Here is a 112075-nt window from a genome sequence, read left to right as displayed (position 1 = left end):
ACAGCAGTACGTCCTCACGGACGTCGGGGACGTGACGCTGGGTATTACTGGCCTCATCACGCCGGAGGCACCCGAAGTCACCTCTATCGGCGAGAACACCGACGTCTTAGAGCCGGCGTCGGCGCTGGAGGACGTGACAGAACAGATGCAGTCCGATGGCGCTGACGCGGTTATCGTGCTCTCTCATCTCGCGAGTGAAACCGCTCGAACCGTCGCCGAGGAAGTCGACGGCGTCGACGCTATCATCGGGGACCACGCCGCGACACTGCTCGAAGAGCCGGAGGTCATCAACGACACTGTCCTCTCGTTCGTCGGCGACGAGTACGAGTACGTCGGGGAGTTAGCGCTGGGTGTCGGCGACGCCGGCGTCACGGACCACGAGTTCGCGCTCCACGACGTCGGCGCATCGTCCGCCGGAACGGACCCGTTCGTCAAGCTCGTCCAGAACCACTACGAGACACAGCTGGAACGGCAACTGGACGTCGTCATCGGGGAGACCACCGAACCGCTGGACACCAGACAGTCAGTCGTCAGGGCACAGGAATCGAACATGGGGAACTTCGTCGCCGATACGATCCGTGCCGACGTCGAGGCCGACGTCGCGCTGATGAACGGTGGCGGCATCCGGACGGACCGGCTGTACTTCGAGGACGCGAGCGAGGACGACCCGGCGGAGATCACACGGCGCGTCGTCGTCGACATCCTGCCGTTCCCGAACAACGTGGTCGAACTGGAAATCACGGGCGAGACGCTACTCGCGGCACTGGAAAACGGCGTCAGCCGCGTCGAGGAGGGGGCTGGCCGGTTCCCGCAGGTGAGCGGCATCACGTACACCTACGACCCAACCGCCGAGAGCGGCGACCGGATTACCGAAGCGACTGCCGGTGGCGACCCGATCGACTCGGAAGCGACCTACACGCTCGCGACGAACGACTTCGTCTCCGGCGGCGGCGACGGCTACAGCATGCTCAGTGACGCGACCGTCCTCGTCTCGTCGAACGAGGGGGCACTCCTCTCCGACCTCGTCATCAGAACTATCGAGCAACAGGGGATGATTTCGCCGACGACGGAGGGACGTATCACCAGGCAGGGCGAGGGAAGCTAATCAGACGGGGTCCCAGCGGTACCCGTCCCAGTCCTGGCTTTCGGGCACTTTGATACCCGCGTCGGGGTCGCGGAGTTCCTCGACGTAGACGGGTTCGACCGTGTCACCTGTTTCGACCTCGTCCGTGGTCACCTGTCCGAGCGCGCGGACGAACTCGTCGCTCGCGTCGGTGATATCCGTGATGTCGAACTCCACAATAGCGAGCGTGTTCGGCTCGCGGACGCCCGGCGGGGTCGCCGTCGAATGGGTCCAGGTGACGACTTCTGCGGTCCGGTCCGAGAGGTCGACGGTCTCTTCCTGTGGTTCGCCACATTCCGGACACAGCGGATGAGTGGGATACGAGACGTGGCCGTTCGAGCAGATGCCTGCGTCCAGCGTCATTCTGCGGCCTCCATGATGGTGGTGATGACACAGTTGCCAAAGCCGCCGACGTTACACGCCAGCGCGGTGTCGGCATCGACCTGCCGCGGCCCGGCCTCGCCGACGAGCTGTTCGTAGATTTCGACGCCCTGTGCGACACCGCTCGCGCCGAGGGGGTGGCCCTTGGACTTGAGCCCGCCGGAGGTGTTGATCGGCAGGTCGCCGTCCTTTGCAGTGGCGCCGTCCATCGCTAGCTCCCAGGCCGTTCCCTGGTCGGCGACGCCGATACCCTCTAGCTGGAGGAACTCAAGAATGGTGAACATGTCGTGCAGTTCGGCCACGTCGAGGTCCTCGGGGCCGAGACCGGCCATCTCGTAGGCCTCCTTGCTCGATTCGACGACCCCGCCCATGACCGTCGGGTCGTCGCGCTCGTGGACGACGTGGGTATCCGTCGCCCCGCCGATGCCGGAGACGAGGGCGTACTCGTCGGTTATCTCCTCGGCGCGCTCCTCTGTGGTGAACATGAGCGCAGCGCTGCCGTCCGTGATCGGACAGAAGTCATACAGCCGTAGCGGATCCGCGATAATGGGCGACTCCAACGCTTTCTCCATCGTGATCTCCTTCTGGAACTGTGCGTTCGGGTTGTCGACGCCGTTCCGGTGGTTCTTGACCGCGACTCGGGCGAGTGACTCCCGGGGGGCATCGAACCGCTCCAGGTAGTGTCGGGCGGTCATTCCGGCAAACGACGGGAGTGTCACGCCGTGTTTGTACTCGTCGGGGTGGGTGATCGAGGCGATGATATCCGTCGCCTGGCCCGTCGTCTTGTGGGTCATTTTCTCCCCGCCGACCAGGAGCGTCATCTCGCTGGCCCCGCTGGCGACGGACTGCCAGGCCTCGTAGATACCGGCCCCGCCGGACGAAGAGGTCTGGTCGACCCGTTCGCTGTAGGCCGGAAGCACCCCAAGATCGTGGGCCAGCAGGTTCATGATTCCCGTCTGCCCTTCGAACTCGCCGCTGGCCATGTTCGAGACGTACAGGTGCTCTACGTCGTCGGGCGAAACGCCGGCGTCCGTGAGACACTCCTCGCCCGCCTGCGAGAGTAACTCACGGATCCAGGCGTCGCGTTGCCCGAATTTCGTCATTGACGCGCCGATTACTGCGACTCCCATACCTGTGCCGTCACAGGGGTATCGTGTATTTATTACGGTCTGACCTATAGAACAAGTGGAACGTTCACGCAGTCGTCGTGACGACCGACAGCCCTTCGGCGGGTTGGTCACCGGCAAGCGAGACGAGCAGCCGCCACCCGTCCGCGGTCCGCTCCGCTTGGGCCATCTGTGGCGTGATGCTCGTCCGTCGCAGCAGTTCGACGGCGATGGGCAACACCGGACAGCGATAGTCCGACAGCGTCGGGCGGTAGTTCCCTAATGTGATATATTTGGGACAGCGCCCGGGACCGGCGGCTGCGGGTTCGATCGTCGTCTCGTCGACCAGCCCCGCCGTTTCGAGGTCGGCGACGGCGTCACGGACCGGTTCAGGCCCGCTTGGCTTTCTCGGCAACTGTCCGGCGGCTTCCCGAAGGGTATCCGCCTGCAGTTCCGGGTCGAGGTTGTCCGCGAGCGCCGTGGCCATGCTTTCGAGCATCGCCAGACAGAGGCGCTCGCGGTTCTCGGTTTCCTCGGCCGCTTCGAGGTAGCTGTCGATGACTGCCTGCTCGACCGAGCGATGACGACCCGACAACACCTCGAACAGCGACCCGGCGACCGTGTGACAGTACTCCGGGAGCGACGACGGGGCGGTTCTGACGGCGTCGGTCCCCCACGGGGCTTCGCAGACGATGAGTCCGTGAACGGTGACGCGGGGGTCGTATCGTCGGAGTGCGCTCCGGTAGGCGGTCGCGACGCTGGCCGCTTCGGCAGCTGTCTCGCGGTCCGGGAACTGCATTCCCGACACCGGGAACGGCGGCGTGCCCGTTCTGGCGCTCACGACGCGATACGGGCCCACGGCGACGCTGAGATCCGAGAGCCTGTCACGGATATCCGAGAGTGTTCGTCCGACCATGGTTACAGTATCAGGTCGCTCCGGCCATGGTCCCTTACAGGTCCCCGGCGACGATATCGGCGACGCGCTGGCGGTCGAACAGCTCCCGGTCCACGTCGTACACCTGCGACGCCGCCCGTTCCGTGAGGACCAGGTTCGTTATGGGGCCCTGATACAGCGAACCGCCGCGGTAGACGTTGCCGTTCTGTACCGCCGACAGTTCGCTCCCGGTCGGGTCCGCTTCGAGAGAGCGAACGACCGTGTCCTCGAACTCCGCTCGCGTCTTGTTCTCCTGCCCGCGCATGAACAGGTATTCCGGATCGATGTCGAGCAGGGTCTCGAAGTCGACCTCGCTCCGGTCGGAGTGGAAATCCCGCACATCGGTTTTTGCGAACGCATCGCGCACGCCCAGGTCCCGCCACTGCTTGAAACTCGTTCCGTCCTCAATGAGGTACGGCGAGAAGCTCGTCGGCTCGTCGCTGCCGGCCCACATGATAGCTACCTCCGGCCGTTCGGATTCCGAGTCCGGGACGATGTCCTCCAGGCTCGTCTGGAACTCCTCGTGGATGGCCTGGAACGCGTCGAACCGGTCGGTCCGCTGGAACGCCTGAGACAGTTTCTCGAAGGCTTCGTACAGCGTGTAGTAGGTGTAGTCGTGCCACTCGTAGCCGGTCGAGAAGATGCTGTTCCCGAAGAACGGCGCTATCTGGGACTCGAGTTCGTCGATATCGGACTGGTCCCAGGACCCGCGACTCAGCAGGAAGTTCGGGTCCATGACGTGGATGTCGGCGTCCATTTCGTAGAACTGCTCCTTGCCGACGCCGCTGTCGCCCCACAGCTCCCGGATCGAGCTCCCGTCGACGCTGACGCCCGGAATCTCGTCGTAGTACTGGGTGTGATACCGCGACGGCAGCCAGACCCCTTTGGGGGCATCGAGGCCGAGTGCGATCCCCATATCGGCCCAGCTCCCGTTGTTCGCGACCCAGACTTCGGGCGCTGACTCGAAGGTGACCTCGCCGACTGGCTCCATCGAGACGGAGTAGCTCGAATCCGTCGTCGTGGCTGTCGTGTCGGACGCTGTCGTCTCATCAGTTCCGCCGGTACCTCCGGTTTCGGCCTCGGACTGACCTGAACAGCCGGCAACGGCACCCGCCAGCCCGACGCCCGCTGCAACGATATACTCTCGTCGGTCCATATCGGTTTAGGCTTGCCTAATACATTTAAGCCTTCCCATATTTAGGCGAGCCAAAACATCTCCGAACCGCAAAACGACACCACAGCCCCTGGTACTGAGAATCCACACAAAGTATATCCGTGCGTGCTATCCACACACGAAATATGCAGGAGGCCTGGCTCCAGCTACAATGTCCGGCGTGTTCAGCTGCCTGGGAAGCGCAAGTGTCCGACCTCCCGGCCCCGGAGACGCAGTTCGTCTGTGACGACTGTGGGGCCGAACGGTCGCTGTCGGAGTTTATGCGGACCACCCGCGACCTCGAAGTCCTGCAGGAGTTCACCGAGTCCTAGTACCGCGCTCGCGCCGCCGCCTTCCACTCCTCGCCTCGCTTGACGTTGTTCGGGGGGTGGCGTTTGCCAACGCTCGCCAGCCGCCCGGCTAGCGTCCACTCGTCGACGTACTCGACCGTAGTCCGCTGTGCAGTCGCCACAGCGGCCCGCTGGCGGTCGGTCACGTGGGCGCTGACGGCTGCGGTGATCGCCGCCGCCTCTGCCTGTGATGCGTCGTCAGGTATCGACAGCGGGAGGTCGTCTGGTGCTGGGGCGTCAGCGGGAGACGCCGTCTCCGCGTTCCGCCCTGATGGGTCGCTCGTCGCCATGTTACAGTGGGATGTTGCCGTGGTCTTTCGGCGGGGTATCTTCCCGCTTGCGCTGTAGGAGGTCGAGGTCCTGGATAAGTCGCTTGCGCGTCTCTTTCGGTTCGATGACGTCGTCAAGGTAGCCCCGTTTCGCCGGCCCGTACGGGTTGGCGAACTCGTCGCGGAACTCGTCCATCAGTGCCTGGCGCTTGGCGTCCGGGTCGTCGGCGTCCGCGATCTCGTTCCGGTAGAGGATGTTGACCGCGCCCCGCGGACCCAGCACCGCCATCTCCGAGCCGGGCCAGGCGTAGTTGACGTCGCTGCCGAGGAACTTCGAGGACATGACGATGTACGCGCCGCCGTAGGCCTTGCGGACCACGACCGACAGCAGCGGGACCGTCGCCTCGGCGTAGGCGTAGATCAGCTTCGCCCCCCGCCGGATGATGCCGTTGTGCTCCTGGTCGGTGCCGGGCATGAATCCGGGTACGTCGACGAGCGTGAGGATGGGGATGTTGAACGAGTCACAGAAACGGACGAACCGGGCCGCTTTCTCCGCCGCATCGATGTCCAGCGTCCCTGCGCTCACGCGTGGCTGGTTGGCGACGACGCCGACCGACTGGCCGTCCATCCGCGAGAAGCCGACGACGACGTTGCGCGCCCAGTTGCCGTGGACCTCGAAGAAGGAGTCCTCGTCGACAATCGAGTCGATGACCTTCGTCATGTCGTAGGGCTTGCGCGGGGCCGACGGGACGATGTCGGTCACGCCGGGGATCTCTCGGTCGGGGTCGTCCCACGGCTTCACCCGCGGCGGGTCCTCCATGTTGTTCGCCGGGAGGTACGACAGGAGGCGACGAATGTTCTCCAGAGCCTCCTCCTCGGAGGGGTACGAGAAGTGAGCGACGCCGGATTTCGTGGAGTGTGACCCAGCGCCGCCGAGTTCCTCCTTGGACACCTGCTCGCCGGTCACCGTCTCGATGACGTCCGGCCCGGTGATGAACATGTGGCTGGTGTCCTGCACCATGAAGGTGAAGTCAGTCAGCGCCGGGCTGTAGGTCGCGCCGCCGGCACACGGCCCCATGATCGCGGAAATCTGGGGGATGAGGCCGCTGGCTTTGGTGTTGCGCTCGAATATCTTGGCAAAGCCGACCAGCGAGTCGACGCCCTCCTGAATGCGTGCGCCGCCGGAGTCGTTGAGCCCGATGACCGGGACGCCATTCTCGATAGCCCGGTCCATCACCTTGCAGATCTTGTCGGCGACGACCTCGCCGACCGAGCCACCGAGCACCGTGAAGTCGTGGGCAAAGAGGAACACTTTCCGCCCGTCGACCTCGCCGTACCCGGTGACGACCGCGTCGCCGGCGAAGCGTTTCTCCGCCATGCCGAAGTTCGTCGACCGGTGTTCGACGAACGGGTCGACCTCGTTGAACGTGCCGTCGTCGACGAGGAAGTCGATGCGCTCGCGGGCGGTCATCTTGCCCTTCTCGTGTTGTGCTTCGATACGGGCCTCCCCGCCGCCGAGTTCAGCCTCGGCTCGTTTCTGTCGCAACTCCTCGACCGCGTCGTCGGGCGCGGTCTCGTCCTCAGGTTCTTCCTGTTGACTCATGTTACCACTCCATCCCGCCGTTGACACCAAGTACCTGTCCTGTCATGTAACTCGATTCCTCGCTGGCGACGAACCTGACGATGCCGGCGATGTCCTCGACGCTGGCGAATCGGTCGAGTGGAATCTCGCGCAGAATCTTCTCCTGGACGCGTTCGGGCACTTCCTCTAGCATGTCTGTCTTGACAAAGCCCGGTGCGACGCAGTTCGCGGTCGAGCCCGTGTGTGCCAGTTCGAGCGCGAGCGTCCGCGTGAAGCCGAACAGCCCGGATTTCGTCGTCGCGTAGTTCGCCTGCCCGATGTTGCCCTGCTGGCCGACGACGCTAGAGATATTTATCAGTCGGCCGTGGTCGGCGTCGCGAATATCGTCATAGAAAGCCTTCGTCCCGTTGAACACGCCACCCAGATTGACATCGATAACCGTCTCCCAGTCCTCGCGGGTCATGTTCTCGAACTTCTTGTCGATGGTGATACCGGCGTTGTTGACAAGCACGTCCGCTGGACCGAACTCGTCGACCACCTTCTCACGCATCGCCCGGACTTCATCGAGTTTCGCCACGTCTGCCTGTGCCGCGATAGCCGTCCCACCGTCGTCGCGGATATCCTCGACGACGGCACGGGCTTCCGCCTCCGAGGACCGGTAGTTAACGACGACGTTGGCCCCGTGTGCACCGAGGTCTCTGGCGATTCCGCGACCGATACCTCGCGAGGACCCGGTAACGACACAGGTTTGATTATCCAGGTTCATATGTGGGTAAGGATTGCCCTGTTGTTCGTACGCTCATCACCTAATCTGGCAAAGCACAGCCAAATAATAGTTCTCCTAATACAACATTAAACGTCAGATTTGGAATATAATGATGTTCCGGTTTCAGGATAGCTGACGACTGAAAAACAAACTCACGAGGGAGACAAAGGGAAAACGCCAACTCTTTTAGGACGGCCTAAAGAGATAGAGCCAGTACATGACAGCGGACATCTGCGTGATGGTGCCGACGATCCGAAACCACGAATGCATGCGTTCGTACTTCGAGAACGCCCGGGAACACGGGTTCGACCTCGACCGGCTGTTCGTCGTGCTCATCACCGAGGACTTCTGTGACACCGACGCGATGGAACAGATGCTCGACGAGGAGGGCGTCGACGGGGCTGTCTACGACGGAACCGCCCGCGAGGCGTGGTTTGCCGACCACGGCGCAAGCGAGTACTCACACCTCATCCCCGAAGCGAGCCACGCCCAGACGTCGTTTGGCCTCCTCTACATGTGGGCCAACGACTACGAGTACGGCGTGTTCATCGACGACGACACGCTGCCACACGAGGACACGGACTTCTTCGGCACCCACATGTCGAACCTGGCCTTCGAGGGCGAGATGGAGGCGGTCAGTTCCGACGAGCAGTGGGTCAACGTTCTCTACGACAACGAGGACGAGCACGGCCTCTACCCGCGTGGCTACCCCTACGCCGCGATGGACGAGACGGTCGAGACCGAACAGACCCGCGTCGACGACGTGGTCGCTTCCCAAGGCCTTTGGACGAACGTGCCGGACCTTGACGCCGTTCGCATCCTGATGGACGGCGACCTCCAGGGACAGGCCCAGACCCGGACCACCGCCGATGATTTCGGCGAGGACTTCGTCGCCGCCGAGGGCCAGTACCTCACCGTCTGCTCGATGAACCTCGCCTTCCGCCGCGAGGTCATCCCGGCGTTCTACCAGCTCCCGATGGACGACAACGAGTGGGACGTCGGCCGCTTCGACGACATCTGGTCGGGCGTGTTTCTCAAGCGGGCCTGTGACGTGCTGGGCAAGCAGATTTACAACGGCGACCCGCTGTGTGAGCACAACAAAGCGCCCCGCTCGACGTTCTCGGATCTGACCAACGAGGTCCACGGGCTCGAACTCAACGAGCACGTCTGGGAGATCGTCGACGAGGCCGGCGCGGACGCCGACTCCTATGCCGCGGTGTTCGAGGACATCGCAACGGCGATGGCCGACGGCGATTTCAACGATTGGGAAAACGGTGCCTTCCTTAACTACTGCGGGGAGTTCATGCTCGACTGGCTGGCATGTCTCGACGAACTGGACGCCGCCGCGACGGAACAGGTCCCCGCAGCCGCGGACGACTAGAAAGGCCTAAGTTGTTTAGGCAACCCTAAATCAAACAATGAGTGATTCTAACGATACGACGGGACGTAACGTGACGAAGTCGCGACGACGCTTCCTTGCGCTGGGCGGTGCGACCGCAGCGACTGCGCTTGCGGGCTGTTCCGACGTTCTCAGTGGTGGCGATGGCGGTGACGGGGGAAGCGACGGTGGGACCGGTGCCGGCACCGGGCAGATTTCCCTCGCTGACTTCCGGGGCTCCGGCCCACTGGTGGCACAGCGAGACGCCCCCGGCGGCACCTCTATCGAGGATCTTCCGGACCTCAGCGGCGAACTGACGCTGTATCTCGGTGGTGGTGAAGGTGGGCTGTATCTCGACCTCATCAATCTGCTCGAACAGCTCTATCCGGATTTCTCGGCGAACCACCGTCTGGAAGCCTCCAGCGACCTCGCGAACACGATCATCGAGGAGAACGAAGCGGGCGCGAGCCCCGCCGACGTGTTCATGTCCATCGACGCCGGCTCGCTCGGTGCCGTGGCGAACGCCGGCGCGACCGCGAGCCTTCCCGAAGAGGCCCTTTCGACGGTCCCCGAAGCCTATCAGGATAGCGAGGGCCGCTGGGTAGGTATCGCCGGTCGCGCCCGGGCGATCCCGTACAACACGAATCAGATCTCCGAATCCGACATCCCGTCGACGGTCCAGGAGTTCCCCGAGACGGCCGCGCTCGAAGACAGCATGGGCTGGGCGCCGAGCTACGGCGCGTTCCAGTCCTTTGTCACCGCGATGCGGCTCATCCGCGGCGACGACGAGACGATGTCGTGGCTCCAGGCGATGCAGGACCACGGTATCACCACCTACGACGACGAGTTCCGCGTTTCCAACGCCTGCGCCGACGGTGAACTCACCGCCGGCTTCGCCAACCACTACTACACGCTTCGGGTCCAATCTGCCCGCGAGAACTCGCCGATCGGCCTCGCGTTCACCGAGGGCGACGCCGGCGCGCTCGTCAACGTCTCGGGGCTCGAAATCATCAACGGAACCGACAACGCGGACCTGGCATCGAACTTCGTCCGGCACGTCCTCTCGGCGGAGGCCCAGGAGTTCTTCGCCACGCGGACGTTCGCGTATCCGATGATTCCCGGCGTCGCGCCGGTCGGCGACCTGCCCCGTATCGACGATCTGAACCCGCCGGACATCAACCTGACCGAGCTGGCTGACGTGGCCGGAACCGTCGACTTGCTACGGGACGCAGGCGTCCTCTAATATGGGCACCAAGGACCGCTACGAGCGGCTTCGGGAGCAGGCGACGACGTCGGAACGAGACTCGTCTCCACACACGCTGCTCGCAGTGGTCTCGCTGTCGATCTCGCTGCTGTTACTGGCGCCGCTGGTGTGGCTGTTTCTCCGAGCGGGTGAAATCGAGTTCGCCCGTGCGGTGGAACTGCTGACCAGCGACACGACCGTCTCGGTGACGCTGAACACGCTTGCGCTGGTGACCGGCGTCACTGTATCATCGATTCTCATCGGTGTCCCGCTGGCGATTCTCACCGCCCAGACCGATCTGCCGTTCAAGCGGTTCTGGACGATCACGTCCGCGCTACCGCTGGTCGTCCCGAGCTACATCGGGGCCTTCGCGTTCGTCTCGGCCTTTGGCCCCCGTGGCGTCCTCGCGGACCTGCTCGCGCCGTTCGGTATCGAGCAAATTCCGACGATCTACGGCCTGCACGGCGCGATACTCGTGTTGACGCTGTTTACGTACCCGTACGTGTTTCTGACTACGCGCGCGTCGCTGCTGTCGTTCGACGGGACTGTCGTCGAAGCCGCTCGGACGCTGAACCACACGCGCTGGGAGGCGTTCCGTCGCGTCACGCTGCCACAGATCGCACCGGGCATCGCCGCCGGCGCCTTACTGGTGGCGCTGTACGCGCTCTCTGACTTCGGGACGCCGGCGATCATGCAGTACGACGTGTTCACCCGGATGATCTACAACGAGTTCGGGGCCCGCCGACTGGACTACGCCTCCGTGCTCTCGATGCTGTTGCTCGTGATGGCGCTCGGTATCCTTGCCGTCGAGTCCCGCCTCAACGCTGGCCGGGACGGGGCGTACGTCAGCAGCGGCTCGCGCCGGCCGGGGCTCATCAGGCTCGGCTACTGGAAGGGGCCGGCACTGCTGTTTTGCGGTGCTATCGCGTCGCTGTGTCTGGTGTTGCCGATCGGTATCCTGCTCCAGTGGCTCCTGCGTTCGGGCACGGGCTACAGCGGCGGCGGCTTCGCGTTCGAGGCGTCCTACGCCTGGAACTCGGTCGGTCTGGCGGCCGCCGCGGCCGCTATTTGTGTCGTGGCAGCGCTTCCGATCGCCTATCTCGCCGCGCGCGGCGGCTCGGGCGTCTCGTCGCTGCCCGAGCGGGCCACCTACGTCGGCTACGCCGTCCCCGGTGTCGTGCTCGGGCTTGCGCTGGTGTATCTGGGGCTCCGGTACGTCCCCTTCCTGTATCAGAGCGTCATCCTGCTGGTGTTCGCCTACGTGATTCGGTTCCTCCCGCAGGCCGTCGGGACGACCGAATCCTCGATTCTGCAGGTCGACCCGCAGTACATCGAAGCGGCGCGGTCGCTCGGCTACCACCCGCTTTCGGCGTTCCGGAAGGTCGTGTTGCCGCTCGTCGCACCGGGCATCGCCGCCGGCGCCGCGCTGGTGTTCCTGACGACCATGAAGGAATTGCCGGCAACGCTGATGTTACGCCCGACGGGCTTCGAAACCTTCGTCACGTACATCTGGCTCGTCCAGGGTGCCGGCTACTACGGACAGGCTGCGGTCCCGGCTCTCGTGCTCGTCGGCCTTTCCGGACTCTCCATGCTGGTAATTCTTCGACGGGAGGACACAAGCTAATGTCTCGACAAACACGCACACAGCAAACGTCTGACTTCGACGACGTGGACGCAGCGGTCGCCAACCCGAACCGGACCGTCCTGAAACTCGACGACGTATCCAAGGACTACGGGCAGGAACTCGCCGTCGAGAATCTCTCGCTCGATGTGAAAGACGGCGAGCTGCTGACGCTGCTTGGTCCCTCGGGCTGCGGAAAGACGACGACGCTCCGGATGATCGCCGGGCTGGAACGCCCCTCCGACGGCCAGATCTCCATCGCCGACGAAGTCATCGCCGACGGATCTTCGTTCCGGAAGCCTGAGGAGCGCAACGTCGGCATCGTCTTCCAGGACTACGCCCTGTTCCCGCATCTCACCGTCGCCGAGAACATCGCCTTCGGCCTGACCGAGATGGAGGACGACGCCGTCGCGAAGCGGGTTGACGAACTGCTCGAACTGGTCGATCTGGAAGCCCACCACGACAAGATGCCGAGCCAGCTCTCGGGCGGCCAACAGCAGCGCGTCGCCCTCGCGCGCTCGCTGGCCCCGGAACCGGACGTCCTCCTGCTCGACGAGCCGTTCTCGAACTTGGACGTGCGCCTGCGCGTCGAGATGCGCGAGGAGGTCCGCAAAATACTGAAGCGGGCCGGCGTCACCGCCATCTCCGTGACACACGACCAGGAGGAGGCGCTGTCGATAAGCGACCGCGTCGCCATCATGAACGACGGGACCATCGCCCAGATCGGCGATCCCGCTGAAGTGTTCGAAAACCCCGAGAGCCGCTTCGTCGCGAGCTTCCTCGGCCAGGCGAGCTTCCTCTCGGCCCGGGTCACCAGCGACGTCATCGAGACCGGCCTCGGCTCGTTCGACGTGGACCTGCTGAACGGGCCGGTCGAGGCGTACAACGGCGCGATGGTGGACGTGCTCGTCCGACCCGACGACCTGCAAGCGCTGCCGACGAACGAGTCCAAGGCCGACGGCTACGTCGTCCACCGCCAGTACAACGGCCCCTCGTTCGTCTACCGGGTCGAACTCCACAGCGGCGACGTCGTCCACTGCATGCACAACCACGTCGAGACGTTCGAACCGGGTCAGCCCGTCGAGGTTGACCTGGTCGCCGACCACGACCTGGCCTGGTATCCGACGGAATGAGCCGACTGCGCCGGCCGGGGGTACAGGCGGGGCTGGTGGCGCTGCTCGGCGGGCTCGTCGTCTTCGCGCTGGCCCACGTCGTCTTTCCACACCACACCACCAACCACGACGAGGGCGTCTACCTCCAGCAGGCCGCGATGTTGCTGGAGGGGCAACTGTTCATCTACCCGCCGGTCGAGGAGTCGTTCCGCCCGTGGTTCTTCGTGGCTGATGGCGAGCGGCTGTATCCGAAGTACGCGCCGGTTCCGGCGGCGATGTTCGCCGTCGGGAAACTGCTCGGCGGCTACCGCGTCGCGCTCGGCCTGATTTCGACCGGCGTGTTGGCGCTGACCTACCACACCGTCCGCGAGGCGTTCGACGCGCGAACGGGTGTGGTCGCGACCGTCCTCATGCTCGGGTCGCCGCTGTTCCTCGTCGAGGCCTCGGTGTTCCTCTCGTACGTGCCGACGACGCTGTGGAACCTCGGGTTCGCCGCGGCGTATCTCCACGCCGACCGGACCGGGAGCCGAAAGACGGCGGCCTGTGCCGGGCTCTCGATCGGCGTCGCCTTTTTTGCGCGGCCGTACACGGCGGTACTGTTCGCGACGCCGTTCATCGTCCACGCGCTGTGGTCGCTCCGGACGCGTGACCCGGCCCGGTTCACGCGCCTGTCGCTGACCGCCGTCGGCGGACTCACCGGTGTCGCCGCGACGCTTGCCTACAACCGCGTCGTCACCGGGTCCGCGCTGCTGTTCCCGTACGAAGTGTTCGCCCCGCAGGACGGCCCGGGCTTTGGCTATCGGGAGATTCTGGGCTACTCGCGGGAATTCACGCCGGCGATGTCACTGGACGCGAACGCCGAACTCCTCTGGAAGCTGCTCACCCAGTGGGTCGTCGCCGGGCCGCTGGGGACAGTTGCCGCGGCCGTCGGCCTCGGGGCCGTTGTGCGCCGTGGAATCGACGGTCGCCAAGCGGCACTGGCTGGTGTTCTCCTGACGGTCCCGCTGGGCAACGGCTACTTCTGGGGCACCGTGAATATGCTCGGGGACCTTTCGGACCCGACCGACGGTCTGGTCGCCTTCCTCGGGCCGTTCTATCACGTCGACATGCTCGTTCCGCTTTCGGCCCTCGGTGCCGTCGGCGTCGTCGCCGTCGCCCGGCGGACCCGTCGGCTGGTCACCGAGCGCGTCAGCCCCGACCGGGTCCGTCCGATCCTGCTCGCGGTGGCACTGTGTGGCGCAGCGCTGGGCGCCGGCGCGGCTGTCACGACGGCGGCCCAACCGGTCTCGGACAACTACGAGACGACCCAGCAGCTAGAGCAGGCCTACGAGCCGTTCGACGAGCGCGACCTCGACGATAGCCTCGTCTTGCTCCCGACGCCGTATGGCGACTGGCTCAACCATCCCTTCCAGTCGGTCCGTAACGACCCCGACTTCGACGGCGACACCGTCTACGCGATGCAACACCGCCAGTTCGAGGTGATCGACGCCTATCCCGACCGGACCTACTACCGCTACGTGTTCCGCGGCGAGTGGGTTCCGTACCTGGGGCTGCCCGTCGAACCGCGGCTCCGGCCCGTGTCGGTCGCCGAGGGCGAGGCAGTCAGAACCGACGTGTCGGCGTCGGTGCCGGACCAGGCCGCGCTGGTCTCGATCCGGCTCACCAGCGAGGGTGAAAACGACTACGCGACCGTCACCGGTGCCGACAGGCTGGATCTGCAGCTTTCGACGGACCGGGAGCGGACGCGGCTCACCGGCGACGGGATCGACGAGCAGGTCAGCGTGCCGACGCCGGAAAACGGGACGGTGACGCTGGTCATGTTCGTCGACTACGGCACCGGCGCGGGGTTCGAATACCGGGCGGAGATCCCGGTAGACCGAACAGCCGAAAGCGTCCGAACGCTGACGCCGCGGCTCGAAGTCTGTCGGGACCAGCGCCGCTGTGGCGGTGAAGCGGCCTACGTTCCTGGCACGCACCGCGATGGAATCAGCATCAATGCGACCACCACAGCCGAGGATACCTGAGACACACCGATGACAGAATACGAACTCACCAGACGCGACGCGCTGAAAGCACTCGGCGCGGCGGGCGTCACCGTCGCCGGCGGCGCTGCCGCGCTCACCTGGAGTGGAGCAGATGACGACGCCGACGGTGCTGATTCGGTAGAGAACGACGATGGTTCCGAGTCGGCGTTCGGCGACCACGAGCGCGAGACGTACCGTGCCGTCGCCGCAATCGTCTATCCGAGCGAGGTGACCGGCGTTCGGGAGTTCGTCGAAAGCTATCTCGCCGGGCGTACAGAGGCCGACCCCGAGCGGGCGACGGAGATGGCGGCTGCCGTCGCAGCCCTGGACGCGTACACCCAGGAATGGGAAGACACCGATTTCGTGGCAGTAGACGCCGAAACACAAGAAGAAACGCTGCGGGGGATGGGGATCCACACCTCCGATCCGGACCCACACGGCGACCCGCGGCACCGCGTGCGCTACTACCTCGTGAACGACCTCCTGTTTGCGCTGTACAGTTCGCCGACCGGCGGCGATCTCGTCGGTATCGAGAACCCACAGGGCTACCCCGGCGGGACAAGTAGCTATCAGCAACCGCCGAACGAGCGGTAAGCCAGGGCCGACGCTGATTGCGCAGACAGACTACCGGAACCGCTCTTCGAGCGCGACACGGACGATAGATTTGGCGATTGCCGCCCCGCCCGAAAACGGGTCGAGTTTCGTCTCGCCTTTCCGCTCGTCGTACTCGATAGGGCGCTCGCGGACGTCGTAGCCGCGCATCAGCGGCCGCATGAGTAGTTCGGCCGAGAGGCCGGTGTTCTCGGTCCAGACGATTTTCTGGAGGACCTCGCGGCGGTAGGCGCGCATCCCTGTGGTGGTATCGTGGACTCGCTTGCCCATGAGCGCGCTCGCCAGCAGCGCGAACAGCTCGTTCCCCAGTTTGTTCATCGCCGGCATCTGCTCGGCCCCGTAGTATAGCCGGTCGCCGCTGACGACGTCGGCCCCGTCGTTGATTTCATCGAGGAAATCGGGCAGGCGCTCCATCGGATACGTGTCGTCACAGTCCGTCGTGACGACGACCGGTCGATCCGGCGTCAGCACGGCCTCCCGAACCGCCACGCCGTACCCCTGAGGCTCCTGCTCGATGACCGTCGCACCGTGGTCGCGGGCGATCTCCGGCGTCCGGTCGCTGGACCCGTCGACGCAGACGACTTCGGCGCGTCCGTCGGTCACCGCATCGATATCATCGAGTACGGTCCCTATCGCTGCTTCTTCATTGTACGTCCCCATGACGACCGCGAGGTCGTCGACCGTGTAGCCGGCTTGTTCGTCGCCTCGCGAACCCTGAATAGCCATTGCTCATCCGTCAGTACCCACGGTTCTTGAATGTTTAGGTTTGCCAAAATCAGGGGCCGGCGAGATACGTCTCCATCGGGGTTGCATCCGCCCAGATCCGGGCAAACAGATCAGTTGCCCAGGAAATAGCGCTGTCCGTCTCGGAGACGATCTTCGCCGACGGCCAGGCGCCGTCCAGCTCCGGGAGCGTCAAGATCATCCAGTCATCGGAGACGGCGAGTGCGTACGTGACCGGGGTGACACGAACGGCAGTCTCCGTGAACAGGTCCATATCGACTGCGACGGACTCTTTGTCGAGTATTTCGTCGATCACAGCACAGCTCAACACCAGCCTCGAATCGGCGTTGTCAGGCATCGCCGTCTCGTATTCGGGATGGTAGACTGGTGAGACGACGTCGCAGTTCGGGACGCTCTCGACGCGGGTGACGACTTCGCGGACAGGGCGATTGATGTCGGTTTGCGTGCCCCGGATGACCGTGTACTCGTTTAGTTCGGGGAGGCGACACCGGAACGGCTGCGGGAGAACTGACGTATCGTGGTGCTCCCAGTACTGGGGATCGACAGCGAAGAGGTCCTCAAGGCGTTGCTGGCGGTGAATCGTGTCCGCGACGAGCCGGCCGGTGCCGGTGAGCCGCCAGCCGTCGTCCATCGACGTGACCAGACCGCGACCTTCGAGGTTCGAGAGCGCGTCGTAGATTGCCGACTCGCTCGCGTCGACCGCCGACAGCAGTTCGTTGGTGGGCCTGGCCCCGGGACAGAGCGAGCCGATGATGTCCGTCCGGACGGATGACGTTCGGACGTACTGAATAACCGATTTTACGCCCATACTGTCCCCATGTATTGTAGGTCATAGTTCGCGTACATATCAGTTTCCATTTGTAATGGAATTCTCTTCGAGAGCTGAACTATTCCCCCGCAAGCTGGATATTATTGCAGGCAATGTGTCCATCTTTTTTACCGCTCACGACGTATACACCATTGCTGTCCACATCGGGCCACGTCCCCGCTGAACGCGATGGTGCACGTTGGTCTTGTGGAATTGCCACGTTCGGGCCCGGCGATATCGTGCCTCTGACATAAATCGCCAGCCCGAAGGGTCATGCGATCACCGTGGGTTGCCCGCCCACGGTGCTCATTGTCTCTGCAAATAATTCGTCCAGACGCATCCGATTCCTACGGACTGGTGTCCGTCGTTTCGGCAACGACCACCTGCAGTCGGGCAGTCGGTGTGACAATCAGGTACAGCAGCCCGGGTCAGTTCTCCGGTGGCTCGTCCGTCCCGATACGGATCTCGTAGGCCTCGATATCCTCGAACGCCGCGACCTGTCCGCCGACCTCGACCGGCCCGTCGTCTGTCTCGACGACCAGGGTCGCGACCTCGCGGTTCGAGCTGAACGACGCCTTATCGACTTTGCCCTCGACGACCCTGTGGTCGCCGGTTTCCACGTCCCGTCCCTCGATAGTCGCATAGAACTCCCCGTCCAGCGTCACCAGATCGGAGATACATCGTCGGATCGTGCCATAGCGGCGTGGGAACGGCAGTCCTTCGCCGTCGCTGGCAATCGTTTCGGCCGTGGTCCACAGCACGGTATTGAGGAACCCGGACACCAGGAAACCCAGTTCCGAGCGGTTGAAGATAACGCCGTATCGGTCCGTGTCGCCGCGGACGCTCTCGCGGGTCGCGTACATCGAGTAGTTCCCGTCGGCGACGGCGACGACCGGCGTCGTGATCCCGCGGCGGGCCTTCACCGTGGTCGCGATAGATTCGTAATCGAACCGCGCCGGGTCGGGGGCGTCCACGCCCGGTGAGATGAGGATCTCGATGGCGATTCCGGACCCTTTCCGCGCTGCGAGCCTGTCCTCGAACCGCTCCAATAGGGCGGGTGTCAACGACAGCGTCAGTTCGTACTCGGCCGTCTCGATGATGTCTTCGAGATATCTGAGTATCGTCGGTCGGGACTTGACCAGCGAGACGGCTTCGGGCTCCCGTGCGGGCGCAGTGTAGCGCGAGGACAGATCCTCGACGAGATCGTCAAGCGAGTCCTGAATCCCCTCGAAGGCCTCCCGGGGATCGATAGCCAGGACCTTCATCGGGCGGGATTCCTTGAGTTCGACGAGCCCGACGTCGCTGAGGCTCCGTACCGTATCGTACACCCGGGGCTGTGGAATATCCGTGTTCTCCGATATCTCCGACGCTGTCAGCTCACCGTGCTGGAGCACGGCCAGGTACGCTGAAATCTCGTACTCGCCGAGATTGAACCGCGCGATTACCTGCTCGAGCGATGCTTCCAAGTCGTCACTAGACATACTGGGGCGTTTGCGAGTCGAGTACTAAGAACTTCGGCACTCTATTCATGAGATGATTTCAGGACCGTTCATGTGACGATATTTTGCTGATCGTGTCCCGCCACAGCAGTTCCTCCGACCGATGAGGCCGATCGTTCGAGCCGATACGGCGAAAAACGGTGGGCGGTCGGGGCGTTACTGGTAGGCGCTAGCCATCTGTGAGACGACGTTAGACGGCTCGTTGCCGGAGTTCAGCGACGAGATAGCGGATTCAAGCGAGGACAGGACGGACGGCGGCGCGGCCAGGCCGTGTGCGACGGACGGCGGCTGGGCCTCGCTGTCCTGGAAGTCCGCGATCTGGTCCTGTGAGAAGTCGTTGAACGGGTCGGTGTTCACGTCGGTCCGCGGCGGAATCGACCCCTTCTTCGGGTTGAATATCTCCTGTGCCTCCGCGGTGCCGACGAACTGGCACCACAGCGTGGTCGCTTCTGGCGACGGGTTGTTGACCGGATACGGGAACGAGTCCATGTTGAGCGCGTAGTAGCCCTCGGTACCCGGGAACGGCACGTGGTCCCACTCCTCGCCGTACGTGAGGTCGTTCGTGATGTACGTTCCAGCCGCCCAGTCACCCTGGTGGAGGAACGCCGCCTCGCCGTTGATGACCTGGTTGTTGGCCTCGGTCCAGGAAATCGATCCGGCGTCGCTCGGGATGTAGTCGAGATAGGACTGCGTGGTCTCGACGGCCGACTCCAGCGCGTCGCTGTTTGCGTCGACCTCGCCGTCGACGAAGATAGCGCTGTAGGTCTCGGCGTCCGTTTCGCCGAGGAGGACAGTCGCGAACATCTGGAAACTGGACCACGGCGACCCGGTCTGGTGTGCCATTCCGGTGTAGCCGGCCTCGTCGACTGTCTGTAGCGCGTCGACCACGTCGGACGGCGTTTCGAGAGACGTCGGGTCGACCCCGGCGTCCTCGACGACCTCGACGTTGTAGAAGAGGTTGTTGATCCGGTGGATGTTCAGCGGGACCGTCACGTAGTTCCCGGCGGGCTGAGCCGCGTCCTTGACACCCTGGAGGTAGGCGTCCTCCATGCTGTTTTCGGACCACACGGAGTCACCGATGTCCTTCAGCAGGTTCGCATCAGTGAACGGAAGCAGGTTGTTTCCGGGCCAGGCCTGCCAGGTGCTCGGGTGGTTGCCGTTCTGTACCCGTGTCCGGATGTTCGCCTGCAGGTTCTCACCCGCACCGCCGGCGATGAGGTTCTCGTCGAAGGGGACGTCAGGGTGTTGCTCCTTGAAGGCGTCCATTACGGACTGAATCGCTTCCAGCCCGTCGCCCTCGCCCCACCAGTGGGCGACCTCAAGTGTGTTGTACTGCGAGCCGCCGTCGCTACCGTCGCCGCTGCTACCGTCACTGCCGTCGCCGCCACTGCCGTCGCTGCCGTCTCCGCTGCTACCGTCGCTGCTGCCGTCACTGCCGTCACTCCCACCGCAGCCGGCCAGCGAGGCCGCACCTGCTGCGCCAGCAATCCGAAGAGCGTTACGCCGCGTCAACCGTCTATCTGAATTGTCCTCAGTCATGGTTGCACCAATACCTCATAATTCCTTATTGAAGATTCCTACTTAATACTTCTGTATAGCGAAAATCACTGTTTGACATTCGGGCTGGTTCGGATAGAACGTCTCTATCCTCCCATCTGACGGGTTTGAGCGCCTGAATAAATTAATATCATGTGAGTAAATACCTCTATCATTCATATATGTTTTATTATATATTGGTGGTAAAGTACCGCCTAGAGCGGGTTCGGTCGGGGTATATGACCGACGAAAAGCTCGGGCGCGGTCCGGCCCGAGGAGTTACAGCGAATCGAACTCGACGACTGCCTTTATCTGCTCGTCACCATCCTCGAAGGCCGCCTCGATATGCTCCGGGTCAGTAACCGTCGTAATCAGGTCATCGAGTAACCACTCCGGGAGCTCCTGTAAGGTCTCGACGGCGTCCTCGAAATGTGAGACGTGTGAATTGACCGTCCCGATGAGACACTTGTTGTGCAGGACGATCTCGTTGTGGAGCGACCCGCCGTCGACCTCGAACTCCCACGGCTCCGGGATACCCAACAACACGCCGACCCCGTTCTGGTCGAGCGCCTTGACGGTCTGGAACGCGTGCGGGGCGAACCCGGTCGCCTCGTAGATGTAGTCCATCGCCTCGTGGGCCTCCGGGAGTTCGTCCACCGGGGTCTCGCGGGAATCGACGTACGTGCTGCCGATCTCGTCGATGATGTCGACCGTCGGGTCGGGCCGGTCCCGCCGGCCGACACAGTAAGTCCGGTCGTACTCCTGTTCGAGCATCCACAGCGTCAGCAGGCCGAGCGAGCCGTTGCCCAGCACGCAGGCCGAATCCGGTCGCCAGTCGAACGGCTCGCGGGTCGCGTACGCGTGCTCGTTGGCCTTCTCGGTGATCGAGAGCGGCTCGACGAGAAAGCCGTACTCCGCGACCGACTCGGGGACGGGAACGAGGTAATCCGCCGGCGACGTGAAATACTCCGCCATGAAGCCGTGGTCGCCAACGATACCACGCTCCGTGTACTCGCCGTCCGGGGCCATGTCAGGCTCACCCCGGCGGAAGTAGGCGTTCGTCTCACCGTTCGGTTTCCGTCGGACAGTCGGCGCGACGATCTGCCCCGCCTCGAGCCCCGTGCCATTGGGCTCTTCGACGACGCCGACCGCCTCGTGTCCGAGAACCATGTGGTCCGCCCCGTCGGGGAACCCGCCGTGGGACCCGTTCAGGACTTCGTGGTCTGTGCCGTCAACACCAACGCGGAGCGTCCGGACGAGTGCTTCGCCCGGGTCGGGTGACGGTCGCACCCGCTCTAAGAGCTGTGGGCCGTCGTCGCCCCGCGTAACACCAATCACTTTCATGCGCAGGCGGAGAGTGAGAACACTGGGGATTAAGTCTTTCTTCAGGGTTACGTGTCTCGGAACCCGCCGGCTGTATTGACAGGCGGTCAAGACACTAGCGGCCGGAGACGCTTTACCACCAACGCTTCCCTACTGATGGTATTTACCCCATCAGTTTATTTCGATGGGGATCGTACCGCCATGTGTGGATGGCACCCTCCGATACTGTTGAAGAGTACACGAGGAAATCGGAGGGCTGTGTCGAACACGTCCGCATCCGAAAGACGGACGACGACAAGTATCCGTGCGGGTACGATTACACCCTTCACTACGGAACGACCGATAGCGAAACGCTGCTGCGATACGACAACGCACACGAGCGGTCGAAAGGGCACGAACGACACACCAGAGACGATGTGACTGAAATAACGTTTCCGGGCATGATGGAACTGTACGAGCGGTTCTGCAGCGAAATAGAAGACCTGTAAGTCGGTCCAGGGTGCCACTCAGGAGGAGATACACATGACAGACACCACGACTCTCACTGTCCGCGTGGGCAACGGGACGACGACGAGAGAACAGACGAGAGAACGCATCCGTGCGATGGAACGCGGCGAGACCATTGAGGATCGTCACGTCCTCGTGCTGGATGACGAGGCCGACCTGCAGCGATTGCTCAGTCCGGCGAACTTGGCCTTGCTGCGGACTATTCGGGAGCACGAACCGGAGAGCATGCGCGAGACCGCGACTCTCGTCGACCGAGATTTCAAAGAGGTACACCGAAATCTGTCCGAACTGGAAACGCTGAACGTCATCGAATTCGAGCAGTCGGGGCGCTCGAAACGACCCGTTGTCCGCTTCGATGAGATAGACATCGAGGTGTCCCTCAAAGACGGAGATACGGATACCGCGACTGCATGACCGTTACTCGCCCAGGCTGACCGCTTCGCCTGACTCGCTAGAGCGGTAGATACCGTCCATCACGCGCTGGACCCGAAGCGCCTGTTCGACGGTGTTCATCGACGGCGGCGTCCCGTCACGGACCGCCGAAACGAACCGCGCCTGCTCGTGGCGTTTCGGGTCCGACCGCCCCGTCTCGATGTCGGTCGTCCGGTGGTGCATCCCGCCGGTGTCGGCCGTCTCGAACAGCGTCAGTGACTGGTCCGCGAGGTCGAGTTTCGCGCCCGCGTCGGTCCCGCGGACGTAGTACTCCTGGCTGTCCGGCCGGTTCGTCGCCCACGCGACCTCCAGGGAGATCGTCGTGCCGTCCCCACAGCGGATGAAGGCGCTCGCGGAGTCGTCGACGCTGAACTCGGCTGCACCGTGGTCCTCGCCCCACATCTCGACGTAGGCGTACTCCTCGTCGACGCCGAACTGGGCGCGGGTGTCACCGGACACCTCGACGACTTCCGGGTGGCCGGCGACGTGCAGCGACAGGTCGATGGCGTGGGCTCCGATGTCGATGAGTGAGCCGCCGCCCGCCACGTCGTTCCGCGTGAACCACGACCCCCGTCCGGGGACGCCCCGACGCCTGATGTAGTTCGCTTCGATGTGTGATACCGCTCCGATGTCGCCCGCGTCGCGGTAGCCCACCAGCGTCTGAACCGGGTCGGCGAATCGGTTGTGGAAGCCGACCATACAGAACCCGTCGGCCGCGTCGGCGGCCGCGGCGATCCGCTGTGCGCTATCGAGCGTGTGCGCCAGCGGCTTCTCGACGAACACGTCCAGGCCCGCTTCGAGCGCTGCGACGACGTACTGCTCGTGGTATCTGTTCGGCGTCGTCACCAACACGGCGTCAACCATGTCGAATATCTCGGCGGCCTCCTCGTACACTGGCGCGTCGTACGTCTCGGCGAACCGCCGACGCGCGTCGGCATCGATGTCGACGCCCGCCGCTATCGAAACCGGCTGTTCGAGCTGTCGGAGGTTGTTACAGTGGATACTCGCGATGTTGCCCAGCCCAATAATACCTACCTGAACTGTCTCTGTCATGTGTCTAGGAAGCTACACCCGAAACCCGTTAATACAACTGCTTTTCGCGCTCTTCGCGTTCCTCGTCCTGTTCCTGTTTGGCCTTCTCGCGGCGTCGGCCGCGCCGGTACTGGATGATTCCGGGGACGATCTTGTTCTTCAGGTCGAGGATGAACGACACGATACCGTACGACCAGAAGAAAAACAGCACGAGCATCCCGCTCCAGTACAGCATCGCGAGGTGGCTGCTCATGTCAGTCGTCGGATTCCACTTCGCTTCCGGAGGCGGTCCCCTCTGCCTCGTACGGGATGAGGTCGTGAACAATCGCCTCGCCCGTGGCCGAATCGAACAGGTGGACGTTCCGACGGTCGATGACGACCCCGACGTCCTCGTCCTCCTGGAGATCAGAGTCCGGGTCGATGCTCATCAGCAGTTGGTCGTTCGTCGCCAACTCTTGATCCATCGAGGTGTCGCCGTCGCCCAGCAACAGGTAGGCGAATATCTCGTCGCCCATCGGTTCGAGGATGTCGGCCTTGGCCTGAATCGTCCCGGACGGGTCCGGCACTTCCGAACGGAGTTCGGCGGGATAGATGTCTTCGGGACGGACACCGAGCGTCACCTCGTCGCCGACGCCGACGCCCTCGATAGACGACGGATTGAACTCAAGGGAGAAGTTCGGCGTCTCCAGCGCGTTCTCGGTGACGGTTCCCTCGATGAAGTTCATCGACGGCGAGCCGATGAACCCGGCCACGAACAGGTTGTCCGGCTCGTTGTAGCAGGTCAGCGGCGGGTCGATCTGCTGGAGCTGCCCGGAGTCGAGGACGGCGATACGGTCCGAGAGTGTCATCGCCTCCTCCTGGTCGTGGGTCACGTAGATGATCGTCGTGTCCAGTTCCTTGTGCAGGCGCTGGAGCTCCGTCCGCATGTGGACTTTGAGCTTCGCGTCCAAGTTCGCCAGCGGCTCGTCCATCAGGAACACGTCAGGCTCGCGCACGATAGCGCGGGCGATGGCGACGCGCTGGCGCTGCCCGCCGGACATCTCTTCGGGCATCCGGTTGAGCATCCCCTCTAGCTGGACGATGTCGGCGGCCCGTTCGACCCGGCGGTCGATCTCGTCCTGCGGGTAGTCCCGCAGTCGGAGGCCAAAGGAGATGTTGTCGTACACGTCCATGTGCGGGAACAGCGCGATGTTCTGGAACACCATCGCGATGCCGCGGTCCTTCGGCGGGAGGTTCGTCACCTCGCGGTCGCCGATGTAGATCTCGCCCTCCGTCGGGATGGTGAGCCCGGCGATGGTCTCCATCGTCGTCGACTTCCCACAGCCGGATGGGCCGACGAAGCAGATGAACTCGCCGTGGGCGATATCGAGGTTCATGTCGTCGACCGCGGTGACTACGTCACCCTGGTCGTCGTAGCGTTTCGTCACGTGTTCGAGTCGTACTCTTGCCATTGTGTTACTCCTTGAGTGCGCCTGATGTAAGTCCGCTGACGATGCGTTCCTGTGCGACGATCACGAGGATGACGACGGGGAGGACCCCGACGATGCTCGCGGCCGCCATGAGGTTGAACTGCGTCGTGTACTGGGTCTGGTAGCTGAGGATCCCACCGACGATAGGCGACCACTTGGCCGCCTCCGGCGAGGTCGCCATGATCGAGCTGAAGAAGTACTCGTTGTAGACGGCGATGAACGTCAGCACGGCCGCGGTCGCCACGCCCGGCGCGGACAGCGGCATGATGACCCGGAACAGCGCGCCCAGCCGCGTCGTTCCTTCGACCCGTGCGGCGTCCTCCAATCCGTCGGGGATCTGGCCGTAGAACGTCGTCAGGATAAAGATAGACAGCGGCATGAACAGCGCGCTGAACGGCAACACCATCGACCCGGGGGTGTTCAGCATCCGCGGTGGGGTAAACAGCGGGATGGACGTGAACGGAACCGTAATCGGGGCGTTGCCGGCAAAGGCCTGGAACAGCGGGATAACGAACGCGGCCGGCGGGAAGTAGCTGATCGCCAGGATGCCAAGCATCAGCAGTGCGCGACCGGGGAACCGAAGCCGGCCGAACACGTAGCCCGCGAGGCTCGCGACGAACAGCACGATGACGGTCGTCGTGACCGCCAGCGCGAAGCTGTTCAGCATGTACAGGTGGAACGGCACCTGCTCGAAGACAGTGACGAACGCACCCGGATTGAAGCCTTTCGGCACCGGCAGCGGGAACGTCCCGCTAACGCCGAAAAGGTCCACCGTCGGCAGGAAGCTGCCCGAAAGCAGTCTCCCTTCGGGGGTCACCGCCAGCACGATGAGCCAGTAGAAGGGGAACAGCGTCGTCACCAGGAAAAACACCATCGCTGCGTAGAACAGCGCCCGGTACACTTTCTCCGGGTCCTGGATGGCGCTTTGGGTCCAGCGCTGTAGCGGTCCGTTGCTCTCCTCTGAGTCAGTTGCTGTTGCCATGTCAGATCGCGTCCTCCCCTTGCCAGACGATGAGTCCCATCACGACCGTCCCGATGATGGCGGCCGTCACGAAGGCGATGGCGGCGGACGTCCCCTCTCGGGTGTTGAACGTCGCGACGACCATACACGACAGCGACGGCACGACCGTACAGCTGGAGACGGTGTCGATGATCCCGTACACGCGCATCGCCTGCACCGAGCGGAACAGCACGGCGACGCCGATGGTCGGCAGAATGAGCGGGAACGTGATGAGCTTGAACTGCTGCCACTTCGTCGCGCCGGCGACCTTGGCCACGTCGTACAGGCCGCGGTCGATGCTCTGGAGGCCAGCCAGAATCAGCAGCGCCATGAACGCCGAGGTCTTCCAGATGTCGGCGACGATGACGATGAACGTCGCGCTCGCGGGATCGTTGAGCGTGTTCGTCGGCGCGAGCAATCCGAGGTCGGCGAGCGGCGGCGTCAGGAAGCCGACGTTCGCGTTGAACATCAGGAAGAAGATCATCCCCTGAATGACGATCGGGACCGCCCACGGGATGATGATGGCCGCGCGAATCCACCGCCGACCGTAGAAGTCCTGGTCGAGGATGAGCGCCTGCCCGAGGCCGATAAGCGTCTCGAACAGCACGCTCACGACGGCGAAAATGATGGTGACGACCAGCGCGCTGCCAAGCAGCGAGTCCAGACCGAGTCCCTCCGGCAGGAACGTGGTGCCGCCCGGCAGGTATCGGTTCTTCTCACCGGTGAACAGCTCGACGTAGTTCCCGACGCCGACGAAGCTAGTGCTCGAGAAGTCCGCCGAGATGGCGAACAGCGACAGCTCGAACGTCCGCAACAGCGGGTACAGCGCAACGATGCCGAGCAGCACGAACACCGGTACTAACAGCAGGTACGCGTACTGCGTATCGCTGAGGTTCTCCATCCAGCGCATCACGCCCACGAGCACGCCGGAGCGCCGTGACTCCCTGCCAGTTTCTGTACTCATGTGGTTACCTCCGTCCGTTGTTACAGTATGTCATGATAAATAGTCACAGGGGCGGTATTGTAAAGCTACCCCGTGGTTTTAGTTCTGCTCAGTGTCCGCCAGTGCGTCTGCCAGCGTCGACATCGCGTCGGCCGAGGAGACCGACTGCTCGACGGCCCGGTTAGCCTGCTCCGCGATGTTGCTGGACTGGTCGCTCCAGACCGCCGTGACCGGGCGCGGCATCGTGTTGTTCCCGGCCACCTGCAGCGTGTCCATGTAGCGACCGACGACGGGCACGCTCTGTGCTTCGTCGGAGTTGAACAGTTCCGGCCGCGGCGGCAGCCAGCCCTGCACGGACAGCAGCGTCAGCTGGAAGTCCGGCTCCATGGCGGCGCGGATGACCTGCGTCACGGCGTCTTTGTCCTCGCTGTTGGGGTTGACGGTCATGTGCCAGCCACCGAGAGCGGCCGTAGATCCACCCGTGCCGGGCTGTGCGGCCTCGTCTTCTGTCACCCCGTACGGAATCGGCATCGCGCCGAGGTTCTCGCCGAGCGAAGGGTCGTCGGTTTCCTCCGGGTCGCGGCCACCGAGCGCCAGCGAGTAGGGCCAGTTCCGGTGGAAGACGGCGTTGCCGTTGACGAACGGCGCGCGGGCGTCCTCCTCCTTCCAGCCGAGGATATCGGTCGGGGTGAAGCCGCCGCCGTACTCGGAGAACTGTCCGCCGAAGTCCTCGTCGTGGACGAACTTCCGCATCATGTTCAGGGAGTCGACGACCTCAGGCTCATCGACCGTGATCGGTCGGTCGCCGATCGGCCCGAAGAGGTTGTCGCGGCCGCCGAAGTACGCGCCGCCCCACGAGGACATGACCTCGTTGAACGTACAGCAGGAGGTCCCCTCGTAGATGTCCCACTGGGTGGTAAACCCGTAATCGACGTCTGACTGGTCGTAGACGTCTTCTGCGATGTTGGACCACTCCTGCCACGTCATCGGCTCGGTGGCCCAGTTGTTGCCCTCGGGATCGTAGCCTGCCTCTTCGACGAGGTCCTTGCGGTACTGCATCGTCGGGAAGTCCGGGAACACCGGGACGCCAAACAGGTTCCCGGAGCTTGGGTCCCGCGCCGTGTCGGTAAAGGCCGAGAAGTAGTTGTCCGACACGTCCGAGAGGAGTTCCTCGGGCAGCGTCTCCGAGAGGTTCTGGAGCTGCCCTCGCTGGATGAAGATGTTCGTCCAGCCGTTGTCCATCAGGAACATGTCCGGGTCCGTCTCGCCGGCGTTCAGCAGCCGGTTGTAGTTCGACCGTGCGGCGCCCGTGTCCTGGTCACGCGGGACGAACTCGACTTCGATGTCGTCCGACAGGCCGTTGTCGTGCAGGGCCTGCTTGATCGCGTCGCCGTTGTTCTGGACGGCCACCGGGTCGAAACCCCACTGGACCGTCGTCGTCTCGCCGCTGCCGCCGTCGCCGGTCGAGCCACCGTCACCACCGTCGCCGCCACCGCCGTCGCCGCCGTCGCCACCACCGACGAAGTCCGCACAGCCAGCCAGTCCACCGACGACACCTGCTGCTCCGGCGGCACGGACGAACCGTCGCCGGGAAACGCCTGTCGAGTTCCGCTCGCCGCTTGTGCCATTGTCCGACATGTCTATTCTGAGCTATCCCGGACACACCTTAAAGGTTGTCCATAATTAACCACAGGTGTTGTTAATTGTCGGTCCGGTCCCGAAAAACATGATATTTTATTGATTGGTAGGGATAGTATAAAACGTTCAGTATATATACGTGCGGATAGGTCAAACGGTTGTTTGCCAAACGGAGGTTCTCAAACGCGCAAACTGAGTGGAAGTTTATTTTGCTGGAAACGCGGCGATTGCGTCACTCGTACTGGACGTTCGTGATCGTGATCTCAGTGGCTTCGATCTCCTCGATGACGGCCCCCCAGCCGCCGATTTCGTACGTCCCGTCGTCGGTGACCAGCGTGGCGCTGATTCGGCCCGCCAGTTGTGCCAGCGGGACCGGGTCGGTCCGCCCGATGCTACTCCCGGTGTAGTCGACGGCGGTAATGCGCCCCGTCAGCGTAACCGACTGTTTCGTTTCCGTGTCGTACCCCTCGATGACAGCCTCGATAACCGCCTCCTCGTTCAACAGCGGTTCGATATCCCGGACGGCGTGGCGGAGGTCGACGTACGTCGTCGGTGTTTCCGGCGTCCGTTCGGTGTACAGCGTGTCCCAGATCTCCCACAGGCAGGTCAGGAAGAACCAGTGGAAGACGTAGGTGTGGGTCCGGTCCTTGACGAGTACGCCGTACTCGTTGACCGAGTCGTGGTGGGGCGCAAAACACGTCCAGGTTCGGTCGACCAGCACGAAAAACGGAGCGGGAATCTCGCGGTTCCGGGCCTCCGTACAGGTCCCCTCAATATCGTCAAGCGGCGGCACTTCCTCGTCAGGACCCGTGCAGATGCTGAGTTTGATGTTCACGCCGCGGTCGTGGGCGGCGATGAGTTCCTCTCGAACCGCGTAGAACTGCTCTGGGTTCACCCCGACCTGTATCTGGTTTTCGGCCGTTTCGATGAGCTCCCGGGCCCGGCTGACGACCGTTTCGAACCGCTTGACGATGCTGACCTCGTGGTCGGATATCTCGGGCTGGTTCCAGCGTTCCTCAATCGTCTCCGCCGCGTCGAGGTACTTGCTCGACCGGGACCGCAGGTCCTCGAGCACTACGTCGGGGTTGCGGGCGCGGGCGGTCAGACTGTCCTGCTGGAACGTCTCGATGTATCCTTTCGTCTCCAGGTCCCGGAGGACGTCGTAGATCCGCGGGTCCGGGACGTCACAGGAGTCAGCGATGTCGGTCGCCGATGCGGTCCCCAGCCCCAGCAACGCCACGTAGGCCTCCGCCTGATAGGGGGAGAGACCGGCATCTTCGAGGACATCGGTTAGTTCGCTGTCGTCCATGTGTATACAGGGAAACCAAGTACGCAGTTAATGTGCATGGTTATCCATCGAGATCCACAGTCAGTCCTTGCCTTCCACCGGCCACTGTGGCCGTTTCGGGGCTTCGATTCGGGCGCACTCCTCGTCGGTCAGGTCGATGTCGAGCGCCTCGACGTTTTCCTCCAGGTGGTCCATCGTCCGCGGGCCGATGATCGGAGCGTCCACGACCTCCTGATGGCAGAGCCACGCCAGGCTGACCTGTGCCGGCGTCGCGCCCTTCGTGTCGGCTATCGCTCGCACCTCGTCCAAAACCGCCCAGTTCTCGTCGCTGAATCGGTTTGCCGTGTACTCGTCGGTGCTCGCCCGCCCCTCGGAAAGGTCGTCGTCGCGTTCGTACTTTCCGGCCAGGAAGCCCCCGGCCAGCGGCGACCACGGAACGACGCCGATCCCTTCCATCTCACACACCGGCAGGAGGTTCGCCTCCTCGTGGCGGTCGACGGCGTTGTACTCCGGCTGCATCGAGACGAACCGCTCGTACCCCTCGATATCCGCCGTATACAGCGCCTTCTGGAACTGCCAGTTGGCCATGGTGCTTGCGCCGATATAGCGGACCAGCCCCTCGTCGACGAGATACGTCAGCGCGTCCAGCGTCTCCTCGATAGGCGTGTCGTCGTCCCACCGGTGGATCTGATAGAGGTCCAGATAGTCGACGCCGAGGCGGTCCAGCGTGGCGTGACACTGGTCGATGATGTGTTTCTTCGAGAGGCCGCCGCCGTTTGGCCCGTCGTGCATGTCGAAGTACACCTTCGAAGCAAGCACCAGTTCCCCGCGGCGAGCGGAGTCGATGGCGTCGCCCAGTATTCGCTCGCTTTCGCCGTTCGAGTACGCGTTGGCCGTATCGAAGAAGTTGATACCCAGATCGAGCGCCCGCTCGAGTATCCTCCGGCTCTCGGCCTCGTCGTCGAGCATCCAGGGCTCCGCGCTGCCGAAGTTCATCGTCCCGAGACAGAGTTGAGACACGTCGAGTCCTGTCGACCCGAGCGTGGTGTATGTCACCGGCGAATCGCTCATGCCAGCTTGTACCACAGCTGTTGTTAAAGATTTTGGGACTGCCGAACGTTGTCCCGATGTGAGCCGCGTATCCACACGCGATGTCGACCCGATGGAACCGCTTGCGTCTCTCGCCGACGAGTCCTACACCGGTGAGAACAGATGCTGGCCGTGTACCGTCCTGAACCTGGGGCTCGTCGGAGTCCTTGCTTTGTTCTTGCGTGCACGCGAGCGCTCGCTCGCGGCCCTGCTGGTCGCCGTTGTCGGCGTCACAGTGGTCTATCTTCGAGGGTATCTGGTTCCGTACACCCCGGAGTTTGCTCCGTGGCTTGTGTCGGCATCACCGATCCCGGACGAGTGGTTCCACGGAGGGCCGTCACACAGAGAGACAACCCGAGAAGGCAGGACTCGCGAGGAGAGCGAATCGTTGGCCGACGACGTGGGGATGGACGGCGAAACCGTCCTCCGTGAGCTATCGGCGGCCGGTGTCATCGAAGTCGAAGGGGAACAGCTGTTTCTCGCGACGGATGTCGATACGGCCTGGCACGAGCGAATGGACGAACTGGCCGACCACTCGCTCGATGCTCTTTCGGCGACGCTGCAGGAGTCGCTGAAGCAGGTCGACCACGCGGAGCCGTACGCCGAGGACGACGCTGACTGGATCGCGCTCGGCTCTGACCACAAGCAGCTCTTGCCCCGTCCGGTCGTCGTCGCCGAACTCGCGGCGTACGAGGTTCTCGGCGAAACTATCGACGACGAACGGCTCAGAGTCGCCGGCGCGGAGGCTTTCCGGATGTTCCTCGACAGTTGCCCGGTCTGTGGCTCCGAACTGGTCGAATCGTCGTCGGTGTCGTGTTGCGGTGGCCATCTCGGCCCGCGACAGAACCCCGACGAGACGCTCGTCTGTCCCACCTGCGAGCAGCGCCTCTACACCTTTGAAGGAGTCAATTGACGAAGTAAGGTCACAGTTCCTCACGAGAACTACAAACGACAGACCCGGTGAGTGTGACAGCCGCGACTTCTGCAGAACCGAGAGTTCGATTGCGCTCGGATTCGCTGTCCCCGTCCAGTCGGTGTGGTACTACCCACGCATGAGATTCAATACCTCATCAACCACGTCGGTTTCGACGGCGAGGATGTAGCCCTCGCCGGGTTCCAGAACCGTATCGGGGCCTGCGAGCGGAGTTCTGTCCGCTGTCGAGATTAGCAGGCTTCCGGACGGTCGCGCGCATCGACCGGACAGCCGGTGAGGCCTACACCCGGTTCGTCGACGCGGTGGTCTTCCCCGGACGGGCCGGCTCCAGAGTGGCGGCCAGCGAAATCCTGGGGAGCGACGTCCTGTCGCTTGCCGACGTGACGGGTACCCTCGATATCATGCTCATCCGCGTCGCTGAGGGTGCCCCGGCTGCCGGAAAAACACTCTCTGACGTACGCTTCCCCGAGGGAACTCTCGTCGTGTCCGACGATAACGGTAAGCGATTCGCTCGTACCGACACGACTCTGACACCGGGAAGCAGCTACGTCGTCGCTGTTGAACCTGCCGTGGTCGACGAAGTGATGAACCTGCTGCGCGGCTAGTGATACTGTCGACTATAACTCTACGTAGAATTTTGCCACCCGGAGTGGCAAATATTTTGAAATAGTGACAGCCGACAGTACGAGTCGCGCCCGGACCTGTCTCATCGGAGACAGACCACGTACTGTGACCACTATACTCGCTCTTACCACAGAAATTGATGGACGGAGAACGGCGGGAGAACCGCTGGTGCGTGCGGTCCCGCGTACAACCATGCTGTGTGGCAGACAGGCGGTTGGCGTCGGCCGGGTCGGGGGTAGTGACCTGACGGGTCGCCACCTGGCCCCGGATAGCAGGGGGAGTGTACCCAGCCGCTAGAATAGTACAACGGATGTTGTAAATACATTTTGGTGGGTGGAGAACACTGCCTATTAAATCCTCGCACACGGAGATGGTGATATGAAGAATATCGACGACCTCGTCGACAGCGCGTCCGACCTGGCACAGCGTGGTCTCTCCAAGGGCGAGATCGCTGACGAACTCAACGTCTCCCGCGAGACGGCGAGTTGGCTTGTCGAGCGCAGCGGCACCGGCACGGAACCGGACACGAGCGACGACGGCGGCCCCCACGACATCCACGTCGACTGGTCCGCCGTCGGGCGGGACAGCAACCGGCTGTACCACGCGGGGGCGGCGATGGCGGACCTACTCTCGAAGAAAGGCGACGACGTGGACCTCACCATCGGTATCGAGAAAGCCGGCGCGCCGCTTGCGACGACCGTTGCGCGGGAACTGGAAACAGACCTCGGGACGTACGCCCCGACCAAGCATCAATGGGACGACGACGAAAGCGAGACCACCGACGGCTCCTTTTCGCGGAACTTCGCACAGATCCGGGACCGCGACTGCTACGTCGTCGATGACACCATCACGAGCGGCAAAACGATGGGCGAAACCATCGACGCGATCCACGAACAGGGCGGCAACCCCGTGGCCTGCGTCGTGCTGGCGGACAAACGCGGCGTCGGCGACATCCGCGGCGTCCCGGTGTACTCCCTGCTGCAGGTCATCCGAGTCGGCAGCGACGGCGACTCATAACGGCGCTGGCGACCTGTTCCGAGCGCGTACTGTGTCGGGCGGCAATCGGATCTCCTGAACCGGCGTGGCCGCACGAGAGACTATCCTTTTATTCATGCCGCGCGTACTCCGTGGCATGACTGTGCTGTCGTTCGACGAACAGGGCGTCGATGTCGTCTACGAGGGGACGGAGTTTCGCCTCGAAAAGGCCCTTATCGAAGACGCTATCCAGAAATCGTATCCGAACGTGACTGACCACGAAGTGCTACAGATGGTCGAACCGGAACCGGCGCTGTCGGGGGAACCCCAGCGCATCGCCGAGATCGTGAACTGAAGCGGAGATAGTTCCTTTCAAGGCGATAGATCCGTCGTGGGAACGAACGTCGAAAAAGAACCAGTATCCCGTTTTCAGGCGTTTACAGCCGCGAATATGCGCTAATTAAGCACCCGAGCAGTAGGCATTTAAGCCGTCAGCGCACACTGGGAGATAATGTCAGACCCACGTATCGCCGGGGCCGGCGTGACACATTTCGGGGAACACCCCGAACGAACCGGCCGCGACCTGTTCGCCGAGGCCGGGCTGGAGGCGCTTGACAGCGCCGGAATCGACCCGGACGACGCTGAGGCGCTCTATTACGGCAATTTCATGGGAGAGCTCGCGGAACACCAGGGCCACCAGGGTCCGCTGATGGCCGAAGCCATCGGCCTGGACGTTCCGGCGACCCGCGTCGAGGCGGCCTGTGCGTCAGCCGGCACAGCCGTTCGTGAAGCCGTCAAGACGCTCCGAAACGACGAGGCGGAGGTCGTCGTCGTCGGCGGCGCGGAGCGGATGACTAACATCGGGACGGCAGCGGCGACGGACGCGCTCGCAATCGCTGCCGACGACCTCTACGAGGTCCGTGCCGGAATGACCTTCCCCGGGGCGTACGCGCTGATGGCCCGGTCGTACTTCGACCAGTACGGCGGCACCCACGAGGATCTCGCCCACATCGCCGTCAAGAACCACGAACACGCGCTGGTCAACGAACACGCCCAGATACAGAAGGAGATCACGGTCGAGGACGCGCTGGAAGCGCCGACGATTGCGTCCCCGCTCGGCCTGTACGATTCCTGCCCGATTACGGACGGCGCTGCGGCCGCCGTCCTGACGACGGAATCCTACGCCGAGGAACACGATCTTGACGCCCCGGTCGCCATCACCGGCACCGGACAGGGCGGCGACAACCTCGCGCTACAGGATCGCCCGCATCTGGCACAGACGCCCGCTGCCGACAAGGCCGCGGAGGAGGCGTACGGAGACGCCGGCGTCGGCCCCGATGACGTGGACTTCGCCGAAGTCCACGACTGTTTCACTATCGCGGAAGTGCTCGCAATCGAGTCGCTTGGCTTCTACGACCGCGGCGAGGGCATCGCCGCGGCGCGCAACGGCGAGACGACCCGCGACGGCGACCTGCCGATAAACCTCTCGGGCGGGCTGAAAGCCAAGGGCCACCCGGTCGGCGCGACCGGTGTCGCCCAGCTGGCGACCATCGCCTGGCTCCTCGACGGATCACATCCGCGGGCCGACGCCGTGCCGGACGGCACTGTCGGCGTCGCGCACAACGCTGGCGGCACCGTCGCGTCTACGACCGTCCACGTCATGGAGGTGCAAGAATGACCGAACCCGCACAAGACGGCGAGTACGACGAGTGGCTCGACAGCATCGAATCGGGCGAGGGCTACTACCTCGAATGTTCGAACGGCCACGGGTGGCTCCCGCCCAGGCGAGTGTGTCCCCGCTGTCACGACCAGGACCTCTCGCAGGTTGCTCTGCCGGAGTCCGGCGAGATCGCGAGCCACACGACGATTACGGTCCCGACGCCGCAGTTCGAGGACGACGCGCCCTACGTCACCGCTATCGCCGACTTCGGCCCGGTGTCGGTCACGGGGCTCGTCAGAGACGTGGACCCGGAGGAGGTGGCCATCGACGACGTGGTCGGCATCGACGTCGGCGAGCGCGTGACGACCGGCGACAGAGCCGTCGTGTTCCGGCCGCGGTAGCGCTTAGTTCTCGACTGTTACCGAAGTCACTCTGTCCCGGACCACGTCGACGAACTCGCCAGGGTGTTCGACGTGGGGTAAGAGAAGGGAATCACCGAACACGACGAGCATCGCGTCCGCCTGTTCGGCCAGGTCTCGTCCCTCCGACAGCGGCGTGATGTCGGCGTCTTCGCCCCAGACCAGCGTTACGGGCACGTCGAGGCTCTCCAGTGTTTCGCCGAGGTCCTCCTCGGGGTCGAGGAAACCGGTGACGAACGACGCCGGCGCGAAGCGCGCGCCGGCCTGGTGGCCGCTCTGCCACTCGTAGTCGACGACATCCTCGGTGAGGTTGTCCATGTCGTAGTAGCCGTGGTCGGCGTGGAAGTGGCGGATGGAGGCTTTCGAGACGGTGAGGTTGTAGATGGCCTCGCCGACGACGGGGGCGCGCAGCAGCGAGCGGAGCCAGACGGTGCGACTGCCCATCGAACTGTCTGTCGGGCAGATGAGGACGAGTTCTTTGAGGTCGACCTCCTGTGCCGCGTTGGCGGCGTAGGCTCCGGTCAGTGACGACGCGACGACGGTCGCGTCAGTGGTGTTGTCCTCGATGAAATCACGCACGAACGCTGTGTACAGCGAGGCCGAGTACAGCAGCGGCGGTCGGTCGCTGTGCCCGAAGCCCGGCAGGTCCGGCGCGATAACGTGGTAGTCCTCGGACAGCGTGTCGAACACCGTGTGGAACTCGTGGCTGCTGGCGGCGGCGTTGATGCCGTGGAACAACACGAGGTCCGGGTCTGACGGGTCGCCGGCCTCAGTGTACGCGATATCGAACCCGCGCCAGCGGTACGTCCCCTGATCCCCGTCCAGCATCGGTTCGAACGCGCCAGCCTGTGACTGCAGTACGCGATTAGCAACGACTGTCGCGCCGACCGCACCGACGGCTGCACCGAGCGCCTTGCGAAGTCTCATACTGATCTCTTGGGACCCCGGCAGTGTTATAGTTTGTACGTGGCGAAACCCCACGGCTAGCGGTGGTGGCTCAGACGGACTGGACAGCCGGTAGGGGGCTGTCGGCTACGGTCAGTCAATCGGGTGGCGGCCCTGCACTCAGTCCCGTCGTTCGTCGAGACACGCACGGAGCGGGGCGAGGACTTCATCGACGACCGTGTACGGATCAGTGTGGCGCTCGATGACGGCGTCGACGTAGCCCTCGATACCGCCCCGTCGGTCGAGTTCCTCGACCAGCAGTTCGTTGGCGTCCTCCCGAAGGAGGGTCCTGATCTCGGCGGCGAAGCGCTCCCGGGCTTGCCCCTCCCGGCGGCCGGTTCGGTCCAGATACGCCCCGTGGTCGGCCAGGGTCTCCAGGAAGTCCTCGACGCCCTCGCTCCGGTTGGCGACCGTCTCCACGATTGGCGGGTCCCACGTTTCCGCCTCGTCACTGTCCCCTCCATCGTCGGACGGCGTATCGCCGTGGTCCCCAGCGAGTTCGGTCGCGCCGTGATGGCCGGAATTCGGTCGTCCGCTCCGGCCCTGTAGCATCTCTCGGAGCTGCTGGACCGTTCGGTCGGCTCCGTCGAGGTCGGCCTTGTTGACCACGAACACGTCGCCGATTTCGAGGATGCCGGCCTTGAGCATCTGCACGTCGTCGCCGCTGCCCGGCGGGACGAGCACGGCGACGGTGTCGGCCGTGCGGACGATATCGACCTCGTTTTGCCCTGCACCGACCGTCTCGACGATGATCTTGTCCTTGCCGAAGGCGTCCAGCGCGGTCACGGCGTCGGTCGTGGCCGTCGACAGCCCGCCCAGCGAGCCCCGGGCAGACATCGACCGGAAGAACATGTCCATGTCGCCCGCGTTCGAGGCCATCCGTATCCGGTCGCCCAGCACCGCACCGCCGGAGAACGGCGACGACGGGTCGATGGCGATGACCCCGACGGTCAGGCCCTGCTCGCGGTAGGTCGCTGCCACCTTATCGACCAGCGTGGACTTGCCCGCGCCGGGACTCCCGGTGACGCCGATAACGTCTGCCGTCCCGGTGTGCTGGTGGAGGTCGGAGATTATCTCCCGATACCCCGGCGAGCGGTTCTCGATCTGTGTGATGACTCTGGCGAGGGCGCTATGCTTGCCCGCGAGCAGGTCCTCGACGAGGTCGCTCATCGCTCGGGCGCGTTCTCGTGGATGTAGTCGATCATCTCCTCCATCGACGCGCCGGGCCCGAATATCTCGTCGACACCCAGATTCCGGAGTTCGTCCTGATCGTCATCCGGGACGATGCCCCCGACGAGGATGAGCCGGTCGTCGAACGCGTCGTACTCCTTCAGCCCGTCGAGAATCTTCGGGACGAGCGTGTTGTGTGCCCCCGAGAGAATAGAGATGCCGACGACGTCAACGTCCTCCTGGACGGCGGCCTGCACGACTTCGTCGGGCGCGCGATGGAGTCCAGAGTAAATCACTTCGAAGCCGGCGTCACGGAGTGCTCGCGCGATAACGTGTGCGCCCCGGTCGTGACCGTCGAGTCCAACTTTCGCCACCAGACACCTGATGGTCCGTTCCGTCTGCTCCTGCTCGACACTCATGGCAGTACGTACCGCGCGGTGTGTTTTCATTCTTGCCCTATTCTTCATGACTGATGTTGATTACGAGCACCCTCGGAGGACACAGATGTATTGCCGATTCCCATCGCTTCGCTTGTGAGAAGCGAGGCACTCCTGGCTGCTCGGTTTTTCATCGGCTATGACTCACAGAATGTGGTTTGACCTGAGCCGTTAAATACAGGCTACCAGACCGGGATAGAACTATTCCAGAGAACGACAATTCTAAGTTCGCTGCTCGCGGCGTCTCAAACAGTGCGAACAGTCGCCGTCATCCCCGCGTACAACGAGTCGAGCACCATCGGGTCGGTGATCGACGGAACGAGCCGGTACGTCGACGAGGTGGTCGTCGTCGACGACGGCTCGACGGACGACACCGCGGCCATCGCTCGCGAACACGGCGCACACGTCGTTACGCACGTGTTCAACACCGGCGTCGGTGGGGCCGTGAGGACGGGCTACCAGTACGCCATCCGCCACGACTACGACTTCGTCGTGCAGGTCGACGCCGACGGCCAGCACGACCCCGAAAAGATTCCGACCCTGCTTGACCACGCCGAGGACGCGGATATGGTCATCGGCAGTCGCTACCTGAACGAGAGCATCGACGACTACCCGCTTATCAGGCGGCTCGGCATCACGTTCTTTACGACCGTCGTTCGGAAACTCGGCGGCATCGACATCACCGACGTGACAAGCGGCTTCCGCGTCTACCGCGTCTCCGCGCTGAAAGACATCCTCCACCGCTCGGACAACCACTGGGCGGTCGAACAGACGCTCGATGCGGCCCAGCGCGGCCAGCGCATCGAAGAGGTATCGATTGAGATGCCGATCCGGGACGAGGGCGAGTCGCAGTTCAGCCTGGACACGCTCGTGCTGTACCCGCTCCGCATGACCGACACGGTGTTTCGCGTCCTCCTCTTTCGCTAACCATGGCCTTTGGATTCGACTACTCGCTGGTGAATCTCCTCTCGTTGGCCGTCGGACTGGCCTTCCTCGCGAACGGGTACATCATCGTCAGAAGCGAGCGCGAATCATTAGAGCTGTTCGTGATGTCGCTGCTGCTCGGGGCGGGGCTCATCGTCGTCGCCATGGTCCCTAACGTGTTCGAAATCGTGGCGCGGCTGCTGGGTCTGGAGTGGAAAGCCCGGGCCATCCTCGTCATCTCGAACCTGACGCTGTTCGTTGCGGTGACGTACCTGCTCAACCGCATCGGCCACATGTACGACCGGCTGTCGCGGCTGAACGAGGAGTTGAGTCTCCTCCGGAGCGAACTGGAGGAACACCAGTTACAGACCGAGGACACGAAGGATGAGTAACCGGGCGGTGCTGTCGATGGATTTCGAGCTGTTCACCCAGACGCCGGCCTACCGGAGTGCGTCGGGGACGACCGACCGCGACGGCGTCGGCCTTGACGGTGGCCGATTTTTCAGGGAGAAACTTGCGGAGTACGACGCCACGTCGACGGCGTTCGTGGTGTCGGCAGTCGCCGAGTCCCACCCCGACGCCGTACAAGCCCTCGCCGATTCGGGGCTAGAAATCGCGTCCCACACGCACACGCATCAGTTGCTTTCGGACCTCGACAGCGACGGTCGGCGATCCGAACTGTCCCAGTCAAAGGACGTGCTGGAGCGGGTCACCGGCGAACGCGTCTCTGGGTTCCGTGCGCCCGCGTTCGACATCACCGACGACCACTTCGACCTGCTGGCCGAGACCGGCTACACCTACGACTCCAGCGTGGTCTCCAGCCGGTCGATTCCGGGATGGTACGGCGGCGAGTACGACGTCCACGAACCGGTTCCCGCGACGGCGATCCGCCCGGGTGCGCCGGACACCGTCACCGAGTTCCCGGCGAGTGTCATGCCGGGGCTGCAGTTACCCCTCACCGGGACCTGGCTCCGGTTTTTCGGCCCGCGGTACACGATACTGGGCATGAGGCTGCTGGCCCGTCAGGGCATCACGCCGATGCTGTACGTCCACCCGTGGGAACTGGTGGACCTACCCGATGTCGAGGGGGTGCCGACGCGAGTGTACGTCAGGACCGGCGAGTGGATGCGGCGGGCCGTCGAGCGGATCCTCCAGCAGGATTTCGAGTTTACGACCGCGCGGGCCGTTCTGGAGGAAGGGGAAACGACCACGACACAACTACGCAGGGGCGAGACGGCGTGACGAACCGCGTCCGTGACCTTGCCATCACGGTCGCACAGTACGCTCTCGCTGTCGCGGCAGTGGCGTGGCTGCTCACGCAGTTTGATCTCAGGAGGGCAGTCGGCCTGCTTGCCGGCGTCGGGATCGAGACGGTACTCGCGGTCGTCGCCGTCAGTATCCTCGGCATCTGTGGCCGGGTATACTCGTGGCACGCGGTAATCACGCCGCTGGCCCCGGTCCGGTTCCGGACGGCCGCCGGGACGACACTCATCGTGAACTTCGTCAATCAGTTGCTGCCGTCCCGGCTCTCCGGACGGCTGGCCGCCCCCTTCGTCCTCCGGAGCCAGACCGGGATGGCCTACAGCGACGCCGCGGCCGCCTCGGCGCTGCACACCGGCATCTTCGCCCTCTACTACGGCGTCGCGGCCACTGCGGGGCTCGTCCTAGCGATCCCGCTGCTCCGGCTTGAATTCGTTCTGCTGTTGGCGCTCGCAACGAGCCTCTACTTCGCGGCCGGACTCACGATACTGCTTGCGGGGCTCAACCTCTCCTATCTGGATCGGCTCATCGGCTGGCTGTCCAGGGCCGCGATTCGGGTGCCACGAATCGGCGAGACACTTGCGGCGCGTCTCGATGGCCTGCTTGAGTTCACGGACAGTTCGACCACTACGTTTCGGTCGCTCGCGAGTGAGCCGGCAGTGTGGCTCCGCTACGCGGTCGGCTGGACCGTCGATCTCGTACTCGCGCCCGGCTTGCGCGTGGGCTTGTTGCTGGGGAGTTTCGGCGTCGCGTTCGAACCGCTACTCGCGTTGCCGCTGTATCTCCTTGTCGCGTACACCGTGACGCTCCTGCCCCTGACCCCGGGTGGCATCGGCATCACCGAGGCGACGGCGACGGCGGTGTTCGTCGCGCTGGGCATCCCGGCTGCAGTCATCATCCCCATCATCTTCGTCGACCGGTTCCTGGGCATCTACCTGCCGTCGCTCGCGGGCTGGTATCCCTCGGTGCGGCTCGACCTCTCCTCGTTGACGGCGGAGTAGGCGGAAAACCCTGGCAGCCCCTCAGAACGGCGGATGACGGCTCGGGTCGCACTCGCCGTCACGCTCCAGAATGAGGGTGTACTGGTTCGCCGCGAGTTCCTGCTCGTCGGCGAACTGGTCCGTGTGCGGGACGATGCCGAGCCGGAGCAGGTCGACGAACGAGCCGGGCGTCGGCCGCTGGGGGACGAAGTTCGGCGGCCGTTCCCCGAACTCGGCGACGATCCTGTAGTTGTACTCCTCGTTCAGGAGGGTCCGGAGGTATGTGGCCTGTGCATCGCCGTTCCGGTAGTAGGTGTCCTCCTTGAGATACAGGAGGTCCCGGTAGCCGAGCTGGATGTACCGTGGGCACGCCATCGCTTCCTCCGCCGCCGAGTCCTGGCCGGCGACGTGTCGGGCGGTCAGCGAGTGCGGGATCGCAGTATCCTGAATGTGAACACGGTACGTCTCCACCACGTCGCCCTCCTCGCTATTGTTCTCCAGCCAGGCCGTCGCCTCGTCCCGGGGCATCGATGCGAACTGGGCCGTCCCGATGCCAGCGTAGACGGCCGTCGTCACCAGCAGGACAGCCATCACCGGCCGGGCGAGCGAGGGCGCGCGCTCCCGAAGGTCCATCAGCCGACCGCCGACGAGCAAGGCAAGAAGCGGAAACGTCGGCAGGAGGTGGTGGACCCGGAAGTCGTGCCACTGGGAGAACATCGCGACGTAGGCCGTCAGGCCTGTGAGCACGAGGACAGTACCGTGGAACGCCGACGCTCGCTCCCGCAGCGTTACGACGGTCGCGACGACGCTGGCGGCGGCCGCAGCAAACAACGGCAGCCCCAGCGCACTGAAGTACCCCCGGAGGAACCACCACCACATCGGGGCGTCGGGACCTGTCGGGTGGTCCATCCGCGATGCCGAGCCGCCAAACACCCGTTCGACGAACGGTTCGGCACCGGCCACGAGCGCGGTCGGGAACCCGAGTACGATCACGACGAACCCGAGCACTGCGCCGCTCAGGAGGAGTTTCGGCCGGTACAGCGACTCGGTCAGCGGCGCGTCGGCGGCGTGAGCGCGGAGCAGGAAGGCGACGCCGATGAGCAAAACGACCGGCGCGGCCGTCAGTTTGAACGCGATGGCGACGCCGCCAGCGGCACTCGCCGCCAGAAACAGCGTGCCGTCGTCGCTCTGGACGTACCTGACCAGCAGGTACAGCGTCAGGAGGACGAATGCCAGCGCCGGCATGTCCTCGCCGGCCTCCTTCGAGATAGTGAGGAAGCCGAACGTCAGCGAGAGCACGACGGCCGAGAGCCGGCCGGCGTTGCGTCCCTCGATCGCGACGCCGAGGCGGTACGTGAGGTAGACGGCCGAGAGTGCGGCGGCGACGTTGGTCAGGCGAATGGCGACGAGGCTCCAGGTCCAGATCCACTCGGGCGTGGCCGCCCACACCCCGTAGTGGCCGAACTCCCAGTCGGGGAACGCGATTGTCGCGAACGCGCCCAGGTCACCGGTGATAGCCGCGACGAGCACGACTGGGAGGATGGCGAGCATGTAGAGATACAGCGTCGCGCCGAAGGGGGCGCGACCCCACTCGACGCCGGCCTTGAGCCCCTCGAAGCTCGGTTCTTCGAGAACCGATCCGTAGACGACCATCGCATCGAGCAAGCGGCTGTACTCGTCGCGGGTGGCGAAGTTCGGGATGCGATGCCAGAACCAGAACCCGACCATGACCGTCGATAGAAGCAGAATATATCGGAGGTACGGGTCCTCTCGAAGGTCGGCCCGTACCTGTTCGACAACACTTCGGGGCAGTGACCGCCAGCCACTCATCGTGTCACTGCTCCGGGGTGTGTGTTGAAAAGGCTGCCCTTCTCAGAAATACTCGGCGTCGAACTCCCGACGGAGGAGGTAGTGGTTCGCGTAGCCACGGACGTACTTCGCAAACAGCGAGAGATACCCCTCGTCAGCCTCTCTTCGGGCGGACGTGGCGACACAGGAATCGGCATCGTAGACAATTCGGCCGTGGTCTTTCATCCGCAGGGAGAGTTCCGTGTCCTCCATGAACGGGATATCCTCGTCGAAGCCGCCCGCAGCCTCGAACGCCTCGGCCCGGAAGCTACAGTTGAAGCCCGGTTGCTGGACGAAGCCCAGCGGCCAGGACACCCGGTACCAGTAGTCCGACAGCAGTTTGAACAGCACGCGGTGTTTGAGGCTGTCTTCGAGCGGACGGGCGGGGCCACCGACGCCCACCACCTCGTCGTCGGTGTAGTGCCTGAGATGCAGGCGGACCCAGTCCTCGGGGACGACCGTATCGGCGTCAGTAAACAACAGAATCGGGGCTTTCGCGGCCGCCGCCCCGCGGTTCCTCGCGGTCCCAGCCCCGCCCTCGTCACACCGAACGACGGTGTCCACGAAGGGCGTGTTGCGGGCTACCTGTTCTGTCCCGTCGTCGCCGCCGACCACGACGACCAGTTCCACTGGCTGTGACTCGAAGGGAGCGAGACAGCGGGCCAGCGACTCCGCCTCGTTGTAGGCCGGGACGATAACTGCGGCGTCCATCTGGCAGTCAGGTACAGCGTACAGACAGAAATAGCAAGCGATGGGACACAGTGCGACCGAGAGTCGAAACTCCAGGTCGTGACCGGCGACCGGTCTCAGTTCCGCTCTGGCTGGCCGCTCCCGTCGGCCACCGGCGCTCGGTCGCCGGTCGCCGCGGCGGAGCGGTCGGCCGCGCCCGACGCCGCGAACTCGAAGGCGTCGAGTAGTTCCGAGAGGTCCTCGGCCTGATCCGAGAGGTGGACCACGTCGTCGGTCACGCCCTCGATGGCCGCGGTCTGTTCCTCGGCCGCCGCGGCCGCGGTCTGAGCGCCCGAACTCGTCCGCTCGGTCATCGTGTCGAACTCCTCGACCATCGCCACCACTTCCTCCGCGGAGGCGGCCTGTTCGTCGGTCGCGTCGTCGACGGACTGGATGCCGCTGTTTACCTCATCGACGTGTTCGAGGATCTCTTCGAGGACACTGATCGTCTCGTCGACCGTCTCCAGGCCGTTGTCGACGCGCTCGTCCATCTCGTGGATGCCGTCGACAGCCTCGTCCGTCGACGCCTGAATCGTCTCTATGCGCTCGGCGATTCGCTGGGTCGCCTCGCCGGTCTCCTGTGCGAGGCCCTTGATCTCGTCGGCGACGACGGCGAAGCCCTCGCCAGCCTCGCCGGCACGCGCGGCCTCGATGGAGGCGTTGAGCGCGAGCATGTTCGTCTGCTCGGCGATGTCCTCGATGACGCTGACGATCTCGCCGACCTGCTCCATCTCGCTGTCGAGCGATTCGACGTTATCGATGGTCGACTCGGCCTGGTGCTCTATCGCTTCCATCTCGGTTTTCGCTTCCGTCACGTGCTCGCTGCCGACAGAGCCGAGTTCAGACGCCTGCTGGGACATCTTTGCCACTTCGTCGGTCGAGGAGGCTATCTCCTCGACGGTTGCGGACAGGTCGGTCATCTCGTCGGTGACCTGCCGGACGTTGTCGTGTTGCTCGTCGGTGTTCGAGGCGATCTCCTCGACGTTCTCGCTGACTTCCTGGCTCGCGTTCCGGACTTCCGCGGCGCTGGCGCTGAGTTCGTCCGTCGAGTCGTCGACCTGCTCTGCGAACCGGGTGACGGTCGTGAGCGTCTCGGAGAGCGTCTCCATCATGTCGTTGAACGCTGTCGCGATATCGGTCATCGCCTCTGTCCGGCTCTCGGGATCCATCCGCTGGGTGAAGTCTCCGTTCGCGGCCGCGTGCATGGCATTCCCGAACGACTCGGCCTTCGCCCGAAGATGCTCGTTCAGGTCCTCAGACGCCCGCTTGGCCTTTTCGGCTTCCTGCCGTGCTTCTTCGGCCTGCTGTTTAGCCGCTTCGGCCTCCTGTCGCTGCTGCTCGGCGGCTTCGCGCTGTTGCTCCGCCTCTGCGCGCCTGTTCGCCGCCTCCTGTGTGGCCGTCTTGAGGTCCTCGACTGTTGCGATGGTTCCCGTCGAAGAGACCGCGACGACGCCCACGAGGACGGCAAGCAGCGACGTGCCCAGCGCGTCCATGATCGCCCCCGCGATGCCGACCCATTCGAGGAAGGTAACTCCCGTCCAGAGGAGGCCAAGCGCCGCGGCGAACGTGAAACTCGCCCAGAACCCCGAATCGAGATCGGTCTCGCGGTAGGTCTTGACACCCAGCGCCACCGTCGCGGCGTAGGCGACGACCGCGACGAAGTCCGCGAGGATAATCGGGGCGCTCACGGTTCGGCCCTCCCGCCGTCGGTGGCGATCTCTGGCCCGTCACCGTCGACATCTGGGTCATGCCCCTCGCTATCGTCGTCTGTGAGGACCTGCTTGCGCCGGACGTAGGCCGCAAACAGGAACGCGAGGCCGGACCCCATCAGGCCGAGGTAGTGCTCTGTGTAGTTGAGTACCGTGCCGAGAAACAGGTTCTCGACATTGGTGACGACTGTCGCCACGATCAACAGCACGTATCCGACCACAAACAGGCGGGAGCTCCGTCGGTATCGCAACAGCACCGGGACGAGCCCGATAAGTGCGATAATGGGTAGTACGGCTTTGTGTGGGTCGAGCGCGGCCAGTCCTGTTTGCATGCCATGGTATCTGCTGGAGGTGGTGTTATACGTTACCACCCCATTACAACTATTGAAAACGACCTAGCTGTTTCCGCCCTTCGAACGAGCCCAGGCCGTTCACGACCGGCGTGTGAGCGCCAGTCCGGCGACGACCGCGACGAGTGCGATGGCCGCGAGCGTCAGGAACAGCGCCGTCGCGTTCGCAAAGGCCAGAATCGACCCGGCGAGGCCACCACCGAGCGCGCCGACGCCGAACACGCCGAGATACGTGAAGCCGTAGGAGAGGCCGCGGGTCCCGGCAGGCGTGTACTCCGCGACAGAGGCCTGATAGAGCGGCTGGACAACGAACAGGAACACGCCCAGCAGCGCGCCAAGCACCGCTAGTGGTCCGAGGCCCATGCCCGATACCGGGACGAACAGGACCGCGATTGTGGCAAGCACCAGGAACGAGCCGGCGATGCCGTACTCGACGGGGATCCGGTCGCTCAGTTTCCCGCCGGCGTACTGGCCGAGGACACCGATTAGCAGCAGACCGGCGTAGAAGTAGTCCTGTGGCTTGAGCGTCTGCCCCGTCCCGGCCTCGATACCGAGCGCCGACAGGACGGTCGGGGGTAACAGCGTCTCTATCGGGATGGGCTCGAAGCCCGGCAGGTCCCGCAGGAGTTCCGGGAGGAAGGTGAGGACGCCGCGGTAGTACAGCCCCGAGCACATGACGACGACGAACACCAGCAGGAAGCTCCCGGTCAGCAGGTGCTTGCTCTCCGTGAGAAACTCCCCGAGCGAGTCGATGCCGCTGCTGGCCTTCGAGCCACCGTCGGTCGCAGCCGTTACCGCCGCCGTCTCGTCGAAGCTCGCCCGCGAGGCGTAGACGGCGGCGAGCAGCGCGGGGACGCCAAGCACGAGCGCGACCGTCCGCCACTCGGCGACCAGCAGGAGAATCGCGGCGACGAGCGGGCCGAGGCCGATGCCGAGGTTGCCGGCGACGCCGTGGTAGGCCAGTCCGGTCCCGCGCTGTTCGACGCCTTTGCTGATGAGCGAGAGCCCGGCCGGATGGTAGACGCTGGCCGAGAGTCCCCAGAGGACCAGGGCGAGTGCGATGACGACCATATTCGGGGCCAGCCCCAACAGGATGTACGAACCGCCCATTCCCAGCAGACAGCCCGTGATGAGCCGCCGGGAGCCGATTCGGTCGACGACGATACCGCCTGGGAGTGCGCCGGCCCCGAACAGGCCATAGCCCAGCGTCACGATGACGCCGACGGTCGCCGTCGTCACGTCGAACTGGGCGACGCCGAGGTTGATGAGGTCGAACTCGGTGAGCCAGATGACGACGAAGATCGGGACCGCCATCTCGTAGGTGTGGACCAGGCCGTGTGCGAGCATGACCAGCGCGGTGATCGCTCGGTCGTTCGCGTTCACACTGTGGTTCCTGTCGGCCGTCGGCAAGTGTGTGGCGGTTCGCCGCGTCCACGAGTGCCTTGTCGAACGCGTAGCGATAGGTGTCCGTGTCCACGCGTACGCTATTCGACCCCTCCCAAAATCAGGGGTGGGTTTTTATGTCCGAACAGTATAGGCCGCAAGTGTGAGCAAGATCAAGGTGTCACTTCCGGACCAGGTGGACTCGGACATCCAGCGACTCGTCGAACAGGGCGAGTTCCTCAACCGTGACCAGGCCGTGGAAGACCTCCTGAAGCGAGGGATTTCGGCCTACAACACCACGACGGAAGAGACGGAGACGCTCGACGAAGAGATATTCGACCAGACGGCCTCCGAACAGCAGGACCCCGCGATGCAGGACGACTTCCTCTAGTCGCGGTTCTGCGAGAGTCTGCCGTCATCTTCGGATGCCCGCTGGCCCGATCCGTCGTTTTGTTGCCGGCGCTGTTTCATTCGTGCCCCGGGTTTCGGACCGCTATCGACGGAGTCGTACGGCGTCTCTGCGACGCTCTCCGGGATGATGTACCACGCGAGGAGCCCGCCGATGACGGTTCCACCGACAGTGATCCCAAGCACCAGCAGGGGTCCGGCACCGCCGTACAGCGTCACGAGCCCCATCGAGACGCCGATGAGGAGCGCGAACCCGGCCTGCAGGTATCTGAGAAAGCGTTTCCGGTCGGCGTCCGTCATCGAGGGCCCGACCATCAGCGGCCCCCGGGATTGATGGAGCGTGGCTGCTCGGGCATCAGTAGAAGCCCCGCTCTACGTCTTCCTCGATAACGTCCTCGAACTCGGCGTCGAGCAGTTCCTCCGCTTCCTCGAACGTCTCGGTGAGTTCGGTCATCTGGTCGGGTCGGTCGTGGTGGTCGAACTCCATCGGGCCGTAGGCCGGGGAGTCCATCGCGTCCATCATGTCCTCCAGCAACGCCTGTGGCGACGTGGGTGCGTCAGCATGGGTTTCCAGTACCGTTTCGAGGTTCTTGGCCTTCTCCCTGGCGTCGTCCTCGTCTTCGGGGCCCTGCTGGACGCCGAAGATGCCCGATCCGTCGGTCGGGAACAGCGGGTCGATGTCCTCGTCGATGCGGCGGGCCACCTGTGACCCGACGCCCTGGACCTCGAAGGGGTTCTTCGCGTAGGTCTTGAGCTGGTAGACGCCGGCGTCGGGGTGACCGAAGTAGATGTCCTCGCCGATACCGTTCGCGCGGTCGCCCCCGACGGCACGCCAGTCCCCCGGATTGGCATTGCTCTCCATCACGTCTTCGAGAATGTCCTGCCAGTCACGAACGCGCATTGTCAGTCTCCCGTTCGGTCTGGGCCAGAATGAACCCATCGGTCCCGATTGCCACAGTTGCCGAAGACCCGAGTCGGCACGGCGGCCGATTGTCCTGCGCTGTAGGCGAACGCCTTTACTCCACGGAACAGCCAGACGTGGTATGGAAAGCGAACGCAACGTCCTCGGCGGGGAGCTGGCCCCCTGTTCGATGGACCCGGTGACGGGGTTCATGCGCGACGGCTACTGCTACCCGCTCCAGCGCGACCCGGGGCGACACGAGATCTGTGCCGTGATGACGGCCGAATTTCTGAAGTACAGCAAGGCCCAGGGCAACGACCTCGTGACGCCGCGGCCGGAGCTTGACTTCCCGGGACTCGATCCGGGCGACCACTGGTGCGTCTGCGTCCCGCGCTGGATTGAGGCCCATGAGGACGGACGCGCACCGCCGGTCAACCTCGAAGCGACGAGCGAGGACGTGCTCGAAGACATCGACCTGGAGACGCTGCAGGAGTACGCTGCTGATTCCGACTCAGATGTCGATGCAGCCAGTGAGTAAGCCGCGGCGCGAACGACTTTTGAGGGTCGGTCTCTTCGCTATGGGCGTGCAACAGGGGAGGGCCAACCCGTGACCGCGGACCGCATTCGTGGCGTCGTCATCGACATCGAGGAGCCGAAGACGGTGAACACGCAGTACGGCGAGAGCGACCTCTGTGAGGTGACGATCCGCCCCGACCGCGGGGCCGGCGAGCCGACGACGGTGACGCTCTGGGGGAAGTGGACCGAGAACGCCGAAGTCATCGAGACGGGGATGGAGATAGCCGTCTACAACCCCGACGAGCGGGAGTACCGGGGCGAACAGCAGTACTCGGTCGGCGGCGACGCCACGCTCGTCGTCCAGCCGGATTTCCTCGTCGACGTGACCGACATCCGGGCGTGGGTGCAGTGCCCGCGGATGTACTACCTCCGGAAACTCGACGGCGCGGAACACGCCTATCCGCTGATAAAAGGGACCGTCGTCCACGAGGTGTTCGGCGACCTGCTTCGGGGACGGGACCTCGACACGGCCATCGAGGAGCAGGTCGACGCCGCGGGGCTGGACATCGGGCTGCTCGGGCGAGAGGCCGAGGAGGTGGCTGGCGACGTGCGTGATCACGCATCGGCGATTCAAGGATGGCTGCAGCAGGGGACGCTGACCGAGACAGATGGAGCGGCGACAGCCGCTGACAACTCGGAGCGGGACTTCAGTCCCGCGGAGAGCGAGTGGCGCTCGGAGATGACGCTCATTTCCGAGCGCTTTGGGATGAAGGGGCGTGCCGACGCCGTCCGGCGGGGGATGCCCGTCGAACTCAAGACCGGGAAGAACACCAAGCGGGAGCCGCGCTTTCAGGACAAGATTCAGGCGACGGCGTACGCGCTGATGCTGGGCGAGCGCGCGGCCGGCGCGGGCAGCGCCGTCGACGCGGCCCCGGACACCGGCACGCTCCTCTACACGAAAAACGCCGCCGTCGACCGCAGCGAGGAGAGCGGCGACCTCTCGCCGGCCAAGGAGTTCTCCATCGGGAGCGGTCTGCTGAACTACGTCGTTCGGACCCGCAACGCGATTGCGGCGATGGAGTACGACTCGGGTGTGCCGACGGGCTACGAGGCCAACGCGAAATGCGAATACTGCTTCGAGCAGGACACCTGCATGGCCGTCTCCGGCCGCCTCGACCAGGAGTCGAAGGCGGGAACGGTCGGTCGAGCGGTACCCGAGGCGGAACTGGACTACTTCGAGCGGTTCTACACGGCCATCGAGGCCGAACGGCGAGCCGTCCACCGCGAGTACGCGAAACTCTGGGAACAGACGCCGGAGGAGCGGGCCGACAACGACCGCGCACTCATCGACCTCGAACCGACCGGCCGCCGGGAACTCGACGGCGGCCGGTGGGAACTCCGCGCGACCGGGACCGGCGCGGTCTCGAAGATTCGCGAGGGCAACCTCGTGCTCGCCAGCGACGGCGACCCGGTGACCGGCAACGCCGAACTGGCCCGCGTGGAACGTCTCGGCGAAGAAATCGTCGTCACGGCCGACGAGCCGCTGGACCTCCGCCGGCTGGACGTGTACCCCTCCGAGCTGACGACCGACCGGCTCCAGAACGCGCTGCACGACGCCGTGCTCCTCCAGTCGCCCGAGCAGAAAGACGTGCTGTTTGGTCGTCGCGAGCCGGAGTTCACTCCGGTCGAGGAGACGTTCATCGACAACAACGACGCCCAGAACGAGGCCGTCCAGCTGGCAGTCGGCGCGGAGGACTTCGCGCTCGTCCACGGGCCGCCGGGGACGGGCAAGACCTACACGCTGGCGCGGATGGTCCGGTCACTCGTTGCTCGGGGAGATAGAGTTTTGCTTTCGGCGTTTACAAACCGCGCCGTCGACAATCTGCTGGAGGCGCTGGAAGACCAGGGCTACACCGACATCGTCCGCGTCGGCACGGAGAGCGGCGTCCGCGAGGACATGCAAAAGTACCGCCTGGAGACCAGCGGCGACCCCGGCGAGTGCGCGAGCCGCCTACAGAACGCGCAGGTCGTCGCGGCGACGACGGCCACCTGCGGGGGGAGCACGCTCCAGACCCAGGAGTTCGACGTGGCCGTCGTCGACGAGGCCGGCCAACTGACCGAACCGGGGACGCTGGCGGCGACGACGCTTGCCGACCGATTCGTGCTCGTCGGCGACCACCAGCAGCTCCCGCCCGTGGTCCAGTCCGAGGACGAGACGCTGTCGACCTCGCTGTTCGAGCGGCTCATCGACGCCCACCCTGACGCGGGCCTGATGCTGGACCGCCAGTACCGGATGGCCCAGCACATCCAGGCCTTCGCCTCGCGGGAGTTCTACGACGGGCAGCTACGGCCCGCCAGCGGCGAGGTGGCCGCCCAGCGTCTCGACGACCTCGACGGTGTCTCGACGGCTAGCTTGCCAGAAGGACTCCGGGACCGCGTGGCGTTCGTCGACCCGGACGGGAGCCAGGTCGGCAACACGAACCCTGACGAGGCCGACCGCATCGCTGATATCGTTGCGTCGTACCGGTCCGCAGGGGTTGCCGCCGGCGACATCGGCGTCATCGCGCCGTACCGCGCGCAGGTCGCGGAGATATCGAAACGCCTCCCCGATGTGACCGTCGACACGGTCGACCGGTTCCAGGGGTCGAGCAAGGAGGTCATCATCATTTCCTTCGTCGCCACGGGCACGCTCGACAGCCCCATCTTCGAGGACTACCGGCGTATCAACGTCGCGCTCACGCGAGCGAAAAAGGCGCTTGTCCTCGTCGGCGACGGCGACGCGCTGGCGACTGACGAGGTGTACGGCCGGATGGTCGAGTGGGCGCGGGGCTGACTACGTTCCGTCGGTCCGCTCGCCGGTCTCGCCGGCCCAGGCGTCTCGCGCGGTCTGGTCGGCCACATCGGACTGTTCGTTCGTCCGGCTGGCTGTCTCGGTCTGTCCGGCCGTTTCGGCGGACCGGTCGTCGGCCCGCCGGGCGATGATGTCGGCCCACAGCCGTTCGCGGAGGGTGTCTCTGAGGGCCGCTGCCGTCGTCTCGTCGATGTCGTACACCCGAGCGACGCCGCCCAGCAGACTGGAGGAACTCGCCGTGTCAGCCCCGACGGTCGCCAGGTCGCGGCGGCGCTGGAACGGTGACCGCGTGACGAACACCGTCTGGAGACGGTAGTACGGGACGATTCGGGTCGTCCGCCGCCAGAAGCCGCTCCGGCTCGCCAGCACGGACTCGTCCAGGTCGAACCCGCGGTGTCGCCAGCGGAGGTGGGCCGCCGGCACAACCGGGAGAAAGAGAAGGGCGGCGAGCCACCAGTAGCCGGTCTCAAGCACCAGCGAGTCCACTGCGTAGGCGACCGCTGTGAGTGCGGCCGCGGCCAGCGAGAAGCGGGCCAGGTACCGTCTACGGGCGCGTTTCGGCGGCCGCTCGAAATCGAGGTCGCCGAACGGCTCGATGTCACGGGCCAGTTCGTACACTTCCTCGCGGGGCGCGAGCGGGACGGCGACGCCTTGCGTGGACTGCTGATTGCCGCCGCTGTAGCCGGCCGTCTCGACGGCCAGCGTCGCGTAGCCGAACCGGCGCATCAGGACGTTCTCGCGGATGGTGACCGTCTGGACCTTCTCAAGCGGGATGTTGCCGCTGTAACGGCGCAACAGACCCCGCTCGTACCGGAGGTCGCCGTCGGCCCGCGTGAGCTTGAAGCCGTAGTACTCGATGACGGTTAACGCCACGCTGACGACCAGTGCGAGCAGGAGGAACTGGACGATGGAGAGTGCGGCAAAGACGGCGAGTCGCGTGGTTTCCGGTGAGCTGACCAGCCAGCGGACAACTGGCCCGCCCAGCGACGCGCCGGCAAGGGTGGCATTGAACCGCAGCACGGCCCAGACGAGGTCCATCCCCAGCGGGAGCGACGCTAGCGTCAGGACCGGCGCGGCCGGCCGAACCGAGACGAGCGCGTACGTCAGGAGTTCGCGCTGGTCGAACGCGAACAGTAGCGACCCGTCTGGCTGACCGCTTCCCTCCGTGTCCGAGGGGGAGACTGAGCCCCCGGGGCCGCTCTTCGTCTGTGCATCGCTGGTGTGTGCCGGGGCGGGGCCGGTCACGCCGGGAAGATCGGCGTGGGCCGACCGGCCAGTACCCTCAGTCCCAGCCACCGCATCGGCGGCGTCTCCCGCCGCCGCGGTCTCGCCGCGGTCGTGGGTCCGCACGTAGTTCCGGAGGCGTTCGACCTCCGCTTCGTCGACCGCGTCCAGCGTGGCCTCAGTCGCGCTGCCGCCGGCCGTCTCGAAGCGGACGACCGCGAGCCCGAGAAGGCGGTTGAGGATGTTCTGCTCGACGTCTAAGTTCTGGACGCGGCCCAGCGGAATCTGGCGGGACTGTCTGGCGAAGACGCCGGACTCGACGGTGAGCGTGTCGCCGTCGAGTTCGTACTGAAAGCGGAGATAGCGCGCCAGCGCGTAGCCGCTGAAAACGACCGCGCCCAGAGCTGCGAGTGCTGGCACTGCGAACCACGGGAAGCCGAACATCCCTGACCCGAGCGACCCGCCGAAGAAGCCGAAAAAGCCGCCTTGCAGGGTCGCTCTGGCGATTCGCACGACGGCGCTCCGCGGGTGGAGCCGGTTCATACCGCGTCCGTGGCCTCGCTCTCGTTCGCGAGGTCACGGAGCTCCTCGCGCAGCTCGGTTGCTCGTTCGGGTCGCAGTCCGGGGATCGTGATGTCCGCGCCGCGGGTCCCGGCGGTGTAGACGACGACGCTCGCCAGCCCGATGGCGCGCTCTATCGGCCCCCGAGTGGTATCGACGTGTTGCACCCGGACGTAGGGAACTGACGTGTCGGTCCGGGTCACGACGCCGCGGAGGAGAAAGAGCGCGTCGTCTTGCAGGGCAAAGCGCCAGATGCGGTGGGCAGCGATAGCGTGTATGACACCCAGCAATACGAGCACGACCCAGCCGCCGGCGATGACTGTCTGCGGCAGTGAGACCGCGAAACGGTCGACGAGATACGCGATAACCCCGAGTACCGACGCCTGGATGACCGTCGATAGAACCCACAGCAGTCTCACCCGCGGGTGCAGCGACTCCATGTCCCAACCGAGGGGCCGGCTCCGGATTAACGGTTTGGCTCCGGATCGAAATTGGAACGGTTTCGACCCGAACGCGGGGGACAGTTCGTCCGGAGTTCGAAAAAATCCCTTTAGGTAACCCATCGCGTGTCCAGACGGCGTATGACAGACACTCGACGCAGGTTCCTCACGACGCTTGCAAGCACCGGGGCTGTACTCGCACTCGCAGGGTGTAGCGGCAGCGACGGTGACGGGACAGACGGCGAAATGACGGAGGGCGAGATGACCGAAGGTGGGATGACCGAGAGCGAGATGACGGACGGCGACGCAATGACTGAGGGAGAAGAGATGACCGAAGGATCGACGGACGGCGATATGGACCCCACCGATCCCAGCGACGCCCCGATGGCGTCGGTCGACCGGTTCAGCGACGCCGCCGGGATACTCCACCAGCGCAGCGCAAACGGCGCGCTTCCGGACGCCGACGAGCCCATCGACTTCGACGACATGTTCCTGGTACAGGGGTACGGGCCCGACGGAACCGTTATCGAGTACTACGATTTCGACGTCCAGCCGACCGAGGCGGCCCCGATTTACGCGCTGTTCTACGAAAACGGTGATCTGGTCGAGGACCAACTCAACATCATCGACGTGGTACCCGGCGACGAGGGGTACAACGATTTCTGGCAAGTCCACAAAGTGACAGTGCCCGACGGCTACGAAGCGAACACGGCGACCAGCGTCTCTCATATTCGGGAGGCGGGGTACGACATCGAACCGACCGAGACGATCAAGAACTGCCCGGTGGTTCCCGACGGGTCAACCGCGGAGCTGCGACACAGCGCCGACGAGAGTGCTACTGGCCTCGTCAATGGCTGGTACGATGGCGAAGTAGTCCCGTACTTCCTGTTCGGCGAGGCGTCGCTATCGTCGTCCGACGGTACCGTCCCGCTCTCCCCGATTTACGTGAGCTTCAACGCGAATCCCGACGAAGACGGCGGGGGCCCGCCGTCCGGGTTCCGCTCCGAAGACGGGAGCGGCCAGACGCACAACGTCACTGCGACGCTGCCGGGCGACGACAGCTACTCGCCGCTGTGGCAGGTCAACATCTTCGACAACGCGGATTTCGACAGCGTCTCAGACCTGGAATCCGCCCAGAACGCCGACATCCTGGCCGCCGGCGCGGCGATGGTTAATTGCCCGGTCGTCGCCGAGCAGTAAAGAGACGAACACAGCACAGGGGGAACCTACCCCCATGGCTCCAGAGGGGTCGGCAGGGCGTTGGTGTGGAGTGGGTCGACGGTCACCGATACTGCTACGTTCCGGTTGCCGGTCTCCCGATGACGACCGCAGCCGATTTACACGCGCTCGTTGACCTGCTCGGCGACCCGTTCGCCGGGCCGTCGGAGGTGGCCGCTCTCGACCTCGTAGACGTAGCCGGTCACGGAGACGTCATCGGGGATCAGTTCGTGGTTTTCGAGGTACTCGACCTGTGCCGCACAGGCCGCATCGATGTCGTCGGTCATCCGGACCCACTCCTCGATGGACGCATCACCGATGTTTAGCTCCGGCAGCGCCGGGTCGAGGTCGACGTCAGCAAGGTCGCCGTCGACCGCGGCCTCGAACCCCGCGACGACGTCCTCGTCGGACGCGCTCATCATCCCGCAGTCGGTGTGGTTGACGACGATTATTTCGGTCGTATCGAAGTACTGTGTCGTCAGCGCGGCCGAGCGGATCACGTCGTCGGTCACTTTCCCGCCAGCGTTCCGGAATATCTGTGCGTCGCCGAGTGAGAGGCCGAGCGCGTCTTCGACGGGGATGCGTTCGTCCATGCAGGCGACGACGAGCAACTGCTTGTCCGTTGGGATTCCCTTGCGCCGCCGCCGCGCCCAGTCGTCTCTCGCGTCGACACCGTCGTCGACGGATTCGTGGACGTGGCCGGCCTCCGGTTCCTCGTGTCCGCTGTCGTTACTTCCGTGCGTGTGATGTGGCATTGCAGAACACGCCTTTGCGCCACGCCCCCTTTACTGTTCGCTCGAAGCCAGTGTAGCACATCAAAAGCGGGCAGCGTCGGTCCGTCAGTCGTCGGTGGCGACGGCACTCTCTTCGGCGTCGTCGTCCTCGATTTCGTCCAGCACCCGCTGGTGGAACTCCTGTAAGACGGCCGACTCGTCCTCCGCGAGCACCACGTCGCTGGCCATGAGTGTCGCGAGGCCGAAGGCCCGCGGCGACGGCGAGTCGACGCGGATACGGGCCACGTCCACGTCGCCGTCCTGAATCGCGCGCAGGACAGTCTCGATGCCGTCGACGTTGAGCTTGTCCTCCAGTATCTCGCGGTAGGTCTCCTCGACCACGGCGAAGTCGCCCAGGTCCTCCGCAAAGCCCAGCAGCATCTCCGAGGAGACCTGCTGCTCGCTGGCCGACTTCTCGTAGCCCTTGTAGCGTTTGAGTATCATCAGCGACCGCGTGGCGTTGATGCGGAAGTACCGCTGGAGGAGGTCCGTTCCATCGAGGCTAGCCCGCAGGTCCTCGCGGGCCGTCTCCGGATCCAGGTCGTCGACGATTCCGGCGATGTCGACCTTGCGGTTCAGCGGCATCGAGAGCGTGAAGCCGTTGTCGGCGACGGCCACCTGGACGTTCGCGCTGGCCGCCTGTGCGATGTGATACGCCAGGAGCCGCGAGAAGCCATCGTTGAACCGCCGGCCGTAGTTCGAGTGGACGTGGTAGTGGCGCTCGTACTCGTCGTGATCCAGCGTCTCCTCGATGACCAGTCGGTCGGCCGTCGCCACGCTGTCCGGGCCAGCGTAGGCCACCTGCTCGCGGAACATGCGGGCGATTGCTCGGACGCTGTTCTCGTCAATCGGGAAGGTCCGGAGCCAGTTCCGAACTTCCGACATCCCGCCGTCGGCCAGCCGGTCCAGCAACTGGCCCTGGAAGTCCAGAATTTCTCGGCCAAGGTCATACGAGAGAGGGAGCCGCTCGGAGAACCACGACGGGACGGTCGGGCGGGCGGCGGTCCGGTCGACGTACACCTTCGACCCGCGGCGGTAGCGGTATTCGAAGTTGTCCCCGCCCAGCACGAACACGTCGCCTTTCTCCAGCGTGTCCAGATAGGATTCGTCCAGTTGGCCGACCCAGCTATCGTCGCTCCGGGTGACCACGTCACATGTGAAGGAATCCGGAATCGTCCCGATGTTGGTCATGTAGATGACCCGCGCGAGCCGGCCGCGCTTGCCGATGAGGTGCTGACCCACGTCGTAGTCCTCGTAGTGGTGCTCGCCGTCGGGCGCGTCGTTGGTGTCGCGCCAGATCTTGGCGTAGACGTTCTTGTCCTCCATCCCCGGGTAGTCGGCGGTCATATACCGCATCAGCTGCTCCCAGTCCTCGTCGTCGTAGTCCCGGTAGGGGTAGGCCCGCCGGAGAACGCCTTTGAACGTCTCCTCGGGGCGAACGTCGTTGATAGCCATGCCGTAGACGTGCTGTGTCGCCACGTCCTGTGCGTTCTCGGGGATGAACACGCGGTCGACGAAGCCCCGTTCAGCCTTCTCCAGCATCACCGCACACTCGACGAGTTCGTCTCGGTCCAGCGCGATGACGCGGCCCTCCACTGTCTCGCCCAACTGGTGGCCGGCGCGGCCGATGCGCTGGAGCAGCGCGGCCACAGATTTCGGCGACCCGACCTGCACGACGAGGTCGATGTGGGGCATGTCGATGCCAAGCTCCAGGCTCGTCGAGGTCGTCACCACGTCGAGCGTTCCGGCCTTCAGCGACTCCTCGATGTCGCGGCGCTTCTCCTTCGAGAGCGAGCCGTGGTGACAGCCCGAGTTCGACTCGTCGTAATCGTCGAATTTCTCACGAAGATTGTGCAGCACGCGCTCAGCCCCAGAGCGCGTGTTCGTGAACACGAGCGTGTTGGTGTGGGACTGGGCGTGCTCGTGGAGCTGCTTGTAGAACCGCTCGGTGACGATGTCCCGCGGCGTGTTGATGAGGTCGTCGGCCGGACAGGACAGCTCCATGTCGAAGTCGCGGGCGAAGCGCGTGTCCACGATCTCGTAGTCGCGGGGGTCGCCGCCGGGTTCCTCGCGGCCGACCAGAAACTCTGCGACGGTGTCCAGCGGCTCGACGGTCGCCGAGCAGCCGATCCGCGTCGGGGGCTCCTCGACCATCTCCTCTAACCGCTCCAGGGACACCGAGAGGTGGGTCCCGCGCTTGTTCTCGGCCAGGCTGTGGATCTCGTCGACGATGACGTACTCGATAGTCTTCAGTTTCTGCTTGAACTTCGGTGAATTAAGTAGAATTGCCAGCGTCTCCGGTGTCGTGTTGAGGATGTGGGGCGTCGTCTCAAGCATCGCCTGGCGCTCGCTGTCGCTGGTGTCGCCGTGGCGGATGGCGTGCCGGATGTCCACGTCCTCACCGCGCTCGTCGAGTTTGGCCGTGATGCCGTCGAGTGGCTGTTCGAGGTTCCGGTGGATGTCGTTGGCCAGCGATTTCAGCGGGGAGACGTACAGGCAGTAGACGGAGTTTTCGAGTTCGTCCTCGCGGGCCTTCCCGAACAGTTCGTTGATAATGCCGGTAAACGACGCGAGCGTCTTCCCGCTCCCCGTCGGTGCACAGATGAGGGCGTTCTCGCGTTCGTGGATGAGCGGGATGGCTTCCTTCTGTGGCGGCGTGAAGAAGCCGCCGTTGCCGGGGACGAACTCGCCGAACTGCTCGACCCACCACTCCTGGACGACGGGCGCGAGGCGGGAAAGCACCTCGGCGTCGTCGATGTCGACCGTCTCCGGGTCGAAGCTCGGGTCCGTCGCTGCGAGACGCTCGCGTCCTCCCATTGTCGGCTCTTACCGACCAGTAGGACCGCCGCGGCAAGTGGGTTCCGCCGTATCGACGGGAAACGAATAAGCGACCCCCGTGCCTGGCCAGTGGCATGGCCGAATCATTCGACGTACTGACGCCGCTTGTGACACCCTTCGACGCAGACGGCGACCTCGACATCGCCAGCCTCGAATCGCTGGTCCGCCACGTCTCGGCGGCCGGCGTCGACGGCGTCGTTCCCTGCGGGACAACCGGGGAGTTCGAGACGCTGTCGCCCGAAGAGTACCGGACCGTCGTCCGAAGCGTCATCGAGACAGCGCCCGACGACTGCCGCGTCATCGTCGGGACGGCCGCGACCGACGTTGCGACCGTCCGCGAGCGGATGGCGTTCGCTGCGGAGCAGGGCGCTGACAGCACGCTGGTCGTCCCGCCCTACTACGGCGGTCAGGCCAGCGAGGCGGGCAATGAGGCGTTTTTCGAACAGATACTGGCCGACGCCCCGCTACCGGTCTACCTCTACAACATCCCCGGCGCCGTCGGACAGGAGCTGTCCGTCGACACGGTCGCCACGCTCGCCGAGTCCGACGCCGTCGCGGGGCTCAAGGACTCCTCGGGCGACCTCCCGTACGTCACCGCGGTCCTCAACCGAACGCCGGCGGATTTCACCATCTATCAGGGCCACGACGGCCTGTTCGTCCCGTCGCTCGTGCTGGGCGGCGACGGCGGCGTCAGCGCCCTGTCGCATCTCCTGACGGACGAACTCCAGCGAGCGGGCGCCGCCGTCGCGGACGGCGATATCGGGACCGCGAGAACGGTCCAGCGGGAAATCCTTGCACCGCTCTCGGAGGCCTGCGGGGAGTTCGGCTTTGCACCGACAGTAAAGACACTACTGGCCGACCGCGGCGTCATCGACCACGCCACGGTCCGCCCGCCGCGAACCGGACTCCCCGAGGACGCCGTCGAGACCGTGACCGCGCTGCTGTGACGGGAGAGTTAAATAGCGCTGTGAGGTTCCACGAGATTCATTACGCTGGGCGGCAGTGAACGCAATATATGTCGTTGCTGCCCTCCCGCGGCCCCGACACGAGCACCTCACAGGACGGGGAGCTCCAGGTCGTCGGGGTCGACGAAGACGTCTCAGCCGTACTCGATGCCCTCTCCTCGGAAACGGCCAGGGAAATCCTCAACACTGTCTACGAAGAACCGGGCACGCCCTCAGAACTGGCCGACCGGCTCGATATGTCGATACAGAAGGTCTCCTATCACCTGGAGAAACTGGAAGACGAGGAGCTCATCACCGTCGCCGGAGTCCAGTACTCCGAGAAGGGCCAGGAGATGAACGTGTACGAGCCCCCGGACGACCCGCTGGTGTTGTTCGTCGGGACCCGGGAGCGCAAGCAGTCGCTTCGCTCGCTCGTTCGCCGCGTCCTGCCCGTCGTCGGTATCCTCACAGCGGCCAGCGTCATGCTGCAGCTCCTGCTGGGACAGTTCCCGATCCAGTTCGGGAGTTCGGGAGCCGGCGGCGACGCGGGCACCGCCGGCGACGGTGGTCAGGGTGGCGGGGACGCAGAGAGTCTGGATTCGGCGACTGAGACGGCCGCGGAGGCCGAACCCACGCCGACCCCGACGCCGGAGGACGACGGCGGGATCGGGATCGCCGAGGCAACGGAGACGCCGGAGGCCACGCCGGCCCCAGAACAGACTCCGGCCCCGGAAGCCGACACGCCGGTCGAGGCGATGACTGAGGAGGCCCAGCGGCTGACGACCGACGCCGCGGCCAGTGGCGGGTTCGACCTCGAACCGGGGGTGGCCTTCTTCCTCGGCGGACTGCTTGTCCTGACGCTGTACGTCTCCTTCTGGACGTACCGGAACTACCGGTAAGCCGGGTCAGCGATCCAATCGCTTCAGTCCGGATCTATCCGTTCGGCGACCAGCACGCCGGCCTGCTCGGTGACCATTTCGACGGCCGTCAGCGCGTAGCCGGCGTCGGTGAAGGCGTCGGCGAGGACGCCGACGGTCGCGGGGTCGTCGACCTCGGGGCTGTAGAACGGGGCGTCCGGGTCGTCGTCGCCGAACAGCATCACGTCGCCGAGGACGACGCGGCGCGGTTCCAGGTCGGCGATGGTGTCAATCGCGTCGCGCTTCTCGTCGTCCCCGAGGTGGTGCATCGCGAAGTTCGACGTGACGATGTCGACCGGGCCGTCGACGTCCGGGGCGCGGAAGCGACCGGTTCCGAACGAGACGTTCTCGACTCCCCGCTCGTCGGCCTTCTCCCGGGCTTTCTCCAGCATCCCGTCGCTGATGTCGCGGCCGATTACCGCCTGGGCGTCGCCCGCGAGCGCGAACGCGATAGCACCGGTGCCTGTACCGAGGTCGAGTACCACGTCGTCGCTCTGGGGAGCCGCGTGTTCGACGACGAAGTCGACACAGGCGCGATACGCCGCCGAATCCTGGTCATCGTCGTACGCGTCGGCGTGTTCGGAGAACCGTTCGGCGTGCTCGTCGAGTGATTTCTTCATACTACTCTATCCGTCGCGGTCGTACAAGTGTGTCCCGCTCCGTGTTGCGGTTTCGATTCCGGTATCGGTCGGTTAAAACGCGTTTTGAGCCACAGGTGCGTTTTTGCTATCCCCGTCCAAAGGATGAACTGCGCCGTCGACGGGTGACTTGCCCACACAGCCGCCCTGCCCCCGTCCCCGCCGACGGCCACCGCCCTCTCTCCGCTGACGCTCCCTGGTGGTTTCCCTGGCAGCGTGTCCCCACACGCCAACGCCTTTGTCCGTTCGCTCGCTGTCGCCCAGTATGCGCCTCACGTTTCTCGGCACCGGCAGCGCCATGCCAACTGGCTCGCGAATGCAGTCCGGCTATCTCCTGGAACAAGACGGTAGCCGGCTGCTCGTCGACTGTGGCAGCGGCGTGTTGCATTCGCTGGCCCGAACGGAAACCGGCTACGAAGGCGTCGATACCGTGTTGTTGACCCATCACCATCTGGACCACGTCTCCGATCTCGACGTGCTGATGAAGGCCCGCTGGCTGGCCGGCGAAACCGATCTCACGATAGCCGGCCCGCCGGGCACGAGCGACCTGGTCCGGGACCTCCTCGAAACACACGACTACATGCAAGACCGGCTTGACCTGACGCTCAGAGACCTCGACGGCGGACCCTTCGACCTGGCCGGGTTCGACGGCGACACGTGCGAGACGCGCCACTCGATGCAGTGTTTCGCCTATCGGCTCTCCGTCGACGACGGTCCGACGATAACGCTCGGCGCCGACTCGGAGGCGTTTACCGACCTCATCGAGTTCGCCGACGGGTCGGCGGTGCTCGTCCACGACTGCTCGTTCCCGGACGACGTCGACGTGTCGAATCACCCGACGCCGACGACGCTCGGTGAGACGCTGCGCGATGCCGACGCCGAGGTCGGGCGCGTGTATCTCACCCACCTGTACCCACACACGGAGGGGCGACACGAGGAGATGCTGGAGTCGATAGCCGATAGCTACGACGGCGACGTGCAGTTCGCCGAGGACGGCCTGACGATAACTGTCAGCTAGACGCGTTCGAGCGTGACGCGGAACTCGGCCCCGCCGGCGTCGCTCTCGGCCACGGTAACCTCGCCGCCGTAGGACTCGGTCAGCGCCCGGACGAACCCGAGGCCGAAGCCGGTCCCCGGACTCTCCTGCCCCTTGACACCCATCTCGAAGATATCCTCGCGCAGGTCCGGCGGGATACCGTCCCCGTCGTCGGCGAAACAGACGGTGACCTCGTCGGAGCCGACGTCCGCCGGATACACGCGCATGTGGACCTCGCCCTCGTTGTGGACCGCCGCGTTCGACATGACGTTCGTGAACACGGAGTCGAGCAGGTCACCGCCGTACACCTGGTAGTCGAAGGCCGACGCCTCGAAGTCGACGGTCAGTGACCCGTAGTTGACGCTGACATCCCGAACCGTCTCCCCGAGAACCGTGGCGAGGTCCCGTGGTTCCGGGTTGTCCTGGGCTTCGAGCGTCGAGACGAGGTCGCCGACGCGCTGGATGAGGTCCGCGGCGCTCTCGGCCGCACGCTGTATCTTGCCGGCGTACTCCGCCGTCTGGCCGTCGACCTGTCCCGCGACGGCATCAGCGAACCCGGCGATGACCTGGAGGTCGTTGCCCAGGTCGTGGCGGAGGAGCCGGTCGTACATCTCGATCATCTCCTTTCGCCGTTCCAGGTCCCGGTGTGCGCGCTCCAGTCGCTCGCGGGAACGGATGTTGGAGATGGCCGTCGCAGCGTGGGTCGCGAGAATCTCCATCGGTCTGACGTACTCGTCGCCGAACTCCTCGACGGTTCGGGACCGCGTGACCAACACGGCCGTCACCTCGTCACCCATCCGGGCCGGCACAGCGAGCGCACCCGTCACGTCCGAGTCAGCGGTGACAGCGGCTTCCGCGCCCTGTTCGACGAGCGTCTCGCCGGCCTCCTGGGCCCGGTGCGCTAGGTCACTCGGTGACTCGCCCTGGACAAAATTCGGATTCGTGCTGTGGACGACCCGGAGGTCGTCCTCGCGCACCTCGACGAACGTAGAGTAGGAGAACTCGAACAGCAACGACATCGCTTCGAGCGTGAGGGAGACGACTTCGTCGACGGAGTCACACCGATTGAGCGCCTGGCCGTACTTGTTCAGATCGGCGACCTGTCTGGCAAAGTCTTGTTGCTCTTCGAACGACATCTCACCCACTCCTCGCAGACATTGGAACTACGTAGCAATAGAGAGCGGGACAAAAAACGGTTTCGGGGGTTTCACCGATGAAATGAAAGCCAGGGAACACGCGAGCGGGCCGAGGGCTCAGTCGAGTCGGTACCGCAGTAGCGCCGCGATACCGCCAAGGTTCGAGAGTTGCTGTCCGGGCGCGAACTCCGCGGAGAAGACGGTCACGTCACCACCTTTCTGCTCTGTCGTCTCGATGATCTGGTCGACGTCGATATCCCAGTCGCCCTCGCCGGCCCGCTCCAGCCGGAGGCGCTCATCGAGTACAAGCAGCGTTTCGATAGCGCCGTAGTCGGCCGCCTTGGCGACTTCCTCCGGGCCGTAGGCGACCTCCGCGCCCGACCCGATGCGCTCCATCAGTTCGTCGATGTAATCCGCCTCCTCGGCGATGCGAGTCTGCTGTTGCACGTCCTCGACAGCGCCGCGTTTGAGCACTTCGTGGACGCCACGGTCGCCGACGGCCGACGTGTCCACAACCGTGATCTGTTCGGCGATCTCGGGAATCTCGTCCTGAAAGTGGTCGAGCGCGTCCTGCTTGGTGAAGCCGGGGCCAGCGAGGATGTACGCGTCCACGTCCTGGCGCTTGAGCACGGAGGCCAGCTCGTCGAACAGTTCCTTCCGCGGGCGGGCGTACTCCCCCTTGCCAGTCGTCGAGGTGATGGTCGCCCGCTCCTCGGTGCCGTACTGGGCGACCGTGTGGACGTGGGCCTCACCCTCCTCGACGGTCGCGATTGCCACGTCGGGGTTCTCCGTCGCTTCGACAGCCTCCTCCAGGCGGTCGGCCTGGTCGGGCTTGAGGTGTTTCTCGACGGTGAGTTCGGTGTGTTCCTCGACGTTGAGTGTGTGGTGAAAACCGAGCTGGTCCTCCCGCGAGCAGTCGACGATTTCCCCGCCGACCCGGAGGCGGTTGGCGAACTTCGCGAACTCCACGTCGGTGACCTCGATCTGGATCCACATCGGCTCGCGCTCGCCGCCCTTGTCCCGGAGGTTGTCGTCGTTGCGCTGGATGCGTCGCGTCGTATCGCCGGAGACGAGGTCCCCCGGCTCGATGACGTACGAGAGATGCCAGAGGTCGTCCAGCGTCTCGGGGACCACCTCGATGCGCTCTGCCCCTTCGGCGGTGGTCTCCTGACTCTGTATCTGCATACCCGAGAGTCCGCTTCAGGGACACAAGTGTTCTGCCATTCGTTGCGCTACCGAGGTGAAAAACAGATACTGGGCCGTCAAGCGACAGAGCGCGAAGCGGGTGTCTCAGAGTCGAAACCGAGAGCCGGAACTTCCCGGATCGCCGTCCCGATAGCGTACGCGCCGGCGACGTTGCCGTAAAACGAAATGAATGGGACCAGGACGACGCCGACCACGGTGACGGAGGCGAAGCCGCCGACCACCTGCGCGCCGATAGCGATACCGACGGCGACCACCCACGCGACGGCGTACGTCCCTGATCCGCCAATCGTACGCAGCGCGCCGGGCGAAAACGCCGCACCGACGCGCCCGGTCACTGCGTACGCAGCCACGGCTGCGGGGAGGAGATACGCTACGCCGAGCGAGACAGCGACGGTGACGACGATAACGACGAGCGCGAGCAGGAGACCGCCGATGGCAATACCCGCCGACGGTTCACCGCCTGCCGTCGTGACCACGGATGCAGGCAAGATGAACGACGCGATTGCGAGGCCGATGACCACCAGCGGGACGAGCGAATACACCAGCGAAATCAGAAATGCGACCAGTCCTTCGACGAGCAACTCCCCCCACTCGTCAAACACCGGCGGGATCTCGTCGTTGCCCTCATGCACTGCCCTGACGACCCGGACGAGATAGCCGTACACGAACAACACCGGGATGAAAAACACGCCCAGCAAGCTCAACACGCCGCCGACCAGTAGCGTTTCGACCTTCTGCTCGCCGTTCCAGGGGTAGCGAAGTGCGTCTTCAAACATGGTGGGTGTATCACTCGGCGGGCGACCAGCGGCCGACCGGCTCCGTGATATCGCGGTGTTCAAACGCAGATGACATAAAAGAACGCCAACAGACCGATACTCCCGGACTGGGATTGGCACACCCGCCTACGCGGCGGGGCGGCCGTCCGGCAATACGTCGCCCGGATCGACCGCAGGCATCTCTCGGACGGCGGTCCCGATAGCGTAGGTCCCGGCCACGTAGGCGTAGAACACCACGAAGGGAGCAAGAACGGCACCAACGACGGTGGCGTTCAGGACGCTGATGACGACGCCGGCGAGGAGGCTGATCCCGAACGCGACGAGCCAGCCGGTCGCGTAGGTCCGACTGAACACGAGCGGGCGAAGCTCGCTCGGCGAGAACGCCGCGCCGACGCTGTCGGTCCGAACATAGGCGACGACGGCAGCAGGGACTGCGTACGCCGCGGCCAGGGAGATGACGAGCATTCCGAGCGCGGCGACTGTAACGAGCAGGCCCGCGACCAGGCCGCTGAGCAGCGTGTCGCCGCTGGGTCCGAAGGAGACAACGGTGAGGAACAGCGCCGCCGTCACGATCACCGTCGGGACCAGCGAGTAGACGAACGCGATGGCGAACGCCTTCAGCCCGTCCATGCCCAACTCGCCCCAGTCGTCGAACACCGGCGGTTCGGTTTCGCCGTTCAGTACCGCCCGGAGCGTCCGGACGACGTACCCGAACACGAAGAACAGCGGGACGACGAGGACGCTCAGGAACAGCAACGCGCCCCCGATGGCGATTGTTTTCACTGCACTGTCGCTCTCTCGCGGATACGTTATGGCTTCTTGGAACATGATGGTACTCCGTGACATCAGGCTGGCCGACGTGGCCGCTGCCACGTCAGTCACGACGAGGTGTCACATTGAACTATAATACAACTTACAAGTATATATACCAATACGTGTGCCGTGCTATCACTCACAGACAACTCCAACGGTGGGGTCAGCGGGTCACTCGCTGGCGGAGTCCGCGGCCGCCTGCAGTCGCGCGAACGCCTCCCACGAGGGGTCTGCGCCGGGGTGTGACTGTTGAACGCCGTCGACGTACAGCCCCTCGCCGACGGTCACCTCGCCGACGACGGCGGCCGGCGTCCCGCGGTCACGGAGCGCACCGACGACGTCGTCGGCGTCTGTGGGGTCGACAGCGGCCAGCAGCGTCCCGCAACTGCTGACGTGCCAGGGGTCGATATCGAGCGCGTCACAGAGCGCCCCGACGCCGTCTGCCAGGGGGACCGCCTCGCTATCAACGTCGAAGCGTGCACCTGCGCCGTCGGCCATCTCGATGAACGCCCCGGTGATACCGCCCTCCGTGGCGTCGTGCATCGCCGTCACCGCACCGGCGTTGGCCGCGGCCGTGGCGTCCTCGACGAGCGCGGTGTCAGCCAGGCGCTCCTGTGCGGCGGCAATGCGGTCTGGTGAGAGCCCGATCTGCTCCGGAAAGAGGGTCGCGAACAGGCCCGCGACCTCCGCACCGGGGCCGGTCCCGACGACCAGTTTGTCGCCCGGCCGCGCGCCGTCCGGCCGGACGATGTCGTCGTGGGACCCGACGCCAAGCACCGTCGCGCCGCCGACCCAGGAGTAGTCGACGCCCGAGTAGCGGGCGGTGTGGCCGGTGACGACGCTCACACCCACTTCATCGGCCCGCCCGGCGAAGCCGTGCCACATCGCCGCCAGTTCGTCGTCGGTCATCTCAGGCGGGAGGGTGAACGTCACGGAGAGGTGCGACGGCGGAACCCCCGAAACGGCCACGTCAGCCAATACTACATCGAGCGCAAACCGTCCGGCCCGCTCGAAGCCTAAATCGGGGAGGACCGACAGGGGATCGGTCGCCGTGACGAGGGCCTCGCCGCCGATATCGATGACGCCGAAGTCGATGCCGTGGGTCGGGCCGAGCACCACGTCCTCGCGGTCCGCGCCCAGTTCGGGGTAGATGACGCTGTCGAACAGTTCGCGGTCGATTTTCCCGAGGTCACTCATCCAGACAGCCACCTCCAGCCCGAACGCGCTGGCCCGGCATCGTCACTCCTCGGTCATCCGACTGCCGCCGGGCGGCAGAAACTCCTGTATCTGGTCCGGACTGGCGACTTTGCGAACGAACGACTCGTCGGCGAACCGCGAGCGGAACTCACGGTACAGTCGCTTGGCGATGTCGTTCTGGGCGTACTGGCCCGGTTCGACGGTGATGCTCGTCGCGGCCTGCCCCTCGATAGCCGCCGGTGGACCGCCGATGGCCCGCGTCTCGTCGTCGCAGGTGATGCCGACAGCGACGCCAACCGGCGTCGACTCGAAGTACGTCCGGTCGCCGCGGATAGCAAACCCGCCCTTCTCCAGGTACTCGCCGCTTTCGGGCGTTTTCGACACCTGGTCGGGGTCGACCATGTACACGTCGCCGGCGAACTTCCCGTCCTTCCAGACCGAGGAGTACGAGACCGCGAACTGGGCGGCCTCGTCCAGCGAGGACTGCGGGAAGTCGACCTCCTTTGACGGCTCGCTGGGACCGGTGGCTTTCAGCACCGTGACCGGGCCACCGTGGGCCTGGGCGTGGAAGAACTTGTCACCGCCCTCCAGGTACTTCTTGACCAGTTCCTCGTTCTCGTCGGCGTCACGGCCGCCGATGACGAGGAAGCCGTCCGAGGTGTGGAACCAGCGGAACTGCTCGTACCAGCGCTCGGTCGACCGGGTTGGAATGGACTGCATCGAGAGCCAGTCGGTCGGTTCGTCCTCGCCCTCGTCCTCGTCGACGTCGTCTTCGCTGTCGTCGGCTTCCCACTCGTCCCGACGTTCCTTGACCGCTTCGAGGTCCTCGCGAGTGTTCTCGATTGCGGCGAGCGCACCCTCCTTCTTCTCCTCGATGCGTTTTGCCTCCTTGTACAGTTCGTCGGCGTTCTTCTCGACACCGGTGAAGGCGTCGACGGTGACGCGCGTCCCGTCGATGTCGAGGGTCACCGTTCCCTCGCTTCCGTCGAGCGAGACGACCGCCTCGGCGGCCGCGATGCCGCGGTCGGCCCCCTCGTCGAACTTCGCCTCGATGTCGTCCCAGGACACGTCGTCCTCGCGGGCGGCCTGGACCGTCGAGAGCACGTCGTCGACGAGGTCGTAGTTGGCGTACAGCAGTTCGGCCTTCTCCCGCTCGGCCTCGGCGTCGGCCTCGAAGTCCTCGATGGCCTGCTCCTGCTGCTGGATGATGCGTTTCTGCTTCTCGATCTCGGCCTCGAAGTCCGGCCGCTGGGTCTCGCCGCCCTCGACTTCCTCCTCGCGCTGGAAATTGAAGAAGTAGTCGTCCAGCGCGGGATTGAACTCCGTGAAGGACTCGCTGTACAGTTCCTCGTACTCCGCCAGCGGAATCGGCGTCACGTCTACGCGACGGCGGTCTGGTTCGTCGTCGCCCTCCCCGCTGCTTGCACCCCCATCGTCGTCGAGGGTCTCGTAGTACACCCGGGGGTCGACGTTCCCCTCACGCAGACGCGTCTTCATCTCGTCGACGAGTTCGTACAGCCGCTGGAAATCGGACTCGTCGAGGTCGTCAACGGCGACGTTGTAGTCGATGCCGGCGCGGGTACACAGCTCCTCGCCATACAAGCCGCCGAAGTTCAGCTGTGTCGCCAGCGTCCGCACGAGGTCGGCGTCGGATTCCTCGATCCGGGCGACGAACCCGTCGTAGTCGACGGTCATCGGGTTGAACCGCGCCGAGGGGAACTCGTAGGGCGTCCCCGGCGCGACAGTCCTCGACTTGAGCCGCACCGTCTCCAGACAGTCGATAACCTCGCCGTGTTCGTCCAGCACGGCGACGTTCCCGTCGCCGAACAGTTCTGCGACAATAGTCGTCGAGGCGTCCTCGCGGTCGAACTCCAGTTCGATGATGCGGTCGAACTCGAACTGCTCGACGCGGACGAGGTCGGCCCCCGACAGCCGGTTCCGGAGCATCATCGCGAAGTCCGGGGGGCGACCCGGTGCGTCGGGGACGTGGCTCTGGTCGGCAACGTGGGCGCGCTTGACGTCGCCGACCTCGATGAGGAACTCGACGCGCCCGCGGTCGAAGTCCCGGAGCTTCAGTCTGACGAGGTCGTCCTCGGGGTAGAGGTACGCCTTGTCGAGCTTCGCGCCCTCGTAGCCGGCGAGTTCACCCTCCAGGGCGGCGAGGTCGACGCTCGTCAGTTCCCGCTTGTGGTCCATGTCGGTGGCTGTCGGCGGGCACCCAAAGGCGTTCCGTTACCCGCTGTCGGCGATTGCCTCGCCCGTCTCCAGTCCGTTCCGCAGCGCCGCGTGGAGTCGCCCCTCACCGGCCACCCAGTCGCCGGCGAAGTGCAGGTCGTGCTCGGCCGCACACGACAGCAGGTCGTGGTCGACTTCGCCTTCGGGCTGGGAGTAGCGCCAGTGCTGGTGGTCGGTCCAGTCCGGGTCTGCCAGTCGGTCGTCGTCCAGCAGTCGCGCCGTCCGCGCCGCGATATCCCCAATGAGTGTGTCGGGATGTTCGTCGTAGTTCGCAATCGACCACGGTTCGTTCATCTGGACCAGCAAGAGGGACTCGCCGTCGGGGACGTGCCCGCCCTTGCACTCCTCGCGGCCGATCCAGCCGATGTCGTGGTCCTTGTCGCTGTTGACCGCGGCGTACCACGGCACGTCGAGTTCGAAGGGGTAGTGCAACACGCCGGCGATGACTGTCCGATAGGGGACCGAAGCGATTTCCTGCCGAAGGTCACGGCAGTCGTCGTGGTCCCACCGCGACTGCCCCAATAGGTCAGCCGTCTGCGGAGCCGGTGGGGTCAGCAACGCGGCGTCGAAGTGTCCCAGGTCGGCGCCGTCGCCGTCTTCGAGCCGCCAGCCGTCGCGGTGACGCTCCAGACGTTCGACCCGGACGCCGTTCTCTACCTCGGCGTCGGTCTCGCCGAACAGCCGCTTTGCGAGCTGCGTGATGCCCGCCTCGTACGTCCACTTGTGTTCGTCGGCGTCCCGACCGGCGTTGATTTCGCCCGCCCTGTCGAACGTGTACACCGGTTCCTCGATATCGACGAGCCCCTCGGTCGGGAGCGTCTCCGTGACCAGTTCCGTCACGCGGCCGTCGTCGGCCTTGAGATAGTTCGCCCCGTACTCGTACGTGCAGTCGCCGTGCCGACGGGTCGCGGCGCGCCCGCAGACGCCGCGGCTCTTCTCGAACACTGTCACGTCGACTTCCGCGTCGTGGAGCGCGTACGTTGCCGCCGCACCGGCAGCACCGGCACCGACGACTGCGAGGTCACGAGCCATACCTGATTGTCGGACGGTACGAGTAAAAACCCACCACACAATCAGTTCGGATCGCCAGCCTGCGGTCCGATTCAGCGGTCCCGCCGGCGTCGGAGATCCCGACGCGCCCAGCCGATGACGGCAAGAACCGCGACCACTACGCCCGCTTGTGCGAGTGAGAACCCTGGGCCCTGGGCCGCGGTTGTCGCCGCTTCATCGGCGCCGGTGGCCGAAACGGACTGGTTTTCGACCGTGAGCTGGCCCGCTGGCTCGCCGTTGACCCGGACGGTCCCGTCGACCGCCTCGAACTCGGTTTCGACGGCTGTTTCCTCCTCGGGATCGAGGGTCACCCGATTCGTCGCCACCGGTTCGCCATCGACTGTCACGGTCAGCGTCTCGTTGACCGGTTGCGACCGGGGATTCCGGACCGTCGTTCGCACGGTCGTATTGAACCCGGACCGAACCCAGTCAGCCGACAACGATGCGTCCGTGATGCGAAGGGGCCCGCTGCTGTCTGCGCCTCGTTCGGGCGTGCTGGTCGCCGTCGACTCGTCGGTCCGGTTCGGCTCGGTTTCGGTCGCATTGTCGGCCTGAGCGCCGCCCCCCGACGTCTCGTTCCGTGGCGTCGTCTCCTCCTCGGCCGGTGTCTCGGCCCGGTCCTGGTCATCGGCTTCGTCGCTATCCGAATCGTCGTCATCTGCATCGTCGTCATCCGCGTCTCCTTCCTCCGTCTCTTCGTCCGCTTCCGTCTCCGCATCTGCAGCAGTTAGCGTCCCGATAGAGACATCGTCGACGGCGATGGACTGTTCTCCAGGCTCGTCGGGAGCGTATTCGAACGTCACCTCCTCGCGTTCATCGGGTTTGATCTCCTCGGTCGTTCGTGTTTCGACTGTCGTTCCATCGGCCTGTAGGGACACCTCGTGCGTTCCGTTGCTTTCACCGGTGTTCTCGACAGTCGCCGTTACGTCGACGGCCTCGCCGACCTCGACCGTCCCCTCGTCTATGTCCGCACGTACCACGTCGAACGAAGCCGAGTCGTTGACGGTCAGTGTCCCCGCGTCGACGCCGTTGACCGACAGGTCGTACGCTCCCGTGGCGGCCGGTTCCACAGTGAAGGTGACGTCCCGCGTCGAACTACCCTCGATACTGACCTCCCTTGTCTGTGTCACCGTCCCGTTCCGCGTCAACTCCGCGGTGAACGTCCCGCTTTCGTTCCCGCTGTTCTCGACGGTCGCTGTGACCTCGGCCGTCTCTCCCTGCGTGACCCTCGTCGGGTCGACAGTCGCGTCGGTCACCTCGAAGGTCGCGCTATTGCCGGCGGCCGTGATAGCATCGGCAGCCGCCAGTGGAGAGGCCGTAATACCGCAGAGAGCCACCACAACAGTAATACCCAGCACACGTACCTTTGCCATGGTCGGGATTTATCCAGTAAAGCATTAGTTACGTATGAGGCAAGGTCACGGTAAGTTGCTCTTTCCGCGGATGCGAGACGGGACTCAGTACCGGCGTCGAAGGCGAGCAACGAGAGCACCCAGCGCGAGCACCAACGCGACTAGCTGGACGGTAAAGCCGGGTCCCGACGCAGCGGTCGTTTCTGGCGCTGGCTGAGCGCCTCCGCCGCTCTCGCCGGTGTCGTCGCCCCCGCTCGAATCCGACACAGTGCCAACGCGCAGGTCGCCGGCACTGACGCCGTTGACCGCGACTGCGCCGTCGACAGCCTCGAACTCCATCGTCACAGTGGTTTGTTCCCCGGCGGTAAGTCGGACGCTCCGAGAAGCGACCGGCTCGCCGTCAACGGTGACTGTCAACGTCTGTTCGATAGCTTCGTCGGTCGGGTTTTCGACTGTCGCCCGCACCGACGTGTTGAAGCCGGCCCGGACCCAGTCGGCCAGCAGGGACGCATCGGTGACCGTGAGTTCGGAGGGCGTCGGAGTCGGTGTGTTCGCATCCGAGGGCGCGGCTGTCGTCGGAGTGGACCCATTAGCGACCGGGGAGACGACAGCGATGGTTGACAGATGGGGCGACGTCGCCTGGATCGATTTGTTCGTCGCGTTGACGGTACTGGGTAGCTGACTCCAGGTTCCGTTGTGGTACTGGAACACCCGGACATCGTCCATCGACCCGTCCGCCGGCAGCGACGATTCGTTGAGCTCCAGGGTGTAGGTCGCACGGCTGATAGCAGACGCGTTTGCGCCGGAGGTGACGGTTACGTACCCCCGCACACCGTCTTCCTGAACCGCAGCCATGTCGTTCGGTGTGGCTTGTGGGCCGAGCATCGTCGCGTTGAACCCATCGCTTCCGTTGGTCACGTTGAGCGAGAGTCGGGAGAGCGTGAACGCCGGCGCGGTCGCAGACGGGCCGGAACGGTTCAGCGACTGCGAGACCGTCGAGTTTGCGGCGTCCGCAGTCACCTGGACAGTGACGCCGTTGTCGATTTGGGACTGCGAGATGGCCGGTGGTTCTGCGCCGCCGCCGTTGTCGGTCTCGTCCGAGTCGTCATTGAGATTGAATCCGCCGCCTCCACCGCCGCCTCCACCACCGCCGCCTCCACCGCCACCGCCGCCTCCACCACCGCCACCACTGCTTTCGGCTTCGACAGTGAGAGTGCCTGCGGAGACGCCACCGATTGTGAGCGACCGGTCGCCATCGCTGTCGAAGGAGATACTGAACGTGACAGTCTCGGTCTGACCGCCCGGGACCGGACCGATGGATCTGTTCTTGAGGACCTCGCCGCTCTCCGAGAGTTCCGCGGTGTAGTTCCCGGCCTCGGTCCCGACGTTCGCGATGGTCGCCGTCACGTCCACCGAGTCACCCTCCTCGACGGACGGACTGCTGAGTTGGGCGTTCTCCACCTCGAAGGTCGCTGGCTGGGTCACCATGACGGTGCCGCCGGAGGCACCGTTGACCGTCACGTTGTACTCGCCGCCGCTCTCGAAGACGTGAACGAACGTCATCTCGGTCTGCTCGCCGCCCGAGAGCGTGACGTTCCTCGAATTCAGGATCTCGTCGTTCGCCTGGAGACGGATCGGCGAGGTTCCCTCCTCGTCGCCGCTGTTGACGATAGTCGCAGTCACCTCGACAGCGTCGCCCGCCCGGGCGTCTGTCCGGTTCAGTTCGACGACCCCCGTATCGAAGGCGGCCGGTTCCTTGACAGTGACCGTGCCGGCTCGTTCACCGCCGACGTCAACCGCGTAGATGTCGCTGTCGTCAAAGGTGTGTTCGTACGTTACCTGGGTCGACTCGCCGCCGGCCAGCGTCACCGTCTGCGTCTCGACGACGGAGTTCGCGACGGAGAACGCCGCCTCGTAGGTCCCCTCCCGGTCGCCAGTGTTCGTGACGGTCGCGCTGATATCGACGGAACCGCCCTCGGTGACAGTTTCGCTCCCGACCTGCGCGTTACTGACGTCGAACGTCGCCGGTTCGGTGACCGTCACGCTGGCTCCATACTGGTTGTCGACAGCGATGGCGCGTGTCCCCGCGACGCCGAACGACCGAACGAACGTCACCGTCGTCGCCTCGCCGCCAGCGAGCGTTACCGGCTGCGTGTCTATCGTATTGCCGTCTTCCTGCAGCCGGACGTTTTCGGTTCCTTCCTCGTCACCCTCGTTCCGGACCGTCGCCGTGACCGCTATCGACTCCCCGGTGACGACGTCAGTCCGGTTCAGTTCGACGGTAGTCGTCTCGAAAGTCGCCGGTTCGGAGACTCGGACCGTGCCGACGCGTTCGCCATCCAGGTCGATTGCGTAGGTCCCGACGGCGGTGAACGGCTCCGTGAACGAGACGGTCGTGGATTCACCGGGATCGAGTTCCACCGCTCTGGAATCGGCGTTCTCGTCGGCCACCGTCAGCGGGATTTCATAGGTCCCTGCCCGGTCACCGGTGTTCGTCACGGTGGCAGTCACCTCGACACTGTCGCCCTCAGCCACGGCCGTCGAACTCAGCGCTCTGTCGGTCACCTCGAACGTGGCAGGCCGTTCGACCGTGACTGTCCGGGTTTCCTCGGTCGTGCCGAACTCGAACTCCCCGGTTTCTTCGAACGTGTGTACGTACGTGTCCGTCCCGGATTCGCCCGGTCCCAGATCGAATGATACAGCGTCGACGGACTCGCCGCCAACGGAGGTGAAGACATCTCGCTGCCCGGAGACTGCACCCGTGTTCTCCGCAGTGACGGTTAGCTCGACGGCACCTCCCCTGGGGATCGTCGTTGTGTTCCAGGCGTGATCTGTGACAGTGACGTTGGGCTTCCCGACGACCAGGGTACCGGCGGATTCACCGTTGACCGTCACCTCGTGTTCCCCGTCGTCGACGTATCCGTCGCTGGTTTCCAGCACGTACGTCGTCGTTACGTTTCGCGTCTGGCCCGGCCCGACAGTCGCCTCGTCAGCGCCGATAACCGTCACTTCCTGCCCGCCGACCTCGACGGTTATCGGGACCGTATCCGCTCTGTCACCCGCGTTCTCGAACGTGACCCACAGTCGGGGTTGCGGCGTGTTTTTCTGGCTCGTATCGACTCGCTTATCGACGAGTCCGGCGTCCTGTACCGCAACGTCCGGCGGTCCGGCTCCACCGCCCTCGTCGTCCTCCGGTTCGACCGTGATGGTTCTGGTTTCCTCAGCCGTGCCGAACTCGAACTCCCCGTTTTCGTCGAACGTGTGCACGTACGTGTCCGTCCCGGACTCGCCCGGTTCCAGGTCGAAGGACACCGCGTCAACGGACTCCCCGTCAACAGATACCTCGATGTCCCGCTGTCCGGACACAGCCCCCGTGTTCTCCGCGGTGACGCTCAGTTCGACAGCCCCGCCCTCGGTGACCGTCGTCGTGTTCCAGGAGTAATCAGTGGTACTGATGTTCGACTTCCCGACGACCAGGGTGCCGGCGGATTCCCCGTTGACCGTCACTTCATGTTGCCCGTCTTCGATGTAGCCGCCGTCCTCAGTCTCTAGGACGTACGTCGTGGTCACGTTTCTGGGCTCATCCGGCTCGACCTCCACCCCCTCGGTGTCAGTGACCGTCACCTCCCGCCCGCCGACCTCGACGGTTATCGTTTCCTCCCCGTCCTCGTCACCCGTGTTCTCGAACACGACCCACAGTTCGAGTTCCGGTGTCTGCATCTGTCCCGTGTCCGCTCGCTTGTCTCTCAGCCCGGCATCCGTGACCTGGATATCCGGTCCCTCTATCGTCGCTGTCCCGTGATTGGACGCAGCCGCGGCACCCGGACCGACTACCGGCATCGTCGACACCGCAACCACAGATAGTAGCGTTATCGCTGATAGCCACAGGCCCGTAATCTTACCCATGGGTTGGCCGATGACAGTATCGTAATTAGTTAGCTGGAACGAATCGCCGAGTAAGGTAGTATTATCGTGTTTGAGGCCCGCTATCGTCGGTTTTAGACTAATAAGGGCCACAGCCCGACATTACTGGTAATGGGCCGTTCGACGTGGCCGGCCTACACGGCCGGATAGACGGCATACATATAGTGCCTCAAATAGCGTCCGTTCCTTCGACCATCGCCCGTCGCCCCTCGCGCGATACGGGCGATTCCCCCGTGACTGGACTCACATCGCCACCGTTCTGTGGCTGTCGTTCATCGACGCCCATCACACATCCGATGGCAACAGAGTGGAAAAATCAGTCCGAAAGCGTTCAGAGGCGCTTGCTCACGTACGGCCCGTCCTGCTTGTACCCCAGCTTCTCCCGGTAGTACTGCCGGACACCGATGCCGGAGATGACGGCCAGTTTCGGGTAGCCGGCCTCGCGGGCCATCCGCTCGGCTTTCTCCAGCAGTTTCTTGCCGTAGCCCTTGTGCTGGTGGTCCTCCTCGGCACCCTCCTGACCGACGCCGACAGCGTTGCCGTAAACGTGGAGCTCGCGGACGATTGCGGCGTCCTGTAGCTCCCGGCGCACCGGGTCGTTCGGGAACCGGAGCCGGCAGAAGCCCACGAGCACGTCGTTGTCGAAGTCCTCGAAGGAGATGAAATGCTCCGTGCCGCCACAGGCGTCGTAGGTCATGACGTCGAGTTCGATGTTCTCGGCCTCGTTCTCGCTGTGTCCGGCCTCCCGACAGCGGATGCAGTCACACGTCCAGCCGTGCTCTTCCATCCGCTGCCAGGCGAGCTGTCGGAGGTTGGACTTCCAGACCCCGCCCTCGATGAAGTCGGCCGGGATGTCCCGCTGGACGCGTTGGAGGCGGGTGTAGCGGGGAATCATATCCTTGATTTCGGCGACCAGTTCAGCGGCCTCGTCGTTGTCCAGCGGGTCGAACTCGTCCTTGCGATACCAATCGTAGGTGACGGTTCCCTCGACGATGAGCGTCGGGTAGATCTTGAGGTAGTCCGGCCGCCAGTCGGTCTGGCCCAAGATGCGCCGGAAGTCCTCCAGGCACATCTCCTTTGACATCCCGGGCTGGCCCGGCATCATGTGGAATCCGACCTTGAACCCTGAATCGCGCAGCCGGCGGTTCGCGTCGATAGAGGCCTGGACGCCGTGGCCGCGGTGCATCTCGCGGTTGATGCGCTCGAAGGTCGTCTGGACGCCCACCTCGACTTTCGTCCCGCCGAGGTCGAGCATCCGGTCGATCTGCTCGGGGTCACACCAGTCGGGCTTGGTTTCGAACGTCGTGGCGACGTTGCGGACGTCTGCGGTCTCGTTCTCCGTGATGACGTCCTCCAGATAGCGGAACTCGTAGTCGTCCTCGGCGAAACTCACGTCCTCCGCGGGCGTCGGCTCCGCGTCCACGTCGAAATCGTTCATCGCCTCAAGGGCCCGCTTGACGAACCACTCCTGGTAGTCGTGGCTCCGGGCGGTCATCGTCCCGCCCATCAGGATGAGTTCGGCCTTGTCGACGGGATGGCCGATCTCCCGCAGTTGGTTGAGCCGGAGGGTCACCTGCCCGTAGGGGTCGTAGTCGTTTTGCTCGCCGCGGGCGGCAGCGGGCTCGTGGCCGGTGTAGGACTGGGCGGAGGAAAACTCCGAGTCGGGGCCGCCGGGACAGTACAGGCACTTCCCGTGGGGACATCGCTCGGGCGAGGTCATGATCGCGATGGGTGAGACGCCCGACGCGGTGCGGACCGGCTTGCGCTGGAGGACCTCCTCCAGCACCTCGCGGTGTTCCTGTGGCGCGTAATCGAGCAGTTCGGAGTTTTTCGGCACTTTCGGCGCGGAGTACTCCCGACAGACGTCGATCTTGGCCGACTCGACGTCGTCGCGCTCGACCTCGCCTGCGAGAATCCGGTCGACCAGCTCCGCACACACCTGCTGGAAGGTCTCTGTCTCGTCTGGGTCCGGCGTCTCCGTGCTCATCGGCGTTGTGCGAAATCGGCGTCTCGGCCGAATAAGCGTGTCGCTCGGGTATCGTCAGCGACGGGGGTGGCCGTGGGGTTCATTGTGCTGTCACGCCAAAGGGAACTATGAGCGGCGCAACGGAGGATACAGAGAGCCTCGACCGGCCGACCTTCCGCGGCTGCGTGGTCTGTTACAGCGCGGAGTGGGCTTACTACGGTGCAAAGAAGGCCGCCAGGTCAGTCTCGTCGGCCGATACGTCCCAGGAACCAGGCGGCGAACCGTAGTCGTACGATTGCGTGGCCGTTGGTTTTCAATGGCTCCGATAGTGAACAACTCGCTGGTCGTTGAACAGCCGCCTCAGACCCCCTCTCCGGTTATTTCGAATGATACTGTCGGGAGAGCCTTTTAGTCAGTACTCCCCTGCAGTGTGTCTATATGTCAGGCACGACCAGTGGGTCCGCACAAACTCGCTCCCGGAAACTGTCGCCGGCGGAACGGTTTCAGGAGTTCATTGCATACATTCCGAGTGGCGATACGATCCCCGACGAGACGTGGCGCGGACGACACCGTAATATCCTCATTCTGCTGCTGGCGCACGTGCCCGTCCTGCTGGCGCTTGGGCTGTATTCGGGAACTGAATCACTTGTCACGGGGGCAACGCTCCCCGAAATTGGCACGCTCCACGTGCTCGCGGAGGTCGGGGTCGTCGTCGGGCTCGCCGTCCTGTCGCAGTTACCGTGGTTCGGCCGGCGGACGCGAACCGCGCTGGCGACGATGGGGCTCGTCACGACATCCGGCTTCTTGGTCCACTTCTCCGGCGGGTACATCGAGGCTCACTTCCACTTTTTCGTCGTGATGGCCGTGGTCGCCGTCTACGAGGACTGGCTGCCGTTCATCCTCGGCATCGGCTACGTTTCGATCCAGCACGGGGTTTTCGGCATGATCGATCCGAGCCGGGTGTACAACCACTCGGCGGCGATCAACAACCCGTGGGTGTGGGCGTTCATCCACGCGGGATTCGTCCTGATGCTGGCTGCGGCGCTGATGGCCCACTGGGCGTCGACCGAGCGGTCCCGCGAAGCGGCGGAGGAGCAACTCCAGCAGGCAAAATCCAAGACCCAGGAGGTCGAGAACCTGGAAGAGAAGAAAGCCGAGATGGAACAGGCTATCGCCGAAGCCGAGGAGGCGAAAGCCGAGGCCGAGGCCCGACAGCAGGAAGTCGAGGAGTTCAACGAGCACCTCGAAGCGACGGCCGACGCCTACAGCGCGGCGATGTCCCGGGCGGCCGACGGTGACCTCACGGTTCGGATCGACGCCGACAGCGAGAGCGACGCGATGGCACAGATCGCCGAGTCGTTCAACAAGATGATGACGGAGACGGAGTCGGCGATGGAGGAGATACAGGCGTTCTCGCAGGAAGTCGCTTCGACGAGCGACCAGGCCACAGCCGGTGCTACCGAGGCGACGGGGGCCAGCGAGGACATGAGCGAATCGATTCAGGGCATCGCCAGCGGGGCGGCCGACCAGCGGGAGATGCTCGAAACCGTCTCCAGTGAGATGACCGACCTCTCGGCGACGGTCGAGGAGGTCGCCGCGTCCGCCGAAACCGTCGCGGAGCGGTCCCGCGAGACGGCCGAGATCGCCGACGCCGGCGAGGAGACCGCACAGCAAGCCATCGAGGGCTCCAGAGAGGTCCAGACAGCCATCGATTCGACTGTCGAAAACGTGGAGCGACTGGACGAGAAGATGGCCGAGATCGGCGACATCGTCGAACTGATCGGCGACATCGCCGAGCAGACGAACATGCTGGCTCTGAACGCCAATATCGAGGCCGCGCGGGCCGGAAACGGCTCGGGCGGCGACGGGTTCGCCGTCGTCGCGGACGAGGTCAAACAGTTGGCCGAGGAGACGCAGGCCTCGGCGACCGAGATCGAACAGCTCATTGCGGAGACCCAGGCCCAGACCGAGACCACGGTCACGGAGGCGCGGGGAGCGAAGCAGGACATGCGAGCGAGTACCCAAGCCGTCGAAGACGTCGTCGACACGTTCTCGCAAGTGGCGGAAAACGCAGAGGCGACCGACAACGGGATTCAGGAGATAAGCGACACGACCGACGACCAGGCCGCCACGACCGAGGAGGCAGTGTCGATGGTCGAGGAGGCCGTGGACATCAGCGAGGCGACCGCCGCGGAGACCGAAACCGCCTCCGCAACTGCCCAGGAACAGGCCGCGTCCATGTCACAGGTCAGCGCCAGCATCGAATCGCTCGCCGAGCAGTCCGAACGGCTCCAGACGATGCTGTCGGAGTTTGACGTCGGCAGCCGCTAACGGCTCACTCGTCCCAGTACTCTTTTTCCGCGTTCCTATCGAGATACGTCGACAGCGTCCGGTCCGCTTTCTCGCCGCCCGGTGGCGACCCGGCGTACAGCCCGACCATCTCCCGGTCGGGGTAGACGGTGATGTCCGGCTCCTCCATCGTCGAGACCATCAGCAGCCGGAGGTCCGACTCGCCGGCTTCGATCTCGTGGGCGCTCTCCTCGCCGGCCGGGAGTGCGACGTAATCGCCCGGTTCGAGCGTATATTCGTCGGCAGCAGGGCCGAGCCAGAGCGTGCCGGTCCCGGCCTGAACGAAGATCGCTTCCTCGTTGCCCTCGTGGTAGTGGCGCACCCAGAGCCGCTTGCCCGGCGGGACGGCGTAGAGGCTCGCACCGAGTTTTTCGCCACCGGCGGCGTCGCCGATCTGCTTGCGTTTGAACGTCCGGTCGCCGTGCTCGTGGTCAGTCCAGTCGAGGTCGGCTTCGTTGACGGGGCCGTCGCTCATGCCCGGGTGGACAGCCGGCGAGTAGAAAAAGTCCCCTGCGTTACAGCTCGTCGGACAGCACGTCGAGGGTAGCCTCGAGGACGGCCGGTCGCTCGCCGGCCAGGTATCGGATGGTCCCCTCGCGGACGCTCCGGGTCGCGACGCCGCCTTCCGGCACGCGCTCGCTGACTTCGCTCACCAGCTCGTGCAGATCCAGGTCGCCGTTGGCACGGACGTACATCGTGTCCGTCGAGATGCCGAGCACGGCGTCGCTCTCGTCGCGGACATCCCGGTGGAGCTCATCGAGCAGGAGCGACTCCGGCGGGAACTCGTACTGGTGGGTAAAGGCGTCCGTGTCGAGGACGGCGATGTCCACGTCGCCGACGGTCCGGTGGTCGAGGTTGGCCCGGGCGGTCGACACCTCTTCGTCGACCTTCTCGCGGAACTGCTCGGCGATGTGGCCGGCCAGACCGCCCACGTCCTCCTCGTCGTCGCCGAACACGAGGTCGGTGATGAGTTCACGCTTGTCCTCGTAGGACTGGTAGTGGGCTTCGAGCGCGACGGCTTCGCGGAGCTCCGACACCGCAGTCTCGTCGTAGCCGGCCTCGTTGGCGGCAGCCACGTACGGCTCGGGGATGTTTTCCCAGAAGCTCACGGCCGGGAGGTGCCCCAGGTCGTCGCGGACGTCTTCGTTGACGTGTGCGGCGACGTTGGCCGCGAGCGCCGTCGAGGTGGTCTCGGAAACGGCGTCAGCCGAAGGCGAGACGACGGCGTCGACGGTGTCGACGACCGCGCCGTCGACGTCGATGTCGTCGATGACGACGCTCGGTGCGCCGTAGACGTTCAGCAGGTCAAAGCCGTCGAGGCTCTCGCGCGTGCCGCCGGCGGCGACGAAGACGAACAGCGGGAGCTTCTCCTCGTGGCGCTCCCGGTTGTCCAGCATCGTCGTCGTGTCCTTGGTCGCGTCGTCCATGTCGTAGACGCCGCCCTCGATGGGACGCCGGTCGAAGTAGTGGTACTTCGCGTCGGCCCGGCGGTGCTGCTCGGTGACCAGCGGGAGCGCAGCTCGTTCGAGCGCGCTGCCGGCGAGGTAGCCGTCCGCGGTGTTGGCGTGGCGGACGATGACCGGCCGGTCCGTCAGCACTGCCTTCCGGATCTGGGTCGCCGCTTCGACCAGCTCCTCGGAGAGGTCCGCAACCGCCGTGTCGTCGGCGAGCGGTTCGACCGTGTCAGGCCGGGCCTCGTCGTCGAGGGCGTCGGCGAGTCGCTGTTCGACTTCCTCGCGCTCCTCGGCTTCGAGCACGTCGAGCTCCTCGGTTTCGACCTGCAGTTCGCCGCGACGTTCGCGGACTTCGCCCGACAGCCGGACGTAGTCGTCTTCCTCGACCTCGGGGTAGGCGCGGACGCCCGCCTCGACGAAGGCCGCACAGTCGACGGTGCCGGTTTCGTCCTGCAGTTCGAACACCGTCGGGCCGGAGGTCTGGCGGATGCCGACGACTTCGCCTTCCAGTCGAACGTCCGCGCCGACGTGGTCGTCGAGATCGCCGATAGCCGCGGCGACCGGTTCGGCCGCGGTCGCTTCCTCCGTCTCCGCCTCGGTGGCAGCCTCGTCCTCAGTCTCGGTGACGACAGCGGTGTCTGATCCGCTGTCGTTGCCGCCGACGGCCGCAGTGCCTTCGACGCGGTCCTCGTCGCTGGCCCGACTGACTGCGCCGGCGTTCGTGGCGCTGCTGTCGTCAGATTCGGTGCCTTCGTCCGCGCCCGATTCGTCGTCGTTCTGTCCCGCGGACTCGTCAGTTGAGGGTCGGGACGCCCCCTCGTCCGAATCGTCGGCCTGTGTCTCGTCTTCGTCGTCTTCGTTCTCAAGGAGGACGGAGTGGCCGATTTCCGGGTCGTCGACGAGGACGCCGCGGAACTCTCGCTCGGACTGGCGGATCGACCAGCCGAGGTCGACGTTGCCGTTGTCCCGTACGTTCTTGACCTGGACGTAGACGGTGTCGCCCGGTTCCCAGTCGAGGGAATCGAGCCGTTGGTCCAGTTCACTCCGGTGGAGCAGCCCCGTTACGCTGTCGCCGATGTCGACGAACACGCCGAACTCGGCGAAGCCGTCGACACTGCCGCGGTAGTAGCGGTCGACCGATAGCTGGTCGGCACGAGAGCCGCGGAACTCGAACAGGGCGTCCTCCTCGTGGAGGTCACAGATGCGTCCTTCGACAGATTTGCCGCAGATGATACACGAACCCATTACACGGTGCAAGCATGTCGGGCCTAAAACGGTTGTCGAATTCCGGACGAGCGAAACTCCCGCCCTATTCGAACATTTCACTCTCTTCTTCGAGCAGTTCGAGGCCTGTAGCGACCGCTTTCGCCTGTTCCGGGAACAGGGCCACCTCGATTTCGCTCCCCTGTTCGTCTTCGAACGCGATCTTGATGCGCTTGTCGCCGTACTCGCGAACGTCGACGCCCTCGACGTCGTACATCTTGATGGTCGCTTCCTTGTTCGACGGCCCGACGCTCTTGAACGCTCCGTCCTTGAGTTCCAGCATGAACTGGTCGATGTCGATACTGAGCATCGTAAGGGAACGCACGCGGGCGGCCCCTAAAACCCATACTCCGCGACCAGCACCGAGAGCGCCTGGAAGCCGCGGAAGCCGTAGCCGAAGATGATTGCCGCAGGGATGGCCCCGACGATTGCGGCGACCGGGAGCCGGATACTGTGGACGACGGCGGTCCCGAGCAGGTACAGCCCCGCGCCCCAGGCGGTGACGAGCACCCGGACCTCGGCGCTGGGCAGACCCGCCAGCAGACAGGGAGCCATCGCGTAGCACAACACCTGGACGGTCTCGCTCACGCCGCCGCGGTCCGACGCGACGGGCAGCAACAGCAGGGTCTGCAACGCCGCCGTCAGATGCACCGTCGCTGGCGTGACGAACACGAGGATAGCAAACAGCGCCAGCACCGCGACGCCGGGCGAGAAGCCGCCGATAGCGGGGTAGTCGAACGGCCCCGTCGACAGCAGTCCCCGCTGGGCTAGCTTGACGACGGCATAGCGGCTCACTTCCTCGAAGAGGACGACCGTCGCCGCGAACACCAGCCCCGGAGCCTGGTCGCCTGGCGCGACGCCGGTGCGGAAAAAGCGCCGCGGGCGGCGCAGTATTTCGACCCACGCGCGAACCAGCGCGGCTGGCCCGCGGTCCCGGCCACCGGTCGGATTCTCGACCCACTGAGTCACGGCCATAGGTAGGGTGTGGGTCGGTTTGACCGTTTCCTTCTCTCGGTCAGCAACCCAGTGTGGCTCGGACACGCACAGCGGTCCTCGCGGCTAATGATCTGCTCCTGCGGACCGGACGCTCACGGCTCGGACACGCACAGCGGTCCTCGCGGCTAATCATCTGCTCCTGCGAACCAAGACGCTCACGGTACGGGCACGCGCGGCGGTCCTCACCGCTAATCGTCCGCTCCGACGTTCTCCGTACTCTCGAAACACGCCGGGTCCGGCTCGATGTTCGCGTACTGGACCGCCTCCTCGCCGAGCGTCGTCACGCGCTCGTCGATGTCGGGGTCGGTTATCTGGCCGTCCGCGATGTAGTTGCGCGCCTTCGGAATCGCGGCCTGGTGCGGGATGACCCAGCAGTTCAGCGCCCGGCAGACCGAGCGGAGGTGTTCGAGCGCAGTGATGGGAAAGCCCCCGCCGGCGACCGCCAGCAAGCCCACCGTCTTGTGTTCGAACTCGTCGAAGCCGCAGTAGTCGAGTGCGTTCTTCAACACGCCGGAGTACGACCCGTGATACACCGGTGTCCCGAGTAGAATTGAGTCAGCCGCGTGGATTCGGTCGGCGAACTCGACGGCGTCGCCGGCCTCGCGGTGGTCCGCGTCGAACACCGGGAGGTCAAACTCCTGGAGGTCCAGCAGTTCCGTCGTCGCTCCCATGTCATCTGCGGCGGCGAGCGCGCTCTCGATTCCAACTCTGGTGTAGCTCTGCTCTCTGAGACTGCCGACGACGCCGACGACGTGTGGTTCGGACATGACGGTCCTATGGAGTGGGGCCGGTATATCGATGGGGGAGACGAAGCCCGCCGCTGGTCTCGATTCCCCTGCCGGTTCGTCAGGCCAAGGGGGTCGCTCTGGCCGACGCTCAGTTGTCGTGGTACACGTAGAGGAGGTTCGGATACGGGATGTACGCGACCCGTTCGAGCCCGCCGCTGCCGACCTCCTTCTTGAGGTGGACGCCGTTTGACCCCTCGACTACGTCGTGGATGTTCTTGATTTCGGTGCCGTCACTGAGCTCGGCTGTCATGTGTGACATCATACACCATACGTGTCCCGGTCGTAAAGCACCCCGGACTATGCGTGATCGACCGGTAGCAGTCGCTGAGAGTTTCCCTCAGTACGAACGACGCATTGGCGTTAGCGGCCGGAAAAGTAATCCGTGGCTCAGGAGCCGAGTTGAATCTTTTCGGACGACGCTTCCTCGCGGGAGCGGTGACCGAGGTCGGCTTTCAACGCCTCGATGGCCTCTTCGGGGTCGGTTTCCGAATCGAAGACCCGGTCGAAGCCGAGCGCCTTGAACGTCTCGCGCGTCTCCTCGAAGGAGTCCTGCCCGACAGCGAGGTTGCCGCCGATGTAGGTCGTCACGTCCAGCCCGGCCTCGTTGATCTGTTGCTGGAACCCCTGGCAGTCCTGCTCGGCGTGACCGTACAGCGACGAAACGAGTATCGCTTCGGCGTCGTGTTCATCCGCGGCGTCGATGAACTCCGACTGGGACGACTGGACACCGAGGTTGACTACGTTGAAGCCGGCCGCTTCGAACGCTCGTTCCAGAATGGTAATCCCAACGACGTGCGCGTCGGAGCCGATGACACCGAGGATGACTGTCCTCATACAAGACCACCAATGGGTGTCAACTACATAAACCTAATGATAAACCATGATAGATTGGTAGTGGTTCACACACTACAGGGGGAGGATATTAGCCATGATAGCACAAACGAATCGATAGACACAGCACCTATGGTACACGACACGCCTCAACGTCCGACCGAGTCTCGGGTACTGCGCCGTCTGTCGCGTCAGTCCACCCGATGTGGCACCCGCTCGGAACAATCTGCCTGTCCAGCGCCGGGCCACGCATGACGACCATCCGCCGGGCCTTCGATGCAGACGCCGACGGCATCCGCCGGGTCGCTCGGGCGGCGTGGCACCACGCCTATGACTCGCTGGAGTCCGAGGTTATCGACGAGACGATATCCGACTGGTACGCGGACCCGTTGGGCAGCGCGCTCCACGGCTGGGCCGGCGGCGTCCCGGCAAACGACCTCGACGACATCGAAGCGGTGCTACTGGTCGCCGAACAGGACGGAGAGATCATCGGCTTCACCCAGGGGGTTACAATGCATACGACGGGGACGATGCTGCGGCTGTACGTCCATCCGGACTACCACGGGGAGGGTGTCGGGACGGCGCTGTACGACCGACTCGAAGACATCTTTCTGGAACACGGCGTCGAGCAGTTCCGGGCGCTGGATCTGGCTTCGAACGACCGGAGCCGGGAGTTCTTCGAGAACCTCGGCTTCGAGCGGACGAACACGCGGACGCTCACTATCGGCGGCGATCCCTACGACGAGGCTGTCTACTCCCGCGAGCTATCGCCCGAGAACAGTACGTGACGGTAGCGAAGCATAGGTCACCCCACTCCGGTCAGATACCGCGGACAGTCTCGATGAGCCCGATGGATTCCAGCGCCATCCAGCAGACGAACACCACGTACAGGCCAAGCAGCACGTAGGCTTCGCGGTCCGAGAGTTCGAGGTCCGTCCGGGTGAATATGATGAACACGAGCGTCGCGAACCCGAGAAACCCCATCGTCGGAATCGCCACGCGGAAGTCGATTGTCGCCCGCCCCGCAAGCGAGACGCCGACGGGAATCGCCACCAGCAGATTGAACGTGTTGCTCCCCAGGACGTTCGTCAGGCTCGTAACGCTGTCGTCGTTTTTCGCCGCCCGGACGCTGACGAAGGCATCGGGGAGGCTCGTCCCGGCGGCGATGACGGTCAACCCCCAGAGGAACGTCGGCGTGTCGAAGATGACACCGAGGGAAAGCGCGCCCCGAACCATCCCCTCGACGCCGACAGTGATTATGACGAGGCCCACCCCGAGCAGCCCCCACTCTCGGCGTGGGCGGACACTGTGGGTTTCGTCCGCAACGTGTTCGCTCGCGTCCTGCTGGTGCAGGAACACGTAGATGCCGTAGGTCACGAGCGGAACGACGGCGAGTGTTGGCGTTAGAATGGCCACCTGGTTGGTTCCGCCCGGAACGTACGTCGCCCCGAGCGCAAACACGATGAACAGGATGAGGATACTGATGACGTAGAACTGGGCGTCTTTGTGGATGATGTCGCGCGTGGACCGGAGTTCCTCGCTGGAGAGCGCCGCGAGGGCCGGAATCACGAGCAGATTGAAGATCGCGCTCCCGACGATAGCACCGACGCCCAGCGAGAACTCGTCGTGGACGACAGTGCTGATGACGACCGAACTGATCTCCGGAAAGCTCGACCCGACGGCGACGACGACCGCGCCGTGGACCGCCACCGGCAGCCCATAGTATCGGCTCAGCTGTTCCGCGGCGCGTTCGAAGTACGCGCTTCCCTTCCAGATGACACCGGTTGCGACGACGATGAGGACGACGGAACCCAGCAAGCCAACCATTATGGACGTATTGACCGCACGGGTTCAAGGGTGTATGCCACTGGCGGTCAGCGCTTCAGGCGCGCGACCGTCTCGCCGTCGCTGTCCTCGACAGCGACTAAGCCGTCGTCCGCAAGGTCGTCCAAGAGCCCGCGGAGCCATTCGCGTCCATACTCCCCCTCGGATGCGTAGTCTACGCGCACACGCGGCCCCAACTGGTCCAGGCGCAGTTCGTCGTACTCCTTGATCGCCGAAATGACGCGGCCGCGCATCTGTCGACGGCTCCCCTCGAACTCGGGCTGGGTCGGTACGTCCGGCGCAGTGAAATCACCCGTCTCGTAGGCCGAACACCACTCGCGCCAGGGACACTGCGCGCCGTCACAGTCGGGGGTCTTCTCGCAAGCGACCCCGCCCAACTCCATGATGGCGTTGTTCCAGACCCGTGACTGCCCCTCGGGCATGAGCGCGCTCGCGGCTGTCTCAAAGGCCGAATCGTCGTCGGGCACGTCGAAGGCCCGATACAGGACGCGCTTGACGTTCGTGTCGACGACGGCGTTCCCGTTGTTGAACGCGAAAGAGGCGACGGCGTTGGCGGTGTAGGGACCCACGCCCATCAGGTCGCTGAGGCCGTCCGGGTCACGGGGCCACTCGCCGTCGTAGTCCTCGATAATCTGTCCCGCGGCCTCGTGGAGATACTTGGCGCGGTTGTTGTACCCCAGCGAGTGGCTGGTCCAGAAGCCCACGACATCCGAACGGTCGGCCTGGGCCAGGTCCTCGGCGGTGGGCCAGCGGTCCAGGAAGTCCTCCCAGGCGTCGACGACCCGGTCCAGTTGGGTCTGCTGGCTCATCACTTCGGAGACGAGAATCTCGTAGGGGTCTGTCGTCTCCCGCCACGGGTACGAGCGGTGGTCCGCCTCGTACCACGCCACGAGCGCGTCCTGGACAGCCGACGGGTCCGCGGGCACGGCCCCATGGCGGTCCGTCGCTGTCGACTGGTCGGTCATACCCCCGTTTAGCTCTGTCCCGATTTGTGCGTGGCGGTCGTTGCCGCCCATCCCGTCGGCTGTGTCCGGAGAGAATCACACCCCCCGAAGTCCCGACTGATCCCCAGTCAGTACAACAGACAGTATCAGCTGTCGGCTTCGGACCGTCCCCATTCGAACTCGGTCCCGTACCAGTCCGGCTCGTCTTCGCTGAACACGTCCGCGAACACGAACATCGCCCCGTCGGGGTACGTCGTGTCGATGTACAGCCGCCAGCCGTGGGCCTCCGCGATGGTCTTGACGATAGAGAGGCCGAGCCCGGTTCCATCCTCGCTCGTCGTGTGGCCGTACTCGAAGATATCGTCGACTTCCTCGGTCGGAATCCCCGGCCCGTCGTCGGCGACGTAGAACCCGTGGTCCGTCAGTCCGACCGTGACGGTCACCTCTGGGCCGACGTGGTCGATGGCGTTTCGAAAGAGGTTCTCGAAGGCCCGCAGCAGCCGTGTCCGGTCGGCGTCGATGGTTCGACTGCCCGTGAGCTCGATGCTGGCGTTTTTGTTATCGATGTTGTCCCACGCCTCGGTGACGAGCCCCTCCAGCGGCACCGGTGCCGTCTGCTCGACGCTTGCGCCCTTTCTCGTCAGCGTCAACACGTCGTCGATGATCGACTCAATGCGATCATGTGCGTCTTCGAGCTTCTCGGTGTGGGACTGGAGGTCGGCCGGATCCGTCTCCGGGTCCGACAGCCGCGTTGCGAGCAGTTCGACGTGGCCGCGGGCGACCGTAAGCGGGTTTCGGAGGTCGTGGCTCAGCGTCGACGCGAACTCGTCCAGTCGCTCGTTCTGGCGTTCGAGTTCGTGGCTCGACCGCTCGGCCTCCTTACGGGCCGCCTGGGCCTGCCGGATCTGGCTCCGTAGCGTGTCCCGCATGTTTCCGAAGGCGTCGTACAGCCGCCCGATTTCGTCCTCCCGGGCTGTCGAGATATCGACGCCGAGGTCTCCCCGCTCTATCGCCTGCGTCCGGTCACGAAGGCGTATCAACGGCCGGATCGTGTGCCGCCCGAAGAGGTAGCCCACGATACCCAGCGAGACGACCGCCGTCCCGACGACAGCGAGGAACCCCCAGCGGACGAGTTGGCTCGTCCTGTACAGTGACTGTCGCTCTGCAGTCGTCATAACCACCCACGACGTGCCGTTGACGGGCGTGTAGGCCGCGACGCTTCCCCCCGTTTCGAGAGTCGTCGTCCGGCCCGCGGCCGCGGCCCGGAGCCCGTCCTGGCTGATGGGCGCGGAACCGTCCCGGCCGTCGATAAGCGGGTCCCCGTCTCCGGTGAGCAGCTGCGTCTCGAACCCGTCGCGCTCGTCGTGCAACTGCCCGGTCGGGACCTCCGCAACGAGAACCAGCGCCCCATCGCCAGTAGACACGGGCGTCACGAACGCCATCGAATGGCCGTCACCGTCCGCGTAAACCGTCGAACGCACCACGGTCTCAGTATCGGTGGTACCGTTCATCGCCGCGGTAAGCGGCGACTCCCATGCGGATTCGACTGCCCACGGGGACCGTCCTTCCGTGTTCGTCTCAGTGCTAGCGACAACTGTCTGTGAGTCGTCGGCGGTGGCGACGTAGTGGAGCGAGCGAATCCGCGACGACTCCGCCGTGGCAACTGTAGAGAGGTACTGTCTGATATCCGCGTGCGTCCCGGTGTCGTACACCGCTGTGGCCGCGACAGCGACGGCCTTCGTTTCGCTGGTCGTCCGCCACTGCTCGATACCCTCGGCCCGATTTGTGGCCGACGTTTCGAGGTCCGTCGCCGCATCGCTGACGACCTGCTCCTGTATCTGCAGGTAGCTGCCGAAGCCGACGGCTGCGAGCACGACGACGATTACCGCCAGCGCAACAGCGAACTTCGCCGTGTAGCTTCGCGTGTACACGCCCGGTACGACCGCGTGGAGTCGCTCCGTCACCCCATCGGGCTGACTGGACGCTGCCGTTTCGTCCCCACCGTCTGTCATTATCTGATCTGAGTCGCTCAGTAGTCGACCGCTACCCCTCGTTATGTTTAGTCCATGATATAATTTATCATATGTTATAATCGTCGATGAGTGCGTTTCGAGGGAGCGATCCCAGACGAGTCGTAAGGGGTTTCCTCGCGCTCGTCGTCCCCTTTCGTATGAGCCTCGAGGATCTACAGGCGGATATCGAAGCGGCCTACGGCGACTTCGACGACGAGTACGAGCTATCTATCGACCGCGAGACCCGCAACGAACTCGCGATGCTGTCCGTCGCACTGGACCCGGAGGACTCCGAGGAGCTCGTCAGGCGTGCGATCCATATGCTGTTTCAGTCGACCGTCGACCGCGGGACGCTGGATTTCCACCTCCGGTCGAGCTACGACTGCACGTACGACGAGTACCTCTCGGGGATGACCTTCGACCAGATGACCGGGAACGACTTCCCCCAGCCCCAGGACAACGACGACCGGCGCTACCAGTTCTAGAGCAGGAGGCCAAGCGCCAGCACCGTCGCGACACCCAGGACCACCGAGCTCCAGAACGCCACGCGCGAGGCGAAGGCGCGGTTCGGGCCCGGGGCAGTCAACGCGGCTTTGACCATGATGCTGGCGGCCGTCGCGGTCAGAATGGCGAACATCGCCGTCGGGCCGTCGATAGCGCCGCCGCGGTACAGCAACACGGCCGAGGTCGTCGCGCCGGCACTGGAAACGAGTCCGCTGAGTGCCGACGTGATGAAGAGCCCGGCCGTTCCGAACTGCGTCTCCGCGTACCCGCCGGCGACCACGACCAGCAGGAATACCCCGCCGAAGGCCAGCGCGTTCTGTAGTGAGAACGGACTGTCGAGGGCCATCTCGACCGTTTCTGACCAGTCCGCAGTGTACGCGGCGACGGCGATACTGCCGGCAATGACGGCCCCCAGCGGGATGATTGCCTCGACCAAGACGCCCCGTTCGATGGTGAAGAACACGGTGATGAGGAGGTTCCGGAGCGCCATCGCAGCGTCGGCCAGCAGAATTGCAGCCACCGCATACGAGGTCGCGTCCGGCCGCTGGCGAACGTGGTCGAGCATCGTGCCGACGACCGCGGTCGACGACGCCAAGCCGCCGAAGAAGCCGGTGACGGCGATGCCGCGCCCGCCGTAAGTCTGGACGATGGCGTAGTTGACGATGCCGATGCCGGCGACGAACACGACCATCAGCCAGATGACCCGCAACTCCACGGCGATATCAACCAGCCCGCCGGGAATCTCGACCGGTTCCGACGGGAGCAGCGGGTAGATGACGAAGGCGATGATGGCGAACTCCGTCGCCGAGCGCAGTTCCTCGCGGGAGAGCCCCCACGCCAGCGAGTGGAGTTCCCGCTTGAGCACTAACAGTAGCGACGAGAAGACGGCTACCGAGACGCCTTCGAGGATGAACCCCCGCGCGACGAGCGCCCCGACCCCGTAGGCGACGAGCATCGACACGGACGTGGTCAGCGACAGTCCCTCGCCGTCCCCCTCGCCGAGGAGACCCTGGACCGCGAGCAAGATGCCCTGGACGATGACCAGGACGCCGCCGACGACGAGCAGCGCTTGGCTCTCGACCAGCGTAAACACCGCGGCCAGCAGGCTGATCAGGGCGAACGTCCGGATCCCGGCCGACTTCTGTGACCACTCCCGCTCCAGTCCGAGAAACATCCCGAGCGCCCCCGCAAGCAGGATTCGGAACACGGTCGTCTGAATCGGCTCCGGGGACAGTTGCAGGAGTGCTGACACAGTCGTGATAGGACGGGCCTTGGCTAAAGTGATATGGGCTCGGGCAGTACGATTCGGCACACAGACGCACTGCTACCGGTGAGACGGCAGCCTCAGCACAAGCGGCGCTGCGACCCTGTTATAGATCGACGTACTGGTCTTCCCACTCACGGCGAGCGTCGATCTCGCGCCGACCGCGACGTGTAAGCGTATAGAAGTTGGTCCGGCGGTCGCGCTGGCCCTTCTCGACCAGTCCTTTGTCGACCAGGGTGTCGAGGTTCGGGTAGAGACGACCGTGATGGATCTCCTTCTCGTAGTACGCTTCGAGTTCCTCCTTGATAGCTAACCCGTGGGGTTCCTCCCTGCCAGCGATCACGTAAAGCAGGTCACGCTGGAATCCTGTCAAGTCGTGCATCGATTTTCCTATGTAATGATTTAGTATCTATACTGTTAAATATATCGGCCCAGAGAATTTGTATCGGTTTCGGCAGATCGAAGTATGGAATTTTCTGCAGCTAAGCCCTCAACCTACTATTTGTCCATACGGTAAATACAGTCAGTAGATCATCATTCTTCGGAAACTGATGGCAACAGTATTATTTGTCAGTGTAGCCTACAGATGGTATGGTAGAAACAGTTCTGTTCGAAAACGAACAAGTACTCGACCGCAGTGCCGTCGCGGCATATCTCAGAACGATGGCCGACTCGCTGGAGGAAGGGTCTGAGATCACACTCAGCGCAGGGGGACAGGAGGCCACCTTCGCGCCGCCATCACAGGTGGAGTTCGAGGTGAAAGCCGAGCGCGAGGGTCCGGAGGGCGGCGACGGCGAGCTCAGCATCGAAGTCGAACTGGAGTGGCCCGAGAACGCGACGGACACAGAGCTCTCTATCGAGTAAGACGTATCGTCCAGCAGACACCGATCAGTCACAGAAATCACTCTTTTCAGGTCGTGTGCAGCGAAGTAAGTGGAAAGCGGTCGCGAAAAACGCGACCGCTTGCCGCCCTGAATTGGTCCCCGCTGACGCTTCGGCCCTCCAAGCGAAGCGTCACTTGGTCGAATGGGGCAGAATGACTTAAAAGTACCGGCCCCGTCCGCCAGATGTTAGTTATCGAAACAAAACCGGATGGAAACAGCAACCAACTCAGATGTGTTCCTCCTCAAGCACCCACCCGAGCGCCCGCTTGTAGTGGGTGAACATCATCCGGACCCGCTCGTGGTCCATCTCCTCGTCGTCTAGCTGTTCAGCAAGGAACTCGTACTGCTCGCGGATCTCGTCTTCCGAGCGCATGCGCTGACATAGACAGCCCTCGCGGAACAATCTTGAGGGCTGGCCTCTCAGCATCAAGTATGAAAGTCCGCGGGGAACGCGAGTGCCAGGACTGTGGCACGCGATGGCGGTACTACGAGACTGGGAGCATCGCCTGTCCGGACTGTGGCAGCATCCACAGCGTCGGCGTCGACGAACACACCGAACACACCGACGCACCGGCCACGCTCGACCTGACGCCGGTCCGAAGTCGGATCGACGCGGATTCGACCCGGGAAATCGCTGACGCGGCCGCGGAGCGGTGCCGCGAGTACACGCGCAAGCGTGGGTTCATCGACGCCGGCGAGCTTCGCCCGCTCGACCCGACGTTCGTCGCCGCGGTCGAACTCCAGCACGTCGGTGCACACCTCTCCCGGGAGCTACGCAGCAGCGACCCGGCGGAACGGTACTTCTACGAACTGCTCGGCGGAGCTGACGACGGCGACCGCCCGGCTGTCGAGGCGGTCCCATCGGAACTCCGAGTCCCGTACGGCCTGGCGATGGCGGCGGCCGTCGGCAGCTATCAGCGGGACGTGCGGACGTATCTGGACAGCGACCCCGAACCGACCGCGCGACAGCTCTCGGGACGGATCCGCGACCATCGGAAACGGATCGAGGCCCTGGATGGCGATGTCGACCCCGGGGACGCCAACCGCCTCGTCCACGCGGCGCGGGACCTCGGCTCGTACATCACCGGCGACGAGAGCGCCTTCGTCAGAGCAGAGAACTGGCTCGCCGGGATCGAGGACGATACTGTCTAAAACTCTATCGGAGCCGCCGGACCAGCGTCTCGTCCAGACAGTTGCCCGGAACCGAGTCCCGCCACGCTACGGTCTCTATCGATTCGCCGTCGAGTCCGGGGTCTGACGCTAGTGCCGTCGAGTCAGCCGTTCCGCGATAAGTCCCGAAAAAGAACGTCGCCTCGCGGCCGCCGTCAGTCACTTTGACCTCGGTGACAGCGGCCAGTTCGTCGACAGCGATACGCACGCCAGTCTCCTCGTGCACCTCCCGGCGAACCGCTTCCTGACGTGTCTCGCCAGCTTCCACACCGCCGCCCGGGAGCTTCCAGGTCTCGTCCTCGTAGACGAACAGCATCCGGTCCGCCGGGTCGATAACGAGCGCGCCGACCGCCCAGTGGAGGCCGCGGTCGGCACGGGCACGGACCCCGTCTACGCCCGCCGCGTCGGTCTCGCGGGTCACTCGTCGGGTGAACACGTCACGGTCTTCGAAGGCCGCGAGCGTCGGCATTCAGGGCAGGTCGACGTCGATGTCGTGCTGGAGGCCCGTCGCTTTCACCGTGTTGTACAGCAACATCGCGCGGGTCATCGGGCCGACGCCGCCGGGAACCGGCGTGATCGCGCCCGCGACCTCCTTCGCGCTCTCGTACTCCACGTCGCCGACGAGTTCGTACCCCTTCTCCGTGTCCGCGTCGACGCGGTTGATGCCCACGTCGATGACCGTTGCGCCCTCGCCAATCATTTCGCCGTCGATCATCTCGGGGACGCCGGCCGCGGCGACGAGGATGTCGGCGTTGCGCGTCCGTTCGGCGAGGTTCTCAGTGCGGGAGTGACACACCGTCGTCGTCGCGTTGCCGCCCGGTGCCTTCTGGATAAACAGGTTCGCCATCGGCTTGCCGACGATGTCCGACCGGCCGACGACGACGGCGTCCTTACCCTCCGTGTCCACGCCGGCGCTCTCGATGAGCTTCTGGATGCCGTGGGGCGTGCAGGGCTTGTAGCGGGCGTCACCGGCGACGAGTCGGCCGACGTTCTCCGGGTGGAAGCCGTCAACGTCTTTCATCGGGTCGATGGCGCGGAGGACCGACCTGTCCTCGACGTGGTCGGGGACGGGCATCTGGACCAGAATACCGTTGACGTCGTCGTCGGCGTTGAGGTCCTCGATGGTGTCGTACAGTTCGGCGGCGTCCGCGTCGGGGTCGATGTCGATATCGATGGCCTCGATACCGACCTCCTCGCAGTCGTCCTGTTTCATCGAGACGTAGGTCTCGCTGGCGGGGTCCTCGGACATCAGGACCGTCGCCAGCGACGGGCGCTCGCCCGCGTCGGCGAGGCGGTCGATGGACGCGACCAGGTCGTCCCGGATCGACTGGGCGACGGCGTTGCCGTCGATAATCTCTGTCATTAGGTACAACGGCGGCGCGGGGCGGTATGAACGTCCCGGATTTCGGCCGGCCGCGACAGGCCGGCGCGCTCTCGCTCAGGGACAGTCCGATTCGGCGATTGACTGTCGCTCCGACCCCTGCTGGATGGTCCGTGTCGCGCCGCCCGGCACAGCCACGGCCATCGCCTGCCCGCCGTAGCCGTGTGTCTGGTCGTGGCCCCGGATCACGACGCAGGCCACGTCGTCGGGAACCGGGATCGTCTCCGACCGGGTAAACGGAGCCGTCGAGTGAGCGTGCGCGAGGTCACGGCGGCCGAGTCGGTCGCCCGGCAGCGTTTCGACCTGCCACCAGTTTGCGTAGCCGTCCTCGCCGTCGTCGTCGTGGTACAGCGTTACGTCGAAGCGGTAGTCGCCGCCGCCCTCGTCCGCGATCTCAACGCCGACGACGTTGGCCTCCCGCAGATCGAGTTCTGCTTCTGTGGCTGCCTCCGTCTGTACAGCAGTTGATTCCTGGCCTGCGACGGTAGCGGCGGCTGTCTCTGCCGCCGTGGCCGTCGCTGTCGGCTCGCTCGCGCCGCCGTCGCTTTGCCCGGTTTCCTCCCCTGACTCTACCTCGAACTGCGTACAGCCGGCAAGCGTCGATAGGGAGGTACCCAGAGCATAGAGCGTCCGGCGTCGGGTTGTGCGGGGCATACCAGACGTGTCGGGGAGAGATGTCAAAAAGGGAGATGCCAGTGGGCGGACGGCAGAAGCCGCGCTACAGGGCTGGCCTGTCGCTACTCGTACAGCGTGTACTCGTCGGTGAGTTCGTCCACGCGGTCGCTGACTTTCGCCACGACATCGTCGTCGTGTGGAGCGTCGACGACTTCGTAGATGAGGTCCGCGACCTCGCGGCAGGCATCCTCGTCGAAGCCGCGTGTGGTGAGCCCGGGCGTGCCGGCGCGGATGCCCGAAGGGTTAAACGCCGAGCGGGTCTCGCCGGGGACGGTGTTGGCGTTGAGGACGATGCCGGCCTCTTCCAGCGCCTCCTCGACTTCCTTGCCGGTGGTGTCGGGATGGGACGGCCGGAGGTCGATGAGCACGAGGTGGTTGTCCGTGCCGCCGGAGACGAGCGAGAGGCCGTGCTCTTTGAGTTGTTCACCGAGCGCGACGGCGTTGTCGACGGTCTGCTGGGCGTACTGCTCGAACTCGGGGGCCAGCGCCTCGCCGAAGCCGACGGCTTTGCCGGCGACGTTGTGCATCAGCGGGCCGCCTTGAGAGCCGGGGAAGACAGCGGCGTCGATGTCGTCGGCGTACTCCTCATCACACATGATGATACCGCCCCGACCCGCGCGGATGGTCTTGTGCGTCGAGCCGGTGACGAAGTCGGTGACGCCGACCGGCGACTCGTGGACGCCGGCAGCGACGAGGCCGGTGATGTGGGCGATGTCCGCGAGGTGGTAGGCATCGACCGCGTCGGCGGCTTCCTGAATCCGCTCGAAGTCGACCTCTCGGGGGTACGCCGAATAGCCCGAGACGATGATGTCCGGGTCGAACTCCTCGGCGTGGTCGTGGAGCCCTTCGTAGTCGATGTAGCCGGTCTCCTCGTCGACTTTGTACTGTTCGACTTCGTACACCTGGCCGGCGAAGTTCGCCGGGTGACCGTGCGAGAGGTGGCCGCCGTGGGTCAGGTCCAGCGAGAGGATCTTGTCGCCGGGTTCGAGGACGCCGAGATAGACGCCCATGTTGGCCTGCGAACCGGAGTGGGGCTGGACGTTGACGTGGTCCGCGCCCCACAGTTCCTTGGCGCGGTCGATAGCGAGCTCCTCAACGTCGTCAGCGTACTCGCAACCGCCGTAGTAGCGCTCACCGGGGTATCCCTCGGCGTACTTGTTCGTCAACTCCGAGGACTGGGCTTCCATCACGGCCTCACTGACGTGGTTCTCGCTGGCGATCATCGCCAGCGTGTCGTTCTGCCGGCCGCGTTCGCCCTCCAGGGCGTCTGCGACAGCCGGGTCCGTTTCTCGTACGGTTTCGTAGCTCATGTATTCCGGTCAGGACCGGGGCGACAATAATCTACCCTTTGACCCACGCGTGTGAGGCTCTGTCACGTCCTGTCCGCCGCCGCTGGCACAGAGGGAGTGACGACAGGCTGACACCCGTATGTATTTATCAGATGACGTTCCACATGCTCATACATGGTCACCTGGGGGGTGACAGGCGAGCGGGTGGGCCGGGACAGCGGTGAGTCGCTGAACTGGGACGGGGAAACGGTCGACCCGACCGCGCTGGTGCGCCAATTACACAGCCGAGAAGTCACGGACGGCGAAGGGATACCACAGCGTGTCGACGACTGTTACCGCGGGACCGTCACCGAATTAGCGCTGCCGGCGGTGGATGCTACGGTCCGCCGAGTCGATACAGACGTCGATGCGACGCCCGTCGAGTCACCGACGTCGATACAGGACGGAACGTATCTGCTGACGATGCAAGCCCGTGCTGCGGGTAGTGACCGGGAATCGCCACTCGGTATCCCCGACGACGTTCGGATTCACGTCCGGTTCGACGGCCCGGCGTCGTTCCACTCGCCCGGCATAACCTCCGTCCTCGCCTTCGAAAAGCCGGCGAGCGTTACAGTCGGGTTCGCCTGGGAGACGAACGCGGCACGGCCACATCTGCAGGTCCCCGCGACGCCCGCGGGACTCGCAACGGCGGTCACGCATCTGAGTGGGGCCCACCACACACTGCAACCGTCCCGCTCACATCCGGAACTCCGCGGCCATCCGCCGATGGTCACGACCGGCGAAACGGAGCGAATCCCCGACACGGTTCGGCGGAACCGTCCTGAGACCGACATCACGCTTCGGGTCCCGGAGTGCGAGGCGGAGGTGCTCGTCAGCGCACCGCTAGCGTACTATCTCGGGGCCGAAGTGGTCGTCGAGTCGCGGGATTCCGCACTGTTGACGGCTGCGGACACGTCGGTACACCTCTCCTTCGACGCGTGGCCGTCGCTCCAGGACGGCGTCGCAGCGCTGCTCCGGAAAGTGTTTTACCTCGACTGTCAAGTCAGGCGTATCGATCCGGCCGAGAGCGGAACCCGCATCTCGTCGGCCCTCTCGCTGGACCCGGACGCGATCCGGTCGCTGTCACCGGCAGGGCGGCTCGAACGGTATATCGAGGTCTCCGACGAGGCTGTAAACTCTATCCTCCCGGAGTGGCCCCTCTCGACGTACGTCTCGCCGGAGCCGGAACGGGTCCGGTGCCTGCCCTTCCTGCTCGACCGGCTCAGCCTCATCTACCTGCCGGACAGCACCCGGCTCGACCGGGACGAACTCCTCGATAGGACGCTGTCGGATTCGTATCTGAGCCGCGGGTCCGCCCAGCGCCCGCCGGTCATCGAGCCGAACTTGCGCGAAGGCCAACTCCACGCCTGGCTCGCGCCGGGCAACCCGATCGACGCATGCAAGACGCCGCCAGAGGCGTACGTGAACCGCCATCGGTGCCGGACCAGCGACAGCGACGACCAGCGGGTCGTGGTCGTGTTAAACGAGGAGGAGATGGCCGACGAACACACCGCAGTCACCGAGATATACCAGGCAGCAGACCTCCCGATGGACGTGCGGGTCAGGGAGTCGCTGTCGGTCAGGGAACTGGCCGACGTGTTCCGACAGCCGACGGATTTCGTCCACTTCATCGGCCACTGCGACGATGCAGGCCTGCGATGTCCCGACGGCAATCTGGCGCTGTCGTCGCTCTCGGAGGCCCGAACACAGACGTTCTTCCTGAACGCCTGTGGCTCCTACGACGAGGGACTGGACCTGGTGAAACAGGGCGCAGTCGCCGGCGCGGTGACGCTGACCGACGTGTTGGACAAACACGCCGCGCTGGTCGGCACCGCTTTCGCGCGTCTGCTCAGCAACGGATTCAGCATTCAGCGGGCGCTGGAACTCGCCCGTCGGCGGATAATGATGTGCAAGGACTACGCGGTTGTCGGGGACGGTACCTATTCGATAGTCCCCAATCCCGCACAGCCGGCGGTCGTCTGGCTCTCAGAGGCGGACACAGGGTTCGATGTCCAGTGTACGGTCGTCGCCCCCGAGCGGCCCGGCGAGAGCTACCGGCTGCCGTTCGACGACAGTGCGGCGCTGAACGGCGAACAGACGAGCCATTCGCTCGACGCAACGGAGTTAGCCGACGCCCTGAGCCAGACCTCGCTGCCGGTCATCTACGACGGGGAGTTTCATTGGTCCGACGACCTGGCCGCGCGCCTTCGAACAGGCTTCTAACTCCCGACACTTGTCACGTTCCTTGACGGGAACCCGCACAGTCGCCACATGCTTAGGCGAATAGCAATCGAGTGGTAATTAGGCGAATAGCAATCGAGTGGTAACGAAGGCACCAGTGAAAGTCCCCTGCATACCCATGTCTAGACTGGAGCCCGGGAGCCAATCCACGGATGCGACCCGGTAGAAGGGTGTAGTACCCACCACCGACACCACTGCCCTACCGCAGTACCGACGAATAAATCGGATAGTTCAGTCCGCAGGGCAAACGCCTTCTGCTTAGGATAGGTGAAGAATATTTTATCGCTTCTCACTGGTGGGTGTTGTCGGATTACTGGCGAAATCAACACCAATTGGCCGGTAAAATTAAATATAGCAAAACACTATATACTCGCATCGGATTATGACTGAAAATCTCCTACAGGACGATGTCGGTTCTATGTTGACGACGGTGTTCGGATCAACAGATGAACCGGTATACGTCGTGAACCCGTCGCGACAGAGTATTTCGGAGCTTGTATCGACACTCGACGCTGACTCGGACGCCCCCGAAGTTCGCCTGCTGGCCGACGAGCGCGCGCTCAAAGACGTCATGGACGACTTCCTCGTGGCGAGCACGGCAGCCGATCTCATCGACCAGGAGCGACTCACGATGCGCCTGCTCGATGACGTGCCGAACCACTCGGTCGCGGTGACTGTCGACACAGTGTACGCGCTGGTCACGATCAGCGACACGGTCGGCGGGCTCGGGACCGACGACGCGGAGTTCGTCGACAACGCCTACGACTACTACGACTCGACCTGGGCGGACGCCGATGCGTACTCGCTCCGGACGCCGCCGCTCAATCGCGTCCGGAGCACGCTGGAAGCCGATATCGGCCCGGAAACCGCGTCGGACTTCAACGCCGTCCTGAACTCGCTGTCGACGGCCCGCGGCGACGGCGACGGTCTGGACGAGGTCACCATCAGCCTGCTCGTGGCCGCACGGAACGGCGAACTACTGTACGACATCAGCAAATGGGGCGAGGACGTCGGGCTTGCCAGCAAGGCGACGTTCTCACGGACGAAGACGAAACTCGAAGACATGAACCTCATCGATACCGAGAAGGTTCCGATAGACGTGGGTCGGCCGCGGCTCCGTCTGATGCTCGGCGATGACCGGCTCAAGGACGCCGACCCGGACGAACTGGCCTCCGTGGCGCAGTCGATCCTCGCCGCGTAGGTTTTTCCCGCTTCACCACGAGGGCTTCGGCATGCGAACTGTCGAAGTCGTCGGGCGTGGACCGGCCGTCGACGCACTCACCGCGTTTCTCGCCGATATCGACGTGTCAGTATCACAGCCGTCAACACCGGCGGACGCCGCTGACGATCTCGCCGTCGTCGTCGACACCGTCGGCGGGGAGGCGTTTGCGACGTGGAACGACTGGGCGAGCGACAGCGACACACCGTGGATCGCCGTCGAACTGGGCGGCGTCGGCGGCGTCCCGGTGACCGACGCCGCGATCAGCGGATTCGGCCCTGAAACCGGATGTTTCGACTGTCTCCAAACGCGGGTGGAGGCGACAGTCGACGACGCCGAGGCGCTCGCGGAGGCCCCATCGGCGGCGACCCAGCGATTTGCCGGCGCGCTGGCTGGCCGGCTGGTATCGCAGTTTCTCGACGGCAATGGGGCCCTCCTCGGAACTGTCACGGAGCTGCCACACACGCAGCGCCGGTTCCTCCCTGTCCCGGGCTGTGACTGCGGCGAGACGCCGAGTCGGACCCTCAGCGACGGTCGCCAGGCGGCCCCCGACAGCGAAGCGCTGTCGCGGGCGGAACTGGGGCTCGACGAGCGGGTCGGTATCGCCACGGAGGTCGGCGAGGTCGAGTCGTTCCCGGCCCCATATTACCTGTCGACGCTCGCCGACACCGCCGGCTTCAGCGACGTGTCGGCCGCCGCCAAGGCCGCCGGCGTCGCCATCGACTGGGACACGGCGTTCATGAAGGCGCTGGGGGAGAACTACGAGCGGTACGCGGCCGGGGTCTACCGGGAGGGGAAGCTACAGCACGGGACAGTCGCCGAGGTTCCGGATGCCGTCTCCCCAGAGGCGTTCGTCAGGGACGAAGCCGAATGGGACGAATCGACGGACATTCCGTGGGTCCCGGCCGAAGATTTGCTGGCCGACGAACGGCGCTCGCTCCCCGCCGAAACCGTCTACTACCCGCCGCCGTCCAGCGCTGTCAGGCCGGCAACGACGACCGGCCTCGGCCTCGGAAACACCGTCACCGAGGCGGTGCTGACCGGATTGTACGAGGTCATCGAGCGCGACGCCGCGATGCTGTCGTGGTACTCGACGTTCGAACCGCTCCGGATTGCTGTGGACGACCACGAGCGGTACGCCACGCTCCGGCGGCGTGCCAGGTCCGAGGACCTCGACGTGACGGCGCTGTTACTGACACAGGACGTGGACGTGCCGGTCATCACCGTCGCACTGGAGCGAGACGAGTGGCCCTGCTTCGCGCTCGGCACCGACGCGGACCTGGATCCGGGTGCGGCCGCCGTCGGCGCACTGGAGGAAGCACTCCAGAACTGGATGGAACTCGACAGCATGGGTCGGGAGGCGGCCATGGACGCACAGGGCGCTATCGGACGCTACGCCGAAACACCCGGCGACGCGGCCGATCTGACGGCGGCGGAGACAGCGGTACCGCTCGATTCGCTCGGGCCCGACGCGTCTCTCTCCGGCGAGGCAGAGCTAGAGACGCTGTGTGATCGGGCAGCTGATGCGGGGCTCACGCCATACGGGGCGCGGCTGACGACGCGTGACCTCGAACAACTCGGGTTCGAGGCAGTCCGTGTCGTCTGTCCGTCGGCACAGCCGCTGTTCTTCGGTGACCCGTTCTTCGGCGAGCGCGCCGATACGGTCCCGGTTGACCTTGGCTTCGAGCCGCGACTCGACAGGGAGCACCATCCGTTTCCGTGACAATTAGCTGAACGTTTTTGTGTACGCATGCGTATGCATATACGTATGGGAGACACCTCGATTCGCGTTTCCGACGAGACGAAGCATCGGCTCGACCTCTACAAGCGAGAGGGGGAAAGTTACGAAGACGTGATACGCCGTCTCACCGAACGGGACCCATGGGCCGGGTTCGGAGCGCTCTCGGACACGGCAACCGAGACACGAGAAGGGATGCAGCGGATGCGAGAGAACATGCGGGCCGGACTGAACGAGGACATATCCGATAACGAATAGATGTTAGTCCTCGATAACAACCTTCTCAGCGATTACCTCGACGGGACCGCGTCAGCACGACAGTTCCTCCAGCAGTACACGCAGGACGTGTGGGCCGTCTCGTCCATCGTTCTCTACGAGGCGTACATGGGCAGTGTTCACGGCCACATCGATGGGTCACCAGAAATGATCCGGCAGGCAGTGACAGCATCGATGGAAGTGCTTGACGTAACTGAACAGACCGCGAACGAAGCCGCAGCGCTGCAGCGTGAATTGCTCGATAGAGGTGTGCCAGCTGACCATCCAGACACGTTAATCGCGGCCACAGCGCGGCACCACGGCGCACAGTTTGCGACCGCAGAGAAGCATTTCTGGACCGACGATGTACAGGACGTTCTGGACGTCGTCGAGTACGATCCGTATTGAAAGCCTCATCAAGCGACCGACCCTCAGATACCGAACGTGGCCCGCAACATGTCCCGCGTGCCCGGCCCGAGGCCGACCGCGGTGACCGCGATGAGCAGGAGGAGCGCGTACCGCGGGCTATCGTCGATGAACTCCTCGTTGAACAGCGAGACGACCAGCGAGGCGACGGCGAGTTTGACAATCAGGAACGGCCACGACGTGCCGATAGCGGCCGAGAGGCTTGCAGGCTGAAGCGATTCGGTGGCCGAGATGATGAACGCGTTGGCCGGGTGTTTCGGGTAGTACGTCAGCGGGACGTTGAGCGCGTCGAGCCAGTCGGCCAGCAGGACGTTCGCGACGCCGTCGATGGCGTGCCCCCAGATGACCAGCAGGCCGATGTAGCCGGTGCCGTCGTTTATCGCCGGTCGGTAGGTCTCGAAGGCCCAGTAGAGGCCATACGACAGCGCCGACGCCAGCACGACAGTCGTGATAAGGACCGACGGGTACAGCGTCGCGTACTCGCGCGTGAGCGCGACGAACGTGAGATACAGGAGCGTCACAGCGACAAATGCCCCGCCGATAGCGCCGGTCGTCCGGTAGTAGCTGTCGACGACGCCACGCTGTTCGAGATCCACGCAGACGACGAGGACGAGCAGCGTGAGCAGGAACACCGTGCCGTAGATGATGGGGCTGATGATGAGCGAGCTCAGCGGGTACTCGACGATGGGTGAGACGCCGGCCTCGACCGCACGGTCGGTCGCGTCCTCGACGGTCCGCAACGCCCCGCCAAGCAGCATGAAGGGGACGAACGCGAAGTAGAGCTTCGGGTCTTCGGCGATTTCCAGGCGCTCGAGGAGGAAGTAGACGCCAACGAGCATATACACCAGAATCAGCATGTAGCCGACCTCGGAGACGATGGTGTACCCGGGTTCGGCGATCAACCGCCCCTCCTGAATGGCCGCCCTACAGCCGTCGTACAGTGGTTGCGGGCCGGACGCAGTCATCTCCGCACAGCTGGCCGCCTTGGCGTCCGCGTACACCGGGCCCCAGAAGTACTGCCAGAGGAACCGGTCCCAGACGGCCTGTGGAGCGGCCATAACAGCGCCGACAGCGACGAGAACGACCGCAACGAGAGAGCCCAGCCAGAGCTGTCCGGGCTCGCGGTCACCGACAACTCGCTCGAACGTGTTCATGGCCGTGTGACCGGTGGCAGGCGGTTTCAGCGTTCCGGTCGCGTGTGCGTAGAACGGGATTTCGCGGACCGGCAGTAGCAAAACCGCGAGGCGAAAACCCGTTCAGTCCTGTGTGAGTGCCTCGTTTCCGGCCGCCAGGAAGGTCTCGTGTGCCTCGCCGTTGGAGGCGACGACGGAATCGCTGTCGTGGGTCCAGGGCTCGCCATCGAGGTCAGTGACCGTGCCGCCAGCCCGTCGGACCATATGAACGCCGGCGAGCGTGTCCCAGGGTTTCATCGGGCGCGTGCAAACGAGTCCCTCCAGCGCCCCGTCGGCGACGTGTGCCAGCGTGGCCTGGAACGAGCCCAGGCGGCGGATGTCACCGAAACGGTCGCCGACAGCACTGCACAGCCGCCCGAACTCGTCTCTGTCATCGCGGTCCCACCAGCCGACCGGAGCCACGGCGAACGTCTCCGGGTCGGTTCGATCACTGACCGAGAGTTCGGTCCCGCCGCGCGTAACGCTTTCCGGGCCGACGGCGTAGAGGTCACCATACGAGGGGAGGTACGTCGCCGACGCGACAGGCTCGCCGTCGACAACGGCACTTACACTCGTCGCCCACAGGCGCATCCCGCGGACGTAGTTCGCGGTCCCGTCGATGGGATCGATGACCCACGCCGCCCCGCTGTCGGGGACGCTATCGACCGCTTCGGCGTCGTTGGCGGTCTCCGGCCCAGTCAACATCGAGAGGTCCTCCTCACAGAGGAACCGGTCGCCGGGGAACTCCTCCCGAATCGTGGCGACGACCTGCCGCTGGGCGTCGCGATCCGTCTCCGTGACGAGGTCGTTTTTGTTGGCCTTCGACTCGACGCTCAGTTCGCCCCGGAACTGCTCGCGGGCGACGACACCGCCGGCGCGGGCCGCCCGCTCGGCGACAGCCGCCCGGTGGCTTGCATCTGTCATACCTGTCGCTGGACCGGCCTCGTTCAAACCATCTCGCCTTCCAGCAAAACGTGACCGCTGTCCGGCGACGACTCAGTCGTCTTCAACGGCCTCGTCGACGGCGTCGAGAATAGCCTCGGCGATGTCTCGCGCTTCGTTCGGCGTGTACAGGACCTGGTTTCCCAGCGACTGTTCGATACGGACGTAGCCGTCATCGTCCTCGATGGAGAAAAACGCTGTATTCTCCAGCGGTGGCACGTGCAGGCTGCCCCCCTCGGACTGGTCTGTAGCCATGATACATTGTAGCATGCGAACCGATTTAAATCTACGGCTCAGTATCAGGGCCCCCATCAAATTACAAGTATTGATAATCAGACCCCAACGGCTTATACAAATCACAGAAACATACACGTATGGCTTCGATACGTGGGGCACTCCGGTTCAGCAAGGACGTTTCGGTTATCATGCTTTTGGGAGTTGTCTACGTCCTCGGGCTGAGCGTCGCAACGCTGATCAGTGCGTCGGAAGACCGACTGCCACGTCTACATGCCGTTGGCGGGAAGGTTCGGAGTCGCCTTCGCCGCCCGGTATAAGACAATCAGGCGGACGTCCCCGAGTTTCAGATCAGGCGTACGGAACCAGATAGCCTCAGCCAGTGTGCATTTTATCGCAGTGATGCGCGTGTCCTGATCATACACAATCCTCGAAATGACTGTCCGTACCATCTTTTGATCGGTTCCCGGCGTAACGCGACTTTCCCGGTGTGCTGGCCCTGGCAGCAGTTGGTTTTTCAGTATCTCGTGTGAAAACGCTTCGAGCGGAACTCACGGCAGACATAGTCAACTAGTCTGATATATATCCGCTTCACAACGTACATTAGTGCGTGAATAATCCTTTTTATCGCCTGTTGATCACTCCACACTATGCGTAAAAGTCGTCGAAATTATGCACAATCGAAGAGGAATGGAGGCTGTCATGCCAATCGTCGTTATTAATGATGGGCTATCCCACCCGACAGCTTTATTATATGCTGCTTTGACATGACACTCTGTGTGGGAGCTGTGCGGTACCTATCAGAAATCGACCATTGAAACCAGATAAAATGGGGCTTACTAGCCGTATTCAGCAGGAGCCGATCAGGGGAGTGGAGAGCGTATGCTACTAGACGCACCAGTTACAGCCGAGGTACGGGAATGACGATACAAGCAAATCAGGTAAATCAATCGGGTCATGAGGGGATCGCTTCGAAGACTGTCGACGAGTTTCTCGTCACGCCGGAGAGTGAGGTCACGCCGGTTTTGAGCGTCGTGATGCCCACCCTCAACGAAGAAAAGGGTATTGTGGAATGTATTGATCGGATCAAGACCGCGATATCGGAGCTACGCCTGCCGACTGAAATCATCGTGAGCGACAGCTCGACCGACGCGACCCCGGAGCTAGCGCGCGAGCGGGGCGCGACAGTCGTGACACCTGACGAACCGGGCTACGGGTACGCCTATCGCTACGCGTTCGACAAGGCACGGGGGGAGTACATCGCGATGGGCGATGCGGATACGACATACGACTTCGAGATGCTTCCGCAACTCCTCGAACCGGTCCAAAACGGTGACGCGGACATCTGTATGGGAAGTCGGCTAGAGGGTGAGATTCGGGACGGATCGATGCCCCCGCTGCATAAATACGTCGGAAATCCGCTGTTGACACGGTTCCTGAACACGTTTTATGGAGCCGGCGTGAGCGATGCACACAGCGGGTTCCGAGTGTTTACCAAGGATGCGCTCGAAACGCTAGAGCTAGAGACGACCGGCATGGAGTTCGCCAGCGAGATGATTATGGAGGCCGGCGCGAACGACCTCAGCATCGAGGAAGTCCCGATCATCTACCACGAGCGGGAGGGCGAGGAAACACTCGACAGTTTCAGTGACGGTTGGCGACACGTCCGGTTCATGCTCGTGAACGCACCGGACTACCTGTTTTCGTATCCGGCGCTGCTACTCGTTTCGGTCGGGGCGGTGTTGATGTCGCTGTCAATCGCCCGGCTGTCGATCGGCGGCGTCAACTTCGGGATCCAGACGATGGTCGGCGGGTCGCTGCTGGCAATCGTCGGGTATCAGGTCTGGACGCTCGCGCTGTTCAGCTCCATCGCCGCGAACCCGATCAACGAGCCCGACGGCCTACTTATCGGCATGATACGGGAGCAGTTCCAGTTGGAGCACGGAGCGTCGCTCGGCATCATCGCGGCCGCAGTCGGTATTCTGTATCTCGCGGTCGTGTTCGGACAGTGGCTTCTCGCCGGCGAGGAGGCGTTGCCGTCGGCCACGGCAACCCTATTGGCCTCGACAGTGGTGGTAGTCGGGCTACAGACAGTGTTCGGCTCGTTCTTCATGAGTATGCTAGCCGACAGCAGCTAACCGCTGGCTTTCGCGTTGGCGGACTTATCAAGCACCCGTACACCTGCTAGGACACGTTCCGTTCTCGACGCACTGCACGTCAGGCTGCGTTCGGTTTTCGGCAATGAACTGCCATTCGTTACGGCCCACGCTGTCGGTGCCGTTCGAATACGTGAGCTGTCTGTACAGCCCGTTGTAGTTCATTACGCTATCGTACTCCGTTCTGGAGTAACGCTCCTCGTCGATGCCGTCTTGGTGGGCGTTGAGCCCCATCGCGTGCCCGAACTCGTGCATGAACAGCGAGGCGGTGATCCGCGTCGAATCGAACCGCTCCATCGCTGCGATTTCAGGTCGTCCCGCGCCGACGAAATAGTCGTCCCCGTTGTAGGCGACGTCCTCGGTGAGCAAGACGTAGTAATAGCCGTCAGAACGGGCCTCCGAATGATTGGCCCGGAAATCGTAGATATCGTTTCCGGGACCAGCACGAGGTTTCGAGTACACCGTCCCGTTGACCGAGAGGTTGGTGTCGTCCGTAGCCAGATGGATATCGATACCGGTGGAGCCGTCGGGGTTCGAAACGGGGGCGTTGTCGAAGGTTTCGACGATAGACGCCCGGACCGGGTCGCTGAGCGTCGTTGACTGTGTAGAATCGACTTCGACGTAGATGTCCGTTCGGAGCGGATCCGCGTCCGGAAGTACCTGCTCACAGCGGACCTCCATGCCATCTGGATAGCCGTCACCATCCGTGTCCGCATCGGTCGGGTCGGTGCCGTACACGGACCGCTCTAGCGAATCCGATAGCCCGTCTCCGTCTGTATCAGTGCCGTTCGTTTCGGCCTGTGCGCTCGGACTGTCGGCCCCACCGCCACTAGCGGTGTTCACCTGCGGCGACGTGCCAGCGACCGGAAACATGATACCAGCGAGAAGCAGCGTGACGAGGACGATGGCACCGACGCGAAGCAAGGACACGTGACGGGTCCCGTTGTCTGTGAGACGGAGGCTGCCGAGAGAGTCATCAGAACTATCGATATTAATATTGGATCCGGCAATTACGGCCAGACAGGATTTCGCAAAACGGAATAATATAGGCTTCAAGAGCATTTATGCGTCATATTTTTCGGGTAGGAGTTAAGTAAGTAATTCTCAAAATATCAGTATCGATTTCGATACTGTACATGGAAAGACATCAGCGGACACCGGCTGTGGCTGTCGGTATCTTCAATGGCCTCGGTTCAATAACAGAAACTAATGCGTGTCACCCGGCGGTTCTGGCTGACGCTCACTGCCATTGGTAGTCTCGCTGTGGGTGGCGGGCTGCTCGATGCGCCCTTGTTAATCGTCGGGGCCGTCGGGCTCGCGGGCTGGCTGCTCTCGATGCAACTCGCGTTCGTTCACAACGTGTCACAGCTCAGCACTCGACTCACTGTCAGCCAGTCGCTCAATCGCTCCCGGATACGAACGGACGTTGAAACCCAGTATACGCTTCAAGCATCAGTTGACGCGGCCGGCGATCACCTGCCGCTGTCCGTCGAGGCGACGATCCCGCTGTCAGCACGAATGGAGGCGGGCCGGTCCCCGACACTCGACCTCGACCCGTCGATGGAATCGTCGTCGGTGACGGTTCCGCTCACCTGGGAAACCGTCGGCGACTACACCATGCCGGGTGCGACAGTGACAGTGAGCGACGGTGCCAGCTTGTTCGTCCAGTCGTTTACCACGACGTCTGGCCCCGAAATAACGGTCGAGTCCCCGTCCGTCGGTCCGATCCACGTCGGCCAGGGGGGGAAACGGTTGCTCCGCGGTGTCGGCGAGCACGATGCCCGCGGAAGGACAGGCGGCCTGTCGGCCGAAGAGATCCGGAAATACGTCCCGGGTGACGCACTGAAGTACGTCGACTGGAAAGCGACTGCCAGACTGGACGAGGCCCACGTCCGTAACTACGAAGCCGAGAGTAACCGTAGCGTGGTGCTCGTCATCGATCACCGTCACACGATGGGAGACGGGCCACCCGGCGAAACGAAGCTAGATCACCTCAAAGCAGTCGCCGCGGCGTTCCAGCAGCGTGCCGAAGCGATCCGTGACCCACTGGGCTATCTCACCGTCGACGACACGGGCGTGACGGCATCGGGAACCCCCGTTGCGAGAACCGAGGCCTACAGGTCGTGTCAACACCGAATCAACGATGTCGATACCGAGCCTGCGAAGCCGGCGGCAGCCACGCCGTCGTCGACTCACATCGGAACGACGACAGGAGCGGTGAATCCGATGGCGGACACACAATCACCCATGGAAACGACGCTGCTTGCGTATCGGGACGCCGCCGGATCGAACCGGTACCTCCCGAACCAACCGCTGTACAACGGGTTTCAGACGGTGCCGCGTGAGATACGCAGCGCAGACCTGCTGGTCATCTGTACCGACGACAGCAACCCGAGCGAGTTACGGAACACGGTTGGGCTGGCGAGACGCGACGCGACAGAGGTCGTCGTGTTCATCACACCGACGGTGGCTTTCGATACCGACCTCATCGCTGACATCGATACCGCATACGAACGGTATCGCGCCTTTGATCAGTTCCGACGCGAACTGAACGAGATCGACTCGGTGACGGCTTACGAAGTCGGCTCACCGGACCAGATCACAGCGATCCTGTCCGGCAGCCAGGCGGATCGGGGGGAGTACGCGTGAGTACGACACGGGAAACGAGAGACCGGTCGCTACGTTCGATACCAACCGTGTTCGGCCTGCTGGGAGTCGTCGTCGCGACAGGCGGCCTCATCTGGGGCGGGCCGGCGTGGCTCGGCCTCGCCGGTGTCGCGCTCGGCGGTCTCTACTTGCTCGGGACGCCGGTTCTCGCGGTCGTGTTCGGGCAGATCGCGCTCGTCGCGGTCGATGCACCGTCACTGCTACCGCTCGTCCTCGTCGAAAGCGGTCTGTGCATGGTGTTGCTTTCGGCGACCGTAACGACGCCGCATAGTCAAGCCACCGGCGGCCTCGTCGCGCTTGTCGTTTTGCTGCTCGGCGGGCTCGCCTGGCTGTCGTTTGAGCGGTGGAACCTTGAACCGCTCTCGGTCGGGTCAGCCTTCCTCGGCGGAGCTGTTGTCGTCGGCTATCTGCTCCATCGCTATCTGCTGATAGAACTCGGCATCGTGACCGAGGACCCAGCTTCGGACAGTGATTTCCAATGAGCCAATCCGAGCCCACGCAACCAGACGCATCGGCCGACGAATCTGCCCAGCGGATGGATGGCGTCCGTGACCGCCAGACACTCGAAGCGGAGTTGGAAGTGCTTCGGGAGGAGAACCGACGGTTACGTGACTCGTATGCGCGTGCAAAGCGAGCGACGTTCAGACGGACGGCAATGGGCTTTTTTGTGGTCGGCGGGCTGTCCCTCGTAGCGGCCCTTCTCTTTCCGGCCCTGCAGACCATCTTCATCGCGTTCGGTGGAACCGGAGTGTTCGCCGGCATCGTCACGTTCTATCTCACGCCCGAGCGGTTCGTCTCGGCGTCGGTCAGTGATACGGTGTTTGACACGCTAGCTGATGTGGAACAGCATCTCATCAGGGAGCTGGAACTCCAGACTGAGGCAGTGTACGTCCCGACGGCAGCCCGCCCGGAGACGAACGCACGCCTGTTCGTCCCACAACACGCCGAATACGCGGTACCCGACCCGGAACTGCTGGGAGAACTGTTCGTCACGAGCGCCATCGAAGCGGAACAAGGTGTCTCGCTGCCGCCGACCGGTGACCGTCTGTACTCCGCGTTCGAGCAAACGGTTTCGGGCGAACTCGGTGACGACCCCGGCGCGATAGCG

General features: G+C 64.3%; 107 protein-coding genes and 2 pseudogenes (2 of these 109 running past the window's edge). 42 read left to right on the top strand and 67 right to left on the bottom strand.

The window, feature by feature from the left end; all coding sequences use genetic code 11:
• On the top strand, positions 1 to 1105 hold the 3' portion of the coding sequence (locus ACY9XZ_RS11300; RefSeq protein WP_463457133.1) for a bifunctional metallophosphatase/5'-nucleotidase. It extends 467 nt beyond the left edge of the window; the window shows 1105 of its 1572 coding nt (coding positions 468-1572); the start codon falls outside the window, past its left edge; the stop codon is at positions 1103 to 1105.
• Here ACY9XZ_RS11300 and ACY9XZ_RS11295 read toward each other — a convergent pair whose 3' ends face one another.
• The 4 genes from ACY9XZ_RS11295 to ACY9XZ_RS11280 all read right to left on the bottom strand — a co-directional run bounded on the left by ACY9XZ_RS11295 (position 1106) and on the right by ACY9XZ_RS11280 (position 4700).
• Positions 1106 to 1486: a Zn-ribbon domain-containing OB-fold protein gene (locus tag ACY9XZ_RS11295; RefSeq protein WP_463457132.1), complete on the bottom strand. Its 381-nt coding sequence runs from the start codon at positions 1484 to 1486 to the stop codon at positions 1106 to 1108.
• A complete protein-coding gene (locus tag ACY9XZ_RS11290; RefSeq protein WP_463457131.1) occupies positions 1483 to 2634 on the bottom strand; it encodes a thiolase family protein in 1152 nt (383 codons plus the stop codon). Before ACY9XZ_RS11290 ends, ACY9XZ_RS11295 begins: the two co-directional genes overlap by 4 nt.
• A 64-nt stretch (positions 2635 to 2698) precedes the next feature.
• Positions 2699 to 3526, bottom strand: coding sequence for a DUF7551 domain-containing protein (locus ACY9XZ_RS11285; RefSeq protein WP_463457130.1), 828 nt, complete (start codon positions 3524 to 3526; stop codon positions 2699 to 2701).
• Between the two features lie 34 nt (positions 3527 to 3560).
• Positions 3561 to 4700 (bottom strand): ABC transporter substrate-binding protein, encoded by a 1140-nt coding sequence (locus tag ACY9XZ_RS11280; protein WP_463457129.1) that lies wholly within the window; start codon positions 4698 to 4700, stop codon positions 3561 to 3563.
• 143 nt (positions 4701 to 4843) lie between these two features.
• Here ACY9XZ_RS11280 and ACY9XZ_RS11275 point away from each other — a divergent pair, with 143 nt between their 5' ends.
• A complete protein-coding gene (locus ACY9XZ_RS11275) occupies positions 4844 to 5029 on the top strand; it encodes a DUF7836 family putative zinc-binding protein (protein WP_463457128.1) in 186 nt (61 codons plus the stop codon).
• On the opposite strand, the gene ACY9XZ_RS11270 is transcribed toward ACY9XZ_RS11275, so the two are convergent.
• The 3 genes from ACY9XZ_RS11270 to ACY9XZ_RS11260 are packed head-to-tail and all read right to left on the bottom strand — an operon-like array spanning position 5026 to position 7664.
• Positions 5026 to 5337 (bottom strand): hypothetical protein, encoded by a 312-nt coding sequence (locus tag ACY9XZ_RS11270; RefSeq protein WP_463457127.1) that lies wholly within the window; start codon positions 5335 to 5337, stop codon positions 5026 to 5028. The two genes, ACY9XZ_RS11275 and ACY9XZ_RS11270, sit on opposite strands and share 4 nt — an antisense overlap.
• A 1-nt stretch (position 5338) precedes the next feature.
• Positions 5339 to 6919, bottom strand: coding sequence for an acyl-CoA carboxylase subunit beta (locus tag ACY9XZ_RS11265; protein ID WP_463457126.1), 1581 nt, complete (start codon positions 6917 to 6919; stop codon positions 5339 to 5341).
• A 1-nt stretch (position 6920) separates the two neighbouring features.
• Positions 6921 to 7664: a beta-ketoacyl-ACP reductase gene (locus tag ACY9XZ_RS11260; RefSeq protein WP_463457125.1), complete on the bottom strand. Its 744-nt coding sequence runs from the start codon at positions 7662 to 7664 to the stop codon at positions 6921 to 6923.
• A gap of 217 nt (positions 7665 to 7881) precedes the next feature.
• Between ACY9XZ_RS11260 and ACY9XZ_RS11255 the strand changes: the two genes are divergently transcribed.
• From ACY9XZ_RS11255 to ACY9XZ_RS11230, 6 genes are read left to right on the top strand one after another with little or no spacing between them, the layout of a single operon-like run.
• Positions 7882 to 9045: an alpha-1 4-glucan-protein synthase gene (locus ACY9XZ_RS11255; RefSeq protein ID WP_463457124.1), complete on the top strand. Its 1164-nt coding sequence runs from the start codon at positions 7882 to 7884 to the stop codon at positions 9043 to 9045.
• Positions 9046 to 9082: 37 nt separating this feature from the next.
• Positions 9083 to 10285: an extracellular solute-binding protein gene (locus tag ACY9XZ_RS11250; protein ID WP_463457123.1), complete on the top strand. Its 1203-nt coding sequence runs from the start codon at positions 9083 to 9085 to the stop codon at positions 10283 to 10285.
• A 1-nt stretch (position 10286) separates the two neighbouring features.
• Entirely contained in the window at positions 10287 to 11909 is a 1623-nt protein-coding gene (locus ACY9XZ_RS11245; protein WP_463457122.1) for an ABC transporter permease, read from the top strand.
• Positions 11909 to 13039 carry an ABC transporter ATP-binding protein gene (locus ACY9XZ_RS11240; RefSeq protein WP_463457121.1) on the top strand — a complete coding sequence of 377 codons (1131 nt, stop codon included), beginning with the start codon at positions 11909 to 11911 and terminating at the stop codon, positions 13037 to 13039. The genes ACY9XZ_RS11245 and ACY9XZ_RS11240 overlap by 1 nt, the downstream gene beginning before the upstream one ends.
• Positions 13036 to 15042, top strand: coding sequence for a DUF7846 domain-containing protein (locus ACY9XZ_RS11235; protein WP_463457120.1), 2007 nt, complete (start codon positions 13036 to 13038; stop codon positions 15040 to 15042). Before ACY9XZ_RS11240 ends, ACY9XZ_RS11235 begins: the two co-directional genes overlap by 4 nt.
• 9 nt (positions 15043 to 15051) lie before the next feature.
• Positions 15052 to 15636 carry a gluconate 2-dehydrogenase subunit 3 family protein gene (locus ACY9XZ_RS11230; protein ID WP_463457119.1) on the top strand — a complete coding sequence of 195 codons (585 nt, stop codon included), beginning with the start codon at positions 15052 to 15054 and terminating at the stop codon, positions 15634 to 15636.
• A 30-nt stretch (positions 15637 to 15666) separates the two neighbouring features.
• On the opposite strand, the gene ACY9XZ_RS11225 is transcribed toward ACY9XZ_RS11230, so the two are convergent.
• The 5 genes from ACY9XZ_RS11225 to ACY9XZ_RS11205 form a co-directional block, all read right to left on the bottom strand.
• Entirely contained in the window at positions 15667 to 16380 is a 714-nt protein-coding gene (locus tag ACY9XZ_RS11225) for a dolichyl-phosphate hexose transferase (protein WP_463457118.1), read from the bottom strand.
• A gap of 49 nt (positions 16381 to 16429) precedes the next feature.
• The gene (locus ACY9XZ_RS11220; RefSeq protein ID WP_463457117.1) at positions 16430 to 17206 is read right to left on the bottom strand and encodes a helix-turn-helix transcriptional regulator; all 777 of its coding nucleotides are present in this window, start codon (positions 17204 to 17206) and stop codon (positions 16430 to 16432) included.
• A 428-nt stretch (positions 17207 to 17634) separates the two neighbouring features.
• Positions 17635 to 18687 carry an HTH-type sugar sensing transcriptional regulator TrmB gene (gene trmB, locus ACY9XZ_RS11215; protein WP_463457116.1) on the bottom strand — a complete coding sequence of 351 codons (1053 nt, stop codon included), beginning with the start codon at positions 18685 to 18687 and terminating at the stop codon, positions 17635 to 17637.
• Between the two features lie 174 nt (positions 18688 to 18861).
• A complete protein-coding gene (locus ACY9XZ_RS11210; protein ID WP_463457115.1) occupies positions 18862 to 20244 on the bottom strand; it encodes an ABC transporter substrate-binding protein in 1383 nt (460 codons plus the stop codon).
• Between the two features lie 276 nt (positions 20245 to 20520).
• Positions 20521 to 21585, bottom strand: a complete 1065-nt coding sequence (locus tag ACY9XZ_RS11205) for a glucose 1-dehydrogenase (RefSeq protein ID WP_463457114.1) — start codon at positions 21583 to 21585, stop codon at positions 20521 to 20523.
• Positions 21586 to 21773: 188 nt separating this feature from the next.
• On the opposite strand from ACY9XZ_RS11205, the gene ACY9XZ_RS11200 reads away from it, so the two are divergent.
• Positions 21774 to 22052, top strand: a complete 279-nt coding sequence (locus ACY9XZ_RS11200) for a toxin-antitoxin system TumE family protein (RefSeq protein ID WP_463457113.1) — start codon at positions 21774 to 21776, stop codon at positions 22050 to 22052.
• Between the two features lie 34 nt (positions 22053 to 22086).
• Positions 22087 to 22485, top strand: coding sequence for an HVO_A0114 family putative DNA-binding protein (locus ACY9XZ_RS11195; RefSeq protein WP_463457112.1), 399 nt, complete (start codon positions 22087 to 22089; stop codon positions 22483 to 22485).
• A 3-nt stretch (positions 22486 to 22488) separates the two neighbouring features.
• Here the strand turns inward: ACY9XZ_RS11195 and ACY9XZ_RS11190 are convergent, their stop codons facing one another.
• From ACY9XZ_RS11190 to ACY9XZ_RS11155, 8 genes are all read right to left on the bottom strand, one after another.
• Positions 22489 to 23556 (bottom strand): Gfo/Idh/MocA family protein, encoded by a 1068-nt coding sequence (locus ACY9XZ_RS11190; RefSeq protein WP_463457111.1) that lies wholly within the window; start codon positions 23554 to 23556, stop codon positions 22489 to 22491.
• Between the two features lie 28 nt (positions 23557 to 23584).
• The gene (locus ACY9XZ_RS11185) at positions 23585 to 23788 is read right to left on the bottom strand and encodes a hypothetical protein (RefSeq protein ID WP_463457110.1); all 204 of its coding nucleotides are present in this window, start codon (positions 23786 to 23788) and stop codon (positions 23585 to 23587) included.
• Position 23789: 1 nt separating this feature from the next.
• Positions 23790 to 24986 carry an ABC transporter ATP-binding protein gene (locus ACY9XZ_RS11180; RefSeq protein ID WP_463457109.1) on the bottom strand — a complete coding sequence of 399 codons (1197 nt, stop codon included), beginning with the start codon at positions 24984 to 24986 and terminating at the stop codon, positions 23790 to 23792.
• 4 nt (positions 24987 to 24990) lie between these two features.
• A complete protein-coding gene (locus ACY9XZ_RS11175; RefSeq protein ID WP_463457108.1) occupies positions 24991 to 25986 on the bottom strand; it encodes a carbohydrate ABC transporter permease in 996 nt (331 codons plus the stop codon).
• Position 25987: 1 nt separating this feature from the next.
• Positions 25988 to 26968 (bottom strand): carbohydrate ABC transporter permease, encoded by a 981-nt coding sequence (locus ACY9XZ_RS11170; protein WP_463457107.1) that lies wholly within the window; start codon positions 26966 to 26968, stop codon positions 25988 to 25990.
• A gap of 78 nt (positions 26969 to 27046) precedes the next feature.
• The gene (locus tag ACY9XZ_RS11165) at positions 27047 to 28585 is read right to left on the bottom strand and encodes an extracellular solute-binding protein (protein ID WP_463457106.1); all 1539 of its coding nucleotides are present in this window, start codon (positions 28583 to 28585) and stop codon (positions 27047 to 27049) included.
• A 232-nt stretch (positions 28586 to 28817) separates the two neighbouring features.
• Positions 28818 to 29894: a TrmB family transcriptional regulator gene (locus ACY9XZ_RS11160; RefSeq protein WP_463457105.1), complete on the bottom strand. Its 1077-nt coding sequence runs from the start codon at positions 29892 to 29894 to the stop codon at positions 28818 to 28820.
• A gap of 60 nt (positions 29895 to 29954) precedes the next feature.
• The gene (locus ACY9XZ_RS11155; RefSeq protein WP_463457104.1) at positions 29955 to 30944 is read right to left on the bottom strand and encodes an aldo/keto reductase; all 990 of its coding nucleotides are present in this window, start codon (positions 30942 to 30944) and stop codon (positions 29955 to 29957) included.
• 91 nt (positions 30945 to 31035) lie between these two features.
• Here ACY9XZ_RS11155 and ACY9XZ_RS11150 point away from each other — a divergent pair, with 91 nt between their 5' ends.
• The gene (locus tag ACY9XZ_RS11150; RefSeq protein ID WP_463457487.1) at positions 31036 to 31875 is read left to right on the top strand and encodes a hypothetical protein; all 840 of its coding nucleotides are present in this window, start codon (positions 31036 to 31038) and stop codon (positions 31873 to 31875) included.
• A 129-nt stretch (positions 31876 to 32004) separates the two neighbouring features.
• Here the strand turns inward: ACY9XZ_RS11150 and ACY9XZ_RS11145 are convergent.
• Positions 32005 to 32151 (bottom strand): annotated as a pseudogene (locus ACY9XZ_RS11145) (TrkA family potassium uptake protein); the annotation flags it as partial.
• On the opposite strand from ACY9XZ_RS11145, the pseudogene ACY9XZ_RS11140 reads away from it, so the two are divergent.
• From ACY9XZ_RS11140 to ACY9XZ_RS11120, 5 genes and pseudogenes are all read left to right on the top strand, one after another.
• Positions 32139 to 32501: pseudogene (locus ACY9XZ_RS11140) on the top strand (TrkA C-terminal domain-containing protein); the annotation flags it as partial. The pseudogenes ACY9XZ_RS11145 and ACY9XZ_RS11140 overlap by 13 nt on opposite strands.
• 397 nt (positions 32502 to 32898) lie before the next feature.
• The gene (gene gfcR / locus ACY9XZ_RS11135; RefSeq protein WP_424329177.1) at positions 32899 to 33537 is read left to right on the top strand and encodes a transcriptional regulator GfcR; all 639 of its coding nucleotides are present in this window, start codon (positions 32899 to 32901) and stop codon (positions 33535 to 33537) included.
• A 115-nt stretch (positions 33538 to 33652) separates the two neighbouring features.
• Entirely contained in the window at positions 33653 to 33850 is a 198-nt protein-coding gene (locus ACY9XZ_RS11130; protein WP_004518030.1) for a DUF5800 family protein, read from the top strand.
• 156 nt (positions 33851 to 34006) lie between these two features.
• Entirely contained in the window at positions 34007 to 35173 is a 1167-nt protein-coding gene (locus ACY9XZ_RS11125; RefSeq protein ID WP_463457103.1) for a thiolase domain-containing protein, read from the top strand.
• A complete protein-coding gene (locus ACY9XZ_RS11120; RefSeq protein WP_463457102.1) occupies positions 35170 to 35556 on the top strand; it encodes a Zn-ribbon domain-containing OB-fold protein in 387 nt (128 codons plus the stop codon). Before ACY9XZ_RS11125 ends, ACY9XZ_RS11120 begins: the two co-directional genes overlap by 4 nt.
• Positions 35557 to 35559: 3 nt before the next feature.
• Here ACY9XZ_RS11120 and ACY9XZ_RS11115 read toward each other — a convergent pair whose 3' ends face one another.
• The 3 genes from ACY9XZ_RS11115 to ACY9XZ_RS11105 form a co-directional block, all read right to left on the bottom strand.
• Positions 35560 to 36501, bottom strand: coding sequence for an alpha/beta fold hydrolase (locus ACY9XZ_RS11115; protein WP_463457101.1), 942 nt, complete (start codon positions 36499 to 36501; stop codon positions 35560 to 35562).
• Positions 36502 to 36639: 138 nt separating this feature from the next.
• Positions 36640 to 37689 (bottom strand): methylmalonyl Co-A mutase-associated GTPase MeaB, encoded by a 1050-nt coding sequence (gene meaB / locus ACY9XZ_RS11110; protein WP_463457100.1) that lies wholly within the window; start codon positions 37687 to 37689, stop codon positions 36640 to 36642.
• Positions 37686 to 38108, bottom strand: coding sequence for a cobalamin B12-binding domain-containing protein (locus ACY9XZ_RS11105; RefSeq protein ID WP_463457099.1), 423 nt, complete (start codon positions 38106 to 38108; stop codon positions 37686 to 37688). Before ACY9XZ_RS11105 ends, meaB begins: the two co-directional genes overlap by 4 nt.
• 270 nt (positions 38109 to 38378) lie before the next feature.
• On the opposite strand from ACY9XZ_RS11105, the gene ACY9XZ_RS11100 reads away from it, so the two are divergent.
• Genes ACY9XZ_RS11100 through ACY9XZ_RS11085 form a run of 4 tightly spaced genes read left to right on the top strand, consistent with a single transcriptional unit; the run spans position 38379 to position 41311 of the window.
• Entirely contained in the window at positions 38379 to 39053 is a 675-nt protein-coding gene (locus ACY9XZ_RS11100) for a glycosyltransferase family 2 protein (protein ID WP_463457098.1), read from the top strand.
• Between the two features lie 2 nt (positions 39054 to 39055).
• Complete coding sequence (locus tag ACY9XZ_RS11095; protein WP_463457097.1) at positions 39056 to 39442, top strand: DUF2304 domain-containing protein; 387 nt, start codon at positions 39056 to 39058, stop codon at positions 39440 to 39442.
• The gene (locus ACY9XZ_RS11090; protein WP_463457096.1) at positions 39435 to 40292 is read left to right on the top strand and encodes a polysaccharide deacetylase family protein; all 858 of its coding nucleotides are present in this window, start codon (positions 39435 to 39437) and stop codon (positions 40290 to 40292) included. The genes ACY9XZ_RS11095 and ACY9XZ_RS11090 overlap by 8 nt, the downstream gene beginning before the upstream one ends.
• Positions 40289 to 41311 carry a lysylphosphatidylglycerol synthase transmembrane domain-containing protein gene (locus ACY9XZ_RS11085; RefSeq protein WP_463457095.1) on the top strand — a complete coding sequence of 341 codons (1023 nt, stop codon included), beginning with the start codon at positions 40289 to 40291 and terminating at the stop codon, positions 41309 to 41311. The genes ACY9XZ_RS11090 and ACY9XZ_RS11085 overlap by 4 nt, the downstream gene beginning before the upstream one ends.
• Before the next feature lie 21 nt (positions 41312 to 41332).
• Here ACY9XZ_RS11085 and ACY9XZ_RS11080 read toward each other — a convergent pair whose 3' ends face one another.
• The 5 genes from ACY9XZ_RS11080 to ACY9XZ_RS11060 all read right to left on the bottom strand — a co-directional run bounded on the left by ACY9XZ_RS11080 (position 41333) and on the right by ACY9XZ_RS11060 (position 47309).
• Entirely contained in the window at positions 41333 to 43120 is a 1788-nt protein-coding gene (locus ACY9XZ_RS11080) for an ArnT family glycosyltransferase (protein ID WP_463457094.1), read from the bottom strand.
• Positions 43121 to 43162: 42 nt separating this feature from the next.
• On the bottom strand, positions 43163 to 43849 hold the full coding sequence (locus tag ACY9XZ_RS11075; RefSeq protein ID WP_463457093.1) for a glycosyltransferase: 687 nt from the start codon (positions 43847 to 43849) through the stop codon (positions 43163 to 43165).
• A 95-nt stretch (positions 43850 to 43944) separates the two neighbouring features.
• Entirely contained in the window at positions 43945 to 45555 is a 1611-nt protein-coding gene (locus tag ACY9XZ_RS11070; RefSeq protein WP_463457092.1) for a methyl-accepting chemotaxis protein, read from the bottom strand.
• A complete protein-coding gene (locus tag ACY9XZ_RS11065; protein WP_463457091.1) occupies positions 45552 to 45908 on the bottom strand; it encodes a hypothetical protein in 357 nt (118 codons plus the stop codon). Before ACY9XZ_RS11065 ends, ACY9XZ_RS11070 begins: the two co-directional genes overlap by 4 nt.
• 99 nt (positions 45909 to 46007) lie before the next feature.
• Positions 46008 to 47309 carry an MFS transporter gene (locus ACY9XZ_RS11060; protein WP_463457090.1) on the bottom strand — a complete coding sequence of 434 codons (1302 nt, stop codon included), beginning with the start codon at positions 47307 to 47309 and terminating at the stop codon, positions 46008 to 46010.
• Positions 47310 to 47472: 163 nt separating this feature from the next.
• On the opposite strand from ACY9XZ_RS11060, the gene ACY9XZ_RS11055 reads away from it, so the two are divergent.
• Complete coding sequence (locus tag ACY9XZ_RS11055) at positions 47473 to 47700, top strand: ribbon-helix-helix domain-containing protein (RefSeq protein WP_004518043.1); 228 nt, start codon at positions 47473 to 47475, stop codon at positions 47698 to 47700.
• On the opposite strand, the gene ACY9XZ_RS11050 is transcribed toward ACY9XZ_RS11055, so the two are convergent.
• Complete coding sequence (locus ACY9XZ_RS11050; RefSeq protein WP_463457089.1) at positions 47697 to 48032, bottom strand: hypothetical protein; 336 nt, start codon at positions 48030 to 48032, stop codon at positions 47697 to 47699. The two genes, ACY9XZ_RS11055 and ACY9XZ_RS11050, sit on opposite strands and share 4 nt — an antisense overlap.
• Positions 48033 to 48072: 40 nt before the next feature.
• Positions 48073 to 48618 carry a hypothetical protein gene (locus ACY9XZ_RS11045; RefSeq protein ID WP_463457088.1) on the bottom strand — a complete coding sequence of 182 codons (546 nt, stop codon included), beginning with the start codon at positions 48616 to 48618 and terminating at the stop codon, positions 48073 to 48075.
• Between the two features lie 142 nt (positions 48619 to 48760).
• Between ACY9XZ_RS11045 and ACY9XZ_RS11040 the strand changes: the two genes are divergently transcribed.
• Together ACY9XZ_RS11040 and ACY9XZ_RS11035 are read left to right on the top strand one after the other, a co-directional pair.
• Positions 48761 to 49156 carry a DUF2237 family protein gene (locus tag ACY9XZ_RS11040; RefSeq protein WP_463457087.1) on the top strand — a complete coding sequence of 132 codons (396 nt, stop codon included), beginning with the start codon at positions 48761 to 48763 and terminating at the stop codon, positions 49154 to 49156.
• A 69-nt stretch (positions 49157 to 49225) separates the two neighbouring features.
• Entirely contained in the window at positions 49226 to 51967 is a 2742-nt protein-coding gene (locus ACY9XZ_RS11035) for an AAA domain-containing protein (RefSeq protein WP_463457086.1), read from the top strand.
• Here ACY9XZ_RS11035 and ACY9XZ_RS11030 read toward each other — a convergent pair whose 3' ends face one another.
• Both ACY9XZ_RS11030 and ACY9XZ_RS11025 read right to left on the bottom strand, forming a co-directional pair.
• Entirely contained in the window at positions 51968 to 53752 is a 1785-nt protein-coding gene (locus ACY9XZ_RS11030) for a PH domain-containing protein (RefSeq protein ID WP_463457085.1), read from the bottom strand. It abuts the gene before it with no gap.
• A complete protein-coding gene (locus ACY9XZ_RS11025) occupies positions 53749 to 54210 on the bottom strand; it encodes a PH domain-containing protein (protein WP_463457084.1) in 462 nt (153 codons plus the stop codon). The genes ACY9XZ_RS11030 and ACY9XZ_RS11025 overlap by 4 nt, the downstream gene beginning before the upstream one ends.
• 141 nt (positions 54211 to 54351) lie before the next feature.
• On the opposite strand from ACY9XZ_RS11025, the gene ACY9XZ_RS11020 reads away from it, so the two are divergent.
• Entirely contained in the window at positions 54352 to 55410 is a 1059-nt protein-coding gene (locus ACY9XZ_RS11020; RefSeq protein ID WP_463457083.1) for a twin-arginine translocation signal domain-containing protein, read from the top strand.
• Between the two features lie 137 nt (positions 55411 to 55547).
• On the opposite strand, the gene ACY9XZ_RS11015 is transcribed toward ACY9XZ_RS11020, so the two are convergent.
• Positions 55548 to 56183 (bottom strand): beta-class carbonic anhydrase, encoded by a 636-nt coding sequence (locus ACY9XZ_RS11015; RefSeq protein ID WP_463457082.1) that lies wholly within the window; start codon positions 56181 to 56183, stop codon positions 55548 to 55550.
• A gap of 84 nt (positions 56184 to 56267) precedes the next feature.
• Positions 56268 to 59018: an ATP-dependent helicase gene (locus ACY9XZ_RS11010; RefSeq protein WP_463457081.1), complete on the bottom strand. Its 2751-nt coding sequence runs from the start codon at positions 59016 to 59018 to the stop codon at positions 56268 to 56270.
• A gap of 95 nt (positions 59019 to 59113) precedes the next feature.
• On the opposite strand from ACY9XZ_RS11010, the gene ACY9XZ_RS11005 reads away from it, so the two are divergent.
• Both ACY9XZ_RS11005 and ACY9XZ_RS11000 read left to right on the top strand, forming a co-directional pair.
• The gene (locus tag ACY9XZ_RS11005; RefSeq protein ID WP_463457080.1) at positions 59114 to 59986 is read left to right on the top strand and encodes a dihydrodipicolinate synthase family protein; all 873 of its coding nucleotides are present in this window, start codon (positions 59114 to 59116) and stop codon (positions 59984 to 59986) included.
• Positions 59987 to 60054: 68 nt separating this feature from the next.
• Positions 60055 to 60882 (top strand): ArsR/SmtB family transcription factor, encoded by an 828-nt coding sequence (locus ACY9XZ_RS11000; RefSeq protein ID WP_463457079.1) that lies wholly within the window; start codon positions 60055 to 60057, stop codon positions 60880 to 60882.
• A 23-nt stretch (positions 60883 to 60905) separates the two neighbouring features.
• Here ACY9XZ_RS11000 and ACY9XZ_RS10995 read toward each other — a convergent pair whose 3' ends face one another.
• Positions 60906 to 61520, bottom strand: coding sequence for a class I SAM-dependent methyltransferase (locus ACY9XZ_RS10995; RefSeq protein ID WP_463457078.1), 615 nt, complete (start codon positions 61518 to 61520; stop codon positions 60906 to 60908).
• A gap of 283 nt (positions 61521 to 61803) precedes the next feature.
• On the opposite strand from ACY9XZ_RS10995, the gene ACY9XZ_RS10990 reads away from it, so the two are divergent.
• Positions 61804 to 62556 carry an MBL fold metallo-hydrolase gene (locus ACY9XZ_RS10990; RefSeq protein ID WP_463457077.1) on the top strand — a complete coding sequence of 251 codons (753 nt, stop codon included), beginning with the start codon at positions 61804 to 61806 and terminating at the stop codon, positions 62554 to 62556.
• On the opposite strand, the gene ACY9XZ_RS10985 is transcribed toward ACY9XZ_RS10990, so the two are convergent.
• The 10 genes from ACY9XZ_RS10985 to ACY9XZ_RS10940 all read right to left on the bottom strand — a co-directional run bounded on the left by ACY9XZ_RS10985 (position 62553) and on the right by ACY9XZ_RS10940 (position 78250).
• Positions 62553 to 63710, bottom strand: a complete 1158-nt coding sequence (locus ACY9XZ_RS10985) for a sensor histidine kinase (RefSeq protein ID WP_463457076.1) — start codon at positions 63708 to 63710, stop codon at positions 62553 to 62555. The genes ACY9XZ_RS10990 and ACY9XZ_RS10985 overlap by 4 nt on opposite strands.
• A gap of 117 nt (positions 63711 to 63827) precedes the next feature.
• Positions 63828 to 64895, bottom strand: a complete 1068-nt coding sequence (locus ACY9XZ_RS10980) for an mRNA surveillance protein pelota (protein WP_424329150.1) — start codon at positions 64893 to 64895, stop codon at positions 63828 to 63830.
• Between the two features lie 77 nt (positions 64896 to 64972).
• A complete protein-coding gene (locus tag ACY9XZ_RS10975) occupies positions 64973 to 65692 on the bottom strand; it encodes a DUF4013 domain-containing protein (RefSeq protein ID WP_463457075.1) in 720 nt (239 codons plus the stop codon).
• A gap of 126 nt (positions 65693 to 65818) precedes the next feature.
• The gene (locus ACY9XZ_RS10970) at positions 65819 to 66520 is read right to left on the bottom strand and encodes a DUF4013 domain-containing protein (protein ID WP_463457074.1); all 702 of its coding nucleotides are present in this window, start codon (positions 66518 to 66520) and stop codon (positions 65819 to 65821) included.
• 156 nt (positions 66521 to 66676) lie between these two features.
• Positions 66677 to 67702, bottom strand: coding sequence for an AIR synthase family protein (locus ACY9XZ_RS10965; protein WP_463457073.1), 1026 nt, complete (start codon positions 67700 to 67702; stop codon positions 66677 to 66679).
• Between the two features lie 42 nt (positions 67703 to 67744).
• Positions 67745 to 69898 carry a ribosome rescue protein RqcH gene (gene rqcH, locus ACY9XZ_RS10960; protein ID WP_463457072.1) on the bottom strand — a complete coding sequence of 718 codons (2154 nt, stop codon included), beginning with the start codon at positions 69896 to 69898 and terminating at the stop codon, positions 67745 to 67747.
• Positions 69899 to 69934: 36 nt separating this feature from the next.
• Positions 69935 to 70969 (bottom strand): NAD(P)/FAD-dependent oxidoreductase, encoded by a 1035-nt coding sequence (locus ACY9XZ_RS10955; RefSeq protein WP_463457071.1) that lies wholly within the window; start codon positions 70967 to 70969, stop codon positions 69935 to 69937.
• Between the two features lie 71 nt (positions 70970 to 71040).
• Positions 71041 to 72360 carry a CARDB domain-containing protein gene (locus ACY9XZ_RS10950; RefSeq protein ID WP_463457070.1) on the bottom strand — a complete coding sequence of 440 codons (1320 nt, stop codon included), beginning with the start codon at positions 72358 to 72360 and terminating at the stop codon, positions 71041 to 71043.
• Positions 72361 to 72444: 84 nt separating this feature from the next.
• Complete coding sequence (locus ACY9XZ_RS10945) at positions 72445 to 76245, bottom strand: CARDB domain-containing protein (protein ID WP_463457069.1); 3801 nt, start codon at positions 76243 to 76245, stop codon at positions 72445 to 72447.
• Between the two features lie 349 nt (positions 76246 to 76594).
• Entirely contained in the window at positions 76595 to 78250 is a 1656-nt protein-coding gene (locus ACY9XZ_RS10940) for a tRNA uridine(34) 5-carboxymethylaminomethyl modification radical SAM/GNAT enzyme Elp3 (protein WP_463457068.1), read from the bottom strand.
• A gap of 107 nt (positions 78251 to 78357) precedes the next feature.
• On the opposite strand from ACY9XZ_RS10940, the gene ACY9XZ_RS10935 reads away from it, so the two are divergent.
• Together ACY9XZ_RS10935 and ACY9XZ_RS10930 are read left to right on the top strand one after the other, a co-directional pair.
• Positions 78358 to 78516, top strand: a complete 159-nt coding sequence (locus tag ACY9XZ_RS10935; protein WP_463457067.1) for a hypothetical protein — start codon at positions 78358 to 78360, stop codon at positions 78514 to 78516.
• Positions 78517 to 78667: 151 nt separating this feature from the next.
• The gene (locus ACY9XZ_RS10930) at positions 78668 to 80560 is read left to right on the top strand and encodes a methyl-accepting chemotaxis protein (RefSeq protein WP_463457066.1); all 1893 of its coding nucleotides are present in this window, start codon (positions 78668 to 78670) and stop codon (positions 80558 to 80560) included.
• A 4-nt stretch (positions 80561 to 80564) separates the two neighbouring features.
• Here the strand turns inward: ACY9XZ_RS10930 and ACY9XZ_RS10925 are convergent, their stop codons facing one another.
• From ACY9XZ_RS10925 to glmS, 7 genes are all read right to left on the bottom strand, one after another.
• Complete coding sequence (locus tag ACY9XZ_RS10925; RefSeq protein ID WP_463457065.1) at positions 80565 to 81053, bottom strand: cupin domain-containing protein; 489 nt, start codon at positions 81051 to 81053, stop codon at positions 80565 to 80567.
• A 40-nt stretch (positions 81054 to 81093) separates the two neighbouring features.
• Positions 81094 to 83277, bottom strand: a complete 2184-nt coding sequence (locus tag ACY9XZ_RS10920) for a DHH family phosphoesterase (protein ID WP_463457064.1) — start codon at positions 83275 to 83277, stop codon at positions 81094 to 81096.
• A 64-nt stretch (positions 83278 to 83341) separates the two neighbouring features.
• A complete protein-coding gene (locus ACY9XZ_RS10915) occupies positions 83342 to 83605 on the bottom strand; it encodes a hypothetical protein (RefSeq protein ID WP_463457063.1) in 264 nt (87 codons plus the stop codon).
• A gap of 26 nt (positions 83606 to 83631) precedes the next feature.
• Positions 83632 to 84264, bottom strand: coding sequence for a YIP1 family protein (locus ACY9XZ_RS10910; protein WP_463457062.1), 633 nt, complete (start codon positions 84262 to 84264; stop codon positions 83632 to 83634).
• A 215-nt stretch (positions 84265 to 84479) separates the two neighbouring features.
• Positions 84480 to 85058 (bottom strand): NADPH-dependent FMN reductase, encoded by a 579-nt coding sequence (locus tag ACY9XZ_RS10905; RefSeq protein WP_463457061.1) that lies wholly within the window; start codon positions 85056 to 85058, stop codon positions 84480 to 84482.
• 109 nt (positions 85059 to 85167) lie between these two features.
• Complete coding sequence (locus ACY9XZ_RS10900; protein ID WP_162470422.1) at positions 85168 to 85329, bottom strand: hypothetical protein; 162 nt, start codon at positions 85327 to 85329, stop codon at positions 85168 to 85170.
• A 137-nt stretch (positions 85330 to 85466) separates the two neighbouring features.
• Positions 85467 to 85913 (bottom strand): methylaspartate mutase subunit S, encoded by a 447-nt coding sequence (glmS, locus tag ACY9XZ_RS10895; RefSeq protein WP_101350135.1) that lies wholly within the window; start codon positions 85911 to 85913, stop codon positions 85467 to 85469.
• 248 nt (positions 85914 to 86161) lie between these two features.
• Between glmS and ACY9XZ_RS10890 the strand changes: the two genes are divergently transcribed.
• On the top strand, positions 86162 to 86698 hold the full coding sequence (locus ACY9XZ_RS10890; protein WP_463457060.1) for an N-acetyltransferase family protein: 537 nt from the start codon (positions 86162 to 86164) through the stop codon (positions 86696 to 86698).
• Between the two features lie 31 nt (positions 86699 to 86729).
• Here the strand turns inward: ACY9XZ_RS10890 and ACY9XZ_RS10885 are convergent, their stop codons facing one another.
• The 3 genes from ACY9XZ_RS10885 to ACY9XZ_RS10875 all read right to left on the bottom strand — a co-directional run bounded on the left by ACY9XZ_RS10885 (position 86730) and on the right by ACY9XZ_RS10875 (position 90711).
• Complete coding sequence (locus tag ACY9XZ_RS10885) at positions 86730 to 87737, bottom strand: sodium:calcium antiporter (RefSeq protein WP_463457059.1); 1008 nt, start codon at positions 87735 to 87737, stop codon at positions 86730 to 86732.
• A gap of 47 nt (positions 87738 to 87784) precedes the next feature.
• On the bottom strand, positions 87785 to 88720 hold the full coding sequence (locus ACY9XZ_RS10880; RefSeq protein WP_463457058.1) for an HhH-GPD family protein: 936 nt from the start codon (positions 88718 to 88720) through the stop codon (positions 87785 to 87787).
• A gap of 125 nt (positions 88721 to 88845) precedes the next feature.
• On the bottom strand, positions 88846 to 90711 hold the full coding sequence (locus tag ACY9XZ_RS10875; RefSeq protein ID WP_463457057.1) for a sensor histidine kinase: 1866 nt from the start codon (positions 90709 to 90711) through the stop codon (positions 88846 to 88848).
• A 158-nt stretch (positions 90712 to 90869) separates the two neighbouring features.
• Between ACY9XZ_RS10875 and ACY9XZ_RS10870 the strand changes: the two genes are divergently transcribed.
• Entirely contained in the window at positions 90870 to 91196 is a 327-nt protein-coding gene (locus ACY9XZ_RS10870; RefSeq protein ID WP_463457056.1) for a hypothetical protein, read from the top strand.
• Here ACY9XZ_RS10870 and ACY9XZ_RS10865 read toward each other — a convergent pair.
• Both ACY9XZ_RS10865 and ACY9XZ_RS10860 read right to left on the bottom strand, forming a co-directional pair.
• Positions 91193 to 92467, bottom strand: coding sequence for an MgtC/SapB family protein (locus ACY9XZ_RS10865; protein ID WP_463457055.1), 1275 nt, complete (start codon positions 92465 to 92467; stop codon positions 91193 to 91195). The two genes, ACY9XZ_RS10870 and ACY9XZ_RS10865, sit on opposite strands and share 4 nt — an antisense overlap.
• Positions 92468 to 92585: 118 nt before the next feature.
• A complete protein-coding gene (locus tag ACY9XZ_RS10860; protein ID WP_004518082.1) occupies positions 92586 to 92861 on the bottom strand; it encodes a PadR family transcriptional regulator in 276 nt (91 codons plus the stop codon).
• A gap of 209 nt (positions 92862 to 93070) precedes the next feature.
• On the opposite strand from ACY9XZ_RS10860, the gene ACY9XZ_RS10855 reads away from it, so the two are divergent.
• Complete coding sequence (locus tag ACY9XZ_RS10855; protein WP_463457054.1) at positions 93071 to 93343, top strand: amphi-Trp domain-containing protein; 273 nt, start codon at positions 93071 to 93073, stop codon at positions 93341 to 93343.
• Between the two features lie 246 nt (positions 93344 to 93589).
• Here ACY9XZ_RS10855 and ACY9XZ_RS10850 read toward each other — a convergent pair whose 3' ends face one another.
• On the bottom strand, positions 93590 to 93736 hold the full coding sequence (locus ACY9XZ_RS10850) for a hypothetical protein (RefSeq protein ID WP_004961170.1): 147 nt from the start codon (positions 93734 to 93736) through the stop codon (positions 93590 to 93592).
• 59 nt (positions 93737 to 93795) lie between these two features.
• Here ACY9XZ_RS10850 and ACY9XZ_RS10845 point away from each other — a divergent pair, with 59 nt between their 5' ends.
• The gene (locus ACY9XZ_RS10845) at positions 93796 to 94515 is read left to right on the top strand and encodes a DUF7117 family protein (protein WP_463457053.1); all 720 of its coding nucleotides are present in this window, start codon (positions 93796 to 93798) and stop codon (positions 94513 to 94515) included.
• Positions 94516 to 94519: 4 nt separating this feature from the next.
• On the opposite strand, the gene ACY9XZ_RS10840 is transcribed toward ACY9XZ_RS10845, so the two are convergent.
• From ACY9XZ_RS10840 to glyA, 4 genes are all read right to left on the bottom strand, one after another.
• Positions 94520 to 95002 (bottom strand): NUDIX domain-containing protein, encoded by a 483-nt coding sequence (locus tag ACY9XZ_RS10840; RefSeq protein ID WP_463457052.1) that lies wholly within the window; start codon positions 95000 to 95002, stop codon positions 94520 to 94522.
• Positions 95003 to 95896, bottom strand: coding sequence for a bifunctional methylenetetrahydrofolate dehydrogenase/methenyltetrahydrofolate cyclohydrolase (locus ACY9XZ_RS10835; protein ID WP_463457051.1), 894 nt, complete (start codon positions 95894 to 95896; stop codon positions 95003 to 95005). It abuts the gene before it with no gap.
• A 75-nt stretch (positions 95897 to 95971) separates the two neighbouring features.
• On the bottom strand, positions 95972 to 96568 hold the full coding sequence (locus ACY9XZ_RS10830; RefSeq protein ID WP_463457050.1) for a hypothetical protein: 597 nt from the start codon (positions 96566 to 96568) through the stop codon (positions 95972 to 95974).
• Between the two features lie 83 nt (positions 96569 to 96651).
• Positions 96652 to 97899 carry a serine hydroxymethyltransferase gene (gene glyA / locus ACY9XZ_RS10825; RefSeq protein WP_463457049.1) on the bottom strand — a complete coding sequence of 416 codons (1248 nt, stop codon included), beginning with the start codon at positions 97897 to 97899 and terminating at the stop codon, positions 96652 to 96654.
• A gap of 153 nt (positions 97900 to 98052) precedes the next feature.
• On the opposite strand from glyA, the gene ACY9XZ_RS10820 reads away from it, so the two are divergent.
• The 5 genes from ACY9XZ_RS10820 to ACY9XZ_RS10800 all read left to right on the top strand — a co-directional run bounded on the left by ACY9XZ_RS10820 (position 98053) and on the right by ACY9XZ_RS10800 (position 103778).
• The gene (locus tag ACY9XZ_RS10820; protein ID WP_463457048.1) at positions 98053 to 100140 is read left to right on the top strand and encodes a hypothetical protein; all 2088 of its coding nucleotides are present in this window, start codon (positions 98053 to 98055) and stop codon (positions 100138 to 100140) included.
• A gap of 400 nt (positions 100141 to 100540) precedes the next feature.
• The gene (tbsP, locus tag ACY9XZ_RS10815) at positions 100541 to 101359 is read left to right on the top strand and encodes a transcriptional regulator TbsP (protein WP_463457047.1); all 819 of its coding nucleotides are present in this window, start codon (positions 100541 to 100543) and stop codon (positions 101357 to 101359) included.
• Positions 101360 to 101390: 31 nt separating this feature from the next.
• Positions 101391 to 103100 (top strand): YcaO-like family protein, encoded by a 1710-nt coding sequence (locus ACY9XZ_RS10810; protein WP_463457046.1) that lies wholly within the window; start codon positions 101391 to 101393, stop codon positions 103098 to 103100.
• 45 nt (positions 103101 to 103145) lie between these two features.
• The gene (locus ACY9XZ_RS10805) at positions 103146 to 103373 is read left to right on the top strand and encodes a DUF7557 family protein (protein ID WP_463457045.1); all 228 of its coding nucleotides are present in this window, start codon (positions 103146 to 103148) and stop codon (positions 103371 to 103373) included.
• On the top strand, positions 103374 to 103778 hold the full coding sequence (locus ACY9XZ_RS10800; RefSeq protein ID WP_463457044.1) for a PIN domain-containing protein: 405 nt from the start codon (positions 103374 to 103376) through the stop codon (positions 103776 to 103778).
• A 23-nt stretch (positions 103779 to 103801) separates the two neighbouring features.
• Here the strand turns inward: ACY9XZ_RS10800 and ACY9XZ_RS10795 are convergent, their stop codons facing one another.
• From ACY9XZ_RS10795 to ACY9XZ_RS10785, 3 genes are all read right to left on the bottom strand, one after another.
• Positions 103802 to 104950, bottom strand: coding sequence for a DUF63 family protein (locus ACY9XZ_RS10795; protein WP_463457043.1), 1149 nt, complete (start codon positions 104948 to 104950; stop codon positions 103802 to 103804).
• Positions 104951 to 105052: 102 nt separating this feature from the next.
• Positions 105053 to 105892: an inositol monophosphatase family protein gene (locus ACY9XZ_RS10790; RefSeq protein WP_463457042.1), complete on the bottom strand. Its 840-nt coding sequence runs from the start codon at positions 105890 to 105892 to the stop codon at positions 105053 to 105055.
• 72 nt (positions 105893 to 105964) lie between these two features.
• The gene (locus ACY9XZ_RS10785; RefSeq protein WP_463457041.1) at positions 105965 to 106165 is read right to left on the bottom strand and encodes a hypothetical protein; all 201 of its coding nucleotides are present in this window, start codon (positions 106163 to 106165) and stop codon (positions 105965 to 105967) included.
• A gap of 899 nt (positions 106166 to 107064) precedes the next feature.
• On the opposite strand from ACY9XZ_RS10785, the gene ACY9XZ_RS10780 reads away from it, so the two are divergent.
• Positions 107065 to 108282, top strand: coding sequence for a glycosyltransferase family 2 protein (locus ACY9XZ_RS10780; protein WP_463457040.1), 1218 nt, complete (start codon positions 107065 to 107067; stop codon positions 108280 to 108282).
• Positions 108283 to 108309: 27 nt separating this feature from the next.
• On the opposite strand, the gene ACY9XZ_RS10775 is transcribed toward ACY9XZ_RS10780, so the two are convergent.
• Positions 108310 to 109173 carry a hypothetical protein gene (locus ACY9XZ_RS10775; protein WP_463457486.1) on the bottom strand — a complete coding sequence of 288 codons (864 nt, stop codon included), beginning with the start codon at positions 109171 to 109173 and terminating at the stop codon, positions 108310 to 108312.
• A gap of 336 nt (positions 109174 to 109509) precedes the next feature.
• On the opposite strand from ACY9XZ_RS10775, the gene ACY9XZ_RS10770 reads away from it, so the two are divergent.
• The 3 genes in view from ACY9XZ_RS10770 to ACY9XZ_RS10760 are tightly spaced (each overlapping or abutting the next) and all read left to right on the top strand, a layout consistent with a single transcriptional unit that may run on beyond the window.
• The gene (locus ACY9XZ_RS10770; protein WP_463457039.1) at positions 109510 to 110949 is read left to right on the top strand and encodes a DUF58 domain-containing protein; all 1440 of its coding nucleotides are present in this window, start codon (positions 109510 to 109512) and stop codon (positions 110947 to 110949) included.
• Entirely contained in the window at positions 110946 to 111449 is a 504-nt protein-coding gene (locus ACY9XZ_RS10765) for a hypothetical protein (RefSeq protein WP_463457038.1), read from the top strand. Before ACY9XZ_RS10770 ends, ACY9XZ_RS10765 begins: the two co-directional genes overlap by 4 nt.
• Positions 111446 to 112075 carry the 5' portion of a bZIP transcription factor gene (locus tag ACY9XZ_RS10760; RefSeq protein WP_463457037.1) on the top strand. The gene runs 327 nt beyond the window's last position, so 630 of the gene's 957 nt are visible here — the first part of the coding sequence; its start codon is at positions 111446 to 111448; its stop codon lies off the right edge, out of view. The genes ACY9XZ_RS10765 and ACY9XZ_RS10760 overlap by 4 nt, the downstream gene beginning before the upstream one ends.

The organism is Haloarcula sp. HT12, assembly GCF_055271655.1.
This window is presented reverse-complemented; position numbering and strand designations above follow the sequence as displayed.

Bases quoted from the DNA above. Each gene is read 5' to 3' on its own strand.
- ACY9XZ_RS11080 (WP_463457094.1), bottom strand. From the start codon at position 43,120: ATGAGTGGCTGGCGGTCACTGCCCCGAAGTGTTGTCGAACAGGTACGG.
- ACY9XZ_RS10860 (WP_004518082.1), bottom strand. From the start codon at position 92,861: ATGCACGACTTGACAGGATTCCAGCGTGACCTGCTTTACGTGATCGCT.
- ACY9XZ_RS10905 (WP_463457061.1), bottom strand. From the start codon at position 85,058: ATGTCCGAACCACACGTCGTCGGCGTCGTCGGCAGTCTCAGAGAGCAG.
- ACY9XZ_RS11010 (WP_463457081.1), bottom strand. From the start codon at position 59,018: ATGGGAGGACGCGAGCGTCTCGCAGCGACGGACCCGAGCTTCGACCCG.
- ACY9XZ_RS10800 (WP_463457044.1), top strand. From the start codon at position 103,374: ATGTTAGTCCTCGATAACAACCTTCTCAGCGATTACCTCGACGGGACC.
- ACY9XZ_RS11260 (WP_463457125.1), bottom strand. From the start codon at position 7,664: ATGAACCTGGATAATCAAACCTGTGTCGTTACCGGGTCCTCGCGAGGT.
- ACY9XZ_RS10940 (WP_463457068.1), bottom strand. From the start codon at position 78,250: ATGAGCACGGAGACGCCGGACCCAGACGAGACAGAGACCTTCCAGCAG.
- ACY9XZ_RS11265 (WP_463457126.1), bottom strand. From the start codon at position 6,919: ATGAGTCAACAGGAAGAACCTGAGGACGAGACCGCGCCCGACGACGCG.
- ACY9XZ_RS11150 (WP_463457487.1), top strand. From the start codon at position 31,036: ATGGAACCGCTTGCGTCTCTCGCCGACGAGTCCTACACCGGTGAGAAC.
- ACY9XZ_RS10965 (WP_463457073.1), bottom strand. From the start codon at position 67,702: ATGAGTGACCTCGGGAAAATCGACCGCGAACTGTTCGACAGCGTCATC.
- ACY9XZ_RS10935 (WP_463457067.1), top strand. From the start codon at position 78,358: ATGAGCGGCGCAACGGAGGATACAGAGAGCCTCGACCGGCCGACCTTC.
- ACY9XZ_RS10930 (WP_463457066.1), top strand. From the start codon at position 78,668: ATGTCAGGCACGACCAGTGGGTCCGCACAAACTCGCTCCCGGAAACTG.
- ACY9XZ_RS10995 (WP_463457078.1), bottom strand. From the start codon at position 61,520: ATGAAGAAATCACTCGACGAGCACGCCGAACGGTTCTCCGAACACGCC.
- ACY9XZ_RS10900 (WP_162470422.1), bottom strand. From the start codon at position 85,329: ATGACAGCCGAGCTCAGTGACGGCACCGAAATCAAGAACATCCACGAC.
- ACY9XZ_RS11120 (WP_463457102.1), top strand. From the start codon at position 35,170: ATGACCGAACCCGCACAAGACGGCGAGTACGACGAGTGGCTCGACAGC.
- ACY9XZ_RS11065 (WP_463457091.1), bottom strand. From the start codon at position 45,908: ATGCAAACAGGACTGGCCGCGCTCGACCCACACAAAGCCGTACTACCC.
- trmB (WP_463457116.1), bottom strand. From the start codon at position 18,687: ATGTCTAGTGACGACTTGGAAGCATCGCTCGAGCAGGTAATCGCGCGG.
- ACY9XZ_RS11245 (WP_463457122.1), top strand. From the start codon at position 10,287: ATGGGCACCAAGGACCGCTACGAGCGGCTTCGGGAGCAGGCGACGACG.
- ACY9XZ_RS11095 (WP_463457097.1), top strand. From the start codon at position 39,056: ATGGCCTTTGGATTCGACTACTCGCTGGTGAATCTCCTCTCGTTGGCC.
- ACY9XZ_RS11020 (WP_463457083.1), top strand. From the start codon at position 54,352: ATGACAGACACTCGACGCAGGTTCCTCACGACGCTTGCAAGCACCGGG.
- ACY9XZ_RS10845 (WP_463457053.1), top strand. From the start codon at position 93,796: ATGAAAGTCCGCGGGGAACGCGAGTGCCAGGACTGTGGCACGCGATGG.
- ACY9XZ_RS11130 (WP_004518030.1), top strand. From the start codon at position 33,653: ATGACTGTGCTGTCGTTCGACGAACAGGGCGTCGATGTCGTCTACGAG.
- ACY9XZ_RS11195 (WP_463457112.1), top strand. From the start codon at position 22,087: ATGACAGACACCACGACTCTCACTGTCCGCGTGGGCAACGGGACGACG.
- rqcH (WP_463457072.1), bottom strand. From the start codon at position 69,898: ATGGACCACAAGCGGGAACTGACGAGCGTCGACCTCGCCGCCCTGGAG.
- ACY9XZ_RS10915 (WP_463457063.1), bottom strand. From the start codon at position 83,605: ATGCTCAGTATCGACATCGACCAGTTCATGCTGGAACTCAAGGACGGA.
- ACY9XZ_RS11160 (WP_463457105.1), bottom strand. From the start codon at position 29,894: ATGGACGACAGCGAACTAACCGATGTCCTCGAAGATGCCGGTCTCTCC.
- ACY9XZ_RS11005 (WP_463457080.1), top strand. From the start codon at position 59,114: ATGGCCGAATCATTCGACGTACTGACGCCGCTTGTGACACCCTTCGAC.
- ACY9XZ_RS11285 (WP_463457130.1), bottom strand. From the start codon at position 3,526: ATGGTCGGACGAACACTCTCGGATATCCGTGACAGGCTCTCGGATCTC.
- ACY9XZ_RS11200 (WP_463457113.1), top strand. From the start codon at position 21,774: ATGGCACCCTCCGATACTGTTGAAGAGTACACGAGGAAATCGGAGGGC.
- glmS (WP_101350135.1), bottom strand. From the start codon at position 85,913: ATGAGGACAGTCATCCTCGGTGTCATCGGCTCCGACGCGCACGTCGTT.
- ACY9XZ_RS11030 (WP_463457085.1), bottom strand. From the start codon at position 53,752: ATGAACCGGCTCCACCCGCGGAGCGCCGTCGTGCGAATCGCCAGAGCG.
- ACY9XZ_RS11180 (WP_463457109.1), bottom strand. From the start codon at position 24,986: ATGGCAAGAGTACGACTCGAACACGTGACGAAACGCTACGACGACCAG.
- ACY9XZ_RS11125 (WP_463457103.1), top strand. From the start codon at position 34,007: ATGTCAGACCCACGTATCGCCGGGGCCGGCGTGACACATTTCGGGGAA.
- ACY9XZ_RS11015 (WP_463457082.1), bottom strand. From the start codon at position 56,183: ATGCCACATCACACGCACGGAAGTAACGACAGCGGACACGAGGAACCG.
- ACY9XZ_RS11220 (WP_463457117.1), bottom strand. From the start codon at position 17,206: ATGGGCGTAAAATCGGTTATTCAGTACGTCCGAACGTCATCCGTCCGG.
- ACY9XZ_RS11165 (WP_463457106.1), bottom strand. From the start codon at position 28,585: ATGTCGGACAATGGCACAAGCGGCGAGCGGAACTCGACAGGCGTTTCC.
- ACY9XZ_RS11240 (WP_463457121.1), top strand. From the start codon at position 11,909: ATGTCTCGACAAACACGCACACAGCAAACGTCTGACTTCGACGACGTG.
- ACY9XZ_RS10820 (WP_463457048.1), top strand. From the start codon at position 98,053: ATGGTCACCTGGGGGGTGACAGGCGAGCGGGTGGGCCGGGACAGCGGT.
- ACY9XZ_RS11185 (WP_463457110.1), bottom strand. From the start codon at position 23,788: ATGAGCAGCCACCTCGCGATGCTGTACTGGAGCGGGATGCTCGTGCTG.
- ACY9XZ_RS10840 (WP_463457052.1), bottom strand. From the start codon at position 95,002: ATGCCGACGCTCGCGGCCTTCGAAGACCGTGACGTGTTCACCCGACGA.
- ACY9XZ_RS10780 (WP_463457040.1), top strand. From the start codon at position 107,065: ATGACGATACAAGCAAATCAGGTAAATCAATCGGGTCATGAGGGGATC.
- ACY9XZ_RS11210 (WP_463457115.1), bottom strand. From the start codon at position 20,244: ATGACTGAGGACAATTCAGATAGACGGTTGACGCGGCGTAACGCTCTT.
- ACY9XZ_RS10870 (WP_463457056.1), top strand. From the start codon at position 90,870: ATGAGCCTCGAGGATCTACAGGCGGATATCGAAGCGGCCTACGGCGAC.
- ACY9XZ_RS11225 (WP_463457118.1), bottom strand. From the start codon at position 16,380: ATGGCTATTCAGGGTTCGCGAGGCGACGAACAAGCCGGCTACACGGTC.
- ACY9XZ_RS10885 (WP_463457059.1), bottom strand. From the start codon at position 87,737: ATGGTTGGCTTGCTGGGTTCCGTCGTCCTCATCGTCGTCGCAACCGGT.
- tbsP (WP_463457047.1), top strand. From the start codon at position 100,541: ATGACTGAAAATCTCCTACAGGACGATGTCGGTTCTATGTTGACGACG.
- ACY9XZ_RS10855 (WP_463457054.1), top strand. From the start codon at position 93,071: ATGGTAGAAACAGTTCTGTTCGAAAACGAACAAGTACTCGACCGCAGT.
- ACY9XZ_RS10920 (WP_463457064.1), bottom strand. From the start codon at position 83,277: ATGGGTTCGTGTATCATCTGCGGCAAATCTGTCGAAGGACGCATCTGT.
- ACY9XZ_RS10830 (WP_463457050.1), bottom strand. From the start codon at position 96,568: ATGCCCCGCACAACCCGACGCCGGACGCTCTATGCTCTGGGTACCTCC.
- ACY9XZ_RS11230 (WP_463457119.1), top strand. From the start codon at position 15,052: ATGACAGAATACGAACTCACCAGACGCGACGCGCTGAAAGCACTCGGC.
- ACY9XZ_RS10955 (WP_463457071.1), bottom strand. From the start codon at position 70,969: ATGGCTCGTGACCTCGCAGTCGTCGGTGCCGGTGCTGCCGGTGCGGCG.
- ACY9XZ_RS11205 (WP_463457114.1), bottom strand. From the start codon at position 21,585: ATGAAAGTGATTGGTGTTACGCGGGGCGACGACGGCCCACAGCTCTTA.
- ACY9XZ_RS11000 (WP_463457079.1), top strand. From the start codon at position 60,055: ATGTCGTTGCTGCCCTCCCGCGGCCCCGACACGAGCACCTCACAGGAC.
- ACY9XZ_RS11250 (WP_463457123.1), top strand. From the start codon at position 9,083: ATGAGTGATTCTAACGATACGACGGGACGTAACGTGACGAAGTCGCGA.
- ACY9XZ_RS11050 (WP_463457089.1), bottom strand. From the start codon at position 48,032: ATGGTCGGGCCCTCGATGACGGACGCCGACCGGAAACGCTTTCTCAGA.
- ACY9XZ_RS10775 (WP_463457486.1), bottom strand. From the start codon at position 109,173: ATGTTTCCGGTCGCTGGCACGTCGCCGCAGGTGAACACCGCTAGTGGC.
- ACY9XZ_RS10985 (WP_463457076.1), bottom strand. From the start codon at position 63,710: ATGTCGTTCGAAGAGCAACAAGACTTTGCCAGACAGGTCGCCGATCTG.
- ACY9XZ_RS10890 (WP_463457060.1), top strand. From the start codon at position 86,162: ATGACGACCATCCGCCGGGCCTTCGATGCAGACGCCGACGGCATCCGC.
- ACY9XZ_RS10835 (WP_463457051.1), bottom strand. From the start codon at position 95,896: ATGACAGAGATTATCGACGGCAACGCCGTCGCCCAGTCGATCCGGGAC.
- ACY9XZ_RS11045 (WP_463457088.1), bottom strand. From the start codon at position 48,618: ATGCGCGTTCGTGACTGGCAGGACATTCTCGAAGACGTGATGGAGAGC.
- meaB (WP_463457100.1), bottom strand. From the start codon at position 37,689: ATGAGCGACCTCGTCGAGGACCTGCTCGCGGGCAAGCATAGCGCCCTC.
- ACY9XZ_RS10790 (WP_463457042.1), bottom strand. From the start codon at position 105,892: ATGACAGATGCAAGCCACCGGGCGGCTGTCGCCGAGCGGGCGGCCCGC.
- glyA (WP_463457049.1), bottom strand. From the start codon at position 97,899: ATGAGCTACGAAACCGTACGAGAAACGGACCCGGCTGTCGCAGACGCC.
- ACY9XZ_RS10805 (WP_463457045.1), top strand. From the start codon at position 103,146: ATGGGAGACACCTCGATTCGCGTTTCCGACGAGACGAAGCATCGGCTC.
- ACY9XZ_RS10880 (WP_463457058.1), bottom strand. From the start codon at position 88,720: ATGACCGACCAGTCGACAGCGACGGACCGCCATGGGGCCGTGCCCGCG.
- ACY9XZ_RS11090 (WP_463457096.1), top strand. From the start codon at position 39,435: ATGAGTAACCGGGCGGTGCTGTCGATGGATTTCGAGCTGTTCACCCAG.
- ACY9XZ_RS11270 (WP_463457127.1), bottom strand. From the start codon at position 5,337: ATGGCGACGAGCGACCCATCAGGGCGGAACGCGGAGACGGCGTCTCCC.
- ACY9XZ_RS11040 (WP_463457087.1), top strand. From the start codon at position 48,761: ATGGAAAGCGAACGCAACGTCCTCGGCGGGGAGCTGGCCCCCTGTTCG.
- ACY9XZ_RS10785 (WP_463457041.1), bottom strand. From the start codon at position 106,165: ATGGCTACAGACCAGTCCGAGGGGGGCAGCCTGCACGTGCCACCGCTG.
- ACY9XZ_RS10770 (WP_463457039.1), top strand. From the start codon at position 109,510: ATGCGTGTCACCCGGCGGTTCTGGCTGACGCTCACTGCCATTGGTAGT.
- ACY9XZ_RS11175 (WP_463457108.1), bottom strand. From the start codon at position 25,986: ATGGCAACAGCAACTGACTCAGAGGAGAGCAACGGACCGCTACAGCGC.
- ACY9XZ_RS11190 (WP_463457111.1), bottom strand. From the start codon at position 23,556: ATGACAGAGACAGTTCAGGTAGGTATTATTGGGCTGGGCAACATCGCG.
- ACY9XZ_RS10945 (WP_463457069.1), bottom strand. From the start codon at position 76,245: ATGGGTAAGATTACGGGCCTGTGGCTATCAGCGATAACGCTACTATCT.
- ACY9XZ_RS11105 (WP_463457099.1), bottom strand. From the start codon at position 38,108: ATGAGTGTCGAGCAGGAGCAGACGGAACGGACCATCAGGTGTCTGGTG.
- ACY9XZ_RS11235 (WP_463457120.1), top strand. From the start codon at position 13,036: ATGAGCCGACTGCGCCGGCCGGGGGTACAGGCGGGGCTGGTGGCGCTG.
- ACY9XZ_RS11115 (WP_463457101.1), bottom strand. From the start codon at position 36,501: ATGAGACTTCGCAAGGCGCTCGGTGCAGCCGTCGGTGCGGTCGGCGCG.
- ACY9XZ_RS11290 (WP_463457131.1), bottom strand. From the start codon at position 2,634: ATGGGAGTCGCAGTAATCGGCGCGTCAATGACGAAATTCGGGCAACGC.
- ACY9XZ_RS10980 (WP_424329150.1), bottom strand. From the start codon at position 64,895: ATGCAGATACAGAGTCAGGAGACCACCGCCGAAGGGGCAGAGCGCATC.
- ACY9XZ_RS11025 (WP_463457084.1), bottom strand. From the start codon at position 54,210: ATGGAGTCGCTGCACCCGCGGGTGAGACTGCTGTGGGTTCTATCGACG.
- ACY9XZ_RS10950 (WP_463457070.1), bottom strand. From the start codon at position 72,360: ATGGCAAAGGTACGTGTGCTGGGTATTACTGTTGTGGTGGCTCTCTGC.
- ACY9XZ_RS11275 (WP_463457128.1), top strand. From the start codon at position 4,844: ATGCAGGAGGCCTGGCTCCAGCTACAATGTCCGGCGTGTTCAGCTGCC.
- ACY9XZ_RS11255 (WP_463457124.1), top strand. From the start codon at position 7,882: ATGACAGCGGACATCTGCGTGATGGTGCCGACGATCCGAAACCACGAA.
- gfcR (WP_424329177.1), top strand. From the start codon at position 32,899: ATGAAGAATATCGACGACCTCGTCGACAGCGCGTCCGACCTGGCACAG.
- ACY9XZ_RS10990 (WP_463457077.1), top strand. From the start codon at position 61,804: ATGCGCCTCACGTTTCTCGGCACCGGCAGCGCCATGCCAACTGGCTCG.
- ACY9XZ_RS10875 (WP_463457057.1), bottom strand. From the start codon at position 90,711: ATGACAGACGGTGGGGACGAAACGGCAGCGTCCAGTCAGCCCGATGGG.
- ACY9XZ_RS10925 (WP_463457065.1), bottom strand. From the start codon at position 81,053: ATGAGCGACGGCCCCGTCAACGAAGCCGACCTCGACTGGACTGACCAC.
- ACY9XZ_RS11075 (WP_463457093.1), bottom strand. From the start codon at position 43,849: ATGGACGCCGCAGTTATCGTCCCGGCCTACAACGAGGCGGAGTCGCTG.
- ACY9XZ_RS10810 (WP_463457046.1), top strand. From the start codon at position 101,391: ATGCGAACTGTCGAAGTCGTCGGGCGTGGACCGGCCGTCGACGCACTC.
- ACY9XZ_RS11155 (WP_463457104.1), bottom strand. From the start codon at position 30,944: ATGAGCGATTCGCCGGTGACATACACCACGCTCGGGTCGACAGGACTC.
- ACY9XZ_RS11295 (WP_463457132.1), bottom strand. From the start codon at position 1,486: ATGACGCTGGACGCAGGCATCTGCTCGAACGGCCACGTCTCGTATCCC.
- ACY9XZ_RS10850 (WP_004961170.1), bottom strand. From the start codon at position 93,736: ATGCGCTCGGAAGACGAGATCCGCGAGCAGTACGAGTTCCTTGCTGAA.
- ACY9XZ_RS11280 (WP_463457129.1), bottom strand. From the start codon at position 4,700: ATGGACCGACGAGAGTATATCGTTGCAGCGGGCGTCGGGCTGGCGGGT.
- ACY9XZ_RS10975 (WP_463457075.1), bottom strand. From the start codon at position 65,692: ATGTTTGAAGACGCACTTCGCTACCCCTGGAACGGCGAGCAGAAGGTC.
- ACY9XZ_RS10795 (WP_463457043.1), bottom strand. From the start codon at position 104,950: ATGAACACGTTCGAGCGAGTTGTCGGTGACCGCGAGCCCGGACAGCTC.
- ACY9XZ_RS10970 (WP_463457074.1), bottom strand. From the start codon at position 66,520: ATGTTCCAAGAAGCCATAACGTATCCGCGAGAGAGCGACAGTGCAGTG.
- ACY9XZ_RS11170 (WP_463457107.1), bottom strand. From the start codon at position 26,968: ATGAGTACAGAAACTGGCAGGGAGTCACGGCGCTCCGGCGTGCTCGTG.